97 protein-coding genes, 2 tRNA genes and 4 pseudogenes (1 of these 103 only partly in view) are annotated in these 115,343 nt (G+C 64.2%); 53 read left to right on the top strand and 50 right to left on the bottom strand.

Going from position 1 to position 115,343, the window contains the following annotated elements; all coding sequences use genetic code 11:
• Positions 1–51: 51 nt before the first annotated feature.
• Both IPK66_07920 and IPK66_07915 read right to left on the bottom strand, forming a co-directional pair.
• Positions 52–912: a crotonase/enoyl-CoA hydratase family protein gene (locus IPK66_07920; protein ID MBK8175181.1), complete on the bottom strand. Its 861-nt coding sequence runs from the start codon at positions 910–912 to the stop codon at positions 52–54.
• Positions 913–1,153: 241 nt separating this feature from the next.
• Positions 1,154–1,462: a hypothetical protein gene (locus IPK66_07915; GenBank protein MBK8175180.1), complete on the bottom strand. Its 309-nt coding sequence runs from the start codon at positions 1,460–1,462 to the stop codon at positions 1,154–1,156.
• 55 nt (positions 1,463–1,517) lie between these two features.
• Here IPK66_07915 and IPK66_07910 point away from each other — a divergent pair, with 55 nt between their 5' ends.
• From IPK66_07910 to IPK66_07900, 3 genes are all read left to right on the top strand, one after another.
• Positions 1,518–4,046 carry an EAL domain-containing protein gene (locus IPK66_07910; GenBank protein ID MBK8175179.1) on the top strand — a complete coding sequence of 843 codons (2,529 nt, stop codon included), beginning with the start codon at positions 1,518–1,520 and terminating at the stop codon, positions 4,044–4,046.
• A gap of 165 nt (positions 4,047–4,211) precedes the next feature.
• Positions 4,212–4,940 carry a hypothetical protein gene (locus tag IPK66_07905; GenBank protein ID MBK8175178.1) on the top strand — a complete coding sequence of 243 codons (729 nt, stop codon included), beginning with the start codon at positions 4,212–4,214 and terminating at the stop codon, positions 4,938–4,940.
• 613 nt (positions 4,941–5,553) lie between these two features.
• Positions 5,554–5,973, top strand: coding sequence for a DUF2934 domain-containing protein (locus IPK66_07900; GenBank protein MBK8175177.1), 420 nt, complete (start codon positions 5,554–5,556; stop codon positions 5,971–5,973).
• Positions 5,974–6,113: 140 nt separating this feature from the next.
• Here IPK66_07900 and IPK66_07895 read toward each other — a convergent pair whose 3' ends face one another.
• Positions 6,114–6,305, bottom strand: coding sequence for a DUF1289 domain-containing protein (locus IPK66_07895; protein MBK8175176.1), 192 nt, complete (start codon positions 6,303–6,305; stop codon positions 6,114–6,116).
• Positions 6,306–6,764: 459 nt separating this feature from the next.
• Between IPK66_07895 and IPK66_07890 the strand changes: the two genes are divergently transcribed.
• Positions 6,765–9,452 carry a bifunctional acetate--CoA ligase family protein/GNAT family N-acetyltransferase gene (locus tag IPK66_07890; protein MBK8175175.1) on the top strand — a complete coding sequence of 896 codons (2,688 nt, stop codon included), beginning with the start codon at positions 6,765–6,767 and terminating at the stop codon, positions 9,450–9,452.
• 37 nt (positions 9,453–9,489) lie between these two features.
• Here IPK66_07890 and IPK66_07885 read toward each other — a convergent pair whose 3' ends face one another.
• Positions 9,490–10,347: a DUF2066 domain-containing protein gene (locus tag IPK66_07885; GenBank protein ID MBK8175174.1), complete on the bottom strand. Its 858-nt coding sequence runs from the start codon at positions 10,345–10,347 to the stop codon at positions 9,490–9,492.
• A 258-nt stretch (positions 10,348–10,605) separates the two neighbouring features.
• On the opposite strand from IPK66_07885, the gene IPK66_07880 reads away from it, so the two are divergent.
• Positions 10,606–12,408, top strand: coding sequence for an ATP-binding cassette domain-containing protein (locus tag IPK66_07880; protein MBK8175173.1), 1,803 nt, complete (start codon positions 10,606–10,608; stop codon positions 12,406–12,408).
• A complete protein-coding gene (locus IPK66_07875) occupies positions 12,405–13,694 on the top strand; it encodes an HlyD family type I secretion periplasmic adaptor subunit (protein MBK8175172.1) in 1,290 nt (429 codons plus the stop codon). The genes IPK66_07880 and IPK66_07875 overlap by 4 nt, the downstream gene beginning before the upstream one ends.
• Positions 13,695–13,805: 111 nt before the next feature.
• Here IPK66_07875 and IPK66_07870 read toward each other — a convergent pair whose 3' ends face one another.
• Positions 13,806–14,630, bottom strand: a complete 825-nt coding sequence (locus IPK66_07870) for an MBL fold metallo-hydrolase (GenBank protein MBK8175171.1) — start codon at positions 14,628–14,630, stop codon at positions 13,806–13,808.
• Between the two features lie 116 nt (positions 14,631–14,746).
• Positions 14,747–15,478 (bottom strand): SAM-dependent chlorinase/fluorinase, encoded by a 732-nt coding sequence (locus IPK66_07865; protein ID MBK8175170.1) that lies wholly within the window; start codon positions 15,476–15,478, stop codon positions 14,747–14,749.
• Between the two features lie 270 nt (positions 15,479–15,748).
• Here IPK66_07865 and IPK66_07860 point away from each other — a divergent pair, with 270 nt between their 5' ends.
• Entirely contained in the window at positions 15,749–16,012 is a 264-nt protein-coding gene (locus IPK66_07860) for a Usg family protein (GenBank protein ID MBK8175169.1), read from the top strand.
• A 93-nt stretch (positions 16,013–16,105) separates the two neighbouring features.
• On the opposite strand, the gene rpoH is transcribed toward IPK66_07860, so the two are convergent.
• Positions 16,106–17,002: an RNA polymerase sigma factor RpoH gene (rpoH, locus tag IPK66_07855; protein ID MBK8175168.1), complete on the bottom strand. Its 897-nt coding sequence runs from the start codon at positions 17,000–17,002 to the stop codon at positions 16,106–16,108.
• 392 nt (positions 17,003–17,394) lie between these two features.
• Here rpoH and IPK66_07850 point away from each other — a divergent pair, with 392 nt between their 5' ends.
• Positions 17,395–17,997, top strand: a complete 603-nt coding sequence (locus tag IPK66_07850) for an ABC transporter substrate-binding protein (protein ID MBK8175167.1) — start codon at positions 17,395–17,397, stop codon at positions 17,995–17,997.
• 38 nt (positions 17,998–18,035) lie between these two features.
• Here the strand turns inward: IPK66_07850 and IPK66_07845 are convergent, their stop codons facing one another.
• The gene (locus IPK66_07845) at positions 18,036–18,212 is read right to left on the bottom strand and encodes a 50S ribosomal protein L32 (GenBank protein ID MBK8175166.1); all 177 of its coding nucleotides are present in this window, start codon (positions 18,210–18,212) and stop codon (positions 18,036–18,038) included.
• 162 nt (positions 18,213–18,374) lie between these two features.
• On the opposite strand from IPK66_07845, the gene hisI reads away from it, so the two are divergent.
• The 3 genes from hisI (at position 18,375) to hpnH (ending at position 21,245) form a co-directional block, all read left to right on the top strand.
• Positions 18,375–18,869 (top strand): phosphoribosyl-AMP cyclohydrolase, encoded by a 495-nt coding sequence (gene hisI / locus IPK66_07840; GenBank protein ID MBK8175165.1) that lies wholly within the window; start codon positions 18,375–18,377, stop codon positions 18,867–18,869.
• A gap of 221 nt (positions 18,870–19,090) precedes the next feature.
• Positions 19,091–20,056 (top strand): 4-hydroxy-3-methylbut-2-enyl diphosphate reductase, encoded by a 966-nt coding sequence (gene ispH, locus IPK66_07835; GenBank protein MBK8175164.1) that lies wholly within the window; start codon positions 19,091–19,093, stop codon positions 20,054–20,056.
• A gap of 19 nt (positions 20,057–20,075) precedes the next feature.
• Positions 20,076–21,245, top strand: a complete 1,170-nt coding sequence (hpnH, locus tag IPK66_07830; protein MBK8175163.1) for an adenosyl-hopene transferase HpnH — start codon at positions 20,076–20,078, stop codon at positions 21,243–21,245.
• On the opposite strand, the gene IPK66_07825 is transcribed toward hpnH, so the two are convergent.
• The 7 genes from IPK66_07825 to IPK66_07795 form a co-directional block, all read right to left on the bottom strand.
• Entirely contained in the window at positions 21,198–21,875 is a 678-nt protein-coding gene (locus IPK66_07825) for a phosphorylase (protein ID MBK8175162.1), read from the bottom strand. The genes hpnH and IPK66_07825 overlap by 48 nt on opposite strands.
• A gap of 1 nt (position 21,876) precedes the next feature.
• Complete coding sequence (gene shc, locus IPK66_07820; protein ID MBK8175161.1) at positions 21,877–23,835, bottom strand: squalene--hopene cyclase; 1,959 nt, start codon at positions 23,833–23,835, stop codon at positions 21,877–21,879.
• Between the two features lie 108 nt (positions 23,836–23,943).
• The gene (locus tag IPK66_07815; protein MBK8175160.1) at positions 23,944–25,206 is read right to left on the bottom strand and encodes an FAD-dependent oxidoreductase; all 1,263 of its coding nucleotides are present in this window, start codon (positions 25,204–25,206) and stop codon (positions 23,944–23,946) included.
• Entirely contained in the window at positions 25,207–26,058 is an 852-nt protein-coding gene (gene hpnD / locus IPK66_07810) for a presqualene diphosphate synthase HpnD (GenBank protein ID MBK8175159.1), read from the bottom strand. It abuts the gene before it with no gap.
• 29 nt (positions 26,059–26,087) lie between these two features.
• Entirely contained in the window at positions 26,088–27,272 is a 1,185-nt protein-coding gene (locus IPK66_07805) for a glycosyltransferase (GenBank protein ID MBK8175158.1), read from the bottom strand.
• A 4-nt stretch (positions 27,273–27,276) separates the two neighbouring features.
• The gene (hpnC, locus tag IPK66_07800) at positions 27,277–28,128 is read right to left on the bottom strand and encodes a squalene synthase HpnC (protein MBK8175157.1); all 852 of its coding nucleotides are present in this window, start codon (positions 28,126–28,128) and stop codon (positions 27,277–27,279) included.
• A gap of 20 nt (positions 28,129–28,148) precedes the next feature.
• Positions 28,149–28,769 carry an ABC transporter substrate-binding protein gene (locus IPK66_07795; protein ID MBK8175156.1) on the bottom strand — a complete coding sequence of 207 codons (621 nt, stop codon included), beginning with the start codon at positions 28,767–28,769 and terminating at the stop codon, positions 28,149–28,151.
• 515 nt (positions 28,770–29,284) lie between these two features.
• Between IPK66_07795 and IPK66_07790 the strand changes: the two genes are divergently transcribed.
• The gene (locus IPK66_07790) at positions 29,285–31,339 is read left to right on the top strand and encodes an acyl CoA:acetate/3-ketoacid CoA transferase (protein MBK8175155.1); all 2,055 of its coding nucleotides are present in this window, start codon (positions 29,285–29,287) and stop codon (positions 31,337–31,339) included.
• Between the two features lie 65 nt (positions 31,340–31,404).
• Here IPK66_07790 and IPK66_07785 read toward each other — a convergent pair whose 3' ends face one another.
• The 8 genes from IPK66_07785 to glgB form a co-directional block, all read right to left on the bottom strand.
• Positions 31,405–32,226, bottom strand: coding sequence for an alpha/beta hydrolase (locus tag IPK66_07785; protein MBK8175154.1), 822 nt, complete (start codon positions 32,224–32,226; stop codon positions 31,405–31,407).
• A gap of 113 nt (positions 32,227–32,339) precedes the next feature.
• Positions 32,340–33,383 carry a hydrogenase expression/formation protein HypE gene (gene hypE / locus IPK66_07780; protein ID MBK8175153.1) on the bottom strand — a complete coding sequence of 348 codons (1,044 nt, stop codon included), beginning with the start codon at positions 33,381–33,383 and terminating at the stop codon, positions 32,340–32,342.
• A gap of 21 nt (positions 33,384–33,404) precedes the next feature.
• Positions 33,405–34,550 (bottom strand): hydrogenase formation protein HypD, encoded by a 1,146-nt coding sequence (hypD, locus tag IPK66_07775; protein ID MBK8175152.1) that lies wholly within the window; start codon positions 34,548–34,550, stop codon positions 33,405–33,407.
• Entirely contained in the window at positions 34,547–34,795 is a 249-nt protein-coding gene (locus tag IPK66_07770; protein ID MBK8175151.1) for a HypC/HybG/HupF family hydrogenase formation chaperone, read from the bottom strand. The genes hypD and IPK66_07770 overlap by 4 nt, the downstream gene beginning before the upstream one ends.
• A 5-nt stretch (positions 34,796–34,800) precedes the next feature.
• Positions 34,801–35,925 carry a carbamoyltransferase HypF gene (locus IPK66_07765; GenBank protein MBK8175150.1) on the bottom strand — a complete coding sequence of 375 codons (1,125 nt, stop codon included), beginning with the start codon at positions 35,923–35,925 and terminating at the stop codon, positions 34,801–34,803.
• Positions 35,922–36,875, bottom strand: a complete 954-nt coding sequence (hypB, locus tag IPK66_07760; GenBank protein ID MBK8175149.1) for a hydrogenase nickel incorporation protein HypB — start codon at positions 36,873–36,875, stop codon at positions 35,922–35,924. The genes IPK66_07765 and hypB overlap by 4 nt, the downstream gene beginning before the upstream one ends.
• Complete coding sequence (hypA, locus tag IPK66_07755; GenBank protein ID MBK8175148.1) at positions 36,875–37,216, bottom strand: hydrogenase maturation nickel metallochaperone HypA; 342 nt, start codon at positions 37,214–37,216, stop codon at positions 36,875–36,877. The genes hypB and hypA overlap by 1 nt, the downstream gene beginning before the upstream one ends.
• A 183-nt stretch (positions 37,217–37,399) precedes the next feature.
• Positions 37,400–39,562: a 1,4-alpha-glucan branching protein GlgB gene (glgB, locus tag IPK66_07750; protein MBK8175147.1), complete on the bottom strand. Its 2,163-nt coding sequence runs from the start codon at positions 39,560–39,562 to the stop codon at positions 37,400–37,402.
• Positions 39,563–40,759: 1,197 nt separating this feature from the next.
• On the opposite strand from glgB, the gene IPK66_07745 reads away from it, so the two are divergent.
• The 6 genes from IPK66_07745 (at position 40,760) to IPK66_07720 (ending at position 45,832) form a co-directional block, all read left to right on the top strand.
• Positions 40,760–40,836, top strand: a tRNA-Met gene (locus IPK66_07745).
• A 256-nt stretch (positions 40,837–41,092) separates the two neighbouring features.
• Positions 41,093–41,260 (top strand): hypothetical protein, encoded by a 168-nt coding sequence (locus IPK66_07740; GenBank protein ID MBK8175146.1) that lies wholly within the window; start codon positions 41,093–41,095, stop codon positions 41,258–41,260.
• 155 nt (positions 41,261–41,415) lie between these two features.
• Positions 41,416–43,239, top strand: coding sequence for a translational GTPase TypA (gene typA, locus IPK66_07735; GenBank protein MBK8175145.1), 1,824 nt, complete (start codon positions 41,416–41,418; stop codon positions 43,237–43,239).
• 192 nt (positions 43,240–43,431) lie between these two features.
• On the top strand, positions 43,432–43,851 hold the full coding sequence (locus IPK66_07730) for a hypothetical protein (protein ID MBK8175144.1): 420 nt from the start codon (positions 43,432–43,434) through the stop codon (positions 43,849–43,851).
• 76 nt (positions 43,852–43,927) lie between these two features.
• A complete protein-coding gene (locus IPK66_07725) occupies positions 43,928–44,191 on the top strand; it encodes a hypothetical protein (protein ID MBK8175143.1) in 264 nt (87 codons plus the stop codon).
• Between the two features lie 261 nt (positions 44,192–44,452).
• A complete protein-coding gene (locus IPK66_07720) occupies positions 44,453–45,832 on the top strand; it encodes a chloride channel protein (GenBank protein ID MBK8175142.1) in 1,380 nt (459 codons plus the stop codon).
• Between the two features lie 49 nt (positions 45,833–45,881).
• Here IPK66_07720 and ilvA read toward each other — a convergent pair whose 3' ends face one another.
• Positions 45,882–47,396, bottom strand: coding sequence for a threonine ammonia-lyase, biosynthetic (ilvA, locus tag IPK66_07715; GenBank protein ID MBK8175141.1), 1,515 nt, complete (start codon positions 47,394–47,396; stop codon positions 45,882–45,884).
• Between the two features lie 222 nt (positions 47,397–47,618).
• Here ilvA and IPK66_07710 point away from each other — a divergent pair, with 222 nt between their 5' ends.
• From IPK66_07710 to IPK66_07700, 3 genes are all read left to right on the top strand, one after another.
• Positions 47,619–50,441 carry a DUF4968 domain-containing protein gene (locus IPK66_07710; GenBank protein MBK8175140.1) on the top strand — a complete coding sequence of 941 codons (2,823 nt, stop codon included), beginning with the start codon at positions 47,619–47,621 and terminating at the stop codon, positions 50,439–50,441.
• Entirely contained in the window at positions 50,438–51,232 is a 795-nt protein-coding gene (locus IPK66_07705) for a hypothetical protein (GenBank protein ID MBK8175139.1), read from the top strand. The genes IPK66_07710 and IPK66_07705 overlap by 4 nt, the downstream gene beginning before the upstream one ends.
• 221 nt (positions 51,233–51,453) lie before the next feature.
• Complete coding sequence (locus IPK66_07700; protein MBK8175138.1) at positions 51,454–53,172, top strand: HAMP domain-containing protein; 1,719 nt, start codon at positions 51,454–51,456, stop codon at positions 53,170–53,172.
• Between the two features lie 60 nt (positions 53,173–53,232).
• On the opposite strand, the gene IPK66_07695 is transcribed toward IPK66_07700, so the two are convergent.
• The 3 genes from IPK66_07695 to IPK66_07685 all read right to left on the bottom strand — a co-directional run bounded on the left by IPK66_07695 (position 53,233) and on the right by IPK66_07685 (position 55,957).
• Positions 53,233–53,307: transfer RNA gene (locus tag IPK66_07695), tRNA-Gln, on the bottom strand.
• A 14-nt stretch (positions 53,308–53,321) separates the two neighbouring features.
• Positions 53,322–54,212: a 4-(cytidine 5'-diphospho)-2-C-methyl-D-erythritol kinase gene (locus IPK66_07690; protein ID MBK8175137.1), complete on the bottom strand. Its 891-nt coding sequence runs from the start codon at positions 54,210–54,212 to the stop codon at positions 53,322–53,324.
• A complete protein-coding gene (locus IPK66_07685; protein MBK8175136.1) occupies positions 54,209–55,957 on the bottom strand; it encodes a tetratricopeptide repeat protein in 1,749 nt (582 codons plus the stop codon). Before IPK66_07685 ends, IPK66_07690 begins: the two co-directional genes overlap by 4 nt.
• Before the next feature lie 295 nt (positions 55,958–56,252).
• Between IPK66_07685 and IPK66_07680 the strand changes: the two genes are divergently transcribed.
• The 3 genes from IPK66_07680 (at position 56,253) to moaB (ending at position 59,185) form a co-directional block, all read left to right on the top strand.
• Complete coding sequence (locus IPK66_07680; protein MBK8175135.1) at positions 56,253–57,158, top strand: uracil-DNA glycosylase; 906 nt, start codon at positions 56,253–56,255, stop codon at positions 57,156–57,158.
• 430 nt (positions 57,159–57,588) lie between these two features.
• Positions 57,589–58,644, top strand: coding sequence for a lytic transglycosylase domain-containing protein (locus IPK66_07675; protein MBK8175134.1), 1,056 nt, complete (start codon positions 57,589–57,591; stop codon positions 58,642–58,644).
• Entirely contained in the window at positions 58,628–59,185 is a 558-nt protein-coding gene (gene moaB, locus IPK66_07670; protein MBK8175133.1) for a molybdenum cofactor biosynthesis protein B, read from the top strand. Before IPK66_07675 ends, moaB begins: the two co-directional genes overlap by 17 nt.
• On the opposite strand, the gene IPK66_07665 is transcribed toward moaB, so the two are convergent.
• The 3 genes from IPK66_07665 to IPK66_07655 all read right to left on the bottom strand — a co-directional run bounded on the left by IPK66_07665 (position 59,172) and on the right by IPK66_07655 (position 61,813).
• Positions 59,172–60,092 (bottom strand): 50S ribosomal protein L11 methyltransferase, encoded by a 921-nt coding sequence (locus IPK66_07665; GenBank protein ID MBK8175132.1) that lies wholly within the window; start codon positions 60,090–60,092, stop codon positions 59,172–59,174. The genes moaB and IPK66_07665 overlap by 14 nt on opposite strands.
• Positions 60,093–60,202: 110 nt before the next feature.
• A complete protein-coding gene (locus tag IPK66_07660) occupies positions 60,203–60,835 on the bottom strand; it encodes a transposase (protein ID MBK8175131.1) in 633 nt (210 codons plus the stop codon).
• A gap of 237 nt (positions 60,836–61,072) precedes the next feature.
• A complete protein-coding gene (locus tag IPK66_07655) occupies positions 61,073–61,813 on the bottom strand; it encodes a DUF4410 domain-containing protein (GenBank protein ID MBK8175130.1) in 741 nt (246 codons plus the stop codon).
• A gap of 3 nt (positions 61,814–61,816) precedes the next feature.
• Between IPK66_07655 and IPK66_07650 the strand changes: the two genes are divergently transcribed.
• Complete coding sequence (locus IPK66_07650; GenBank protein ID MBK8175129.1) at positions 61,817–62,029, top strand: hypothetical protein; 213 nt, start codon at positions 61,817–61,819, stop codon at positions 62,027–62,029.
• 13 nt (positions 62,030–62,042) lie between these two features.
• Here IPK66_07650 and IPK66_07645 read toward each other — a convergent pair whose 3' ends face one another.
• Entirely contained in the window at positions 62,043–62,681 is a 639-nt protein-coding gene (locus tag IPK66_07645; GenBank protein ID MBK8175128.1) for a hypothetical protein, read from the bottom strand.
• On the opposite strand from IPK66_07645, the gene IPK66_07640 reads away from it, so the two are divergent.
• Complete coding sequence (locus IPK66_07640) at positions 62,660–63,055, top strand: hypothetical protein (GenBank protein MBK8175127.1); 396 nt, start codon at positions 62,660–62,662, stop codon at positions 63,053–63,055. The genes IPK66_07645 and IPK66_07640 overlap by 22 nt on opposite strands.
• Here IPK66_07640 and IPK66_07635 read toward each other — a convergent pair.
• Positions 63,021–65,726 (bottom strand): hypothetical protein, encoded by a 2,706-nt coding sequence (locus IPK66_07635; protein MBK8175126.1) that lies wholly within the window; start codon positions 65,724–65,726, stop codon positions 63,021–63,023. The genes IPK66_07640 and IPK66_07635 overlap by 35 nt on opposite strands.
• Before the next feature lie 197 nt (positions 65,727–65,923).
• On the opposite strand from IPK66_07635, the gene IPK66_07630 reads away from it, so the two are divergent.
• Positions 65,924–66,928, top strand: coding sequence for an AraC family transcriptional regulator ligand-binding domain-containing protein (locus IPK66_07630; GenBank protein MBK8175125.1), 1,005 nt, complete (start codon positions 65,924–65,926; stop codon positions 66,926–66,928).
• 250 nt (positions 66,929–67,178) lie between these two features.
• Positions 67,179–68,507: a chloride channel protein gene (locus tag IPK66_07625; protein ID MBK8175124.1), complete on the top strand. Its 1,329-nt coding sequence runs from the start codon at positions 67,179–67,181 to the stop codon at positions 68,505–68,507.
• A 78-nt stretch (positions 68,508–68,585) separates the two neighbouring features.
• Here IPK66_07625 and IPK66_07620 read toward each other — a convergent pair whose 3' ends face one another.
• The 6 genes from IPK66_07620 to IPK66_07595 form a co-directional block, all read right to left on the bottom strand.
• The gene (locus tag IPK66_07620; GenBank protein ID MBK8175123.1) at positions 68,586–69,233 is read right to left on the bottom strand and encodes a cysteine hydrolase; all 648 of its coding nucleotides are present in this window, start codon (positions 69,231–69,233) and stop codon (positions 68,586–68,588) included.
• A 308-nt stretch (positions 69,234–69,541) separates the two neighbouring features.
• Positions 69,542–69,904 carry a nitrile hydratase subunit beta gene (locus IPK66_07615; protein MBK8175122.1) on the bottom strand — a complete coding sequence of 121 codons (363 nt, stop codon included), beginning with the start codon at positions 69,902–69,904 and terminating at the stop codon, positions 69,542–69,544.
• On the bottom strand, positions 69,901–70,566 hold the full coding sequence (locus IPK66_07610; GenBank protein ID MBK8175121.1) for a nitrile hydratase subunit alpha: 666 nt from the start codon (positions 70,564–70,566) through the stop codon (positions 69,901–69,903). Before IPK66_07610 ends, IPK66_07615 begins: the two co-directional genes overlap by 4 nt.
• 3 nt (positions 70,567–70,569) lie before the next feature.
• Positions 70,570–70,917: a nitrile hydratase subunit beta gene (locus tag IPK66_07605; GenBank protein MBK8175120.1), complete on the bottom strand. Its 348-nt coding sequence runs from the start codon at positions 70,915–70,917 to the stop codon at positions 70,570–70,572.
• Positions 70,918–71,015: 98 nt separating this feature from the next.
• Positions 71,016–71,837, bottom strand: a complete 822-nt coding sequence (locus IPK66_07600; GenBank protein ID MBK8175119.1) for an alpha/beta hydrolase — start codon at positions 71,835–71,837, stop codon at positions 71,016–71,018.
• Positions 71,838–71,924: 87 nt separating this feature from the next.
• A complete protein-coding gene (locus IPK66_07595; protein MBK8175118.1) occupies positions 71,925–73,007 on the bottom strand; it encodes a zinc-dependent alcohol dehydrogenase family protein in 1,083 nt (360 codons plus the stop codon).
• Positions 73,008–73,445: 438 nt separating this feature from the next.
• Here IPK66_07595 and IPK66_07590 point away from each other — a divergent pair, with 438 nt between their 5' ends.
• Entirely contained in the window at positions 73,446–73,631 is a 186-nt protein-coding gene (locus IPK66_07590; protein MBK8175117.1) for a hypothetical protein, read from the top strand.
• 253 nt (positions 73,632–73,884) lie between these two features.
• Positions 73,885–74,355: a DoxX family protein gene (locus tag IPK66_07585; GenBank protein MBK8175116.1), complete on the top strand. Its 471-nt coding sequence runs from the start codon at positions 73,885–73,887 to the stop codon at positions 74,353–74,355.
• Between the two features lie 298 nt (positions 74,356–74,653).
• On the opposite strand, the gene hldE is transcribed toward IPK66_07585, so the two are convergent.
• Both hldE and IPK66_07575 read right to left on the bottom strand, forming a co-directional pair.
• Entirely contained in the window at positions 74,654–76,114 is a 1,461-nt protein-coding gene (hldE, locus tag IPK66_07580; GenBank protein ID MBK8175115.1) for a bifunctional D-glycero-beta-D-manno-heptose-7-phosphate kinase/D-glycero-beta-D-manno-heptose 1-phosphate adenylyltransferase HldE, read from the bottom strand.
• Positions 76,111–76,710 carry a D-sedoheptulose 7-phosphate isomerase gene (locus tag IPK66_07575; protein MBK8175114.1) on the bottom strand — a complete coding sequence of 200 codons (600 nt, stop codon included), beginning with the start codon at positions 76,708–76,710 and terminating at the stop codon, positions 76,111–76,113. Before IPK66_07575 ends, hldE begins: the two co-directional genes overlap by 4 nt.
• Positions 76,711–76,994: 284 nt before the next feature.
• Between IPK66_07575 and IPK66_07570 the strand changes: the two genes are divergently transcribed.
• The 9 genes from IPK66_07570 (at position 76,995) to IPK66_07530 (ending at position 90,469) form a co-directional block, all read left to right on the top strand.
• Positions 76,995–78,698, top strand: coding sequence for a ShlB/FhaC/HecB family hemolysin secretion/activation protein (locus tag IPK66_07570; protein MBK8175113.1), 1,704 nt, complete (start codon positions 76,995–76,997; stop codon positions 78,696–78,698).
• 24 nt (positions 78,699–78,722) lie between these two features.
• Positions 78,723–80,948: a filamentous hemagglutinin N-terminal domain-containing protein gene (locus IPK66_07565; GenBank protein ID MBK8175112.1), complete on the top strand. Its 2,226-nt coding sequence runs from the start codon at positions 78,723–78,725 to the stop codon at positions 80,946–80,948.
• 59 nt (positions 80,949–81,007) lie between these two features.
• Positions 81,008–84,085: a CHAT domain-containing protein gene (locus tag IPK66_07560; GenBank protein MBK8175111.1), complete on the top strand. Its 3,078-nt coding sequence runs from the start codon at positions 81,008–81,010 to the stop codon at positions 84,083–84,085.
• Between the two features lie 19 nt (positions 84,086–84,104).
• A complete protein-coding gene (locus IPK66_07555) occupies positions 84,105–86,129 on the top strand; it encodes an adenylate/guanylate cyclase domain-containing protein (protein ID MBK8175110.1) in 2,025 nt (674 codons plus the stop codon).
• Between the two features lie 14 nt (positions 86,130–86,143).
• Positions 86,144–86,896, top strand: coding sequence for a hypothetical protein (locus IPK66_07550; GenBank protein MBK8175109.1), 753 nt, complete (start codon positions 86,144–86,146; stop codon positions 86,894–86,896).
• Positions 86,897–87,353: 457 nt separating this feature from the next.
• Positions 87,354–88,409: a hypothetical protein gene (locus IPK66_07545; protein ID MBK8175108.1), complete on the top strand. Its 1,056-nt coding sequence runs from the start codon at positions 87,354–87,356 to the stop codon at positions 88,407–88,409.
• A 448-nt stretch (positions 88,410–88,857) separates the two neighbouring features.
• Complete coding sequence (locus tag IPK66_07540) at positions 88,858–89,151, top strand: metalloregulator ArsR/SmtB family transcription factor (GenBank protein ID MBK8175107.1); 294 nt, start codon at positions 88,858–88,860, stop codon at positions 89,149–89,151.
• Entirely contained in the window at positions 89,148–90,215 is a 1,068-nt protein-coding gene (locus IPK66_07535) for a permease (GenBank protein MBK8175106.1), read from the top strand. Before IPK66_07540 ends, IPK66_07535 begins: the two co-directional genes overlap by 4 nt.
• Before the next feature lie 17 nt (positions 90,216–90,232).
• Positions 90,233–90,469, top strand: a complete 237-nt coding sequence (locus IPK66_07530; GenBank protein MBK8175105.1) for a thioredoxin family protein — start codon at positions 90,233–90,235, stop codon at positions 90,467–90,469.
• Positions 90,470–90,635: 166 nt separating this feature from the next.
• On the opposite strand, the gene IPK66_07525 is transcribed toward IPK66_07530, so the two are convergent.
• The 5 genes from IPK66_07525 to IPK66_07505 all read right to left on the bottom strand — a co-directional run bounded on the left by IPK66_07525 (position 90,636) and on the right by IPK66_07505 (position 94,950).
• On the bottom strand, positions 90,636–91,064 hold the full coding sequence (locus IPK66_07525; protein MBK8175104.1) for a hypothetical protein: 429 nt from the start codon (positions 91,062–91,064) through the stop codon (positions 90,636–90,638).
• Positions 91,065–91,232: 168 nt separating this feature from the next.
• Positions 91,233–91,646 (bottom strand): DsrE family protein, encoded by a 414-nt coding sequence (locus IPK66_07520; protein MBK8175103.1) that lies wholly within the window; start codon positions 91,644–91,646, stop codon positions 91,233–91,235.
• 84 nt (positions 91,647–91,730) lie between these two features.
• Positions 91,731–93,488, bottom strand: a complete 1,758-nt coding sequence (locus IPK66_07515) for an FAD-dependent oxidoreductase (protein MBK8175102.1) — start codon at positions 93,486–93,488, stop codon at positions 91,731–91,733.
• A gap of 396 nt (positions 93,489–93,884) precedes the next feature.
• Entirely contained in the window at positions 93,885–94,265 is a 381-nt protein-coding gene (locus tag IPK66_07510) for a hypothetical protein (GenBank protein ID MBK8175101.1), read from the bottom strand.
• Positions 94,266–94,500: 235 nt separating this feature from the next.
• Positions 94,501–94,950 (bottom strand): hypothetical protein, encoded by a 450-nt coding sequence (locus IPK66_07505; protein ID MBK8175100.1) that lies wholly within the window; start codon positions 94,948–94,950, stop codon positions 94,501–94,503.
• A 339-nt stretch (positions 94,951–95,289) separates the two neighbouring features.
• Here IPK66_07505 and IPK66_07500 point away from each other — a divergent pair, with 339 nt between their 5' ends.
• The 6 genes from IPK66_07500 to IPK66_07475 are packed head-to-tail and all read left to right on the top strand — an operon-like array spanning position 95,290 to position 103,276.
• Positions 95,290–95,379, top strand: coding sequence for a potassium-transporting ATPase subunit F (locus IPK66_07500; GenBank protein ID MBK8175099.1), 90 nt, complete (start codon positions 95,290–95,292; stop codon positions 95,377–95,379).
• An 11-nt stretch (positions 95,380–95,390) separates the two neighbouring features.
• Positions 95,391–97,100 carry a potassium-transporting ATPase subunit KdpA gene (gene kdpA, locus IPK66_07495; protein MBK8175098.1) on the top strand — a complete coding sequence of 570 codons (1,710 nt, stop codon included), beginning with the start codon at positions 95,391–95,393 and terminating at the stop codon, positions 97,098–97,100.
• Between the two features lie 13 nt (positions 97,101–97,113).
• Positions 97,114–99,234 carry a potassium-transporting ATPase subunit KdpB gene (kdpB, locus tag IPK66_07490; GenBank protein MBK8175097.1) on the top strand — a complete coding sequence of 707 codons (2,121 nt, stop codon included), beginning with the start codon at positions 97,114–97,116 and terminating at the stop codon, positions 99,232–99,234.
• Positions 99,235–99,252: 18 nt separating this feature from the next.
• Complete coding sequence (gene kdpC / locus IPK66_07485) at positions 99,253–99,822, top strand: potassium-transporting ATPase subunit KdpC (GenBank protein MBK8175096.1); 570 nt, start codon at positions 99,253–99,255, stop codon at positions 99,820–99,822.
• Positions 99,823–99,869: 47 nt separating this feature from the next.
• Entirely contained in the window at positions 99,870–102,590 is a 2,721-nt protein-coding gene (locus IPK66_07480; GenBank protein MBK8175095.1) for a sensor histidine kinase KdpD, read from the top strand.
• Positions 102,587–103,276 (top strand): response regulator, encoded by a 690-nt coding sequence (locus tag IPK66_07475; protein MBK8175094.1) that lies wholly within the window; start codon positions 102,587–102,589, stop codon positions 103,274–103,276. Before IPK66_07480 ends, IPK66_07475 begins: the two co-directional genes overlap by 4 nt.
• Positions 103,277–103,541: 265 nt before the next feature.
• On the opposite strand, the gene IPK66_07470 is transcribed toward IPK66_07475, so the two are convergent.
• Entirely contained in the window at positions 103,542–103,766 is a 225-nt protein-coding gene (locus IPK66_07470; GenBank protein ID MBK8175093.1) for a hypothetical protein, read from the bottom strand.
• 343 nt (positions 103,767–104,109) lie between these two features.
• Here IPK66_07470 and IPK66_07465 point away from each other — a divergent pair, with 343 nt between their 5' ends.
• From IPK66_07465 to IPK66_07440, 6 genes and pseudogenes are all read left to right on the top strand, one after another.
• Complete coding sequence (locus IPK66_07465) at positions 104,110–104,448, top strand: DUF2478 domain-containing protein (protein ID MBK8175092.1); 339 nt, start codon at positions 104,110–104,112, stop codon at positions 104,446–104,448.
• Positions 104,449–104,705: 257 nt separating this feature from the next.
• Positions 104,706–105,137: a hypothetical protein gene (locus IPK66_07460; GenBank protein MBK8175091.1), complete on the top strand. Its 432-nt coding sequence runs from the start codon at positions 104,706–104,708 to the stop codon at positions 105,135–105,137.
• Between the two features lie 59 nt (positions 105,138–105,196).
• On the top strand, positions 105,197–105,643 hold the full coding sequence (locus tag IPK66_07455) for a hypothetical protein (protein ID MBK8175090.1): 447 nt from the start codon (positions 105,197–105,199) through the stop codon (positions 105,641–105,643).
• A gap of 58 nt (positions 105,644–105,701) precedes the next feature.
• Positions 105,702–106,928 (top strand): annotated as a pseudogene (locus IPK66_07450) (nitrogenase iron-molybdenum cofactor biosynthesis protein NifE).
• Positions 106,929–106,931: 3 nt separating this feature from the next.
• Positions 106,932–107,246 carry a hypothetical protein gene (locus IPK66_07445; GenBank protein ID MBK8175089.1) on the top strand — a complete coding sequence of 105 codons (315 nt, stop codon included), beginning with the start codon at positions 106,932–106,934 and terminating at the stop codon, positions 107,244–107,246.
• Positions 107,243–108,617: pseudogene (locus IPK66_07440) on the top strand (IS66 family transposase). The gene IPK66_07445 and the pseudogene IPK66_07440 overlap by 4 nt, the downstream one beginning before the upstream one ends.
• 48 nt (positions 108,618–108,665) lie before the next feature.
• Here the strand turns inward: IPK66_07440 and IPK66_07435 are convergent.
• The 3 genes and pseudogenes from IPK66_07435 to IPK66_07425 all read right to left on the bottom strand — a co-directional run bounded on the left by IPK66_07435 (position 108,666) and on the right by IPK66_07425 (position 112,427).
• Entirely contained in the window at positions 108,666–110,027 is a 1,362-nt protein-coding gene (locus IPK66_07435) for an acyltransferase (protein MBK8175088.1), read from the bottom strand.
• Between the two features lie 715 nt (positions 110,028–110,742).
• A pseudogene (locus IPK66_07430) lies at positions 110,743–112,111 on the bottom strand (IS66 family transposase).
• A 64-nt stretch (positions 112,112–112,175) separates the two neighbouring features.
• A pseudogene (locus IPK66_07425) lies at positions 112,176–112,427 on the bottom strand (nitrogenase iron-iron protein, alpha chain).
• Positions 112,428–112,908: 481 nt separating this feature from the next.
• On the opposite strand from IPK66_07425, the gene IPK66_07420 reads away from it, so the two are divergent.
• Positions 112,909–113,949 (top strand): TOBE domain-containing protein, encoded by a 1,041-nt coding sequence (locus IPK66_07420; protein ID MBK8175087.1) that lies wholly within the window; start codon positions 112,909–112,911, stop codon positions 113,947–113,949.
• A gap of 93 nt (positions 113,950–114,042) precedes the next feature.
• Complete coding sequence (locus IPK66_07415) at positions 114,043–114,588, top strand: transposase (protein ID MBK8175086.1); 546 nt, start codon at positions 114,043–114,045, stop codon at positions 114,586–114,588.
• 124 nt (positions 114,589–114,712) lie between these two features.
• On the opposite strand, the gene IPK66_07410 is transcribed toward IPK66_07415, so the two are convergent.
• Positions 114,713–115,343 carry the final stretch of a cation:proton antiporter gene (locus IPK66_07410; protein ID MBK8175085.1) on the bottom strand. It continues 1,073 nt past the right edge of the window, so the window shows 631 of its 1,704 coding nt (coding positions 1,074–1,704); its start codon lies off the right edge, out of view; the stop codon is at positions 114,713–114,715.

Raw genomic sequence — 115,343 nt, 5'->3', positions numbered from 1 at the left:
TGTCCCGTGTATCGTAAGTCATCTCGTGGATTCGCTGCGCGCAATCAGGCGTTAAGTATTGGCATCTTGGCCTTTATCGACGAGTTTCTCCCATCGGCGGTCCTGAGCGCGGGCGAGGTGGCGCATTCTGCGAAGATCGGCCGGGCTCAGCGCCAGTGCGGCATCCACCCAGAGATCGGCAATCCACATCAATTCGCGCAAGCTGATCGGATTGACAATTCGCCGCGCTTCCAGGAGCGCGCGCCGTGCCGGAGCAGCGCGCGTGAACTCAACCATATAGCTATTGACCGCGTCTTCACCCTCGCCGCGCTCGACGAGCCGATCGACGACACCCTCGGCGTGAAGTTCCTCCGCCGTGTAGATCCGCCCGCTCAAGATCATCCGTTCGGCGCGAATCGAATCGAGACGACGGGCAAGAAAACTATAAGCGCCCATGCCCGGAAACAGGTTGAACAGCACCTCGGGGAGCCCGAAGGAGGCGCCGCGCTCGGCAATGATCACGTCGTGCGCCAACGCCGCCTCGAACCCACCTCCGAGCGCGTCTCCTTGCACCAGCGCGATCGAACAGATCGGCAGATCGAGCCCGATCGCCCGGCGATACTGCCCCTTGGCACAGACGTGCGCATACCAGCGCAAAGTTTCCCGATCACCTTTCTCGATAAGACTGATGAAGTGCGGCAGATCGCCGCCAAGATTGAAGATTCCGGGAATTTTCGATGCGAGCACAAGGAAATCAATCGGCGACTCCTTGCTCTCGGCATGACCGACCGAATCTTCGACGAAATCGAGAGCTTTGGTCATGTCGTTCAGCAGTCCGGCGGTGAAGCTCGGACGCTCCTGCGGTTTCATGAACTGCCAGAGTGCTCGAAACGAGGGATCAAACGACAGTTCAACACTCGCAAGACGCGGCAACGTCAGATTCGCGGCCAAGCTCTTCGGAAAATCGGCACGAGTGCTCGACTGAGCGCAGGAACTTATTGACGATGGCGTACGTTTAGCCCCGATGGGGCATTTTTCGCCAACGATTCTGGATTGAGCGTGCATGGATTGAGAATGAGGGTAACCAAGGTACGACATGTGATTCTCCATGTCTTGTAGATCTCTGAGCGAGTCTTTCAAGGCGAGGATGTTGGTTTGCAAGTTATACACGTTTTTAATATCTTAGTGATCTATCATTCTCTGCAAATGAACTTTTGTCTGCGAGAACTCCGACAAGAAACATGGTTTTTATAGCGCCTTCGCTGCGGTAGCGAACAATCACCGGCGGCAAATCGCGGCCGCCGGCCGACAGACGCATCGTCATGACCGGTGGGCGACCCCACTTGATGAAAAGGCTACGGGGGTGGTGCGCGAGCGGGTCGCTGAAGACGGTGAATGCATCGGGTAAGACCACAAAAGGTAAGGGATTGACCTTGAGCGGGATGAAGTCCCATGATTCCCTTGTATTTTTTACGTCGTTCAACGGTCTGTCGCCTCGTTCGACCAAGGAAGCGCCAGCCACGACCGCGGGATGAACGATGGCCCTAGTCGTGATCGTCGATGATCAGGCGATCAACCTGAAGATTCTCGAGCGGTTCGCGCAAGCGGCGCAGCCGGACGTCGTTGTGCGCGGGTTCACCGCGCCAAAGGCGGCGCTGCAGTTTATCGCCAGCCAGCCTCCCGACCTGATCGTGACCGACTTCGTCATGCCGGAAATGTCGGGGGAGGAGTTCATCACCGCTTGCCGACAACTGCCGAGCGCCCAAGGCGTGCCGATAATCGTGGTGACGGCGTATGAAGACCGGGTGTTCCGCTACCGCGCGCTTGACGCGGGTGCGAGCGAGTTCCTCCTCAGTCCGGTCGATGGCCGGGAGTTCTGCACCCGAGCGCGCAATCTCTTATCGCTCTGGCACCATCAGAAGCTGCTTAAATCCCGCGCATCGGACCTTAAGGAAGCGCTTGAGGCGAGCGTCCGCCAGCATGCCGAGGCTATTCGCCTCAGCGAGGAGAATCTTCGCAGGGTGGTCAACACGGTTCCCGCGCTGATCCGGGCAACCGGTCGGAGCGGGCGAATATTATTCCTCAACAGCGTCCATGAGGACTTCTTTGACTTGAACGGCGCCGATCGCATGATTTTGGCGCAGACGGATCTGTTTGGCGAAACCTACGGCCGTCGGCATCAGGACCTCGACGATCAAGTGATCGAGGCGGGTGCCCCGCTGTTCGACATCGAGGAGACGCTGCGCGACCGCAAGGACGACGAGCGCGTGCTGCTGACGACGAAAGCACCGCTCTACGGCCATGACGGGCAAATCGATCAAATCGTCACGGTCTCGCTCGACATCACCGAACGCAAACGTGGAGAGCAGGCGGTCCGCGAAAGCGAGGAACGGTTCCGCAGCCTTGTCGAAGGCTCGGTTCTCGGGATCGTCATCGAGCGCGACGGCGTGCCGATTTTCGCCAACCGCACCTTTGCCCGGATCTTCGGTTACGATGATCCGGAGGAAATCGTCGCGCTGCCGTCGCTTGAGCGACTGTTCGCCAAGAGCGACCACAGTCAGGGCTATATCGCTCCGCAGCCTGGCCACTTCGGCACATCGCCCTCGGATGCCCACGAATTGAAGTGTGTGCGCAAGGACGGTGGGTTTATCTGGGTGGAAGTGCAGACGCAGGAAGTCAGCTGGAAAGGCGCCTTCGCGTTTCAATCAACCGTCGCCGATGTGACCTTGCGCAAGGCTTACGAAGACCGCTTGCAGCGACAGGCGAATTTCGACGAGGTAACCGGGCTGCCGAATCGCATGCTGGCGCTCGACCGCCTGCGCAGCGCCGTGGTCAGCGCGATGCGCCATCGCCACAAAGGCGGCGTCCTGTTCCTTGATCTTGATCAGTTCAAGAAGATCAACGACACCTGGGGTCACGCCACTGGCGATCACCTGTTGAAAATGGCGGCGGACCGCATTCGTAGTTGCGTGCGCGAGGAGGATACCGTCGCCCGCCTCGGAGGTGACGAGTTCACCATCATCCTGCCGAACATCGCCAGCTCGGCCCATACCGAACCGGTGGTGCACAAGATTCTCAGCGCCTTTTCAAATCCTTTCGTGCTCGACCTGCACGAGGCGTTCGTCACCGCTTCGATCGGCATCAGCGTTTTTCCAGACGACGGAGAAGATGCCGCCACCTTGATGCAGAACGCAGACGCGGCGATGTACCGGGCGAAGGAGCAGGGGCGGAACACATTTCACTACTTCACCGCCGAGATGAACGAAGTGGCGCGCGAGCGCATGCGCCTTGAAGGCCATCTCGTCCACGCCCTCGACCGCAGCGAATTTGTTATTCACTTCCAGCCGATCGTCGATATCCGCTCCCACCAACTCGCCGGCGCTGAAGCCTTGCTGCGATGGCGCAACCCGCAACTCGGGCATATGATGCCGGAACGGTTCGTGCCGCTGGCCGAGGACACCGGCTTGATCGTGGCGATTGGCCAGTGGGTACTCGATGAGGCGTGTCGTTATCTCGGTGCCTGGCGGCGATCGGGACTGCCGCAGCTGACCCTCGCGGTCAACGTTTCGTCGCGGCAATGGAACGGCCGAGGGCTGGTCAATTCAGTTGCGGCAGCCCTGCAGCGGTACGGCGTCCCCCCCCACTGTCTCGAGCTCGAGGTTACCGAGGGATGCCTGATGAGCGACCTCGGTGAAACAGCCGCCGCGCTGCGTGAGCTCGACCGCATGGGGGTGCGTCTCGCACTCGACGATTTCGGCACCGGCTATTCCTGCCTCAGCCACCTGAAACAGCTGCCGGTCGATTCGCTCAAGATCGACAAGTCATTCATCGCCAATGTCTTGCAGGATGCCGGCGACGCGACCGTCGTCGAGGCGATCATCGCTATGGCCCACCGCCTCGGCATCCGTGTCATCGCCGAGGGAGTCGAGAAGATCGAGCAGCTCGAATACATCCGCGTTCGCGGTTGCGATCTCGCCCAGGGCTACATTTTTTCGCCCGCTCTCGCGGCGGACGAATTTCGCGACTGGTGCGCCGAATGGCAACGGTCCCGTCGATATGCGCTTTGAGGACAACCGCCGCGAGTGTGTCGTTTTGTTTCGCGACACTGTCTTTCCTTTCCTCGCGTATCAGGTTAATTAGGACTACGCGCAGCGCGTGCAGCGAGAGTTCCCTGTGAGCCTCGCTGGCGCCATTCAACAGCATCGGAATTGAACCATGACCAAGAGGCGCCAATGAGCTTGGGCTTTCGCGAGGATCGGCGGCGGCGGCGGCGGCGAAGCCGCGTCATTCTGTTTCGATGGATCCTCGCCCTCGGGCTGATCCTCGCCGCAGGTGCCTATGCCTACCAGACCGGCACGCGCATCGCGGAACGCAATGTCATTTCCCTCGAACAGCAGAACACCGAACTGCGCGGGACGCTCGAAGACCTCAAGGCGCAAACCGAGGCTCAGGCTCAGAAGATCGCCGCGGAAAAGGCCACGGCCAGTGACTGGCAGGCGCGCTACGAAAAAGACGTGCCCACGGGACAGATCAAGGACATCTTCGACCTCGTGCAGGACAAGCTGTCGAACGGGGTCGCAGCCGACCGGCTGCAGTCAGTCATCCAGCAGATCGAAAATCGCCGATCGTGCGACAAGCAGCAGCAGATAAAGCGTATTCACGTGCAAACACCGATCGGTAGCGGTGGCGCCTCGTCGACGTCATTCAGCAACGGGGCGATCAGCGTCGCCGTGAGCGGCGCATCGGCACGTAATGCTGCGGGCAATCCGGAGGCTTGGTTCGATCCTGCCGCGCCGGTGACGGTTCGTCTGACGCGCCCCGGTGGCAAGAGTGTCGAGGCCACTGGCCCGTTGCCGCTGCATCCGGCGATCGTCGCGGGTGAATGGGAATACCGCTTCACGCTCGATGCCGGTCCACGCGGCCTGGTGCAGATCTTCATGGAGCGCTGTCAATTCCCCTGACCTTCGCGACGAGCACGCCGCCGATTTCTTGCGCTGCCAAGGTCTTTCACGTCTGGGGGTTCGACATCCGTCGCTCGGGTGTTTGGCCCGAATGCCTGGGCTGGGTGCTTGCCTCGGGCACGCAGAGTGGCGGGCGGCAGCCCGCCGCTCCCAAACGCCGGACGCGTTGTCCGTCAAACGCGCTGTTCTCTATGTCAAGATGAAGCATAAGGATTTCGCAAGGTGCTGATCACTGATGCGAAGACGTTCCGGACTTGAGTCTCATCACACCCCATGAGTAGCGCGTCTTCGAAAGCGTCCTGGCACATCTGCCGAATCTCTGCGAGGTTCTCATTCAGAACCTTTAACTTTTCTTCGCAGGAAACCGCGCGTCCGTCCGGCTGCTTCCACGTAACGGCTTCGTTCCGTCTCATGCTTCGTACCATTCCTAAAGTTGAACGATCAGGCTAGTTACTATGAAAGGCACAGATTCCGCTGTCTGCTTGTCACCGTTGATGCGATGGCGCGTCATCAACTCGGTGTATAGGCCTCAAATGGCATTTTTTTGAAGGCATGCTCGCTCGCTCCTGTTAAGGTATAGCTTCATTCGTTCTTGTTCACAGGGCCAGGCAACATGAGCACTATGCTCCATGAAATGACCGAAGACGTACAGACTCGAGTTCGCGAACTCGCCTATTTGATGTGGGAATCTGCTGGTAGGCAGCAAGGGATGGCGATGCAGTACTGGTTGCTGGCAGAAAGCGAGGTTCTCTCGGCGATGAAGCAGGCTGCGATCACGATGATGCCCGGCTCACGGTCCGAGGCCATCAAGGCGGCGCCGGACGGCGACAAGGTCGTGGCATCGAGCGAACCCACACCGTCAAAGACCTCGCCAAAGGTGGAAGCGCCGCGGCGCGAGGAGAGCCCGGTGAACGCCACGGCATCCCTCCCAGCATCCGCCCCAGTCGAAAAACCGGCCGTCGCGCCAGCAAAAAGCACCGCTGCCAAAGCGCCGGCGCGCAAGCCGTCCACGCGCACCAAGGCGAAGGCATGACCGCCCGCACCACACTTCGGGTGCTCACATCGCGCTGCGACTAATCCCAAAGACTAGCGCCGCTCCCGCGTTTCCTCGGCACGAAAGGGTTTGCCGTTTGAGCGTGGGTGCGGGCTGTCGGCGGTTTGAGCCGACGGACATCACCTCTCGCGGCGGCGCGGTCGCGAACGGCTCGCCACCGCTTTGCGGGCGGCAATGCGCTGCAGGATCTGCTGCCTGATATCGTCGCCGGCGTCTCGCCATGCGGCGATTTCATCGATCGTGCGCAAACATCCGCGGCACAGATTGGTGAAATCGTCCAACCGGCATACTCCGACGCAAGGCGATGCCATCGCCTCCGCATAACGTTTTTCCACCAATCCCGTCTCGTCCGTCACGCGAGGATCCTCACTGCCTTGCAAGCGACGCCCCCATACGCAACAAGAGCCACATTCAAGCGCCGATCGCAATCACTCCTTGCACCTTGCGTGCGAGAGTAATACCCCATTTAGGTAAGTGCGGAGCGCGCCGTCGGCGGAGGCTGACAAGCGCATAGATTAAGTGTCATAATTCGCGAGTGGATATGCGATGTACAATCGATTGTGTCATTCAGCGCACGCTGGGCCGCGCAAATGCTGCGTTGCAGCATTTGCCGTTCTTGAACATCCGATCTTCGCGTATGATAGCCCTTAATAACAAGAGCCCACTATGGGGCCACATGGTCGTGCACTCGACGGGGAAGTGGAACGAAATGGTTTTCGGCCTTTGGTCGGCAGCCCGCAGTATCGTCAACAACCCCGGTCAGCAGTATCATGCCGATCCTCAATCTCGATAAACTGTTCTACCCCCGCTCCGTAGCCGTGATCGGCGCCAGCAACCAGGAGGGCAGCGCCAGCAATCGCGTCATGCACAACCTTCTGCACGGCGGTTTCGAAGGGCCGATCATGCCCGTGAGCAATGATCGGGCCATCGCCGGAGTCCTCGCCTATCGGACCGTAGATGAACTGCCGATCACCCCTGATCTCGCTGTTGTCTGCTCGACGCCCCTGCCGTCCCTCGAAAGCATGCGGGCGCTCGCCGAGCGGGGCACACGTGCGGCGATCCTGATCGGTCACGCGCCGGAACTGACCCAACCGGACGCTCACAACGGCACGTTGCGCGACGCGATCCGACGGTGCGGCCTGCGCATCCTCGGACCGGATTGTCTCGGCGTGATGGTCCCCGGCATCGGGTTGAACGCCAGCGTCGCCCATGTCGCCGCCCAGCCCGGTGGTGTCGCCTTCGTCTCGCAGTCATCAACCGTTTGCGCCTCGGTGCTGGACTGGGCGTGTGAGCGGGACATCGGCTTTTCACATTTCATCTCGCTGGGCGATACGGCGGACATCTGCTTTGGCGACGTCGTCGACTACCTGGGAAACGACCAGATGACCCGGGCGATTCTGCTCTATGTGGAATCGATCCAGAACGGCCGCACGTTCATGTCCGCCGGACGCGGCGCGAGCCGCAACAAACCGATCCTGGTGATCAAGGCCGGCCGCACCCCAGAAGGTCAGTTCGCCGCCACGGGCGAGCGCGGCATCGATGGCGAGGACGAGGTCTATGACGCCGCGATCCGCCGCGCGGGGATGCTGCGGGTCTATGGCTTCAACGAACTGTTCTCCGCCGTCGAGACCCTCGGGCGGGCAAAGCCGCCGCGTGCGGAACGGCTTGCCGTCGTCAGTAACGGGCGCGGCATGGGGGTAATGGCGGTCGATACGCTCATCCTCAGCGATGGCCGGCTCGCACGGCTGTCCGACAAGACGCTCGCCGCCCTCGCTCCCTTCCTGCCGGCCGGTCGCGCGCCCAACAATCCGGTCGCTTTTGACGAGGACGCGCAGCCCAACCATTACGGGGCGGTTGTCAAAGTGCTCGCCAACGATCCGGAAGTCGACGCAATCATGGTGTTGCACGCGCCAACGTCAGCGATTTCCAGTACCCAGGCGGCGGAAGCGGTCGTGCACGCCCAAAAGGAAACCCGCACCCCGGTCCTGACCAGTTGGATGGGCGGTTTTCGCGTCGCCGAGGCGCGTCATCTTTTCGCCGATGCCCATATCCCGACCTACGATACGCCCAATCAGGCGGTCGACGCGTTCGTGCATCTCATGCGCTATCGCCGCAACCAGGAAATATTGATCGAAACGCCGACGTCGACGCCGGTGGACTTCACCCCGTCGACGACGACGGCGCGCGCGATGGTCGCGGCCTGCATCGAGAACGGCCGCAACTTCGTCGTGGGCGCCGAGGCCGCCGCTCTGCTCGCATCATACGGGATCCGTTCGGCTGAGGCCCACAACGCCCGCACGCCGCAGGAAGCGGTGCGCTTGGCGGCAACGCTGGGTTATCCGGTCCAGCTCCAGCCGGCACCCCGCAGCGGAACCACACTTCCCGCGCCAAGACGCGAGTCCGCGACGATTCTCGAGACACCGGAAGCGGTCCTCGCCGCGGCGACGCGCCTGCTGCGAACAACGGCGGCGAATGCGAACGGGTTTAGCCCGGAACGGCTGATCGTGCAAAAGGCAACCAGCTCCCACGGCATGCACGAGGGCATGATCCGCGTCGTTGACGACCCCGTGTTCGGGCCGGTCATCGTCTTCGGCCACGGCGGCGCCGCCTGCGACGTCATTCGCGACCGTGCGGTGGCCCTGCCGCCGCTCAATACGAGCTTGGCGCGTGAACTCGTCGCGCGCACCCGGCTGTACCGGCTGATCCAGGGCCACTCCGAGCATCCGGACGCCGATATCGACGCGCTCTGCCTGGCGCTGGTGCAAGTGTCGCAGATGGTGATCGACCTGCCCGAACTCGCGGCGCTTGCCATCAACCCGCTGCTCATCGGCAATCGCGGGGTGTTCGCCGCCGACGCCCAGATTCTCATCGCGCAACCGAAGGAAACCTCCGAGCGCAGGCTGGCGATCCGCCCCTACCCCAAAGAACTCGAGGAGCGGTTCGTCCTGCCGAACGGTCGCGTGGTCATGCTGCGACCCATCCGCCCGGAAGACGAACCCGCGCATCACGAGTTCGTCAGCCATTGTTCCCCCGACGATCTGCGCTTGCGCTTCTTCCACCTCATTCGCCGCCTGCCGCATTCGGAAATGGCCCGCCTGACGCAGATTGACTACGATCGCGAGATGGCGTTCGTTGCGGTCGCGGACAAATGCGACGGGGTGGGATCGGAAACGCTGGGCGTCGTGCGAACGATTACCGACCTGCACAACGACAAAACCGAATACGCCATCCTCGTGCGTTCGGATTTGAAGGGGCAGCGGCTGGGCTGGAAGCTGATGGACAAGATCATCCGCTATACGAAGAGTCGCGGAACCCGTCGCGTCGTCGGCCTCGTCTTGTCCGATAACCGCAAAATGCTCGACCTCGTGCATCGGCTCGGCTTCACCAGCCACCGGGTCCCCGACGATGATACGATGGAAGTCGAACTCGACCTCGAGACGGTCACGCTCGCCGACTGAGTCCCCCCCGGGTCCCCGCCCCCCCGCGCGGTAGCGGTCAGTCAAGATCGGCGAGATGGCGGGCGGCGCCGCCGAGGCCGTCGGCGATCGCCCGATCGAACGTTGTCCCCGACACCTGCCACGAGCGCGGCCCACCCGCGGCCAACAGCGTCCAGCGCGTATCCCAAACCCCCGCGGGCGTGATCGTCATCGCCCCGGTCAGCACGGCTTGCGCGGCGTAGGCCGCCTGCAACCGGCGCACGTCGGCGTCGGGCGGCGAAAGCGGATCGGTGCCGTCCGCGGCCCGCGTGCCGGGCGCCGCCGTCTCCGGCAGCACCACCGGGATGCCGCGGCGGCTCGCCAGCGACAGCAGCGCCTCGCGCTGCCCGTAACCGCGCGGGCTCTCGGTCTCGAGCAGGTAGGGTCCGAGGGTGTCGCGAATGCCGAGCAACACCAGGACCCTTGGGCGGTCCACCGGCCAGACGCTCGCGCCCAGGCGGGCCAGCGCCTGGTCGACCGCGGCGGCGGCGAAGTCGACGCGCAGCAGGTAGCTGCGCTCGCGCGTCCCCTGCTCGTCCATCAGCTTCTTCTTGGCCAGACGATCCTCGTAGCTGAACGCGACCACCGCCGCCGGTGCGTCTTCGAGCACCGCCGGCAGACGGGGATCGCCCAGCACCCGCGACTCACCGCTTACCTTGACCAGAACCTCGGCCAGCGCCTCGCGAAAGCCGCGCAGCCGCTCTTCGGGAATCTCGCGCCCGGTGACGATCGCCTGCCCGCGATAAAGGTCAGCCACCACCTCGGCTTTGGCGGACACCGCCGCCGCCAGGATCACCGCCGTCGCCGCCACCCCCAACCAGCGCGGCGCCGGCGCCGGGCGCGAAGGGCTTTCCGTTTGGTGGTCTCTGCGTTTCACCGCCGCCGTCCCGTCATGATCCGACGCGCGATCTCAAACCGCGAGATTTTCACCTTCGGCATCTTTTCTGTCCACGATCGTACCGCTCTCCCCTGCCCGCCTTCGTCCCCGGACAACTACGCGGGGCCCATATCCAGGCTTTATGGGAAGCTCGGATATTGTCAGATCGCAATTTTACGGGCGGACCGTTCATCGGTGAGAGGAATCGATTCCACCCCATTTATGGGCTATAGTACCCTGTCTGGGGATTTATGACTGATGCGATTCGCCGCGCTCGCCTGGCTTCGCCCGTTTCTTCGTCCCGTATGGTCAATGTACCGCGAAATCATGGCACTGTCGCTGTTCGTCAACCTGTTGGCGTTGGCGGTGCCGGTGTTCGTCATGCAGGTCTATGACCGCGTCGTCTTCCATGCCGGTATCGAAACGCTCAAGGGCCTGGTCATCGGGATGGCGTGCATCCTGCTGTTCGACTGGATCTTGCGCCAGTCTCGCGCCCGCATCCTGCAGCGGGTGGCGTTGCGTCTCGACGTCTGCGTCGGCCGCAGCCTTTACGAAAAATTGATGGCCCTGCCCTTGACGGTACTTGAGAGCCGTCCCGCGACCTATTGGCAGACGCTGTTCCGCGATACCGATGTCATCCGCAACACCCTTTCCGGTGCGGCGGCGCTGATGGTGTGCGACCTGCCGTTCGCGGTGCTGTTCTTCGTCCTCATCTTCTTTATCGCCGAGCCGGTCGCCTGGTTGCTGGTGTTCTTGTTGCCGGTTTTCATGCTCGTCGCCTGGCGATCCGGCCGGGTGCTGATCGCCAACTCGCGCGATGAGCGCGAGAGCGGACTCGGGCGCGACCGCCTCATCGCCGACGTGATCGCCGGGCGCGAGACGGTCAAGGCGCTCGCGCTCGACGCCTCGATCCGCCCGTTGTGGGAGGCACGCCACGCAGAATGCATCGAACGCGCAATCCGTCGAGGCGCCGAGTCCGACACCTACAGCAACATCGGAACCTTCCTGACCATGGCCGGGACCGTGGCGATGACGGCCTTAGGCGCCAGTTTCATCATCGATCAGCAGATGACCATCGGCGCGCTGATCGCCGCGAACATGCTGACCGGGCGATTGCTCGGCGTGTTCAACCAGCTCATCGGGATGTGGCGGGGCGTCGCTGCGTTCACCCAATCGGCGAGCCGACTCGCCGAATTGTTCGCCGCCCCCGCCGAGCGGCAGACGAGCGGCCTCAAGCTCGATCGGCCGCAAGGCGTGCTCGCCATCGAAAACGTCTCGTTCGCCTATTCTCCCGTCGGGCGACCGGCCATCGACGGCATTACGGTCAGCTTCAAGCCCGGCGGCGTCTGCGGCCTGATCGGCGCCAACGGCTCCGGCAAGAGTACCCTGCTGAAGCTGATGCAAGGTCTTTACCGGCCCAGCGCCGGCCGCGTGCTGCTCGACGGCGCCGATGTGACGCAGTTCACCCGCGCCGAACTGGCCGGCTGGATCGGCTACGTGCCCCAGGAGTGCGTTCTATTCGCCGGAACGATACGCGCCAACATCGCCAATCACTGTCCCGAAGCCAGCGACGACGACATCCTTGCCGCCGCCACGATTGCCGGGGTTCATGCCGCCATCGTGGATTTGCCCGACGGCTACGCCAGCGACATCGGCGAGGGCGGCCGCCGGCTCTCCGCCGGTCAGCGGCAGCGGATCGCCATCGCCCGCGCGTTGTTGGGCGACCCGCCGGTGTTACTGATGGACGAGCCGACCAGCAGCCTCGACAGCCAGGCGACGCTCGACATTCGCGCCTTGCTGAGCGAGCTCGGCAAACAGCGCACGGTGGTCGTGGTCACGCACAGCACGCAGATCCTGCCGATTTGCCGCACGATCGTGTGTCTCGAAAAGGGCCGTCTATGGTGCGCCGGCCCGTCTGAACAGGTGCTCTCGCAGGTCCTCGGCCAGCGAATGGGCGCAATCGTGCCATCGGCGCCGCCCGACCGCGCTACGGTGGCGCCCGGCGGCGCGGTGGCGACTGGCGAACGAGCAGCCGGCCGACGCTCGGAAGCGGCGCGATGAGCCAGCTCGACGACCTGCTGAAGCGACACCCGCTGCCGACGTGGCGGATCGTCGCCTGGCCGATCATGGCGCTGCTCGTCGTCATGCTGGTCTGGTCGCGGTTCGCCAGGCTCGATCAGGTCGCCGTTGCCAACGGCGAGGTCGTCCCCCAGGGCAAGGTCAAGGTGATCCAGCACCTCGAGGGCGGCATCATTGCCGCGATCAACGTGAGCGAGGGGGCGACGGTGCACGCCGGCGATACCCTTCTACGCCTCGACCTTGCGACCTCCGGGGTCAACCGCAAGGAATTGCTCGCCAGGCTCGACAACGCGATCTTGCACCGGGCACGCCTTCAGGCCGAACGCGATGGAACGGCCCCCGTCTTCCCCGCCGACGCGCGCAAACGCCAGCCCGACGTCGCCGAAGCCGAACGGCAGGCGTGGGCCGCGCGCCGGCGCGAGGTGGACTCGGCACAGGCGGTGCTGAAGGAGCAGGTTCGCCAGCGCGAACTCGAAGTGCAGGAACTGGAGGCCAAGCGCCGGTCGACGACGAGCAACCTCAACCTCGCCCGCGAACGCCTAGCCATGTCGGCGTCGCTGCTGCAGGAGGGCCTGACGGCGAGGATGGAGCACCTGCAGCTTGAATCAGAGGTGCATAGCCTGGAGGGCGAGATCGACGTCCTTGTCTCGTCATTGCCGCGGGCGCGCGCCGCCGTCGCCGAGGCCACGCAACGCCTGAAGGAAAGCGACGGGCGCTACCAGCGCCAGGCCCAGGATGATCTCGGCGAAACCGAACAGACGATCGCCCGGGTCAATGAACTCCTCGCCCAGGCCACCGATCAGGGTCTGCGCGCCGACATCCGCAGCCCGATCGACGGCGTGGTGAAGAAACTGCGTTACAACACCATCGGCGGCGTCGTCGCTCCCGGCGAGGCGATCATGGAGATCGTACCCATCGACGACAGGCTGGTGATCGAGGCCAAGCTCAGCCCGACCGACCGTGGCTACGTCGACGCGGGACAACCGGCCCTGGTCAAGGTCTCGACCTACGACTTTGCCCGCTACGGCGGGTTGTCGGGAACGGTCCGGCAGGTTGCTCCGGATGCGTCGATCGACCGGAATGGCGGCGCTTTTTTCGATGTCGTCGTCGAAACGGACAGAAGCTACCTCGGCGATACCGCCGGTAAGCTGCCGATCACGCCCGGGATGCAGGCGACGGTCGATATCCACACCGGCTCCCGTTCCGTCCTGGACTACCTGATCACCCCTGTGCTCAAGCTCCGCTACGAAGCCTTTCGCGAGCGTTGACGTCGACAACGTTTCTTGGGTTGAGGGCGGCATGGAGGCATGCTCGCCTTGTGGGCACGCGCGGGCGCGCAACAGCGCCTCCGCCCGCCCATCGCCGCTGCCGTGTCGGGGTCAATCGAGGCGCAAGGTCATGCATTCGCGGGTCACCACGGTTCCCGGCCACGCCTGATTTGCCTCGGTTCCGATCCGGTCCATCTGGCCGTCCTCGTGGTCCGGATCGTGGTGAAAGATCGCCAGCCGCTTCGCGCCGGCGGCGCGGCACAAACGCATCCCCTCGTTCCACGTCGAATGGCCCCACCCGACATGGCGGGGAAATTCGTCCTCTTCGTAGGTACTGTCGTAGATGACCAGATCCGCGCCTTCGATCAGCCGCAAAATGTTCTCGTTCAGATGACCCGGGACGTGCTCGGTGTCGGTTACGTAGCAGACCGCTTTGCCGGCGTGCTCGATCCGGTATCCGGTGGCGCCGTTGGGATGATTGAGCGCGGTGGTGCGGATGAGAACGCCCGGGAATAGCGAAAATGAATCACCCGCCTCGAAGTCCTCAAACTCGACGATGGCCTTCATCGCGTCGAGCGGGACAGGAAAGACCGGCTCGCGCATCTGATGGCCGAGAACGCCTTGAATACTCAGGCCCTGGTGCTTGAGGTGGCCGGCATAGACATGCATTCGCCGGTTTTTATCGTAGGCAGGGCGAAAGAACGGAAACCCGTTGATGTGATCCCAATGCGTGTGGCTGAGTAAAAGGTAAATGGTGCGGACGTCGTCCGCCCGGAATACTTTGCTCAACGGACGAATACCGGTCCCGGCATCAAGGATGAAGCGATGATCGCCGACCCCGACCTCGACGCAACTCGTATTGCCGCCGTATCGTACATGTGCCGGCGAACAACAGGCGACGCTGCCGCGTACGCCCCAGAATTTTACGTAGAACATACGACTGCTGCCGATCGCGAAAGCCACGAAGCTCTCAAATCATCCAGACTCGGGACACCCTCCCAGCCATCTTGATCATCGTATACATCCCCCTACCTGAGCAACAGGGATCGCTTTTAAGTTTCGATCAAGACCGGTGTGCCGGGCCTCAGCCCGAGATCGTCGGCCGCCCGGCCGCAATTAACCGCGATCTCCAGCAGGCCGTTGGCATTCTCATACCAGAACGCCTCGCCCGGCGAGACATCAGCGAAGCAGCGGGCGCGGCCCAGTCGCAAACCGCCGACGGTGATCCGGGCATCGCCATCCACCATCGATGCGCGCATGCCGCTTATCGCGTTGCCATACCCGTCGACGTAGACAATTCGCGCGAGATCGTCGGGCCAATCGAAGCGGCGCAGCGATTGCGGTGATATCGGCGGACCGGGCAGCGGGCCGCCGCGCGCAAGGCTCGCCGCCACCGGTGCGAAGACGTCCCGGCCATGGAACGTCGCGGAGGCCCGCTCCGATCGCCCGTCGATCCGCCACGCCGCAACGTGGGGATGCGCCCGCCTTACCACGACATCAAACAGGCCGTTATCGGGGCCGATGAACCAGCGATGCCCGGCGAGAACACAACAGGGGCGCCGCTCGCTGCCAACGCCAGGATCGATCACGCACAGGAATACGCTGCCCGAGGGAAATCCATCGGCATAAGCGGCGATCAGGTAGGCAGCCGCTTGGGGATCGAACGGCGGCGCATCGGCAAACAGATCAATCACGCCGATGCCGGGAGCCTTGTCAGCAAGGACGGCCCTGACCTGACCGGTATAAGGGCCGTCGAGGCCGAAATCAGTGACCAGAACGATCACCGCCGGCTTGCCATCGTAGCGGAGGCGCGATTCTGGCCTCTCGATTGCATATTGACTTCACATCTGTTGCCTATTGCGCCCGATGGGTAGACCCTATTGTCGAGCACGTTGGACGGAGCCAAGGCGAAGGAGATCGAATGGCGGCAAAAATACCGCCGAATGCTTGCGGAGCGTATCCCTGGTCCCGGCACGCCGCCGGTAACCGAAACCGATGGGTTGCCCGATCAATGACCGGCAGTCCATCGAGGAGGCTGGTAAAGGAGATGCCCTATGGCTGAGGTTCGGAATCGATTGCTCTCCTACCGTTTGACCACGGCGGAGATCACCTATCACCTTCCCGACTATCCCAGTCTCCTCCAACACTTCATATGGCAAGACCACGACCTTGCGCCGCACTTCCCGGCATTGCGCCGCTTCCTGACATTCTGGAGCCGCAGCCTCGAAGGCCCGCTGCACTCGGTCAAGATCGAAGCTGCCTCGCTGATCCGGCCGGCAGAATTTCGATTTGCCAACGGCGAATTCGTCCTGCACTAGCAATGCGCAAGCGTGAACGGTACGAATCGTTCACGCTTGCCTCGTCCGTTTGTGATTGGTCGCCGGCGCGTTGTCGACCGCAACCGGTAAGGGTCAAGCTGGAACCGCTGCGGTGCCTTGCGGCCCCGCCACCGCCAGCATCGCCTTCTTCAGCCGCTCGAACGCCCGCGCTTCGAGCTGGCGAACCCGTTCACGACTGATGCCGTAGACGACTCCCAGTTCCTCGAGCGTTTTCGGCTCTTCGATGAGGCGGCGCTCGGTCAGAATATGCCGCTCCCGATCCGGCAGCGTCTCCAGCGCTTCAGCCAGAAGGGTGTGGCGCTGGGTGCGCTCCTCCTCAGCAGCCGTGAGCACTTCCGGATTCGGCGCGTCATCGACCAGTGCGTCGACAAACTCCGAGGTATCGCCCTCCTCGCGACTGCGGGGCGCGTTGAGCGAAACGTCGGGCGAGCCCAGGCGACGATCCATATCGATCACATCTTGCATCGATACGTTCAGCGCCTCGGCGACCTCCCCCGCCTGCTCATCGGTCATCGAGCCGTCGCTCAGGATGGAAAGCTGCCGCTTGATGCGGCCGAGGCTGAAGAACAGCTTCTTTTGCGCCGCAAGCGTGCCCATTTTGACCAGCGACCACGAGCGAAGCACATATTCGGTGATGGCCGCGCGAATCCACCACATCGCGTACGTAGCCAGCCGGAAGCCCCGCTCCGGTTCAAACTTCTTGACGGCCTTCATCAGGCCGATGTTGCCCTCGGCGATCAGGTCGGCCATCGGCAAGCCGTAACCGCGATAGCCGGCGGCAATCTTGGCGACCAGCCTGAGATGACTGGTAACCAGACGATGCGCCGCCTCGACGTCACCGCTTTCCGCCCAGCGCGTCGCGAGCATCACCTCCTGCTCGACTGTCAGCACCGGGAACGCCCAGATTTCACGATAGTAACGCGCAAGGCCACGATCGGAATCGATCGACGGCAGGGTAAGCCGTGCCATATGTTGATCTCCCGCTTTAAACGAACCGACGCCCGCGTCCGAACTTCACACCAAGACGCTGAGCAACGCTCAAAACCACGCCCGCGTCATGTCATGCGGCAAACCGCCAGACAGCACGACCGGAACGCGGATTTAGGGAGATTTGATGCATCCGCATTGGCATAATCCTCCTGAGAAGCAATTTGCCCACGAGAGCCACGATTAAGTGTCAGCTCCAGAAGCGGCCCGTTTTTCGGCACCACTCGTACACATACAGAGGTTAATTATAGGTCGTTTAGGACGTATTTCAAGCATGTTCTCAAGGCGGAATTGCCAATGCGACATCCGTTGCCATCTTCCGGCCCCTTTTGCTTAGTCTGCGCCCAACGTTCACAGAAGAGGTGTGCAGGAAAATGCCATTCGTTCGAGCGATGATGCTCAGCGCCGCCGTGCTTGTCTCGCTCGCGGTAAACGCGGCGTGTGGCGAGCCCACTCCGGTCGTCGAGCGACTGCACACAACCCTGATCGAAGTGATGAAAGAGGCGCAGCACCTCAACATTGACGCCCGGTACGACAAATTGAAACCTGTCCTGGAAGACAGCTTCGATTTCGAGCGGATGATCTCCGCCGCGGCCGGCTCATATTGGACCGGCGCCGATCCACAGGACCGTCAGCGCCTGCTTGATGCCTTCGTCCGGTTGAGCGTGATGACGTATGCGGCGCGGTTCAACGGTTTTTCCGGCGAGCGGTTTGAGACGCTGGGCGAACGCCCCGGGCCGCGCAATACGAAGCTCGTCGATACGCGACTGATCCGCACCGACGCCGACCCCGTCTCGATCACCTACGTGCTCGCCGAGAGCAACAACAATTGGCGGATCGTCGACGTCCTGCTTGACCGCTCGATCAGCGAGCTTGCCGTCCGCCGTTCCGAATACAATACGATCCTGCGAAAGGGCGGCATCAACGAACTTGCCGCCACCTTGGACTCCAAGGCCGCTCAGATCCGCGAAGGATAGACGGCCCCCGCAGGAATGCCGCCCCCGTCGCCTGCGGCCTACTTCGGGTCGAGGATCTGACGTCCGCGATACATGCCGGTGGCAAGGTCGATATGGTGAGGACGGCGCAACTCGCCCGACGTCTTGTCCTCAACATAGGCCGGCGCCTTGATCGCCAGATGCGAGCGCCGCATGTTCCGGCGCGACGGCGAGGTTTTCTTTTTCGGTACGGCCATAACAAATCCTCCGGTCACGCGCGGCCCTGCCGCGCGAGGCAGAGGCTTATACTCTGCGCCGCCCGGAGGGTGAACAAGAAAATGATGCTCCCGGCTTGCCTTTCGTTTGTCGTGCATGACATATGACGGGGATTGTCGATTAGCGAAAAGGATAAAAGGACGATGAGCGCCGATTCCGGCGACGCGCCGGCACCGCCATTCGTTCGCCGCACAAGCGTCGAGCAGGTCGAAGAAGGCTGCGAACTCGCGCCCAAGTTTGACGTCAACGGCCTCATTCCGGCGATCACCACGGACGCCTCGACGGGCGACGTGCTGATGCTCGGGTACATGAACGCCGAAGCACTGGAGAAATCCATCGCCACCGGCGAGGCGCACTACTGGAGTCGCAGCCGCCGTTGCTTGTGGCACAAGGGCGCGACGAGCGGGTTCGTCCAGAAGATCAAGGAACTGCGCATCGACGACGATCAGGACGCCGTCTGGCTGCGCGTGGACATCGAGGGCGGCGCAAGCTGCCATGTCGGATACCGGTCATGCTTCTACCGCGCGGTGCCGATCGGTGCCGGGTCCGGCGGCGGACCGCTGCGATTCGTCGAAAGCGAAAAGACGTTCGATCCCCATGCCGTGTATGGCGACGCTCCCAATCCCACCCAGCTATGACCCGCGCCTGTGCCCGCGCGTGCCCTGCACCATCGAAAATCGAGGCAGCGCGCCAATCCGGGCTGCACGGATCTGCCGGATCGCGGGCGGGCGAGCGGGGGCGGTTGCGAAAACGTCACTCTTAAATAACCTCAATCATATCAAGGTCTAATCGAGCTTCCCAAGCGATACATTCGCACATAAGGTGCGGACGGCGGCGCGAACAAAGGAGAACTGACACCTTGTCGCAGAACAGCACGACACAACTTCGCGTATTGCTCGCCAAGCCGCGAGGCTTCTGTGCCGGTGTCGAGCGGGCGATCGAGATCGTCGAACGGGCGCTCGCCCTTTATGGCCCTCCGGTCTATGTGCGGCACGAGATCGTCCATAATAAGCACGTCGTCGAATCGCTGCGCGCGCAAGGGGCCGTTTTCGTCGAAGAACTTGATGAGATTCCCGAAGGCGCCGTGACCATCTTCAGCGCGCACGGCGTCTCCACCGCGGTCGTCGAGGAGGCGCAACGGCGCAATCTGCCGGTGATCGACGCCACCTGTCCACTGGTCACCAAGGTGCACAAGGAAGGGCGCAATCACGCTCGTAAAGGGCGCGAGGTCATCCTCATCGGTCACGCCGGGCACCCGGAGGTCGAAGGCACGCAAGGCCGGATTCCCGGCGGCGTGCATCTGGTCTCGCGGGCGGAGGACGTTGCCGCGATTGACGTCCGCGACCCCGAAAAGGTTGCCTACGTCACTCAGACGACCTTGAGCGTCGATGACACGCGCGATATCATCGAAGCCCTGCGGGCTCGGTTTCCGAAGATCAGTGGCCCCGACGTCCGGGACATCTGCTATGCGACGCAAAATCGCCAGCAGGCGGTCCGCGAACTCGTCGCCCAGGTCGACATGCTGCTTGTCGTCGGCGCGCGCAACAGCTCGAATTCCAACCGGCTGCGCGAAATCGGCGCCGAATCGGGCGTACCAAGCTATCTTATCGACGACGCCCATGGCCTCGAACCCAGTTGGCTCGAGAACGTGAGAACCGTTGGTGTCACCGCCGGCGCGTCCGCTCCGGAGAAACTCGTCCAGGACCTGATCGACCGGCTGGGCGATTTCGGCTCCGTCTCGGTCGAGGCGCTCGCCGGTGTCGAAGAGCACATGCAATTCAAGCTGCCCCGTCAATTGACGGGGACCGTTGCCAGCGTCGGGTAAAACTGAAGGAACAAATATCGTGGCCGTCCCTGCCATCCAGCAGTTGCGCGTTGGCGCTTACATTCTCAAACAAAAGCTGCGCGGCATTGACAAGTACCCACTGGTGCTGATGCTCGAGCCGCTGTTCCGTTGCAATCTCGCCTGCCCAGGATGCGGCAAGATCGATTATGAGGACTCGATCCTCAACAAGCGTCTAAGCATCGAGGACTGCCTTGCTGCGGTGGACGAGTGTGGTGCACCGGTGGTCTCGATTCCCGGTGGCGAGCCGCTTCTGCACAAGGACATCGACAAGATCGTTGCCGGCATCGTCGCACGCAAGAAGTTCGTCTATCTGTGCACCAACGGGCTGCTTCTCGAAAAGAAGTTGCATCTGTTCAAGCCGAGCCAGTTCCTGACGTTCTCGGTCCATCTCGACGGACTTGAAGCGGAGCACGACCGCGCCGTCAACCAGCCGGGAACGTTCCAGAGGGCGGTTGCGGCGATCCATGCGGCACGCAAAGCAGGCTTTCGCGTCAACGTCAACTGCACGCTGTTCAACACGATGAAGGCGGAGGACGCGGCGCGTTTCTTTGACTTCTGCTCGAATGAACTCGACGTCGAAGGCGTCACCGCCGCCCCGGGCTACGCCTATGAGCGCGCGCCGCAACAGAGCCATTTCCTCAACCGGACCCGCACCAAGCAACTCTTCCGCGACGTGCTCAAGCTGAAGGGCGAGAGCAAGTGGCGGTTCAGCCAGTCCGTGCTGTACATGGATTTTCTCGCCGGCAACCAGACCTATGCCTGCACCCCGTGGGGAACGCCGACCCGCAACGTCTTCGGCTGGCAGCGCCCGTGCTACCTGCTCGGCGAGGGATATGCCCACAGCTTCCGTGAGCTGATGGACTCCACTGAATGGAGCCGGTACGGCACCGGGAACTATGAAAAATGCGCCGACTGCATGGTGCATTGCGGCTATGAGGGAACTGCGGTCAACGACACGCTGCGTCATCCGTGGAAGGCGCTGAAGGTCAAGCTCTTCGGGTTTCGCACCGACGGTCCGATGGCGCCAGATATTCCCCTGACCCATCAGCGCCCGGCGGAGTTCGTCTTCGAAAGCCTGATCAAGACGATGTCAAGCGAGATCGACAAGGATCCTGGGCGTTCAGTCGAACGCAAGAAACGCGCCCGCGTCGAGAGCAGCGCGGCGTAACGTCTTTAGCGCGCACGCCTGCTCCCGGCCTAGCCGGAGCAGGGTTTTGAGGTCGCCCGGATGGGCTGCGATACCGGCGATAAGCCGCGTGAGGCGCGGGCGTCCGTAGGCATCGATGCCGCCCGCCACCCACGCCGGGATTGACCGCTCTAACGGATCGACGATCGCTCGGATGGTAACGAAAGGCACGCCCGCCCGCCGGGCGATGTCCGCCACCGCGTGGCTTTCCATGTCGACCGCGCACGCGCCACTGGCATCGGCGAGCAGACGCTTGTCCTTCGCTCCGAATAGCGGCGCATCGCTACCGGCGAGCAACCCGCCGGTATGACGGCCGCTCATCCGGCTCCCTAGCCGCTGGCGCCATGGGATGTCGCACGCCAGGACCTCGCCCGAGGCGCTGACGACGGCATCGGCGATCACCAGATCACCCGCTCTCAGGTCGGGAACCAACGCGCCGGCGACACCAAAGCTCACCAGCCCCGTGCAACCGGACTTGAGCAGATCACAGGCGGCCGATGCCGCCGCGCGGGGACCCATCCCGGCGCAGCCCACGCGCGCGCGCTCCCCTTCCGGCACGACGTCAAGGCACGCGGCCTCGCGGGCGAGACCGGTTACGACCCCCGGCCCCACCTCAAATGCCGAAGCTGGTCGTCTTGGTGTTGCTTCGCTTCAAATTGCGATATCGGGCAAGCGCCCACAGCGGGAAATAGGCGCTGTACCCGTAGTAGCGGAGGTAGAAAACGCGCGGGAAACCGACGGCGTTGTAATATTCCTCGTGCCACTGTCCGCCTTCACGCGGCGCCGCCAACAGGTACGCGACGCCGCGGCGCACCTCGGGGCACTCGACATCCCCCGCCGCCATCAGCGCGAGCAGCGCCCAGGAGGTTTGCGAGGGAGTGCTCGTCTTGACCTCATGACGCCGCTCCGGCCAGTAGCTGGCGCAATCCTCACCCCAGCCGCCGTCCTCGCGCTGGCGCGACTTGATGAAACCCACGGCTCGCCGGATATAAGGGGCCTGCATGTCCTCGCCGACGGCATTGAGCGCACAGAGAACCGACCATGTGCCGTAGACGTAGTTCGTTCCCCACCGGCCGAACCATGAGCCATCCGCCTCCTGCTGCCCCTTGAGGTAGTCCAGCGCCCGTGCCACCGATGGGTGGTCCCTGCCGTGACCGACCTGTATCAGCATGCCGAGGCAGCGCGCGGTCACGTCGGCGGTCGGTGGATCGAGCAGGGCGCCGTGGTCGGCGAACGGAATGCTGTTGAGCTCATAGTGTTCGTTGTCGGCATCAAAGGCACCCCAGCCGCCGCTGCGGCTCTGCATGCCGATCACCCACTCGCAGGCGCGAGCTACCGCGCCGTCGTAGGTGGACGCACCCGCCCGATGCAGGGCCATGGCGATAACCGCCGTGTCGTCCACATCCGGATAGTGGTCGTTGCGATACTGGAAAGCCCATCCGCCGGGCCGCAGATTTGGCCGGTTGGCCGTCCAGTCGCCGTAGACGTCGAGCACCTGGCGTTCGACCAGCCAATCGCAGCCGGACGCCACCACCGCCTCGTCCCCCGGAACGCCACTCTCGAGCAGCGCGTGCAGCGCGAGGCCGGTGTCCCAGATCGGCGAAAGGCACGGCTGGACGTAGGCTTCGTCCTCGCGCAGGACCAGGAGCTTGTCCATCGCCGAGCGAATCGTCTGCATGTCCGGATGGTCACGCGGATATTCCAGCGCGTCAAAGGCCATGTACGAATAGGCCATCGCCGGGAAAATCCCGCCAAGGCCGTCCTCGCCGTTCAGGCGTTCCTTGATGAAAGCGGCGGCCTTGTCAATCGAGCGGCGCTGCATCGAGCGGGGAAACAGCGGCTCGACAATCCGCCCAACGTGATCAAGCGCGAGGAACACATCACCGATGCGCTCACCGGTGGGATTGCGCATATACCGGCGTTCGAGTTCGGGTGGAGTGACGAACAGCTCGCGAATGTCCACTCCGCGTGGATTGCGTGCGCGTGGTTTCAGCGCCGCCAGGATGAACAGCGGTACCATCACCGTGCGCGACCAGTAGGAGACCTTGTCGATATGAAATGGCGCCCATGCCGGCATGAGCATGGCTTCCGGGCGTATCCACGGCGCGGCGCGCCAGGGAACCTGTCCAAACAGGGCAAGCAGGATGCGGGTGAAGACGTTGGCCCGCGCTGCCCCGCCATGTTCGAGGATTGCCGCGCACGCCCGCCGCATGTGTGGCAGGTCCTGATCATCGCCGACCATTTTCAGCGCGAAGTACGCCTTGACCGACGCGCTCAGGTCGAAGTCGCCGTCGTGATATAATGACCAGCCGCCATGCCGTCCCTGGGTCCGGCGCAGGTACTGCGCGATCCTGCGTTCGATTGGATCGTTGATTTCGTCCATAAAGTGATTGGCCAGGATGTACTCGGACGGAATGGTCGCGTCAGCTTCCAGTTCGAAGACCCAATGACCATCACCGTGTTGCCGGTTCGTCAGCCACGCCGCCGCCTCGGAAATCGCCAGATCGAGACCGTCATCCAGCCGCCCCGGATCGGAGCTTTCGTTGGCAGTGCTCGCCCGCGTCTTGCGCATCGGTTCTGTCCCACCCGCGACGTTCTTCCGGTAATGATCGGTGCTTCCGTCCACTGTCACTCCAATGCCACAGTTTGACCATCTGTTGCTTCGAATCGCATACGACTGTCAAGATAATGTCGCTAATTGCGCGAGACTCTCTGCCGCAGTGTGACCAGAACGCACGCTCCCCTCGATCGTCGCCGGCAAACCGGTATCGGTCCAATCGCCGGCCAATCGAAGGTTGCGCAGGCCCGTGCGGCTTGGCGGCCGGCGGAGGACCTCCGCCGGTGTCTGCGCAAACGTGGCGCGCTTTTCCTTGATGATCTTCCAGGTCGAAAGCGGCACATCTCCCAGATTGAGTGCTCTCGTCACCTCTGGCCACACGCGCGCAACAATCTCATCGTTGGCCCTTCCGGCGAGATCCTCGGCGGCACTGACGGTGACCGATGCCACGTCGTCGCGCACGAAGATCCAGTGGGAGACACCGCCGACGAGCCCGAGGAAAACCGCCCGAGTGAATGGTCGTGGAAGCAAGAAATGGGCATTGACGATCGCCCGGCTCGCCATCGGCGTCGTCAGCCCCGGCAGCACCGTTGCCGCGGCGTTGGGCGGAACGGCCAGCACCACGGCATCGTCCGGGCCGATGTCGACCGCGCCCACCGACGCGAAGCACAGGCGACGCACCTCGCCGTCGGCGCTCTCCAGGCTGCGCAAGCGCGCGTGCAGGCGCACGTCCACCCCGCGTCGGCGCAGAAACGTCAAAGCCGGATCGACGAAGCAGCTGCTTAGCCCGCGCTCGGCGATGCGCGGCCGGCAGGCGGCCTCGCCGCGGCCAAACGTTTCACGCAGCACTGGCCAGAGCAGTCGCGCCGCCCCCTCCTCCGCCGCGGTGTTAAGCACGGCCACCGCCAGCGGCTCCCAGAACCGGCGATACAAAGTGCCGTTCCCCCCGACGCTCTCGGCAACGGTGGCGTTCGCGCCGGCGCAGGCAAGCCGCCATGTTGCGAGGTACTCGCCAAGGCGCGTGCCCGGAATTCGTCGCGACGGCGACAAAACCCACCACGGAATGCGTCCGGCACCGGGACGGACGTCCCAGCGCTCGCCGGTGGCAAGATCGAGGAAGGGAAATCGCGCCGTCGGCGGGCCGGTCAAGCCGTCGACGGCGCCGATCGTCCGCAAATACGCGTGAAGCGAGGTGTTGCCGCTCAATACCAGGTGATTGCCGTTATCGATCGTCCGCGCGAGGGTGTCATCGACAAACGAGCGGCAGCGACCGCCGGCGTGTCCGGCGTGCTCGTAGACGACAACCCGCCGACCCGATGCCGCGAGATCGACCGCCGCCGCGAGGCCAGAGAGGCCCGCGCCTACGACGTGAATCTGGCCGGACATTCAGATCATCCCGTAACGCAGCGCGATCCAGAGCTTTTCGGCCGAGGATAGCGATACTGGCTCGGCCCATCGCCGCCAGCCCCGATGAATGAGGCGGCTCAGCGTCCGCTGGTAGACATGCATCATGACCGTGGCCGGACGAACCTGCCGACGCTCACAGCGATCGATGCAGGCTGCGGCTTCGTCGAAGTGCTTGACCGCCATGCCGGCAAGATCGGCGCAAACGGACGCGACCCCGGAGTTGTGCAGTATCGCCAGCACGTCCGGACCGGCATCGATCCCGCGCTTCGTCAGCAGATCGTGGGGCAGGTAGAGCCGGTCTCGGCTGGCGTCCTCCTTGACATCCCGCAGGATATTGGTGAGTTGCAGCGCGTGGCCGAGCGTCGTCGCCAGTTGGTCGCCCAACGGATCACCGACGCCGAAGATGCGGACCGAGAGCCGACCGACCGCGCAGGCGACGCGGTCACAGTAAAGCCTCAGCTCATCGAGATCGGCGATACGGATGCGTTCGGCGGCATCCATTTCCATGCCGTCAATGATCGCAAGGAAATCCGCCTTGCGTAGCGCAAAGCCGGAAACTGCGGGCGACAGTGCCGCTGTCACCGGCTGGCGGGGTGCGCCGCGAAACAGCGCCTCGATCTCTTCGCGCCATTCGGCCAGCGCGCGCCGCTTCGCGTCCACGTCTCCCGGCTCGTCAGCGACGTCATCGACCTCGCGGCAGAACGCATAGACGGCTAACATCGCCGCCCGTTTTTCCGGTGGCAGGAAGCGCATCGCCCAATAGAACGAGGTCCCGGAGGCACGCACCACCTGCTCAACGTAGGCCTGCGCCGGGACCGAATCGGCGCTCACCGACGCTCCGCTGATCGTCGGACCGTGTGTCACGCCGAGCTCAGATCAGAATCTGCGCGGGCGGAAAAACTGCGCCCCTTCCACAAGCCGCCGCGTCCCTGCCATGTCAGCCGTGCCGAGTCGATCGTCATCAGCACATAGAGCAACGCCGCCAGCGGCAACGCCAGCCCCCAAGCCGTCGGCATTCGATAGAGCATCAATGTCGGCGTGAACATAGCGACCATCACCGACCAGGCAAGCACGCCGAGAATCGCAATCCATAGGTTGGCGACGATCACGCCGTAGACGATCGCGGCGGGCGGCGTGAGGTACTGCACGGTCATAACGCAAACGGTCGCGAGCAGCAGGCGCCGCGAGTAGCCAAGCTGCGTATAGGCCGACCGCGCGACCATCGCCCAGAACTCGGCCAGACGGTCGTATGGACGCAAACTGCGCGTCTCGTGGCTTAGACCGAGCCAGATCGCGCCTTGTTCCTTGAGCAGCGCCGCCAGCGCGCAGTCGTCGATCAGCCGGCCGCGAATTGCGGCAATGCCGCCGGCCGCGGCGAGCGCGGGCGCGCGCACCAGCATGCATCCGCCCGCCGCCGCGGCTTCTGGGCGACGCGGATCGTTCACCCAGGCAAACGGATAGAGCTTTTGAAAAAAGAAAATGAACGGCGGGACGAGAAGCCGCTCCCAAAATGTATGGCAGCGCAGTTGAACCATCAGCGAGACGAGCTGATACCGCCCGCGCTCGGCCTTGGCGACGAGCCGCCGGACGTTGGTCGAGTCATGTTCGATGTCGGCGTCGGTGAGCAGCAGGAACGCCGAATCCGGAAACTGCCGGGTGACCCAGGTCACGCCCTGCTGAACCGCCCACAGTTTGCCGGTCCACCCAGCCGGGAGCGGCTCACCGGCAAGGATCGACAGCCGCTCGCTACCGCGGGCGGCGGCGAGCGCCGCCTCAGCGGTGCCGTCGGACGATCCGTCGTCGACGACGACCACGCGCAACGTTCCGGGATAGTCCTGCGCCAGCAGGGAGGCAACCGTACGCCCGATACACTCGGCTTCATTCCGCGCCGGAATCACCGCGACAACATCGCCCCACATGGGTGCATCCGGGAGAGATTTTGGCAGCCTTTGGTTGGCCCGCCAGAAACCGCCGCGGCCATAGCAAAGAAACAGCCAGCCGCAAACACAAAAAACGATGAGAACCAGGAATACGATACTGAGCATGGGATCACAGAAACTGAACAACGACACCGCGGACACAGGAGAACAGAAACTCGGTTTTGCCGAGTTGAACCCTGCGTGCCAGAGGATCCTGGTGACGGAGCCGCCTTGTCAAGGACTTAGCGATACCGAGGATCGCCGCCGATTCCATCGCCAGGCGGCGGCTGCGCAACCCCGCCGGCAAGGCCCCGGCATCCGTCAGCAACGCCTCGATGCCGTCGAGACAACGGTCGATCACGCGACGCAGCGCTGGCGTGCTCGCCTGGCGGTCGAGATCATCGATGCGCGCCTGTTCCCGTTCCACCCAGTCTCCCGGCAGATAGACCCGATTCAATGTGCGATAATCGTCCTGACAATCCTGAAGATGGTTGATCACCTGCAGCGCATTGCACAGCGCGTCCGCGGCACCATAGCCGCTGCGCGAGCCGCCGTGCAGATCGATGAGAAAACGGCCGACGGGTGCCGCCGACCGGTCGCAATAATCGATCAGATCCGGCCAGTCGGCGTAGCGGCCCTTGACCGCGTCGTGCTTAAACGCCGAGATCAGATCGAGGCAGTGCTGCGGCGAGATGCCCGTGGCCACCAACGTCCGGCGAATTGCCTGCGCCTTCTCGAAGCCGTCCGAGGCCGGCGCCTCACCGCCGATGACTCGCGCGAAAGCGTCAAGCCTGGCGATCTTCTCCTCGGCAGGGAGGTCGGCGCTGTCGGCGATATCATCGATGGCCCGCGCATAGGCATAAAATACGGCGACGTGCGGCCTGAGCGCCGCCGGAAGCAGAAACGAGCCGACGGGAAAGTTCTCGTAGGCCGCGTCCTTTCCGGACGGGGCCTCGACTGCCCCCCCTGCATTATGATTCATTGAGGCGAGCCCGCGCCGGGTTACGAATCCTGCCGCACGCGGCGGCGCATTTCGTCGATCAGGACGCTCACCGCGCCGCCGCCGTTGCGAATAACGGAGTTAAAATCCGAGCGCTGGGTCAGCCCCATGCTGACCCCTTCGACATAGACATCGACGATCTTGCGCACACCGTTCTGGCTGCGCACGCGCCAGCCGACTTCAATCGGGGCGGCGGCCGGCCGAGTAATCTCCGAATAGACGATCACGTCACCACTCTCGGCGTCGGTCACGCTGCGCCGGACCGTCAGTTTCTCGCCCGAATAGCGGCTGAAGCGGTCGACGTAGGTCACGACGATGAGTTGTTCGAACAGGCGCAGATATTCTTCCCGCTCCTCCGGCGTGGCGACGCGCCAGTACCGGCCGAGTACGAACTGGCCGATCGTCGGCACGGCGAAATTTTCGTTCAGCAGCGTCCGCGCCCGTTCCTCTCGCTCCTCGCGCGAAATATCGCGCGCCGTCAGCGCTGAAATGGCCTCGCCTGCCAACCCATCGATAAATACCTTGGCGTCAGTGTCGGTTTCCGCGGCGCGCGATGTCGGCACAACGAAGACGCTCATCATCACGCCGACGAGCATGCCGATCGCTAGCCGACGAGAGACCATTTGGCAGGGGGCTCGCATCGCTTCGACCATAGTTCCTTCGCCCTCATGCTCTTGTGGCGCCCGATCCGCTGGAAGACTGCCGATCGACAGCGAAAAATCAAGCTAAGACCGCGTGACGCGCGCCATTGTCGGCTCGATACCGGTCATGAAACCCCTGTGCTGAGATGTGAGCGCGCCGGACGGAGCACAAGGACCCGTCACCTCAGCAAAGCCGGTGCCGCGTGGCCGAAAGGATGAAGCAGCGCCACTCCAAGCTACCCTTTCATCAGATTTCAGGTAAACCGGCCATATTCCAAAATATAAATAATAAATATAAATACATATACGCACTATACGGTTTAATTAAGCAATATATTTAAGATAGCTTTTTATCATTATTATTTTATAATGAGAATTATATACAAAACCGATAAATACATATATTTAGATATATACGCATATTCTGGGTTTTGTCTGGTCATATAATTTAATTAAATAAATTGTTCCTTGAGAGGAAATGCTGCTGCAGTAATTGAATGCTGCAATGCGGCAATGAATATGAATGGCTTCCGTTTCCTGGTGATCTGCAGCTAAAGTCCAGCGAGACGAAGATAACGGCCGCGCGCGCGGCACGGACAAGCGGCGGGAGGCAACACGTGAAACATAAGGTTGTATCGGCGGACGAGGCGATCGCGCTGATCCAAGATGGCGATACCCTCGTCAATACCGGTTTTATCGGCAGCGGAGCGCCAGAAGACTTGCTCGTCGCGCTGGAGCGACGGTTTCTCGACTCCGGCGCTCCGCGAAACCTGACACTGATGTTTGCCGCCGGCCAGGGCGACGGCGCGGAACGAGGCTTGAACCGCCTCGGCCACGACGGACTGCTCAAGCGGGTCATCGGTGGGCACTGGGGGCTGATTCCAAAAGTCGCCAAACTGGCACTGAGCAACCGGATCGAGGGCTACAATCTGCCGCAGGGTGTCATCTCGCATCTTTACCGGGCGATCGCGGCCAAGGCGCCCGGGGTCGTCACCAAGGTCGGCCTCAGCACGTTCGTCGATCCGCGCCGTGACGGAGGGAAGATCAACGAGATTTCCGAAGAAGATCTTGTCGAGCTGATCACCCTGCGCGGCGAGGAGTGGCTTTTGTACAAGGCGTTTCCCGTCAACGTCGCGTTCTGCCGTGGCACCACCGCCGACGCCAACGGCAATGTGACCATGGAACGCGAAGCCCTGAGCCTGGATAACCTCGCCATGGCGATGGCGGCGAAGAATTCCGGTGGCCTTGTTATCGTGCAGGTCGAGCGCATCGCCGAAGTCGGCTCACTCAACCCCAGGAACGTCAAGATTCCCGGCATTCTCGTCGATTGTGTCGTCGTCGCCCGTCCGGAATTCCACGCCCAGACCTACGGAACCTACTACGATCCGGCCTTCGCTTCGGAAATTCGCGTCCCGCTCGGCTCGCTCGCCCCGATGCCGCTCGATGAGCGCAAGGTCATCGCCCGGCGCAGCGTCTTTGAGTTGCCGGCGGGTGGCGTCGTCAACCTCGGCATCGGCATGCCCGAGGGCCTCGCCGCGGTCGCGAATGAGGAAAAGATCCTGCAGTTCGTCACATTGACCACGGAGCCCGGGGGCATCGGCGGGGTTCCACAAGCGGGCCTCAATTTCGGAGCTGGAGTCAATGCCGATGCGATCATCGATCAGAATCAGCAATTCGACTTCTATGACGGTGGCGGTCTCGACATGGCCTGCCTCGGCCTTGCCGAGTGCGACGAGGAGGGCAACCTCAACGTCAGCCGTTTCGGTCCCAAACTCGCCGGAGCAGGCGGCTTCATCAACATTTCGCAGAACGCGCGCAAGATCGTCTTCGCCGGCACCTTCACCGCCGGCGGGCTGAACATCGTCGTCGAAGACAAATCATTGCGTATCCTTCAGGAAGGCCGTGCACGCAAATTCGTCAAGCAGGTTGGACAGGTCACCTTCAGCGGCGCCTATGCCAAGCAGATCGGACAGCCGGTGCTTTACGTGACTGAGCGCTGCGTCTTCCGCCTCACGCCCGATGGCCTTGCCTTGACGGAAGTCGCCCCCGGAATCGATATCGATCGCGATATCCTTGCCCACATGGATTTCAAGCCGTTGATCGGCGAGATCGAGCCGATGGACCTGCGCATCTTCTGCGACGAGCCGATGGGTCTCGAGCGCGACTTCATCGGGCTGCGCGATCTGCCGAGCCGGATCACGTACGATGGTGAGCGCAACACCCTGTTTCTCAATTTCGAAGGCATGCGAGTGCGGAACGAACAGGACGTCGTCGCGATCCAAGATGTGGTCGAAAAGCAATGCAAACGGATCGGGCGCATCGTCAACGTCGTCGTTAACTACGATTCATTCCGCATCGACGACAGCGTGCTCGACACCTATGCCAAGATGGTCCGATACCTGGAAAAGAACTACTACATCGTGGTTACGCGCTATACGACCAGCGCCTTCATGCGCGCCAAGCTGGGAGAGGCGCTGGCAAAACGCGACGTCGCCCCGCACGTGTTCGAGACCAACGCCGAAGCTCAGCAGTTTCTCTACGAAACGGCCTGAACGCGGACCGATCGGGGCGAAGCGCGGGCCAATCCCGTGCCGCTCCGATCTCCGTGTCTGCCCGGCTACGCGCGCATCCGCAAGCCGGTTGCGGATGCGCCGATCATCGCGTCGAGCCATTCGGCAATTCGCGCCGCCGGCCGTTCCCATTGCGGCTCAAGCATCATCGCGTGCGCCATACCGCTGAACACCTCGGCCTTCGTCCGATAGGTTGAGGCGGTCGCATCGAGAGCCCCACGATAAATGAACTGATCGTTCTCAACTCCCATCACCAGCACGGGCACGTCGAGCATGGGCGTCGACGGAGGCAGGTCGAGTCCGAGAAGGTCGAGGTTGACTAAAACCGATTCCGGCTGGAAACGAGGCAGATAGCGGCGGACGACGTCGTCCGGGGTATCGTCGGAAAAAAGTGCATGGCGAATCGCATTGCCGTCGCCAGCGTATTCGCCCATGACTTGGCACCACGTCAGCTCGCCGAGAAGGGCGGGGTTGGTGAACGCCATGCCGTACACCATGCTGACCACGCCGTGCGGCGGCGCCGAGGCCATCAGCACCGCCGCGGGAAAAGACATGCGGTGCAGGCACTTCTGAACCACCATGCCGCCGAGCGAGTGGCCGATCAGCACGGGCGGTACCGACAAACCGGAGACGACCTCCTCAACGTCGGCGACATAGTCGCGCAGCCGGGCAAACAGGACGTCCGCGGCGCCTTCACTGCCGCCGTGGCCACGCAGGCTCACCGCGTGTGCCTCCCAGCCTCGGTCGGAGAAATACGGCAGGAAATGCTCATCCCAGATCCATGCGGCACTGTAGGCACCGTGCACGAACACCAGCGGCACCGGCCGCGCGCGGCCCTTGGGTTTGCGCGAAATCACTTCCAGCCGCATAGCCATGCTCCTATGGAATCTTCAAGACCGGGGATCGTAGGCAGTTTTGCGCGTCGGCTGAAGAGCTCTCTGCACGTGAGAGGATTGCGCACATAACCAACGCCGCTTACCCGTCAGCATATGCGCGGAAGCTGTTCGCCAGCGAGCCAGTCAACGATCCGGGTGCCGCCGAAGCTTGTGCGCATCTGCACATAGCCGTCAGCATCATCGACGACCTTACCGATGATCGACGCCCTGCGGCCGAGCGGATGCGCGCGCATCGCCTCCAGCAGGCGGACGGCCTCGGCCGCGGCGCAGAAGGCTACGAGCTTGCCCTCGTTGGCGACGTAAAGCGGATCGAGGCCGAGCAACTCGCAGGCGCCACGCACGGCGACCGCGATCGGAATCGCGCCTTCATCGATCATAATGCCGACGCGAGATTCCCGCGCGATCTCATTGAGCAGCGCGGCGAGGCCGCCTCGGGTGGGATCGCGCATGGCGTGAATCCCCGGCGCCGCCGCGAGCATCGCCGCAACCAGACCGTGGAGTGCCGCCGAGTCGGACAGAATCTCGGTTTCGAACGACAGGTTTTCCCGTTTCGACAGCACCGCCGTGCCATGATCGCCGATACTGCCGTTGATCAGCACCGCGTCCCCGGGCTGAGCTCGATCGCTGGCGATATCGACGCCCGCAGGCACGACGCCGACGCCAGTAGTGGTGATGAAAACGCCGTCCCCCTTGCCACGCTCGACCACCTTGGTATCGCCGGTGACGATCGGCACCCCCGCCGACTTCGCCGCGCCTGCCATCGATGCCACGATCGCCCGCAGGTCAGCCAGCGGGAATCCCTCCTCGAGGATCATGCCGCAGGCGAGATAGAGCGGCCGGGCGCCGGCCATGGCGACGTCGTTGATCGTCCCATGCACCGCGAGCGAGCCGATGTCGCCGCCGGGAAAGAACAACGGCGAGATGACGAAGCCGTCGGTGGTTATCACCATCCGCCCGGCGCCGACCTCAAAGCAGGCCTGATCGTTGTGCCGGGCAAGCAGCGGATTGTCGAAGTGCGCCTCGAACAACTCCTCGATGAGCTGTGCCATCGCCCGGCCGCCGGCGCCGTGGCTGAGATCGATGCGTCCGCGCTCGAGGTCGAGCGGTCGCGGTGAAATCCGCCGATTGATCTGCCGGGCGATTGTCACGGCTTAAACCGGAGCCACGGCGCGCTCGCGTGCCCGCCCGAATGCATAGTATGCGGCGCAGGCCCCTTCCGAGGAGACCATGCACGAGCCTAAGGGATTGTCCGGCGTGCACCCGGTTGCGAACAACCGGCAGTCCGTCGGCCGCTTGACGCCCCGCAGAATATCGCCGCAGTCGCAGGCCTTGTGATCGGCGACAGCAACAACATCGAGGTCGAAACGCTGCTCTGCGTCGAAATCGGCGAACGCGGGGCGAATGCCAAGCGCGCTGTCCGCGAGTTCACCCAGCCCCCGCCATTCGAATTTGGCGCGCCGCTCAAACACCTCGGCCATCATCCTTTGCGCCTTGGTGTTGCCGTCACGATTGACGACGCGCGCGTATTCGTTCTCCACCTCCGCACGCCCGTCGTTGAGCTGGCGGATGAGCATCAAGATCGCCTGCATCACGTCGAGAGGCTCAAAACCGGCGATGACCACCGGCCGGCGGTAGCGCTCAGCGAACGGCTCGAACGGCCGGCTGCCGATGACCGCACTGACGTGAGCGGGTCCGATGAAGCCATCGATCGGCACCGATCCCGGGGCTTGCGCCTCCGGGCGCTCCAGCAGTCCTACAATCGCCGGCGGCGTCATCACATGGTTGCAGTGCACGGAGAAATTTTTCACGCCAAGGGCGCGCGCCTGCAACAGCACGACGGCCGTCGGCGGCGTCGTCGTTTCGAAACCGATGGCAAAAAAAACGACCTGCCGATGCGGGTTCTCGTCGGCGATCTTAAGTGCGTCGAGCGACGACCAGACGATGCGGACGTCCGCGCCCGCCGCCTTCGCCTTCAGCAGGCTCTGGCGCTGCGGCCCCGGCACCCGCACAAGATCGCCATAGGTGCACAAGATCACGCCATGCGCGCTCGCCAACTGCAGCGCGTGGGCGATGCGCGCGACCGGCAGGACACAGACGGGGCACCCTGGACCATGGACCAGCCGGATGTTCGCCGGCAGAAGATCGGGAACACCGTAACGGAAGATCGCGTGCGTATGCCCGCCGCAGAATTCCATCAGCCGGTAGGTGCGGGCGGGATCGGCGAGGGAGCGGATGCCGGCAGCGAGCGCATGCGCGAGGCGGCTCTCGCGGAATTCGTCGACGTAGCGAACGCTCACGCCGGCGGCTCCGGTTCATCGTCGGGAGCAAGCATGCCGGCTTCGGCAAACAGGGCGAGCGTCGCCGCCGCTTCCTCGGTATCAAGTCGCGAAAGCGCGAAACCCACATGAACAATGACATAATCGCCAACCGCGACGTCGTCGATCAGGCAGAGATTGACCTCTTTGACGATGCCGCCGACCTCGGCGCGGGCAATGCTCTCGGACAGCCGTTCAACGATGCGCGCCGGTACCGCAAGACACATCGGCTCTACCCTTTCGTGGCCGATATCGCCGCTGCCCAGGCCTGGCCAAGACTGATGGCGCTATCCCCCGGCGGCAGACGGATGGGCTGCAGTGGTACGATATTGCGTCGGCGCAGCGCATCGATCAGTCGCCGGCTGAGCACTTGATTAAGAAAACACCCGCCCGAAAGCGCGACGCGGCGGATGCCTTCATGCTCCGCGGCCCAATCGACCCAGGCTGCCATGGCGTCGGCGAGGGTGCCGTGAAACAGATTGGCGCCGTCCACGGCGGTAAGTCCGATCAGGCGTTCGAGCAGCGGGCGGAGGTCAAGAACACCCGCTTCGAGCCGCCACAGCCCGGCATCCGCCTGCGGGTGCGTTGCCAGGCGCTCGAGTTCCATCGGCGCCTCGCCCTCGAAGCTTGCCACCGGCTTGACCTTGAGCAGCCCGCAGGCGGCGTCGAACAGGCGCCCGCAACTCGTCGTCGGTGGGCAGTTGATGTTCTGGCGCAGCATCCGGGCGATCACGTCCGCTCCCGAATGCCGATCGAAGTAGCGGGCGATGTTCTCTGCGCGTCCGAGAGCAAAAAGAGCCGCCGCCCCCATGCGCCACGGCTCGCGCGCCGCTTTATCGCCGCCGGGCTGAGCCAGGGGCGCGAGATGGCCGAGGCGGCGATAGCCGTCGGCATCGACGCACAGAAGCTCTCCGCCCCAAGACTGGCGATCGGCACCCAGCCCAAAGCCGTCGAGGGCAAGGCCGAGTGCCGGCTGATCCGTCCCATGTTCCGCCATGACGGCAGCCACATGGGCATGATGATGCTGAACCGCGACGGCCGGGATGCCCATGCCGGCGGCGAAGGCCTCGGCCCATCGCGTGCTGTGGAAATCCGGATGCAAATCGTGGGCGACGGCGACCGGTAAACCACTCGCCACCTGCAGCAGGCCCTCGGCGCAGGCTTCAAACCCGCGAACCGCATCGATGCTTTCAAGGTTGCCGACGTCGCGTGAGATCAGTGCCTTAGTACCGTGGGTCAGGCACAAGGTGTTCTTCAAGAACGCGCCGACGGCGAGAACGGTCGGCACGGCCTTCGGCAGCGTTACGATGACCGCAACCGGGTCCAAAGAGGACTGAGCGGCGAAAGAGGATATCATTCGACGGCCGTTTGCCTCGCCGCGGCCGTCGCCACGGCCGTCGCCTCGGGCGGTGACAGGCCGGCGTGACCGTGCGCCCCCACGCAGTGGCCGGCGATCCAGGCATACCAGCGATCGAGACCATCGCCGCGCGTCGCTGAAACCTCAATGATCTCGATCGCGGGGTTGACCCGCCGGGCAAAGCCACAGCAGCGATCGAGATCAAACGGCACGAAGGGCAACAGATCGATCTTGGTGATTAGCAGCAGATCCGCCGCCGCGAACATTCCCGCATACTTCAGCGGTTTATCGTCCCCCTCGGTGACCGATAGCAGAACCACGCGGCTCGCCTCGCCAAGATCGAACGCAGCAGGGCAGACGAGATTGCCGACGTTCTCGATAAAGACGATGCCCGCCTGCCCATCCTCTCGCGCCAGCGTGCCGGCAAGATCCACGTGCGCCAGCGCACTGGCAAAATCCACGTGCGCCAGCGCACTGGCGACCATGCGCGCGTCGAGATGGCACCCCTTGCCGGTGTTGATCTGGTGGGCCGCAACGCCGGTGGCGCGGATGCGCTCGGCATCGAAACTCGTCTCCTGATCGCCCTCGATGACGGCGATCGGACGGCTCGCCTTCAGGTCCTCGATCGTTCGCACCAAAAGGGTCGTCTTGCCCGAGCCCGGGGCCGACATCAGGTTCAGCGCCACAACCCCCCGCTCGCCGAATGCCCGCCGATTCGCCGCGGCGATCGCGTCATTGGCGGCGAGGATGTCCTGCTCGACACGGACCAGCCGCATGCCATGGTCATCCACGCCTCCCGGCCGGGCATGCGAAACGGAATGGGTGTGTGGGTCATCCGTTTGGTGCCCGTGCACGTGGTGCACGTGGGTGTGGGCGTGCCCATGGTCATGCGCCGACGCATGCCCCTCGGATTCGGCCGGACGCACCGCGCAACCGCAGACCCCGCACATCACGCCACCTCCAGGTCTTTGATGCGCATCCCCTCGCCGCCGGTGACCTGCAGCCGATAACCGGCGCATCGCGGACAGGCGGCGGCGCGGTCGCCGAGCGGAACGGTCATGCCGCAATCAAGACACCACGCCTCACCCGGAACCGCGAGAATTTCGAGCCGCGCGCCATCGGCGATGGTCCCGCGCGCGACCGCGGCGAAGCAGAAATCGAGAGCGTCGGGAGCGACACAGGATAAGGCGCCGATTTCGAGCCGCACGGTCTCAACGCGATCAAAGCGATACTGCCGCGCCTGTTCCAGCACAACGTCGACAACGCTCTGGCACAGCGCCAGCTCGTGCATGCGTGAGTCCTCCCCAACGCCTCTGCCAAGGCGCTAAAAAGCGCCTTGCTCGCAGCTCTTCGGCTGCTTTATCTGTCCGCCCCGGCAAGCTCGGTCCAAGCCGGACGCAAAGGGCCATTTTACGCGCACTCTGCCGCACTGGTCTTCACCTTTTTCTCGACCGCGCCCGGCATCCGCGCCCGCTCAGCCGAACGGCAGACCCTCTTCGTGCTCGAGGACAACCGAAGCGAACGGCGGGATCCGCAACGACATTGAAAACGGCCGACCGTGCATGGCCTCGGCGCGCGCTTCGGCTCCGCCCTCGTTGCCGACATTGACGCCGCCGTAGAGTTCCGAATCGCTGTTCAGCCGCTCGCGATAAAATCCGCCCTTCGGTACACCCAGCCGGTAGTTCGTCCGCACGACCGGGGTGAAATTGCAGATGACGACGATCAAACCCTTGCCGTCCGCTCCCTGACGCAGGAAGGAGATGATGCTCTGGTCGCTGTCGTTGCAATCGATCCACTGAAAACCATCGGGCTCGCAGTCGCGTTCAAAGAGCGCCGGCGTCGCGCGATAAAGGGCGTTGAGGTCATGAACCAGCCGCTGCACGCCCTGATGCATCCCGTCCTGCAGCAGGTGCCAGTCAAGACTCACCTGCGGATTCCAGCCGCGGTGCTGGGCGAATTCCCCACCCATGAACATCAGCTTCTTGCCCGGGCGGGTGAACATCAGCACGAAGCAGGTGCGCAAGGTGGCGAACTGCTGCCAGCGATCGCCGGGAATATGGGCGATGAGCGGAAGCCGCCCTCCACTTACGGATTCGTGCGATAAGGGTACAACTTCGTTTTCCTGGAACGAGCTCGTCGCGCCCTGAATGATGTCGTCGTGGTAATACTTGCGGTGGACGGGCGAACGGCCGAGATAGCGAAGGACGTGCTGAATCCACTCGGATTGCCAGCGAAAGCCGAAGCCGAGACCGCCCACGAACGTCGGATGTGAAACCCGTTGCCAATCCGCGTTCACCTCGGCGATGGTGAAAGCACCCGGGTAGCCGGCGTAGACCGCCTCGTTGATCCGGCGCACCAGATCGACGGCCTCGAGATTCTCGCTGCCACCGAAGCGATTGGGCATCCATTGGCCGCCGCCGCGCCGGTAATCGAGATAGAGCATCTGTTCGACCGCGGGCATGTGGATCGCATCGAGATGATAGTGCTCGAACCAGAACGACGCGCTGGCGATCAGGTAACCCGCGACTTCCCGGCGACCGGCGTCGAAGACCAGGCCCGGCGCGCCCGGCAGGCGTTGCTGCTGCGGATCGGGATGCTCATAAAGGCCGGTGCCGTCGAATTCCCGCAGGCCGTTGGCCTCGTCGGAAAACCGATGAACGCTCACGTTGGCGATGACGCCGATTCCGGCCTGATGGCACTTGTCGACGAAGAGGCGGAACTGATCGGGGGACCCCCAGCGGCTCGTCGGCGCGAACAAGGCGAACGGCTGATGCGCGCGCGCAGCCTCGTCGGCGGCGTCGTCCGCGGGTATCAGCTCGATATGGGTGAAGCCGAGATACTGGACGTGACCGATCAACTCGACGACATGCTCTTCGTAGGTGAGGCTGCGTTCCCCCTCTTCCGGCCGGCGTCGCCATGAGCCGAGATGAACCTCGTAGATCGAGATCGCGCGCTCACGCGGCGCGGAGCGCGCCCGCTCGCGCATCCATGCCGCATCGCCCCATGCGTAGGCGTTGAGGTCGTAGATGATCGCGGCCGAGCCTGAGCCGGCTTCGACCTGGAACGCGTAAGGATCGGTCTTGTCGACCAGACGCGAGCCCGCCGCAGTCTTGATCTCGAATTTATAAAACGGTCCCGCGGCAACGCCGGGAATGAAGATCTCCCAGACACCGCACTCGTGACGCAGCCGCATGCCGTGCCGGCGGCCGTCCCAGCCATTGAAGTCACCGATCACGGCGACACGTCCGGCGTGCGGCGCCCACACCGCGAAGGTCACGCCAGCGACGCCCTCCATTGTACAGACGTGTGCGCCCAGCACCGCGTAGCTGCGCGCAAGGCCACCTTCGGCAAGCAGTTGAGCATCGGCTCCGCTGATGACCGGCGGGAAACGGTAGGGATCTTCGACCTCTCGCTCGCCGTCACCGTCGACCACGCGCAGCCGGTACGCAAACCAAGGACCACTGATCGCGCCAGCGAACAGCCCCTCCTCGCGGATGCGCGCGAGCGGGGCTACGACCTCGCCCGATGCCGAATCGATCACGGTGACCGCGTGTGCCCCCGGCAGAAACACCCGCACGAGGACCACTCCTTCGGTATCGAGCTCGTGCATGCCAAGGAAACCGAATGCATCGCGCATGTCGGCGGACAGCACGGCGTCGACGGCGGCGGCCGGCGCCAGTCGGTTGAAGTCGATGTCAACCGGTCGTCGCGGTTCGGGTCCCTTAACCGCTTTCGCCGGGGTGTCTTTCGCCGGAACGGTGGCCGTCGGCGCGGCGGCTGTCGGTTCTGCGACGCTCGCAGCAGCGGGCAGCGGCGAAGGCTCGCGAAGCGCCGGCTTCACCACCTCGGCCCGGGTGGGCGTCGGCGCGACCGCCGGCGCGACGGCGTCCGGGGCGATCGCCTGAGCCGATGCCATCGGTTCCGGTTTGCTGGCTTTGGGCACCACGACCGTAGCTTCCGCGGGTTTGGATGGTGTCGTGGAGGATGGAGCAGTGCTGATCGCAGCGGCCTTCGCCGCCGGCTCCGCCGATTTGGCCATGGGCGGCACCGGGCTCGCTTCAGCCGCGGATACCGACCCCTGCGGCGCCTTGGCGGCCGCGGGTTCGACGGGCGAGGCAGGAGCCACGGCGGGGGCTGGCGCGGCCTGCGGGGGCACCGACGGCTCCTCCTTTGCCGCCTTCACCTCGGTAGCGGCGATGGACGGCGTCGGCGGCGGGGCCAGCAAGACTCCGGCCTTGTCCTCGGACGAAGGAATGGGCGCCTTCGGCGTCGTTGCTCTCGATGTCGCGCTGTTCTTCGGCTTGGCGCGCTTGTCGTCACCCGTTGTCACTTTGGAGCTCATCCGCCTCGTTCCCTCAGCTTTTGCCGGCGACGTTCCAGTCGCGCCCGCAGCATTCCTGTCACTTCCGCAGCGCTCGTTGAAATTGGGAGTGCGCGGCAGCCGCGTGGGGCGTGCTGATCGGCGCTCCCCGGACGGGCGCCGAACACAAGAAATCTCGGCCGTTTGTAGCGGCTCGAAAGCCGCGTGTGAAGGCCGTCGCGACAGCGTGAAAGCAACCAACGTCAGGGATGGCAGGCGCGGCTATTCGTCGTTTTCCCGCAAGCGATCGCACTCCCTCCCGGCGATCGCGCCGGCGCCTCCCGAGGCTTATTCCCCGCCCGCCGCCCATTCGGCGGGACGAGCCCCGCCTCATACCTGCATCGCATCGGGTTTCGGTTGGGTTACCCTGGCTCGCGATCGCTGGTTCCACCCGCGCATTCGACCTCGATTTGCGATCTTGCCCCTTGCTTGACTTGACAAGCCGGCACGTATTCGTTGAGATGCGCCTCCTTCGGCGGAGTAGCTCAGTTGGTTAGAGCAGCGGAATCATAATCCGCGTGTCGGGGGTTCGAGTCCCTCCTCCGCTACCATTAACTCATTGATTTCACAGCATAAATCGCCGAGCCAGCCCGGCAGCGCTGTGCTACACAGACGCTACACAGATGGCCTGTTGGCCTAAAAACCGACGCATTACAATGCGTTGGGAGCCGTTAGGGTTTTACAAACCCTACACAGGTTATCAACGCAGGCAGGGTCGCCCATCGCCAAAACGTGCGGCGGCTTCGGGACGGCGGCGTCGAGATTGACATCCGTTCCGCCACGAAAGGGCCGACCTGGCAAGCACGCATGCGCCATCCGGAAGATGCGCGCTACATCACCAAGTCACTGAAAACCACCGTGCAGGCCGAAGCCGCCGGTGCCGCACAGGAGTGGTTCAAGGTGGCGCACGCTGCATGTGCTCACAGCGAGGGTGGACCCGGGTACGATCTTCGGGTTATAAAGCCGCCGCGATGAGGCTGCGCGGTAGTGCGCAGCCAGCTTGAGCGATGGGCGCATGGCGGCCGGTTCGAACGACGGGCGCACAGAGCGCCCGTTATGACGACGGGAGCGTCGTCGACACTTTCGCAAGACGCCTTTGAACTCTTTAATTGCGGACCCGGGAGCGCCCCATGGCCGGAGCGGCCGATCATATTCGTAACGTCGCCATCGTCGCGCATGTCGACCACGGCAAGACGACGCTGGTAGACCAGCTACTTCGCCAGTCGGGAAGCCTGCGCGCGCATGGCGAGACCCGCGAGCGGATGATGGACTCGAACGATCTCGAACGCGAGCGCGGCATCACCATCCTCGCCAAGAACACCGCCATCGACTGGCGGGACCGGCGAATCAACATCCTCGATACCCCCGGCCACGCCGACTTCGGCGGCGAGGTCGAGCGCGCCTTATCGATGGTCGATTGCGTGCTGCTACTGGTCGACGCAGTCGAAGGACCGATGCCACAGACCACCTTCGTCACCCGCAAGGCGCTGGCCCGCGGCCTCAAGCCGATCGTCGTTGTCAACAAGGTCGACCGCGCGGCGGCGCGTCCGGAATGGGTCGTCGATCAGACCTTCGATCTGTTCGATCGCCTCGGCGCCAACCACGACCAGCTCGATTTCCCGGTGATCTACGCCTCGGCGATCGAGGGATGGGCGTCGCTCGATCCGGCGGTGCGCGACGGCGGAATGGACGCGCTGTTCCAGACCATCGTCGACAGGGTGCCTCCGCCGCAGGTCGATCTGGACGGTCCGCTGCAGATGCAGGTGAGCGCGCTCGATTATTCCAGCTACGTCGGCGTCATCGGCATCGCCCGTATCCAGCGCGGCCGGGTGCGCCGCAACACGACGGTCGCCGTCGCCGCCGCGGACGGCACGGTCCGCCGCGGCCGCGTCCTGCAGATCCTGGCCTTCCACGGGCTTGAGCGCATCGAACTTGAAGAAGCCAAGGCCGGCGATATCGTTTCGTTCACCGGCATCGAAGGGCTGAAGATCTCGGATACGGTCTGCGATCCGGACGCCGTCGAACCGCTGCCGGCGTTGCTCGTCGATGAGCCGACGATCAGCATGACGTTTCAGGTCAACGATTCGCCGCTGGGCGGCAAGGAAGGCAAGTACGTCACCTCCCGCAACCTGCGCGAACGGCTGGACGAGGAGCTGATTCACAACGTCGCCCTGCGCGTCGAGCCCGGCGAGAATCCGGACAAGTTCAAGGTCTCCGGCCGCGGCGAGTTGCACCTCGCCATCCTCATCGAGAACATGCGCCGCGAGGGCTACGAACTCGCCATCTCGCGGCCCGAGGTCATCTTGAAGACGATCGACGGCGAGGTCTGCGAGCCGTGGGAGACGTTGACCGTCGACATCGAGGAAGCGCATCAGGGCGCGGTTATGGAGCGGCTCGGCGAGCGTCGCGGCGAACTGAAGGACATGGTCCCGGACGGGCGCGGACGGGTTCGTCTCGATTACCTCATCCCCACGCGCGGGCTGATCGGCTTTCGCTCGGATTTTCTAACCTCGACCTCCGGCACCGGCCTGATCTACCATGCGTTCGAGCGCTATGGACCGCGGGTGACCGGTGAACTCGGACGGCGGGTGAATGGTGCGCTTGTTTCGATGGCGTCGGGCAAGGCGGTCGCCTACTCGCTGTTCAGCTTGCAGGAGCGTGGGCGCCTGTTTGTCGGCCACAATACCGACATCTACGAAGGCATGGTCATCGGCATCCATACCCGCGGCAACGATTTGTGCGTCAATCCGCTGAAGGCCAAGCAGCTCACCAACATCCGCGCGGCGGGATCGGACGAGAACATCATTCTTGTTCCGCCGATCCGCACGACACTCGAATTCAGCCTCGAGTTCATCAACGACGACGAACTCGTCGAGGTCACGCCCAAGTCGATTCGCATCCGCAAGAAGTTTCTCAAGGAGCACGAGCGAAAAAAGGCGAGCCGCGCCGCCTGACGCAGGCACGGCAAGGCGGCGATTTTTCTCTCGTCTACCCGTTCAGGCGCGTGTCTGCTTGCATCGGCGGACATTCGAGGCAACGTAAGCTCGCAAGGTGGTTGGGCAGTCGCGCTTCGGCGTCGGTCGCAACCACCTGAATCGCGGGCGCGCCAGGGCATTCATGCGCGAGAACTGGAGGGGAGAAAGAGAATGGAAAGGGTGCTTGGTACGGCTGGCGCCGTGATCGGACGCGCCGTGATCCGAAGCGCAATGATCGGCGGCGCGCTTGTGGCGGGTTCGCCGACGAACGCGACGACGATCGAGAACTTTCAGGTCAAGACGGTCTCCGACCTCGTCGACCTGTGCGACGCCAGCCCGACGAGCGAGCACTACGTTGCCGCAGTCAATTTCTGCCAAGGATTTGCCATCGGCGCCTACCAATATTATCTGGCAGCGGCGGCGGCCGACCCGGACAGCCAGTTTATCTGCATCCCCGACCCCCCGCCGACGCGCAATACCGCGATCGCGGCGTTCGTCGCCTGGGTGAAGTCGCATAGCGAGTACATGAGCCATCCCCCGGTCGACGTGCTGTTCCGCTATCTCGGTGAGGCCTATCCCTGCACCCGCTAAGCCGTCGGACAGCGCCGGTTGAGGCGGACGGGATAGACACGGTGCTTTGGTAACGAGGAGCTCGATTATGAAACGGATGGGTTTGGCCGCCCTCGCCTGTGTCGCGATGCTGCTGTCAGGCTGTACGGGCATGACCGATACCCAGCAACGTTCGCTGACCGGCGGCGCGGCCGGCGCAGCGGGCGGTGCCGCGATCGGCGCGCTTGCCGGCAGCGCCGCGTGGGGCGCGGCGATCGGCGGCGCGTCGGGTCTCGCCGGCGGCTATCTCTACGATCAATACAAGAAATCGCAGGAAGACGCCTACCAGAAGGGTGTCCAGGCAGGCCGCTCCGGCCAGTAAGCCGCCCCCGCGCAACGTGCCCGCTCAGAGAGCGGAGCCCGTTGCGCCGGTTCAGCCATCGGGACCTTTGCGCCACCTTTTCGCTCGTCTCGTCCGCGCTCCGTCCGTGCGCGTTCCACGCCGGTCGTGCGATCTTATCGGCGAGAAAATCCCTCTAGCATACGATCCAGTCTCGCGACGGCGGTGCGGGTGGAATGACGCCACCGTGCCTGGCGCCCGACTGCAAAGGCAAATCACTGGCGGCGCGCGCACGCGACGTTTATGACAGATCCGCGAAGGGAGAAACGCGTGTTCGCATTGGCATTTCGGCGACGCCGGCTGCCCGCCCGGTGGCTTTCGCGGCGGATCTGGCGCCGACGCCTGGTTTTCTGGCTGGGCGCGATCGCCATCGGCGGGCTCAGCGTGGTTTTCGCCGAAGCAGCCAACTGGAGTCAGGCGACATTCTCGGCCGCCGCCCGCCAGTTCTGGTGGCTGCCGCTGATCGCGACACCTGCCGGTTTTGCCGCATGCGCCTATTTCGCGCGAGTAATGTTCCCCGGCTCGCAGGGCAGCGGCATTCCCCAGGCGATCGCCGCCCGGCACCTGCGCACGAATGACGATCGGCGGCGCCTGCTTTCGCCGAACCTGATCATAGGAAAGGTCGGCCTCACCATCGCCGGCCTCCTGGCCGGCGCCTCGATCGGTCGGGAGGGGCCGACAGTTCAGGTGGGTGCGGCCATCATGCTGCAGGTGGCGATCTGGGGCGGGCTTCGCAACGAGCGCGGTCTCATCCTTGCCGGCTCGGCCGCCGGCATTGCCGCAGCCTTCAATACCCCTCTCGCCGGCATCGTCTTCGCCATCGAGGAAATGAGTCGCTCCTTCGAGCAACGCACCAACGGCCTCGTTCTTTATGCGGTGATTATCGCCGGTCTCGCATCCCTCGGCCTCGTCGGCAACTACACCTATTTCGGCTCGACATCGGCGAGTGTAATCGATGCGCGAGATTGGACCCTGGTCGTCGTCTGCGGAGTGATCGGCGGCCTTGCCGGCGGCACCTTCAGCCGGCTGCTTCTCGACGGCTCGCGCATCGCCCAGCGCTGGATCGACACATGCCCGCGCTGGCGCAGTCTCGCGCTGGCGATCGGCTGTGGCGTTATCGTATCGCTCATCGGACTCCTGACCAGCGGCGCGACCTTCGGCACGGGCTACGAGCAGGCACGCAGCGCGGTCGAGGGTGACAGTCTGTCCGCATCGTTCTGGCCGGCGAAGCTTGCAGCAACGCTCGTTACCGCGCTGTCGGGGATTCCCGGCGGCCTTTTCGCGCCATCGCTCGCGGTCGGCGCGGGACTGGGGAGCTGGATTGGGACAATCGTTGGAACGGGATCGACGGGCCTCGTCGCCGTGCTCGGCATGGCGGGCTACTTCGCCGGGGTGGTTCAGGCGCCGATGACCGCCTTCGTCATTATTCTCGAGATGACGGGGAGCGCCGCGAACGTCATTCCCCTGATGGTCGCAGCGGTACTGGGCTTCGGTGCCTCCCGGCTCGTCGTCTCAAGGCCGCTCTATCATGGTCTCTCCGACCGCTTTATCGAGGAGGCACGGAGGCGTGCCGTGATCGAAGAGGCGGGCGGCCGCGCCGCAACCGAGCGCCGCGACGGTTAAAATCGGAATTCCGGCGGGGCGGCGGGGCGGCAACGAAGCGATGCCCCACTCAGCGACTGAGGAACATCCGGTACGCGGGATTGTCAGTTTCTTCTTCATAGGGGTATCCGAGCAGCCCCAGGCGGTCGGCGAACCGCTGCCGGTCCGCGGGCGGAACCTGTAGGCCGGCGAGCACCCGGCCATAATCGGCACCGTGATTGCGGTAGTGAAAGAGCGTGATGTTCCAGTCGGCGCCGACGCCGTCGAGGAACCGCATTAGCGCTCCCGGGCGTTCGGGAAACTCGAAGCGGAAAATCATCTCGTTGCGCAAGGCCGCGGCGCGCCCGCCGACCATGTAGCGGATATGCAGCTTCGCCGTCTCGTTGGCACTGATGTCGAGCACGCCATACCCCATACGAGTTAGTTGCGCGAGGATCTCGGCCTTTTCACGATGAGAGTCGGCCAGCTTCAGGCCGACGAACACATGCGCCTCGGCGTTTTCGGCGTAACGATAGTTGAATTCGGTGATCGTTCGCGGACCTAGAACCTGGATGAAATGGCGGTAGCTTCCCCGTTCCTCGGGGATGGTAACGCCGAGGAGGATTTCGCGCGCTTCCCCGACCTCCGCGCGCTCGGCGACGTGGCGCAGCCGATCGAAGTTCATGTTGGCGCCGCTGTTGATCGCGACCAGCGCCCCGGTCCGCTGCGGATTGGCCGCGGCGTATGCCTTCAAGCCGGCCAGCGCCAGCGCGCCCGCCGGCTCGGCGATCACCCGAACGTCCTCAAAGATGTCCTTGATGGCAGCGCAGGTGGCATCGGTGTCGGCAACGAGAATATCGTCCAGTAATTGCCGGCACAGACGATAGGTCTCGGCGCCGGCCTGGCGGACCGCGACCCCGTCGGCGAACAGACCAACCCGATCGAGGATAACCCGCTCGCCGGCGTCGATCGCGGCCTTCATCGAGGCGGCGTCGCTGGGCTCGACGCCGATCACCTTGGTTTCTGGTCGCAGAAATTTCACATACGACGCCACTCCGGCGGCGAGGCCGCCGCCGCCGACGGGAACGAAAATCGCTTCGATCGGATCGAGATGCCGCTGCAAGATTTCGACGCCGATCGTCCCCTGGCCGGCGATGACGTCGGGATCGTCGAAGGGATGAATGAAGGTCAGACCGTGCTGCTGCTCCAGCCGGCGCGCGTGCGCGTAGGCTTCATCGAACGTATCGCCCTCGAGCACCACAATGCCCCCCCAGTAGCGAACGGCATCGATCTTGATCGTGGGTGTTGTTACTGGCATGACGATCGTGGCCTCGATCCCCAGCCGCTGCGCCGACAGGGCGACGCCCTGGGCGTGATTTCCCGCCGAAGCACAGATCACGCCGGCGGAGGACGCCTGCCGGGAGAGCCGCGCGAGCCGGTTGTAGGCGCCCCTGATCTTGAACGAGAACACCGGCTGCAAGTCTTCCCGCTTCAAAAGCACCGGGCAAGCGAGCCGTTGGCCGAGACGGACCATGCGGTCGAGCGGCGTCTGTATCGCAACGTCGTAGACGCGCGCTTCGAGAATTTTTCGAACGTAGTTTTCCACGAACACCCTCACGCCGTTCCGGCGTCCTTTGCGAATCCGGGCAAACCGTAACAGCTTATCGATCCACCGTTGCACAGTGATCTGACCTGCGACGGTACGAATGAAGCTGATACGACGGCCGTGCCGCCCCACGCCAGTGCGCCCCGTTTGGGCACGTGGCGGTGTTTCCGCCGGCCGATCGATGCGATACTGTCCTCTCCGGTCCGGGTGAGGGGGAAGCCGATGCCCATATCATTTGCACCGATCGACGCGTTTACGCCCGACCGCGAGCCATGGGTGAGCACCGGCGGGATCACGCGAGTCGACAAGGAAGGCGGGGACTTCGTGCTGAGGCTGCGCGATCACCCGCTCGCCATCCGCCTGTCCATCCTTTCGCCGACATGCGTTCGTGTCCGTTTCAATCCCCGGCCGGGCGGCGAGCCCTTGGGTGAACGGTCGCATGCCGTGGTCGATCGCGCCCTTGGTTCGAGCGAGGCAAGGATCGTCGAATGTACCGACGAGCGTTTGATCATTGAAGCCGGGGCGATGCGCCTTGACGTCGACCTTCGCTCCTTCGCGCTGCGTATTTTTTTGGCCGGACAGTTGATCTGTGCCGACCGGCCGGGTGGCGGCATCGTCTTTCGCCCCGGCGAGCACGGTATCGCCAGCCTCAAGGTCCGGCCGGAAAACGCGCTTTACTGCGGCTTCGGCGAGAAGGCGGGCGAGCGGCTGCTCAAGAACGGCAGCCGGATGACGAATTTCAACTTCGATAATTTCATCTACGCCCGCGCACCGATCCCCGCCGGCGAAGAGGGCGGTCCACTCAATCCGGCGGAACCGCTCTATGCCTCGATTCCTCTGCTGATCGAGATCAACCCCACGCCGAGCGGCGCGTTCACCGGCCCGCCCTCATGCTATGGCCTGTATTTCGATAACGTATCGCAGTCGTTCTTCGATCTCGGCACCGACACGTCGCCCGACCGCTACGCCTTCGGGGCGATGTTCGGCGAGCTCGACTATTACATTCTTCTCGGCGAACGCGTCGCCGATGTCCTGCGCCAGTATACCCGGTTGACCGGACGCGGCCCGATGCCGCCGCAATATGTGTTCGGCTTTCATCAGGGTTGTTATGGCTATTTCGACCGGGCGCGCCTGGAGAGCGTGGCGCAAGCCTACCGGGACGCGCGCATTCCCCTCGACGGCCTGCACATCGACATCGACCTGCAGAACAATTACCGCGTCTTCACCCACAGCGAGATGAAATTTCCCGACGCCGCCGGCATGCTGGCCGGCCTGCGCGCTGCGGGATTCAAATGCTCGACCGTCGTCACGCCGCTGATCACCGACAACCCCCTCGACGAACGCGGTGCGATCGCCCCGTTCGCGCAGCGCCAGGAGCTGCTGAAACAAGGCTTCCTGCTCTACGACGTCCGCGCCGGCCGCGCGTCCGACTCCGGCGTCGGGCTGTTCTCAGCCGCGGTTTCCTACGGCGCCAACCCTGGCATCAATCCATATCCCTATCCACCGCTCGTCCCCAACCGCGACGGTGTCACTCCTCTCGGCGCGCGCATGAACTATCCCGATATCGGCCGTCCCGAGGTCCAGGCCGCTTGGGCACGGCAATACGCTCATCTCATCGGCGAGCTTGGCATCGATATGATCTGGCAGGATATGATGTGTCCGGCAGCGGCCGTCTCCGCCGATACGCCGGATGGAACCCTGCCGCTCGATCTGATGACATACGACGGCGGCGCGTACGTCCCCCATGGCGTCTGCCACAACGCCTACGCAATGTTTCTGCTGAAAGCGACCCACGCCGGCCTTACCAGCCTGCGCCCGGATGTGCGCCCGTTCATCCTCGCACGAGGCGGCGTCGCCGGCTTGCAGCGCTACGCCGCGCTGTGGACCGGCGATAACGCATCGAGCTGGGATTTCCTGCGCATCGCCATACCGCAGACCTTGAACCTCGGCCTTTCGGGGGTGCCAATTTCGGGGGGCGACGTCGGCGGGTTCGCCACCGGCCCGGTTCCCGCGGGCACAACCGCTCGCGCGGAGGTCCGGGACGGCCGCCTGGTTGGCGGGATCACCGCGCCCGAGTTGTTCGTGCGCTGGATGCAGGCCGGCTCATTCCTGCCGTGGTTTCGCAACCATTATCTCGGCTACGATAAAGAATATCAGGAGGTTTACGCCTTCGGCGAACCGGTCGCGAGCATCTGCCGGCGGATTGTCGAGCTTCGCTACCGCATGCTGCCCTTATACTACGATGCGATGTACGAGTGGACCCAGACCGGCATGCCGATCGCGCGGGCGCTGTTCCTCAACGATCCGGACGATCCGGCGGTGTTCGGCCACCTCGATGACCAGTTTTTCGTCGGCAAGGACGTCCTCGTCGCCCCCATCCTGTCCCCGGCCCCGGACCCCGCTCGCCCGGCCCTGCGCGACGTTTATCTTCCCGCCGGAAGCGACTGGTTCGCGTTCCCGGGACTCGACGGGCCACTCGGCCCGTCGATCACGGGCGGGCAAACGCTTGCGGAGATCGCGGTCGCGCTTGACGCCGTGCCGATCTTCGTGCGTGCCGGCGCAATCCTGCCGCTGCGTTCACGCGTCGAGCAGTACGTCGGAGACCTCGCGGAAAACCCGATCGAGATCGTCGTCTACCCCGGCCCCGACGACGATCACCTGCTTTATCAGGATGACGGCATCACCACCCGCGCCGAGCGGGACGCCGCCTTCCGCATTACGCGGATCAGCCGGAGCGCGATTCCCGGCGGAACCCGGGTCTGCGTCCGGCGCCTGCATGATGGCTATTCCCCCCCTGAACCATTCTTTTTCGTCCGGCTACCTGGCATCGCCGCCGTCGCCGCGATCAGGGTCAACCGCCAGCCGATCAACGATACGCCATCCAGGACAGCGCTCGATGCCGCGCAGCAGGACACCTATCTGTCGGACCAGACGAGCGGAGCCGTCGTCGTCAAGGTGTTCGATGGCGCCGCGGACATCGTGATCGACGTTCTAACCTCGGGGATGGCGCGCGACGCGGCCGTCGATGGGAGTTCATCGCTATGAAACCGCGAGCGGGAACCGGAAAGCCGGCGGAAATCAGTTTCACCAGCGACTTTCACGAACTGCCTGGCGGGGAGCTGCGTCCGGGCGCGCCGCTGCTTCTGCGCTACGATCCGCATCGCATCGTCCCGCACGGCGAGGCGTGGAGATTTGGCGATCCACAGCGCCCGGTGATCGCGCATGTGCAGTTTCACCCAAACGCCACGCCCCTTGACGTGGCGCTTCGCTCACCCGCCGGCATCGTTCCCTGCCCCGACATCGATTCGACCGGCCAGGGATCGATGCTGTCGGTCGGGATCGACGTTCCTGCTGACGCCGAATTCATTACTGTCTGGTTCTCGTTCGTCAACGCCAGCGGCACCACCGCATACGATAGCGACGACGGCAGCAACTTCCGGTTCGGCTTCGCGTGCCGCGAGATCGATCGATTGCAGGCGAGAATCGCACGCCAGGCCGGTGAGTCATCCGACCGGTTTAGCCTCATTCTCGATGCGGCAAAGACCGTCACCGCGATCCATGTGCAGTTCGTGCGCGTCGGCGATCTTGGAAGCGTTCGCACCGATGCGCCCTTGCGGGCGCAGGGAACGGCCGATGGCGACGCGGACAGAACCCGTTGGGGGATTGAGGTCGACGTGGCGCAAGGTGCCGTCCTGCGCTTCAGGCTCTGCTATTGGATTGCCGGACGGCGGCTCGTCGATGACAACTCCGGGGATTGGTATCTCGCTCCCCTGCCGGAGGCGGACCTCCCACCACCACCCCAGGAGCTGCTCGACGCGGCTGCAGCCTGGCGTTGATCGGGGCGCCGATATCAGCGCGCGATCATCGTCAAAATGCGATCTGCACCCGAGCGGCAATGACGCCCCGGCCGATGGCCTGATATCCTGATAGGCCATATGGGCGGATTTTGAGCGCACCGAGCACGGCGCCGCCTGTCTTTAAGCGAGTTTTAACGCCGTCATGCGAAGCTCCAAGCCCTACCCGGTTGCTTGGGATTTGCGGAGGCGGTGCGATCATCATGACGGATGGGCAGATACAAGTCGCGAAGCGGTTCGGCCGCACGTCGAGCATCGGTGTGCGTTTCGTTGCTATGGGCATCAGCGCGATTCTTGCGCTGGCGATCGTCGTCCTCATCGAGACCATCGGAGTGAATGTGATCCGGAACGCCGCCAGCGTCGCCGAAGAGCTGCGCGAGAAAACCGAATCCGTCGTCAACATGGAACGTCTGGCCCGCGAAATGACGCTGGCAGCGATGGATACGATCGTCGACCGCGCTGAAGGGCAATTGCATCCGGATCGAATTGCGATTGTCGCGGAAGCAGTGGAGGGACTGCGCGCTGGGGAAGAATCGCTGCGACGCATGGCCGACGTGACTGGAAAGCCGACCGACATGGTGGCGTACCGCGACAAGGTGGAGGTGTTCGCGCGCGCCGTACAAGTGGATTTGCCGGCCGCTGTCAAGACCGGTGCCGGCGACGATACCTTTGCCGTCCTTGACGATCAGATCGACGAGGCGGGCTCACAGGTCGTAAGCTTCCTTACCGACATGGTCGAAAAGGCTTCGGAGCGCCAGCGCGACGAACTCCGCAGCGTTCAAAGCGCGGCCGACCACTCACTCACCGGCGGGCTGATCACGTTTTGCGTTGCCGTACTCGGTCTCGTGCCGTTGCTCACCTTCATCGCCCGCGGCATCAACCGGCCGCTGTCCGCCCTTTCCCGCTGTATGCAACGGCTCGCGCATGGCGACGTTGCGGTCACGCTGCCGCAATCACAGGTCGGTGAAATCCAGGCGATGGTTGCCGCCGTTCATGTGTTTCGTGACAACATCCTGGAAAACCAACGCCTGGAAGCCGAGCAAGGCCAGATCCGGGTGCGCGCTGATGCTGAGCGGCGTCAGGCACTCGAAGCATTCGCCCAAAGCTTCGAGGCGGAAGTGAAGAGCATGGCCGAGGCGCTCACGACCTCGGCGCGCGAAATGCAAACGACGTCGCGATCGATGACGACGACGGCTAAAGTTGCCAGCCAGCGGGCAGCCGACGTCGCATCCGCTTCAGAGCAGGCGACGAGCAACGTTCAGACGGTCGCGAGCGCCGCCGAGCAGCTTGCCGGGTCCATACAGGAAATCGCCGGGCAGGTCGGTCGGTCGAACTCCATTGCCAGCCGTGCCGTCGATCAGGCGCAAGGGGCTGAAACGATCGTGCGCGAATTGGCTTGCGCGGCCGAAAAAATCGGCACTGTCGTTACCCTGATCGATACCATCGCCGCGCAGACCAATCTACTGGCGCTCAATGCGACGATCGAGGCGGCGCGGGCGGGTGAGGCCGGGCGTGGATTTGCGGTCGTCGCCGGTGAAGTGAAGGGGCTCGCCAACCAGACCTCCCAGGCGACGGGAGAGATCGCGTCCCACATCGAATACGCCCGCGCCCATATCGCCGACACCGTATCGGCGATCGAGCACATCGTCGGGACGATCGGTTCGCTGAATGAGATCGCGACCACCATCGCGGCCGCTGTCGAGCAGCAGCAAGTCGCGACCCAGAACATCGCCCGCAATGTCGACGAGGCGGCGCGACGGACCGGCGACGTTTCGGCCAATATCGCCAATGTGGAACAGGCGGCCGGCGAAACCGGCACCGCGGCGAACACGGTGCTGACGGCGACCGAACACCTGGCGGATCAAGCGACGGGCTTGCGCCAGTCCGTCGATAGCTTCATCGCCAAGCTCCGCGCCGCCTGATAGCCGCGCGTAGCGTCCCGCGTTTGGACGCCCTGTGAGCTTGGAAGCTCTGTGCGGTGGTGGCTGGGGCGGGAGGATTCGAACCTCCGAATGCCGGTACCAAAAACCGGTGCCTTACCGCTTGGCGACGCCCCACCAGAGGTCGGACCTTAGTCGTTCCGCGTTTCTATCGCAACAGACGCTGGCTCGATCCACCATTCCGGGTGGCGCCTCTTTAGATCACGCGATACGTCCGACGCGGTATCGGCGTCGGCGCACAGCCCGAAGCAGGTCGCGCCACTACCGCTCATACGGGCCAGAAGAACGCCCGGCATCGCCGACAGCCTCTCGATCACCGTAGCGATCGTCGGCACCAGCGTCGTTGCAGCCCGCGTCAGATCGTTGTGCCGCTCCGCGACCATCGACGCCAGCTCCGCAGCGTCCCGCGCTTGCACCACCAGGCGGGCCGGGGCGGAAAATGCCCCATGGCGGGCAGCAAAGACGCGCGGTGTCGGCAGCGCCTCGCGCGGGTTGACCAGCACAAGCCCACAGGCCGGGACGTGCGGTGCGGCCTCGATCACCTCGCCGACCCCGCCGACGAAGACCGGACGCCCCGCCAGGCACATCGGCACATCGGCGCCGAGCGAAAGCGCCAGACGATCGAGGTCCATTATCGCGGCATCAAGACGCCAAAGGCGCAACAGGGCCCGCAGCGTCGCCGCCGCGTCCGCCGATCCACCGCCGATTCCCGCCGCGACCGGAAGGCGCTTATCAAGTCGAATGGCCACCGCAGGCGCGATTCCCGCCGCTGCCGCCAGCATGCGCGCCGCCCGAACGACGAGATTGTCCTCGTCGGCAGGAATGTCTCGCGCGAACGGACCTTCGATGGACAAGCAGAGCCGGTCCGCCAGCCGCACCTCGATCCGGTCCCCGATCGAGGCAAAAACGACGAGGCTATCGAGCAGATGATAGCCGTCGGCACGACGACCGATGACGTGCAGGTAAAGGTTGACCTTCGCTGGCGCCAACTCGACGACGCGTTCGTTCGCGTTCTCGCTCATTGCACCCCAGCGTTTGCCTCGCGGAGCAGGCCTCGCTCGAGTTTCTTTTCAATCTCGGCCTTCAATTTCGCCTCGGGACCGCTCGCCAGCGCCGCCATCCACTGGTAACGCGCTTCCCGTTGACGTCCGACCGTCCAATAGGCATCGCCCAGATGGTCGTTGATCGCTGCGTCCTCCGGCCGGAGCTCGACCGCCTGCTCGAGTTCGATCACCGCCTCGTCGTAGCGCCCGAGGCGGAACAGGACCCAGCCAAGGCTGTCGACGATGTAGCCGTCGTTTGGCTGCAGCTCGACGGCCTTGCGGATCATCGCCTCCGCCTGGTCGAGGTTTCGCCCCTGCTCGACCCAAGAGTATCCAAGATAATTCAGCACAAAAGGTTGATCTGGCTCGAACTTCAGCGCCTGGACGAAGTCGGATTCGGCACGCGGCCACTGATTCGAGCGCTCGAGCGCGATACCGCGGGCGTACAGCAGTCGCCAGTGACGCGGCTGCAGCGTGCCGATGCGGGCGATCGCCTCGTCATAAACCTCGACCGCTTCGGCAAAGCGCTCCTTACGCCGCAAGATGTCCGCCAGTTCGGTCAGCGGGTCGGCGTCCGACGGCCGTTCCGCCGCGAGTTGGCGAAGCAGCCGCTGCGCCTCATCGAAGTGGCCGAGGCGATCGAGGTTACGGGCGATGCCGATTTGCGCGGTAACCGACAACGGTGAGTTCGGGTCGATCCCGGCGTAGACCTCGTTGGCGTCCGCCAGGCGCTGATCGCTCTCCAGCATGTCTCCGATGAGGATCTGCAACTCCGGGAAGTCCGGGCGGAGGTAAAGGCCCAAACGTCCGAACACGAGCGCCGTCTCCCGGCTGTTCTGCCGACCGGCGATACCAGCGGCGTCGAACAGCACTTCCGCCGCGCCGTCCTGAGCCGTGGCGATCTCGATTCCTGGACGCACGCCCTCATGCAGCCGCGTGAATCCCGGCTGCATGAGTTGCGAGTCCGGATGGCGGCTCAGATAGCGCTCGTAAACAGCCGCGGCCTCTGCCGGCTGGCCCGCCCGCTCAAAGATCTGGCCAGCCAAGTCTGCAAGTCGGAACCATGGCTCAGGCTGCGCGGCGACGGCATCACGGGCGTGCGCGAGGGCAGCCGCGGAATCACCGGCGGCATCGCTGAGCCAGGCGGCGTGCACGTCATAGAGAGTCGCGGTCGGCGGGTTGGCCTTCAGCGGCCCCAGATCGGCAGTAGCGGCGTCAATCCGCCCGGCGCCGAAATCCGCCCAAGCCTTGAGCACCGGCGTGAGGAACAGCGAGAGCGGGCCGTGCGGAATGTTATCCAGCGTGCGAACCGCATCGTCGAACCGGCCATCGTGAATATCGCCCGTGGCGACGACGACGTAGGGCAGAGCAACGTTTTGCTCGACGGCGATGAAGCGACGCGCGACTTCGACCGCTTCGGCGACCCGCCCGTCCATCGCCAGTGCCGAATAGGCGCGACCGAGCAGCACGGGATCATCCGGCGATTGCGCCAGTGCTGCCGTCAGAAAACTCGCGGCTTCCTGGTCGTCGCCGACAACGCCAGCGTGCCGCGCGGCCAGATAGTTTCCGGAAATGCTCGATCCCGGCTCGGCAGGACTGTCCTTCCCGGCGGCGCCCGTCGCACCCTCGTTCGCGGCACAGGCCATCAACAGCGAGGCCATCAACAGGCCGGCGGCAGCAGTCGCGCGTCGCCCCCTGCCTCCAGCATTTTGGATAACGGTCATTCGGCCTACGCTACATGTTCGCATCGTCGGGATCGGCGCAATTCGACCACGCCGCCCGGCGTACGCCGCTCTTGAGCCGCCGGAGGCCGTCCGCCTCACGGAGCAGGTGCCGACATTCCGATCGTCGTTATCGGCCGTGCGGTGTCGACCGGACCACGGCGCTCAACGGAACGGCCGAACCCGGCCCTAGCGCCGTTCGCCTTCACCCGATGCGAGTTATAGCATAAGGTGGTGCGTTGCAGCCGCAAAATCATCACCCTTGATCTCTCGCGGTCTCGACGAATAACCGGAGCGCATGCCGAGCAGTCCCATTTTATCACCCGCAGCCGTCTTACGCTGGTATCTCGACGCCGGCGTCGACGAGGCGGTTCGCGATTCGCCGCTGAACCGGTACGGCCTCGGCGACGCCGCTCCCGCTGAGCGTGAGTTCGCCGCTGAGCCGGGACGGGCACCATCCGGATTCGCGCCGGACGACGAGCCCGCAGCAGCACCCGCACAAGCGATCGCAACGCCGCGATCGCAAATCCCCACCGCCGGACGGCCCGACGCGGCTCGTTCGCCAAGCGGCACGGCATCGGCGAGACTCACTGCGGACCCGGTCGACGTCGGCGCGCGCGCGCTCGCCGAGCAGGCCGCATCACTTGCCGAGTTGCGTGCCGCACTCGAGCGATTCGACGGTTGCGCCCTCAGCAAGACGGCGACCAACCTCGTCTTCGGCGACGGATCCGCCTCGGCGCGAATCGTTTTCATCGGTGAGGCGCCCGGCGCTGAAGAGGATCGAAGGGGCCTGCCGTTTGTCGGCCCGAGCGGGCGTTTGCTTGACCGGATGCTCGCCTCGATCGGCCTCGATCGCGCTAACGTTTTCATTTCAAATACGATTTTCTGGCGCCCTCCCGGCAACCGCAGCCCGACCTTGAGCGAAATCGCCGCGTGCACCCCATTCGTTGAGCGACTGATCGAGCTGATCGCCCCCGAGGTCGTCGTCGCGCTCGGCGGTCCCGCGGCGACGGCGCTGCTCAGACGCGAGGAGAGCGTCGGGCGATTGCGTGGGCGTTGGCTGACGTTTCAGACGGCGCGGATGGCGCAGTCCATTCCGGCCATGGCGTTGTTTCATCCCGCCTATCTGCTCCGTTCGCCTGGGCAAAAGCGATTGGCCTGGCGCGATCTTTTGGCAATCAAAGCGAGAATAACCGCGATTTGAGCGGCTCCCTATCGCCCCCAGAAAGGGACGCCGCTGAACCAAGCGAGCTACAACGCTGGTGTTTTCTCTTGCGCCCGCGCAGCAGCGATTGTTAGAAGGACAAACACGTCACTTTTAGGACAGAGTGTTGCGATCCAAGTCGGCTTGTGCCCCATTCTTTTTGAGTATCTTTGCGTTTGCCTCGGTACCCGCGTGGGCCGGCGAAGCGCCTCCAAATTATTCCCAGGCCGCATCGCCCACAGTCGAAATTGCCACACCGCTCGTCGGCACCTCCGCTTTCTCCACTCCTGTGCAACCCTCCCCCATCGCGATCGAAATCGGGCCTGACGACAGCGACGATTCCGGCGCCGCCGTTGAGGGCGTTGGTTGGACGGGTGAGCCAATCCGCCAGATCCCCCGGCTCTCCGTCGATGCAGCATGGGACGCAGGCTTGGCCGCGTGGCGGAGCGAGAACTACGACGAAGCCTCGCTTTACTTTGAGAGTGTCGCGCGGAGCGATCGCGCCAACCCCTGGCTTGTCGCCGGCGGCGCGTTCTGGGCGGCACGGGCAAACCTGTTCGCTCAGCGGCCATCCGAAGTATCGGCATGGCTGGCGGTCGCCGCCGACTGCACCGAGACGTTCTACGGGCTTCTCGCCCGGCGCATCCTCGGGCTGCCCATGCCGTTCCAGTGGGACCTGACGGAAGAGGACGAGGCGGCACTGGCCGCGTTCAACCAGTCGGAGGACGGGCAACGCGCGCTTGCGCTTATGCAACAAAGCCGTCAGGCGCAGGCCGAGCAGCTCCTCATGGGGATCGCGGCGCGCGGCCGGCCGGATGTGGCCCACGGCGCGATGATCGTCGCCGAAAACTCCGGCATGGCCGATCTGGCGTTCCGGCTACAGCGGCGCCTCAAAGCCTACGGCGTCCAGTATGCGGGTGCGCAGTATCCCATTCCGAGCTGGGTGCCGGACGGCGGATTCAGCACCGACCGGGCACTGATCTACGCGTTGATGCGGCAGGAATCGAGCTTTAATCCGCGCGCCGTCAGCCGCGCCGGTGCCCGGGGACTGATGCAGCTCATGCCAGCGACAGCACGTTTCGTCGCCCGCTCGACCGGGCTCTCGGCAACGAAACCGCGTGAGCTGTCCAGCCCCGAAGTCAATCTCATGCTCGGCCAGCGCTATCTCGAGCTTCTGCTCGCTGACGAGAACGTCGGCAACGATCTGTTCCGGCTCGCGGCGGCTTGGAACGGCGGCCCGGGCAATCTTGAACGCTGGCAGCGCGAGCCTCAGGCGTTCAGCGATCCGCTGTTGTTCATCGAGAGCATCCCTTACGCCGAGACCCGCGGATTCATCGAGCACGTCCTCGCCAACTTGTGGATTTACCGGCACCGCCTCCACCAGTCGTCCCCGTCTCTTGATTCATTGGCCGCCGGTCGCTGGCCGAGCTACGACGGCATCGATACCACGCCGGTCGAAATCGCCGAACATGCCGCCGGCGAGTAAGGCGAACCGCGCGTCTGACCGCCCGTTCGTTCCGGTCAACATCGCCGTTCTTACCGTATCCGACAGCCGCACGATCGCGAACGATACCTCGGGTGATGTGCTTGTCCAGCGCATCACCGCCGCCGGCCACGTGGTTTCAGCACGCTCGATCGTCCGCGATGACACCGCCGTTATCGTCCAAGTGTTCCGCGCGTGGATCGCCGATCCCGGCATTGACGCGATCATCACCACCGGGGGAACCGGCGTGACCGGCCGCGACGTCACCCCGGAAGCGGTGTACGTAGTGATGGACAAGGAGATTCCCGGATTCGGCGAGTTGTTCCGCTGGCTGAGTTTCGCCAAGATCGGCACGTCGACCATCCAGAGTCGCGCGATGGGCGCCGTTGCCGGCGGGACCTATATCTTTGCTCTTCCCGGTTCGACCGGTGCCTGCAAGGATGCCTGGGACGATATTCTCGTCTTTCAACTCGACGCGCGGCATCGGCCGTGCAACTTCGTCGAGCTGATGCCACGCCTGCGCGAGCACCTCACCGGCGCTTGAGAGATCCCCGGCGCAGCACCAGCGTTCGCCAGCCTCCCATGTCGATCACCCGGACGAGCCGCAGCCCCGCCGCCCGGTGCGCCGCCAGAACGTCGTTTCCATCCGCGACCAGCAATCCGGCGACAACGGCGATTCCGCCGGGCGAAAGATGCCGCGTCAAGGTTGCAGCCATGCGCTTGAGTGGCCGGGCGAGGATATTGCACGAAATAAGATCGAACGACGGCGCGGCACTGATGGCCGGTGAGCGGTAGCCGCTCGCGACGACGGTGCGGACGAGATGCGCGACACCGTTAAGCCGGGCGTTGGCGCGGCACACGCCGACGGCCTCTGCGTCAATATCGCTCGCCAGGACCGGCACCCGCCACAGCCGGGCTGCGGCGATCGCAAGAATTCCCGAGCCGCAGCCGATGTCCAGCGGCCGGCGGAACGGACGAGGCGCCAAGTGGTCAAGCGCGCGCAGGCAACCCTCCGTCGAGCCATGCCGTCCGGAGCCGAAGGCGCCCGCCGCCTCGATGCGCAGGACGATCCGCCCGCCAAGCGGTACCGGTGTTTCGTCGTCCGGCTCTTGGATGTGAAAGCGGCCGATGCGAAACGCCGCAAACCGCTCGCGGTTTTCCGCCAGCCATGGCCGCTCCGCCAGGGGCTCGACGACAGCTTCCGGTATCGACGTGCCGGAAGCCGCGGCAGCCAGCGTCAGCGACAGAGCGAGCGCCGAACGGTCGGGCTCTTCGGCGCAGAGCGCCTCGATCCGCCACTCCCCTGCCCCAGCGTCGAAGCGAGAGACGCTCAGGGATTGCGGCTCTAAAGCCGCCTCGAGGGCTATGGCGGCGGCGGCATTGTCCGCCCGAACGACGATCGTCCACAATGACGCCGTGGCCATCGTCGTGCTGGCGATCTCAGTGTTCATGCGAATGCTCATTATCAGGCAGACAAGTCAAATACGCTACCGCAACGGTGCTGTCTGGAATGTGGTTGAAATCGCCGTGATGGTGTCTCCGGCAGCTTGAGGGTAACGGCTCAAGCGGCGAGGTCAATCACCGCGTCGGTTGGTTTGGTGGCCAGTGTCTGCCAGCCGTCGACCTTTCGCATGGCGATCTGACCGAAGGCGAGCACAGTCCAGAACAACATCGCGGCGGTCTCCGGCGACGGCGGGACAGTCTGGGTCTTGATGCGGCGCTTGAACTCCTCGTGCGGCCATTCGACGGCATTGCTGGTGCGCGCCGATCGCCACTGGCCGGTTGGCAAGCGGGTGAAGGTGAACAACCGGTCACCGGCTAACTTGACGCTATCGGCGGCGCCCGCCACTTCATCCACCACTAGCGCAGAAAGGCCTTGCGCCGGTCCTCGATCTCTTTCGCGGTTTCGGCGTAGATCTTGGTGTAATCGGCGAAAGCCTCCTCGTGCAGCTGCCCCGGCGCTTGGGCAAACTGGTTGTGGCGCTTGTGGACGGTGCAGCTCTGGGTCGGCACCTCCAGCCAGCGCCGGCAGCACCGTCTCGAGGCCGGCGGTGCCGTCGGTGATCAGGATTTCGGGAGTCTGCAGGCCGCGCGCGAGGAGGTCGCCGAGCAGCGTCCGGTGCACGCGACAGATATTGGTGCCGGCGATCAGCACCTCCACCTGCTTCGTCATCCGGCCATAGCGCGGCAGCACCCGGCTCTTCCACTCGGCGGTCCCGCCGCCGGCGGTGCGAAGGCGTGCCCGCGGCACGGCGATCTCCACCGTGGTGCGACAGCCAGTCTCCGTCCGAGACAACACCTCGAGCCAAAAAGCCCCACCAGGCGATGACGTCGGACGTAACAGCGGCCAAGCTTGGCCGTATCATCACCCATCGCCCAATCCGTCGAGCGCCATTTCAGCGACCTGATAATGGACGCATTTTCACGCCGCTCAACTTCCGGCGATCCAACCCTGTTCGAGGAACAGCGATTTCAGCTGGTCCGCGACCTTGTCGCCGAGCCGGCCGGCCTCCGAATCGACGTTGGCGCTTAGCGTCTGGTTGGCAACCTGCGAGCCGGCGGTAATCGCCGCCGAGACCAGCAGATGGCCGGTCAGCGCCCCCACCCCCATCGTTTCTGCCGCACCCGGCATCAAGGTGCTCTTGGCACTGCCGACCATGCTCTCGATCGGGATGCTGCGATCGTTGACGCTCTCGTAGACCTGGACGTGCGCCTCGACCTGGCTGCGGCCGGCGCCTAGACCGATGATCATCCGCTCGGTGGCGCTGCCTTCGTCGATCGATACCAGTTGGCCTACGATCAGCACATCATAGCCGGCGGATGGCACCGGGCCGGACGCGCGCTCGGCATAGAGCCCCATGCCGTTGACGCTGGACGTCAGGTGCTTGGCGAGCGCGGCGGCAACGGCATGTCCGACCTGCTGCTCCTGCGCGCTCGAAGCGGTGCCGTCCAGTGCCTGGGTGATCGCCGAGCCGACCGCGTCAAGCTGGATTTCCTGGGGCGTGATCGCGAAGTTGTAGACCAGTACGCGGCTCGGTTTGGGAAGCTGCTCGCTGGCACCCACCTCCGGGTCGACCGCGACGCTGGTGCACGCGCTCAGCAGCGCTGCGGTGAGCGCGAACGCGCCGATGGGGCCGGATCGGCGAGGTGCCACAGTGGCATGCGAGGTCATGGCGTGCTCTTTCACCTGCGTGTGGTGCCGGAAGGCGTGCCGAGAGGGCTGTCACTGTCACGACTGCTCCGTCTGGAGAAGCCGGGCAGCCACGCGCTGGGATTAGCGATGGAGAACGCACCGGCGAGCGGTCTTGGGATCGCCACCGTCTACGCGCCGGGGGCGATCCTGCAACTCAACGGGTCGGTGTCGAAGACCGTGCGGCCCCACCGGTGACCATCGTCTCGAACTACGCCGCTGGCTCGACAACGGCGGCAATGGCCTCGGAGATTACGGCCGTGATCGTGTCACCCACCTTGACTGACGACAGCATCCGCAGGTTGTCGGGATCCTTCACGACGATCGTGCGCACCTCGCCGCCATCCGGATCGACGAGCGAAATCGTATGCGCACCCAGGTTAATTCCGACAACCAAGCCGGTAACGACGACTTTGCTGACAACGCCGCCCGCCGGCATCTCGCCCGGTGCCGCGCGCACGGCGGCGACTCCCAGCGCGTCTGCCGGTACCTTCGTGCCCGGAGGCGCGATCAGGTAGGCGACGGACTGCGTATACTCGGCGACGACGACATCGCCGGGTTGGACCTGCTGCAGATTCTGCACGTCCTTGCCGACCTTCAGCGTCGTCGTTCCACCTTCCGGTCCGACCAGGGTAACGGTGCGCGCCTTCAGGTCGATCGCCTTGACGGTCGCGCGCACGGTGATCATCTCCGACTGGCCAACATCGGAAACACCGGTCGTCTGGGCAGAGGCGGGCGAAGCAAGCTGCATGAGCAGCACAGGCGCGGCAATGATTGGCAGGGATGCCGCCGCACCGATGCACCAGCCTGCCAAGACCGCGCGACCACGTGAGAAAGAAAAATTCTGCATTTTATGCTCCTGTAATGGCTGAAAGTGTGCGCTTGGCGCAATTCCGTGAAGATGTCGGCGCTGTTTGTACGATGATCTCGGCATGCCATCGAGCTGAGGAGATCAAATGGCAAACCTCGCTTCTGCGTCCGCTGCAATATCGTGATGCCGGTGGAGACAGTTACTTGAATATGTTAACGGATCATTCCCTGTTATTTTGCGTCTGTTCCGCTTTTCTCCTGCACTTCAATCACCTGCTGCTGAAGCTGTGTCACTTGGTTCTGACTGCTGCGCTGCACGCGGCAACTTTGTCCGAAAATCGCGAAAGCCGGCCGTTTGGAGCCTCGCTCGATTGGCTGACTAGCGGCGCCCTCCCCCCGACCGGCCGCCGCTGAACCCTCCGCCTTCTCCGAAGCGATCTCCAAACCCGCCCCCGCTGAACCGGCTGGCGAAACCGCCCCCACCGCCCGAGCCGCCACCAAAGCCGCCGAATCCGCCCGCCGAGCCGCCGCCCCAACCACCGCCCGAGAAGTTGCCGAAGCGCGAGGCACCTTGGCTCTGAGCCTGCTGCGCGCGATCGGCCCACGACGTATCGCCGGAAGCGTTCTGCCAGCCGCCGCCCGAAGTCTGCTGCTGCCAGCCGCTGCCGGAATTGCGATAGACCTGCCCGTCGGCGCTGGCGTAGTGCGTTCCGTCCGAGTAGCCCTGCCCGTAGGTCTTCGTCTGCCCGGTCTGGGCGTTGGTAACGGTGGTCTCGCGGCCAACCCCCGAGCCGCCGGCGCCGGTCTCGACGCCAGCCTGCGAGGTCACCGAACTTCCGCCGGCGGTAGTCGCGGTCCGGCTTGTGCTGTAGGTGCTAGAGCCGGTCGCCGGATCGTAGCTGCTGCTGGCCGAAGCACTGCGCGACGCGCCAGCGGCTCCGGTAACCGATCCGCTGTAGCTGCTGCTGTAGGTGCCGGTCGTGGGATCGTATTCCGAGGTCCGCTGTGCCTGACTGGTCGCGCCGGACGCGCCCGTCTCCGACCGCGTCATCGTTGCGTAGGACCCGGCCGCCGGATCGCCCGGGGTATAGTTGCCGTAGCGTTGTACGCTGCCACTGGCCCCAGCCGGAGTATTCATGGTCCGGTCGGTATTGTACTTTTCCGTTCCGGTTTTCTCGTCATAGTTTTGCTGGGCATAGACGGTGCCGCTGGTTCCGGTCCGGTAGTCATTGTAGCTGCCGGAGTAGTCCCGGCCGACATTGCTGTTATTCGAGTACCAGGACTCCGTACCCGAGGTAGCGGTATCGCGATACTGGCCGTAAACGTCGGCGCTGGACGAGCCGCAACAGGGATATCCAGTGTAGGTCGTCGAGTAGTAGGTCGGCGAGCCCCAGGAGTCGGCAACAGCCGCCGTCGTCAGGCCCATCGCGAAGCCGTAGGTCCAGCCGGTCGCGGGATTGTAGGTCGGGTTCGCCTCCACCCCGTAGGTGGGCGGTGGCGCGTAATAGGTCGTGCCCACCCACGGCTGGTAGTCGTAACCCGTGCCGTAAACGACGACACCGTCCGGTGCCACGACAGTGCCCATGTAACCGGGCGTGTAACCTTCGTAGACCGCCTCCGTCGTCACGCCGTAAACGCGGACATAGGTGACGTAGTAGACCGGCGAGGATGGCGGAATGTCATAAATCGACGCCGGGACTGCTGTGGCGACGTTCCACGGACCATAGAGCGACGGCGAGGTAAACCAGATTCCCTTGCTGAGGGCGTAGAAGCTGGAGGGGTTCACCTCAATGATCGGTGTCGGAGAATTGGCGACATATTGCAGGGCGGTGCCCTCGATCGGTCGCAACTGCGGATCACCATCGAAGACGGCGGTAAATGCCGGTCCACCGGACAGCGGAATGGTCGCCGTCCGCGGAACACTGTTCTCGATCACCGCCTCCCGCGCTTGCGGCGTGCCCGCCACCGACGCCAGCACCACGCCGGCCGGGCTGGCGGGCGGGATCGCGGCGAAACGCGCCGGCAGCGCCGTGCTCGGCACGAACGTCCACGGCCCCTGCAGCGAGAAAGCACTGTACCAGCGCCCGGAAATCAGCACGTAATCCGATCCGTCCGCTGTGTCGCGAATAACGTACGAGGTGGTGTTAGTCGCCCAGAGCAGACCGCTGCCGGCGATCGGTGCGAAGGCAGGCGCCCCCTTGAATACAATCAGTTCGGCCGGCGCGTGGCGGACATAGATGGTTGGCGTTCCGTTGCTGAGTGACGGTGGCGGCGTCGCACCGGCGCCGTCGAGGGGATCGCCCTGTTTCGCGGTGGTCAGCTGATCGGCCACCGCATCGATGCCGGCGGGCATGCTGCTCGCCTGTTGCCACGGGCCTTCGAGCGAGGATGCCGTCAACCACCCGTCATAGACATGCAGATAGAACGCCGCCGTACCCGGCTGCCGGAGGATGATGGCGCGGGTATTGATCACCCGTTCAAAGCCAGTGCCGGGAACGGCGCGGGTCACCGTCGCACCGTCGATTGGAATCAGGATGGCAGGGGTCGTGCTGACGATGATCGAAGGCGGCGTGTTACTGACCGCCACCGTCGGCACCCTCGCAGCACCCGAGGCGGCGAGAGACGCTTCCAGCCGGTCGAGCGAGACCGTCTGCGGCGCGCTCGACAGATCCTGCTGCAATTCACTCAGGTAGCCCGCGCCGTTGTCGGGCAGCGTCGGGAAATTGCTGCGGGTGAGCGTTACGGTCTGCAGCATCACCAGCCGCGACACCGGGTCGACCGAGGTTCGCGCCGCGCCCCAGATCACGCCGAACGCGGCTGCATTACCGCCGCTCGGGGTCGCCGCGACGACGCCGCGGAAGGTGAGCTGATTGCCTTGCCAGCTCTCCACCTGCGGCTGGTAGACGGCAACGCTGGCGTCGGCCAGTTGATAGGTCCGCGGCCATTCGTCCGCGCTTTTGAAAGCCGGTGAGACCGGTGCCGGTGCAGCCGCGCCGTCACTTCCCGGATGACAGCCCGCGACCAGCGCGGCAATGCTGCACGCGGCCAGACGTGCCGCCGCGCTCCGCCTGTGCAATTCAATCATCGAACTCGTCCGTGTCCATCCCGGCGCCATTGCTGCATCGACGCTGCATTTTGCTTCGTGCCGAATGAAAAGCGATGCGAAAGGCCTCCCACCGACCGGTCAAGACTTACTGGAAAAAGTCCCGACAGTCTTGTCATTTGGCGCCAAAGGGTGGCGTGATAACCGTGCACGACGTACCGGACGGACGGAGCGGCGGGATGCGAGCGATAGCGATGGTTCGGGCGAACGCGCTCGTCCCGTTCGTCGATTTTGTCGAAGGAATTGGCGGGCCGATCGAACGTCTGATGCAGGGCGCGAGATTGCCGCAGCAGCTTTTCACAGATCCGGAGCGCCTGGTTCCCATGCACCAGTCGTTGGCGTTTCTGGGCCGCATCGCCCGAAGCGAGGGCCTGCTCGATCTCGGCCTGGTGGTTGGGCAATGCACGCGATTTGATCGTTTGGGCGCCTTCGCGCAACTGGGTCGTGGCGCACTGACGCTGCACGAGTCGCTGAACAGGCTGATCGGCGCGATCGCCCTGCACAGCTCAGGCGACCGCATCTCACTCAGGTACCATGGCGAGCACGCCTTGCTCTGCCATACCTTCGCGCTCCCTGAGGTCCCGGGCCGGCGGCAGGGCGAGCTTTTCGCCTTATCGATGATGATCGAAGCGATCCGCGCGGTCGTCGGCCCCGACTGGATGCCGGATGAGGTGAGGCTGGCGCAGAGCGAGAAGCCGAACGGAAGCCGGATCGAGGCGATCCTGAAAGTGCCGGTCGTCTGCGCGGGAAGAATGCAGGCAGTGGTGTTCGCGCGTTCGCTGCTGGCCAGGCGACCAGCCAACGCGAGCCCTGGGCCCGCCGCTGATCCCGAGGATTACGAAGTTATGCGCGCCACAGCGCCGGCGAATGATTTCGCCGGTTCAGTACGACAGGTGATCGGTGCGCTGCTGAACGACGGGGTCCCCGATATTCAGCAGACGGCGGGTGCCGTCGGGTTCAGCGTCCGCACGTTGCAACGCTATCTCGCCGTTTGCGGCGAGAGCTATTCCCATCTGGTCGATGCGGTGCGTTTCGACGTCGCCACCCGGCTGTTGCGGGACCGCGATGCCAAGCTCATCGAGATCGCCTGCGAGCTGGGTTACGCGGATGCGGCCAATTTCACCAGAGCGTTCCGGCGCTGGACGGGAATAGCGCCCAGCACCTTCCGGCGCGTCCAGCTCTGATTCCGCTTTTGTCTGACGAACGAAACCGCGGGCGCTTGCGCGCACCCGGCTCGCTCACCCATGCCATCAGCAAGGTTACCGCTCGCCCGGCTTTAAGGTAATGAGCTCCGCCTGTGATGGCGCGATGACCGTGATCACCGTCCGCCACAGTGGCAAGGCCGAGACGAATACCGAGGATACATGCGGAAATCGTGTATCGTCATTGCGACCTGATCGCGGGTTGACCCCTATCCTCCCAAGGACAAATGCCATGTCCACCGAGGGAAAAACGCCGCTGCACAGGCTTGCGGTTGCCACGGTGCTGACCGGCACTGCAGCGGGCGTGGGCGGCATGAGTCTGGCTCTGCTGCTGCACGTCGTCCAGCATCTTGCTTATGGCTATAGCCTCGATGCGGTCATCAGCGCCGAGAGCTTCCTGCAGGGCGTCAGTCATGCCTCGCCGCTGCGACGTATCCTCGTGCTGACCGGCTGCGGCGCATTGGCGGGCGGCGGATGGTGGGCTCTTTACCGCTACGGGCGGCCGCTGGTCTCGATCAGGCAGGCGGTGCAGTCGCCGGGCCAGCCAATGCCGCTGCCGGAGACATCGGTGCATGCCCTGCTGCAGGTCGTCACGGTCGCCCTGGGCTCTCCCCTCGGCCGGGAGGTGGCGCCCCGCGAGATCGGCGCCGCACTTGGCGGCTGGCTGTCGCGGCGCGCGGGCCTCACCGCCGAGGAGGGCAGAATCCTGATCGCCTGCGGCGCCGGCGCGGGCCTGGCAGCGGTCTATAACGTGCCACTGGCGGGGGCCTTCTTCGTCCTTGAGGTGCTTCTCGGCACCTTCAGCTTGCCCGCGGTTCTGCCCGCACTCATCACCTCGGCGATTGCGGCGCGGATCGCCTGGATCGGGCTCGGCGATGCCGTGCAATATCCGGTCATGCCGTTCGCCACCACCGGCTCGCTTCTCGTCTGGTCGATGCTGACCGGCCCGGTCTTCGGTGTCGCCGCCTACGGCTTTAGCCGCCTTGCGACGGCGATGACGGCGAAATCGCCTCGCGACTGGCGCCTTGTGCCGTCGGCGCTGGCGGTGTTCGCCGGCATTGGCGTGCTCGCCATCGGCTTTCCGCAACTGCTCGGCAACGGCAAAGGGCCGATCCAGCTCAGCCTTGCCGATGATCTGTCCGTCGTCCTGGCCCTGGCCCTGCTGCTGCTGCGCGTGCTCGTAACGTTAGCGGCCCTGCGCGTCGGCGCGAAAGGCGGCATGCTGACGCCCGGTATGACCATCGGCGCGCTGCTCGCCACGGTCGTCGGCGGCCTGTGGACGACGATATGGCCAGGCGAGCCGCTGGGGGCGTTCGCCCTCGTCGGGGCCGGAGCTTTCCTTGCATCCTCGATGAAGATGCCGCTGACCGCGATCGCTCTCATCCTCGAGTTCACCCACGTGCCCCAGGATGTTTTGTTTCCCGTCATCTTCGCGGTATGCGGCTCCTGTGCAGCGGATCGGCTCTGCGACGGGTGGTTCAGCCGCGTCCGCCCGATCGAGGACGGTCGGACCGCAAGGATTACGCTGCAGCCAATCCTGCCCGTTAAGGGGGACGGGTGATCACGCTTGTCCGGCGTCGATGTGGACATGCGGCGCCAAGCGGATACAGCATGCGTAAGCATGCCGAGACGGCCTTCCTTAGCGCATGCCATTGATCGCTTCATCGGTCGACAACACAGCATGGGCAAGAAATCGGTAGTTGATGACGGCCGCTTGATAGCCGTCGCCCCATACCGGATGCCGTGGTCCGGCGGTCGCGTCCCTGACCACGGCAACCTCGAATCCCTGCTCGATGAGTTCGCGCAGATGGGCCTCGACGCACATGTTCGCCAGCATCCCACCGAGGATGATCCTGCTGATCCCGCGTTTGCGCAGTTGCAGGACCAGATCGTTGGTCTGCGGCCCGAACACCTTGTGAGGGCTGACGACGATTGTCTTGCCGTCCTCAATATACCGTTTGAAGCGATCCAGCCAGTCCGCGCCGGAGTTTGAGAAACCGGCCAGATTGAGCGGCCCGCTTCGGGCAAACGTGTGAGTGTGAAATTCGTCAGCCTCGAGCGGTCCGTTCATCTTCCAGCCAGAGTCCGTTGGATAGAAGTAATGGGGAGAAATGAACACGTCATATCCGCGCGTCTTGGCGGCCTCAAAAATCCGCTCCATGTTTTCGACCGTGCGATTTTCGGTAACGCTTGCGCCCACAGCTCCCCAGTTTGCCCCTTTTTCGCTCAGTACGTCGTTTTGCGGGTCAATAAACACCACCGCAGTATCCGCCTTGTCGATATCCATAATTTTCTGCCCCTTATGCCACCTCGAAACTGAGCTTCATACCGGTCACACCGAGCGCGTGGCAGAACACCCAAGGGGGATCGTTGCCCGCCTACGGGTCCACACCAATCCGATGCGCAACACTTCTTGAAGTCGGACGCTGTCATCCGGGCGACCGTGCGCGTACCGGGTCCGATCCAGCAACGCTGCGGCGGCATGATCGATACAAGTAAGAATGGTCATACCTCGATTGGTTATCGCCGTCGCAAACCGCTCCATCGCCTCTTTAAGGCCGTGGCCGCTCAGGCAAACCATCCTGCCATCGGGTATCATGGACGCCTTGACCCCGCGGCATCATCATCCGTTTCAGGCGTTGATCTGCCCTGCACCTCGTCCATCTTGTGCGCGAGTTCGCCGGGAGTGAGGATCTGCTTCCGGAAGAGGATGTTGGCAAATGCCACGATCCAGCGCTCGTAGTAGGTGAGCTGGCCGATCATCTCGCTGCCGAGCGCCTCGACACCACAGCGCTTCTCCTCGGTGTTGATGATCTTGTGAAAGTCGAGAACGTCGGCGAGCGCATGGCAGCGCTTCTCCCACGGCTCGAGTTCGTGATCAACGCGCTGGACAGGGCCGGCAGGCAGGCCGCCGATGTCGTTCGGCAAACGCGTCACGATGGTCTCGGTCTCGGTCATTGCCCGGTCGTCCCCGCCGCGATGGCGACCGGCGCGACACCGATCATCGCATCGCGGGTGACGAGGCCGGCCAGCTTCTCTTCGCTGAAGTCCTCCGTGCCCTCCGGCCGCCGCGGCAGCACGAGATATCGGACCATCGCCGTCGAGTCACTGACGCGGACCTCGACGTCGTCGGGTATGACCGTGCCGAACTCGGCGAGGACGGCCCGCGGCTCGGAAACCGCGCGCGCCCGATAAGGCTTGAGCTTGTACCAGTCCGGCGGAAGCCCCAGCACTGGCCTCGGGTAGCAAGAACAGAGCGTGCAGACGATGAGGTTGTGCACCTTTTCGGTGTTTTCGAGCACGATGAGCTGCGTGTCGTCGTAGAAGCTGATGCCGAGTTCTTCGCAAGCCGAACGACCATTGGCGAGCAACCGGTCGTGGAACTCCCGGTCGACCCAAGCGCGGGCGACGACCTTGGCGCCGAGCGCCGGGGTTCGCGAATCCAGCACCTCGATCTGGCGGCGAATTTCGTCCGGCAGGATCAGCTGTTTTTCGATCAGAAGCTCGCGAATCGCGGTCTCCATGATCTCGTAGTAGCCAGGGCGTCCGGACCTGCCGATCTCATCGTGGGCGTCATCATGCCCGTGCGCGTGCACCTGATCGTGATATTGTGGCGTCATTGATCAGATCCTTTCGAGCCAGCTCTCGAAGACCTCGACGCGTAATCCATCCCGGGGAGAGACGACGTAGTCCGGCCAGACCTCGGTCATCGAAATCGCGACGCGGTAGTAATGCAGCTTGGCTCCGGCGTTGCGGCCGTAACCTTCCTCCTCATTGTCGATAGCGGCCGGTTCGAGAACGGCTTCGATTACGCCCGCTTTGCCGCGAAGATAAATTGGGACTCGATAGTGGCCGATCGGGGAGCGAGTGAGGATCCGGACGGGATCGCCAGGGCGAAAGGCCGGCTCTTCGCCCCAAGCCGAGACGATGCCGGCCACGGCGTCGGTTGTCTGGCGCGGTCTGTCACGCATGGTATCGTTCCTTCGTGCGATTTCCGGTCGGAATGCCTCCGGTTCTCTTAAAGGAGCACTCCGCACGGTGAGCGGTAGTCCGTCATGGCGTGATCAGCTCACCCCTTGATGAAATCGAACAGGTCCTCGTTCACCTTGTCCTTTAGGGTCGTGCACATGCCGTGGGGGGCGCCCTCATAAACCTTGAGGGTGGCGTTCGGGATCAGCTTCGAGGACAGCAGGGCGGAAGCACCGATGGGGACGATCTGGTCGTCGTCTCCGTGCAGAACCAGCGTCGGCACGTCGAACGCCCTGAGATCCTGGGTGAGGTCGGTCTCGGAAAACGCCTTGATGCAGAAATACGCGGCAGGGAAGCCGGCCATCATTCCCTGCAGCCAGAACGACTCGCGCACGCCTTCCGAAATCTTGGCGCCCGGCCGATTGTAGCCGTAGAAGGGCAGGCTGAGCTCCTTCCAGAACTGCGAGCGGTCGGCGAGGACGGCGGCACGTAGCTGATCGAACGCCTCGATCGGCGTGCCCCCGGGATTGGCGGGCGTTTTCAGCATCAGCGGCGGGATCGCGCCGATCAGCACCGCCTTGGCCACGCGCTTGGTGCCGTGGCGGCCGATATAGCGGGCGACCTCGCCACCGCCGGTGGAATGGCCGACGTGGACGGCGTTGGTCAGGTCGAGGGTTTCGATCAGTTCCGCGAGGTCGTCGGCGTAGGTGTCGAGATCATTGCCGTTCCAGGGTTGGCTGGAACGGCCATGGCCACGGCGGTCATGAGCGATGCAGCGATAGCCGCGCGAGGCGAGGAAGAACATCTGGTCCTCGAACGCGTCGGCGCTGAGCGGCCAGCCATGGCTGAAAACAACGGGCTGACCTTCGCCCCAATCCTTGTAGGAGATCTGCGTGCCGTCCTTGGTGGTGATCGAGCCCATCGCGTGCGTCCCTTCTCATCTCAAGTCGGCGCCGATTTTTAACCGTTGGCTGGGCGTGCCGGCGCGTCGCACCCGCAACCGCTTGATTTAGCGAGTTGTCGCCGGAGCAATCGGATCGCTGGCCGGGAAGGTCTCATCGAGCGCCTCGTCGAGCAGGCTCTCGTCATGCGCGTCGGTCGCGATGTCGATGACCACCTTGCCACGGACAGCCCTTCTCCTGATGGCCCGATAGGCGTCACAGACTGTCTCCAGGCTGAACTGCCGCGGATCGACCTGCGGCACCACCTGACCCGCCTCCACAAGGCGTGTGGCCTGTTCGAGGATCGCCCCGTGATGGGCACGACCTTCGCCGGTGAGAAGCGGCAGGAGCGTGAAGACCCCGGAATAGCTCGCCGCACGCAATGAAAGCGGCGCAAGCGCATGCGTGCCCCGGCCAAGGCAGCTCACGACATGGCCGTAGCGACGGACAGCCTCGAACGAAGCATCGAGCACGGCACCGCCGACGGTGTCATAGACGAGATCGAAGCCTTTGCCGCCGGTGTGGCGAGCCACGTACTCCGCAACCGCCTGGGTGTGGTAATCGATGAAGGTCGCGCCGAGTTGTTCGATCACGGTGCGTTTGCGCTCAGATTCGCTGGCAAACACCTGCGCGCCGAAACTCCTGGCGATCTGGATGGCGATGTGTCCCACTCCGCCGCCGCCATGGACGAGCACGTTCTCGCCTGCCGAAACGCCGGCGCGATCAACCAATCCTTCCCATGCGGTAATGAAGATCAGGGGCAGCGAGGCTGCCTCGCGCATGGTGAGGTTGGCGGGCTTCGCTGCAAGCAGGTCGGCGTCCACGGCCGCGAACTCGGCGAGCGAACCCGGAACGCCGCCGGCGCCGCCGGCCATCCCATAGACCTCGTCACCACGCCGGAAGCGGGTGACGCCGTTCCCCACCGCCTCGACGACGCCGGCGAGATCGAGGCCGAGGATGGCGGGCAAGGGATGGCGGGCGTGCGCGGCTTCGCCGGCGTGGATCTTGAGATCGAGCGGGTTGACGCCGCTCGCAGAGATCCGGACCAGTACTTCACCTTCGCCCGGCTCCGGACGCGGGATGTAAGCGAGACGGAACGCCACGCCCTGCGCATCGAGGATGGCGGCGCGCATTTCAGCCGGGAATGTCATGGCCTGTTCCCCGCACAATACCGATGGCATGACCGGAGACGTGGTGACGGTTGGCACGCTCGCCCCAGGGAGGGGATTGCCCGTACCCTGAGCCACTCAGTCACGGGAACCTCTCGAGCAAGACGGCAAAGCCGAGCAGGAAAATGACTACCGATCCGCTCGCAGGACCCGATTCTCAATCGAAGATGTCGACGCCGTCCGGCGGTGCGCGACCAGTACTGAGCTGATCGCGCCCGGCGTACGGCGGGGGTGATCGCGAACCCCAAGGAGCCGCGGGTTGCCGGCGGAAAGGCGCTCGGGGCGACCAAAGATGTCGATGGCGTCTTCATGGGGGATTGCCTTGGCTTAACAGGTTTGCGTCGAGCAAAAGTTTAGGCGGTCGGCGATGAGGCCAGAACGCCCGCTGCGCAACAGCCACCCTTTCGCGGGGTGGGAGCAATGATCGACCGGCTGGACACCGTGCGTGCCTTCGTGACGGCCCTGGACAATGACGTTGATACGGCCGACCTGGTTGGTCAGAACCCGCGGTCACGGGCGGTGACCGCAGCATCGAGCGAACTCAACGCCCCCGTGCTGGTAGGCGCTGTGATCGGATCGGATGTCGTCGGCAAGCGACGCCGGTAGCAGCGATTTCGGCCAGGAAAGTCGGGGCACGCGAGTACCTCCTGCTTGACCTGCGCCCTCGATTTAAGGCGCTTGGCGCCGCGGATATCGATAGGCAGACCTATCTGGTCTTGCCTGGAACCGGGATGGTGTGACGCGCGAGCATGCTGTGCTGTTTATGGAGAACTGGGTTGTCGTCCGCCCCGCGTCAATCCAGATAATGGTTAATCGACGGCACTGGATTCCCTATTTCGATCCGCGACGGAGAGCCGCCATGTCCACCATAGGCACCGACGCTATCAGACCTCTCGTTCCCCCTCTCGCGCGCATCACTGAGACCCTATCCCCTTACGCCGAACCGCTGGTCCGGATCACAACCGGGCTTCTGCTGGTGCCGCATGGTTCCCAGAAGCTGTTCGGCTGGTTCGGCGGCGCCGGCATCGCCGGTACCGAACAGTTTTTCGCCTCCAAGCTCGGGTTGCCACCATGGATCGCCGTGCTGGCAGGCCTGGTCGAGTTCGGTGGCGGGCTGCTGCTCGCCCTGGGGCTGGTTACCCGGGTGGCGGCTGCCTTGGTAGCCGGCTTGATGACGGTGGCGGTGATCCAGGTCCACGTGCCCAACGGCTTCTTCTGGACCGAAGGCGGATACGAATACCCGCTGTTGTGGGGCATCCTGGCATTGAGTTTCGTCATCCGCGGCGGCGGCCGCTTCTCGCTAGACGCCGTTGTCGGCCGCGAGATCTGAACCAGCAGCGACCTGCGGGTAACCGGGAGCACGTCATCAGGAGACCAGACCATGGACATAGCCCTGTCTTCCGCCGAAGTACGCGCTGTTACCGCAGATGCGCAGTAGCGCGCCGATCATGGATCAACATCTCATCGATCGGCAGGCTGTGGCGGCTATCCAGGCTGGGGCGTCTATGGCTCCACCAAGTTCGCCATCGCGGGTCTGTCGGAATCGCTCGCGATAAAGCTGGCACCGCCCGCCTCTGGCGCCAATCGTAATCGGCCGACGGCCCTGATCGTGGCGACCGCACGGCGGATTACGCGCGCATGCGCTCGATCATCGCCGTCGTCGAGCGATCTGGCTCCAGGTCGACAAGCAGGAGGCGGCCGCCGTAGCTGGCGATGACCTCCCGACCGACCACCTGGTCCGGCCGGTAGTCGGCGCCCTTGACGAGAACGTCCGGGCGCAAGGTTTCAATCAGCCTGAGCGGCGTATCGTCATCAAACAGAACGACAAGGTCGACGCAGTCGAGCGCCGACAGCACGAATGCCCGCGCGCCCTCGTCCTGCACCGGCCGCGTCGGACCCTTGAGACGCTGGACCGACGCATCGGTGTTGAGCCCGACGATCAGCCGCTCGCCGGCTGCCTTTGCCTGACGCAGCAGGCTGATGTGTCCCGGATGCAGGAGGTCGAAACATCCATTGGTGAAGACGACACGTTCGCCAGCGGCCGACCAAACGTGTTGTCTTTGCGCCGCCTGATCGAGCGAGACGATCTTCGTCGTCCATTCGCCTTCCTGTCGGCGCCGCATCTCGACGGCGAACTCCCCGCGGGTGACAGTGGCCGTGCCGAGCTTGCTGACGACAATGCCGGCGGCGAGGTTCGCCGCGTCGGCGGCGGTGGGCAGCGGAACGCCCTCGGCCAGCATCACCGACAGCACCGCAACTACCGTATCGCCAGCACCCGATACGTCGAAGACCGGCTTTGCGGTTGTCCGGATGTGCAGCGGCGCAGCGTCACGGGTTACGAGAGTCATCCCCCGATCGCCACGGGTAACGAGAATTGAGCCGATATCCACCGAGGACAGAAGCTGCGCAGCTCCGCTAGCGACTTCTTCGTCATCGCGGCACGGCCGACCGACGACGCGTGCCAGTTCGTTGGCGTTGGGAGTCACCACCGTCGCGCCGGCATACCGCCGGAAATCTGCCGACTTGGGGTCGACGACAACCGGCAGCGAAGCCGCTTTCGCGGCCCCGATCGCCGCGCGAATGACCGCTTCGGTCAACGCTCCCTTGGCGTAATCAGATAGCACCAGAATGCTGGCGCGGGCGACCCCGGCCTGAACGGCGGCAATGACCGCCGCCTCCTCACCCGCGTCGGCCGGACGCGTATCCTCGATATCAAGGCGCATGATCTGGTGGCGATCGGCGATCAGACGGGTCTTGGTCGTCGTCGGTCGGGTGCTGCTACGCACGACAGTATGCCGCCAGAAAGGATAGCCCTCGGCGAGCGCGCCCAGATCATCGCTCGAGGCATCATGACCGACGATACCAACCAGTTCGACCGCGGCGTTGAAGTCGCAAATGTTGCGCGCCACGTTGGCAGCCCCGCCGGGCATTGCCGATTCCCGATCGTATTTCAGAACCGGTACCGGCGCCTCGGGCGAGATCCGTTCGACCGAACCGTAGACATAACGGTCGAGCATGATGTCACCAACGATCAAGACCCGCGCCGCTTGCACGATCTCCCGGTGCGGACTCATGGTTCCGTCGGTCATCTTTTCGGCTCATCCATACTGACCAGACCAAGCTCCAGTTCCAGCGCCCCGCACAGCATCTGGCCGAGCATGATGTGCATCTCCTGAATGCGCGCGGTCACCGCCGAAGGCACGATCAGGCAGACGTCGCTGATTTCGACTACGTGACCACCATCGCCGCCGGTCAATGTTATTGTCTTCAGGCCCAGCGCGCGCGCCGCCCGCAAACCCCGGCACACGTTCTTGCTTCTGCCCGACGTCGAAATGCCGACCGCGACATCGCCGCTCTTCCCCAGGGCCTCAATCTGACGCGCGAAAATCCGCTCGAAGCCGAAATCATTCCCGCAGGCAGTCAAGGCGGAGGTGTCCGTGGTCAGCGCGATCGCCGGAATGGCCGCCCGATCCTGGGAATAGCGAATGGTCAACTCGGTCGCCAGATGCTGAGCATCACCGGCGCTACCGCCGTTGCCAAAAAAAAGGATCTTGCCGCCCTGGCGGATCGCCGCGCTCCACAACGCGAGCGCTTGAACGAAATTATCGCGCAGCATGCGCGCCGTCTGACCGGCGACCTCCTGGTGTGCCGCGAGTTCGGAGTCATAGAAGTCGTAGGCATTTATGCCCACGAGCACCTCCTCCTCTCGGATCGCTGGCCCTGCGACAATTCGGCAGCCATCCGTGAACGGTATAGGTTTCTCCGTTGCGGAGCAATTGGCGCCACCAGCGCTGATTTATCGCCGCTTCAAAAGCGACCTCCCCTGCAGGCGCGACGATCCCTCTGTGAAGGAATGGTCATTTGACGGTATAGTTGTGGGCTGAGCTGACGTGCCAGTCGTACGCGACCGTCCTGTTACCGGCGAGGATGACGGAGCTTGCGGGCACGCGGGGACGTCGGGGATCTTTCGTGAGACGGTGCCATGCTTTTTGCCTGTCCTCCCTCGCTGCCGTGCTGGTCACCGGGCTCACGCTGATGGCAGGCGCACGTGCCCAGCAGCGCCCCAATCTGCCGTCCGGCGCGCTCCCCGACATCCGCCTGCAGCAGCTCGCGCCGCTCCCGGCACCGCAACTCGCGCCCGAGATCCCGGTGCCGGAAACGGCGCCGGCGCGGGTTCCGGCCGGAGCGGAGGCGGTGCGCCTGGTGTTCGGCGGGTTCATCATCGACGGCACCACCGCCTACCCGCCGGGCAAGCTCGAGGCGATCTGGCAGCCGGAGGTCGGCCGCGAGATCACCCTGGCGGAAGTTTACCGCCTCGCCCGCGACGTTCAGCAGACCTACCGCGCCGAAGGTTACTTCCTCAGCCGGGTGATCATCCCCGAGCAACGGGTCCGTGACGGCCGGTTCACACTGCGGGTGCTCGAGGGCTATATCGATGCGGTAACCTTCGAGGGCGACGTCGGGCCGGCGCAGGGCCTCATCGCCGCCTATTTCGAGCCGGTGACGCGCGAGCGGCCGATCCGCCTTGCGACGCTCGAGCGCGCGCTTCTGCTCGCCAACGACGTGCCCGGCGTCCATGCGACGGCGCTGCTGCGCTCCTCGGCCAAGCAGCCGGGCGCCGCCGATCTGCTGGTTACCGCCGACCGCCGAAGGTTCGCCGGCATGCTGTCGGTCGATAACGAGGGCGATGATTTTACCGGAGAGTGGGAAGCGAGCGCCAATGTTTCGGCGAATGCGCTGACCGCACTCGGCGAACAGCTGACGGTGACCGGCTTTGCCTCCGAGCCGTGGAACACGCATGCCGAGGAGGTCGGCCAGGCGAGCGGCTCGTTGCGGCTCGGCCCAAGCGGCGCCTATCTTGAGACGCTGGCCTCCTACGGCGACAGCAATCCCGGCGCATCGCTCGAAGAGCTCGACTTTGACAGCAAGTCGCTGCTGCTCAGCGTCGTTGCTGGCTACCCGGTTGTGCGCACCCGGGACCTCAGCCTCGCCGTACGCCTTGGCTTCGATTACATCAACGAGGATACTGACCAGTTCGGCGGGCAGACGTTCTCGCGCGACCGGCTGCGGGTCCTGCATGTGACCGGCCGCGGTGAAATACGCGACAGCCTCGGCGGCGCCAACAGCGGTGAGATCAGCCTCCGCCAAGGCCTGCCGGTGCTCGACGCCACCCGACGCAGCGACGATGACAAGTCCCGCGAAAACGGCACCGGCAGCGCCACCCTGGTGCGCGCCTCGGCGGCCCGGCTCCAGCCACTCGTCGGCAGTCTCGCCGCCTACGGCAACGTCGCAAGCCAGTACGCGTTCGACCATCTCCTGTCCGAAGAGCAGTTCGATCTCGGCGGCAGTCAGTTCGGCCGTGGCTATAATTTCAGCGAGGTCAGCGGCGACGACGGCGTCGGCGCAACCTTCGAACTCCGCTACTCGTGGCGTCCGGACGCCGACATCGCGGTATCGCTGCAGCCCTTCAGCTTCTATGACGTCGGGACGGTCTGGCAGCGCGGAATCAGCGAGGCACAGACTTTGTCGTCGGCGGGAGTGGGCTTGCGCGCCGCAATCTTCGATTCGCTGTCGATCGAGCTGACGATGGCCAAGCCGCTTGCGGCGAAGAGCCAGCGGGCGGACGATACCCGCGATCCGCAGTTCCTGTTTCGCTCGATCGGCCGGTTCTGAGCGCGGGAGGGGGGAACGCACGGCATGATCAGCACCCACGCGCCCCTTGGCATCGTCTTGCGCCTTGCGGCGGTGATCGCCGTCGCCGCCGCGCCGGCCGCTGCGGCACCGGAAGGTGGGAAGGTCACCGGCGGTTGCGCGACGATCACCCAGGGTGACGGGATAACCCGCATCGACCAGTTCACCGACAAGGCGATCATCGACTGGCGCAAGTTCAGCCTCGATGCCAGCGAGATCGCCCGCTTCCACCAGCCCGGGGCCAACGCAGTGGCACTCAACCGGGTGCGTGGCAGCGATCCCTCGGTGATCCTCGGCCAGTTGCAGGCCAACGGCCATGTCTTTCTCGTCAATCCCAACGGCGTGGTGTTCGGCCCCGGCGCCAAGGTCGACGTCCATGGCCTCGTCGCCACCACCGCCGACATCCGCAACGACGATTTCCTTGCCGGCCGCTACCGCTTTACGATCCCGTCGCCCAACCCCGATGCCGCGGTCGTCAACCAGGGCACCATCACCTTCGGCGAGACCGGGCTGGCCGCCCTGGTCGCTCCGAGCGTGCGCAACGACGGAGCGATCGTTGGCACCCTCGGCGAGGTGACGCTCGCCGGCGCCGCCGGCTTTTCGCTCGACCTGCAGGGCGACGGCCTGATCCGCTTCGGCGCCACCCGCGAACTCGTCGACGGCCTCTCACGCAAGGGCGCGCTGGTGACCAATAGCGGGCGCATCGAAGCCGACGGCGGCCGGGTGATCATTACCGCCGACGCCGCGGAAAGCGTCGTCGATCAGGCGATCAACGCCGGCGGCATCATCGAGGCGCGCAGTTTCGCGCTTGCGCCGGGGGAAATCGTCCTCGACGGCGGCGATCATGGCACGGTCACCGTCACCGGCACGCTCTCCACCACCGGCGCCGAGGCCGACGCCCGTGGCGGGGACATCGACGTGCTGGGCGACCGGTTGACGCTCGCCGCCGGCGGCGTCATCGACGCCTCCGGTCCCGCGGGTGGCGGCAGCGTGCACGTCGGCGGCGACCAGCGCGGCGAGGGCGGGCGCCGCCGCGCCAGCGAGACGGTAATGGAGCCGGGCGCAGTGATCTTTGCCGATGCCACCACGCAGGGTGACGGCGGCCAGGTGGTGCTGTGGGCCGATCAGAAACTGGTCTTCGCTGGCACCGTCTCGGCACGCGGCGGCAGCGAGGGTGGCAACGGCGGCCTCGTCGAAACCTCGTCAACCGGACAACTCCTGGCCACCGGGCGGGTCGATACCTCGGCGCCAGGCGGCGCCGACGGCTCCTGGCTGCTCGATCCGCTGCATGTCGTCATCACCGACAACGGCACAACGGCGCCTCCGGTCCTCGCCGACGATCCGCCGGTGGCCGGCACGGCGTACATCTCGCCGGCGGCGATCGCTGCCGCCGGTGGCAACGTGGTCATCGAGGCAAGCCGCACCATTCGCGTTAATGACGCCCTCACCGCCGCCAACACCCTGACACTGTGGGCGGGCGTCGGCATCGTCATTCGTCAGCCGATCGTCAGCAGCAACGACGTCCGCATCGAGACCCGCGACATTCGCACCACCGAGACGGGCGTAATTACCGCCCAGCATCTCGTCGTCAACAGTATCGCCGCCCAGGCCGGCCAGCCGGCGGGGCCGGACTACGCCGCGTTTAGCGCCGACCTCGTGACCAATGTCGGGGAACTGTCGATCGGCCGCTCCGGCGACGGTCCGGCGTTCCACGACATCAGCATCGTCAACACCGGGGCGCTGTCGATCGAAGGTGCCGTCTCGCAAGGCACCGTCAGCATCCGTAGCGACGGCCCGCTGGTAATCACCGCACCGATCACCGCCGGCGGCAGCGGCAACACCATCGTGCTGGCCGCCAGCAGTATCGACAACCGCGCCGGCGCGGGCGCCCTCGATCCCGGTGCCGGGCGCTTCATCATCTATTCGCAGAGCCCGCAGACGAACGCGCGCGGCGGCCTCGTCGGCCGCGAGATCTTCGGCCGCACCTTCGCGACGGCGCCGCCGGACAGCCTCAGCGGCACCGGAAATACGTTCGTTTATGCCAGCGCCGCGCCGATCGACGATCAGGCCCGCGCGGTCGCCACGCGCGGCACGAAACCGCCGCCCGGCAACGATCCCGCCGCCCGGCTCGCCGCGTCGGGTCCCGAGCTGCTGGCCGCACCGCCGCCGCCCAGCCGCGGCAGCGACGATCTGCTGTTCTCCAACGATGGCAATCGCGAGCTGTGGAACTGATCGCCCGGGCACGCGGCGCTGGCCCGGTCCCGATCCTTCGCCCCATCGCCGAGCGCCTCATGGCCGCGATACTGATCGCGCTCTGCGGCTGTGAGGCAGGAGCGTTCCACGCTGCCGGTCCGGCGCCCGCCGCGCCGGCTGCCCCCGCCGCCAACAGCGGCGTTGCCCAGTCGCTCGGCACCAACCGCATCGGCGAGCCGTGCCGACTGACCGCGGCACCGCGCGATGCCGCGCCGAAGGAGAGCGCCGCCGCCTACGACGCCTTCTGCGGTCGCTGGGAGGCCCCGAGCGGGCGTATCCTCAGCGTTGGCGGCGACGCCGAACCGGGGACGCTTGCCGCCGGTGGCTGGTGGCGCGATCACCTGGAGGAAGCAACCGCGTGCGCGGACCCGCAACCGGCAACCATCCTCGGCGACGTGCCGGCGGTCGTTCTTGATTGCGCGCTGCGCCCCGGCGGCTGGCCCTACCGGGCGGTGGCAGCGCGGATCAACGATCGCGTCTTCCTCGGCGACGCCATTCCGGCGAGCGAGGCGGCGATGCAGCGGGGCATCGGCCTGCTCGCCAACCACCCGGTCGAGCCCGCCGCCGGGAACGAAGGAGAGCGATCCGCCGCGGCACCGTCGCCTGCCCCAGAGAGCGACGCCGCCAACGGCCTTTACAGCGCTGGTGATCTTGCCAGCTACCGCGCCCTGCTGCGCCGCGCCCAGTACGAGAACTTCCTCGGCAATCATTCCGAGGCCGAGCGGCGCTATCGCGAGGCGCTGGCGCTCCAGCAGCGGTTGCTGCCCGGCGACAAGGGTGGCCTCGCCTTCGTGCTGATGCACCTGGCGCTGGAACTCAGCAACCAGCAGCGATTCAGCGAGGCCGACGTGCTGTTCTCCAGCGCCGGCGAGCTGCTATCGGCGTCGACCGATGCCACCGACGAGGCTCGCTGGACCAGCTACAAGGCGCTGCACTTCGCCAACCAGAGGCGCTACGCGACGGCGCTCGAATGGGCGAGGCGGGCGAGCGCGCTGCGCCTCGAGCTGGCCCGCACGTCGCGCCCCGATCTGTTCCGCCGCTTCATCGGCGCTGTCGAGCCCGGCCAGTTCGCCGAGGGCGACCGCGCCGGACGAATCGGCGAGCTGGTGATCGGCGGCGAGGCGGAAACCGCGCTCGGTGACATCGTCCAGAGCCGCTATCTCGAGGCGGCGATGCTCGTCCGTCTCGACCGCGCGAGCGAGGCGGCGGCGCCGCTCGCCGAGGCCGAACGGGTGCTCGATGCCGATCCGCGGGCACCGCGGCGATGGATGGCGCCGATTCTGCTGCTCAGGGCCGAGATGTTCGAGCGCTCCGGCGATCTCGGACAGGCCGAGCGGACGCTGCGCGAATGCATCGAGGCGCAGCGCGCGGTCTTCGCCGATGCGCGCATCGAAGGCCTTGCCGAGATCGCCCTCGGCCGGGTGCTGGCGGCAAACGACCGGCCACAGGAAACTTTGTTGGCATTCGAGCGCGGCTTTGCGATCCTGCGGGAGCAAGGCGGCGGCCTCGCCATGGACGAAGCGCTCCCCTACTTCCGCACCGCGCTCAACGAAGCGCAACGCCACCCCGAGCAGCGCGCAGAGCTGTTTGCGGCGATGTTCGCGGCCGGACAACTGGTGCGCGGCACCGTCACCGGCCAGACCATCGCCCTTGCCGCGGCACGGCTCGCCGCCAGCGACAGCGAGAGCGGCAGCCTGATCCGCGGATTGCAGGACGCCCGCCGCCGCCGCGACGCCCTCGCGCAGACACTCGCCGAGGCCCAGGCCAGCCCGACGACGCTGCCGCCGCAGATCACCATGGTGGAGCAGCAGTTGGCGGCCGCCAACGCCGACGTCGCCCGCCTGGGTCGGTCCGTCCAGGCGGCGATGCCGCGCTACAACCAGCTCATCGACGCCCCGGTCGACATCGGCCAGGCGCTCGCCGCTCGCCATCCCGACGAGGCGCTGGCGCAGATCCTCGTCGGCCGCGACGGCTCGGTCGGCCTACTGATCGACGGTGAAGGTATCGAGGTCTACGAGATCGCGCTTCGCGACGACGAGGCACGCGCGGCGGTGGCGCAGTTGCGCCGGCCGTTCGACGCCAGCATCGGCGCTGCCTTCGACGTCGAGGTCGCGCACCGGCTCTATCGCACCCTGTTCGGCCCGGTGCAGGACCGCCTCGCCCGCTCCCGGCACCTGGCGGTGGTACCGAGCGGCCCCCTGCTCAGCCTGCCGTTCGCGGTGCTGGTCAGCGAGCCGGTCTCCGCGGTGGTCGACGGCGACTACACACGGGTGCCATGGCTGGTTCGCGACCATGCGCTGACCCTGGCACCGTCGGTGCAATCGTTCATCCAGCTTCGCACGGAAGCTGCACGCTCGCCGGCGCCGCGCCCGTTCATCGGGTTCGGCGACTTCGTGCCGCCGCGCGATCCCGACGCCATCCTCGCCGCAGTCCATCTGCCGCCGAGCTGTCGCAGCGAAGCCCTCGTCATCGCCGAGTTGCCGCGCCTGCCCGCCACGGCGACCGAGGTGCGTACCATTGCCGCGACGATGGGGGCACCGGCGAACGCGGTGATCCTCGGCGCCGACTTTACGGAAGCGACGCTCAATCACACCCGGCTCGACGACTACCGGGTCGTCTACCTCGCCACCCACGGTTTGCTGCCCCAGCGACTCGACTGCTGGGCGGAGCCGTCGCTGGTCGTCTCCCGCCCCGTGACCGGCGAGGACGGCAGCGACGGGCTCCTGGTCGCCAGTGAGATCGCCGAGCTGAAGCTCGACGCCGATCTCGTGGTGCTGTCCGCGTGCAATACCGCGGGTCCGGCCGGGCAGTCGGGGGGCGAGAGCCTGTCCGGCCTCACCCGCGCCTTCTTCTATGCCGGCGCCAGGGCACTGCTGGTCACCCACTGGCAGATCCCTGACGCGCCGACCGTTCATCTGATGGTCGGGCTGTTCCGCGGCATCGCCGAGCGTAACCTTTCAATCGACGAAGCCCTGCAGGCAAGCCAAGTCGCGGTGGCGAGCGAGCGCGCGACCTCGCACCCGCTCAACTGGGCGGCGTTCACCGTCGTCGGCGACGGCTACCGGCAACTCGACATTCCTCGTCCGCTGGCGGGTGCGCCCGCCGCCGCCGGATGAGCGCCGCGGTGAGCCCCCGGTGAACGGCTCGTACCGGCGCACCGCGCGGCTGTCGGCGCCGTCGCAGATGGATCGCGGGGCGGCAGGCGGCGGCGCGTTCGCACGGCGTCTCGGGGCAGCACTGACGGTGATGGTGCTGATTGCCGGTGCGGTCCTCGCCGGCGATCTTGCCGTGCGCATACTGCCGGCGATCGCCACGGCATCATACTGGGCCGAAGACGTCTGCATCGCGCTGATGTCGCCGCCGCAGCCGCAGCACCCCGACATCGTCATTGTCGCGGTGACCGAAGACACGCTCGCCGCCCTGCCCTACCGCTCGCCGCTCGACCGCGACTTCCTCGCCGGTCTGATCGAGCGACTCGAAGACGCCGGCGCGCGCGCCATCGGCCTCGACATTCTTCTCGATCAGCCGACCGAGCCGGAAAAGGACGCACACCTCAGCCGGGTGATCGAGACCGCGCCCATCCCGATCATCGCCGGCTACGCTACCCCCACGGATCTGCTGACCCCACGGCAAGCGGCCTTTCTCGATCGCTACGTTCCCGCGAGCCAGCGCGGGCTGGTCAATCTGATGACCGACGGCAAGCTCGGCACCGTTCGCTGGATCATCACCAACCGCAGCGAGAACGGCATCACCACGCCCGGCTTTGCTGCGGCACTCGCCCGCGCCGTCGGTGTCGAGCCGCCGGCAGAGGCGGTGGCACTCGCCTACCGGGCGCCGCCTGACAAGACGAGCCCGCCGTTCCGCACCTACCCAGCGCACACCCTCGCCCTGCTCCCCAAGGCGTGGTTCGCCGGCAAGGTGGTGTTGATCGGCTCGGACCTGCCGCTCGCCGATCGCCATCGCACACCGTGGGCGGCGCGCGACGGCGTTTCCGCAGGCTCCCACGCCGGGGTCGCCATCCACGCGCAGGCGCTGGCCCAGCTGCTGGACCGGCGCTCGCCGCCAGAGCTTGGGCGGATCAGCACCCTCGCCATCCTTGCCGGCGCGGCGGTGCTGGGCCTGCTGCTCTCCACCATCCACCGCGCGCTGCCGGTGCAGATCGGCACCGCCGCCGGCGGCCTCGCGGCGCTGTGGGTCCTTGGCTTCGGGTTGTTCCGGCTGAGCGCGCTGATGTTGCCGCTGGTGGCGATGAGCCTCTCCTATGCGCTGGCGTGGGCGGCCGGCAATGCCCACTGGCGGGGCACCGCTTGGCGCCAGCGCGAGTTCATCCGCCAGGCGTTCTCGCAGTTCACCGCACCGGCGATCGTCGACCGGCTGATCGCCAACCCGGAACAACTGCGCCTCGGCGGAGAAAAACGCCACATCACCACCTTGTTCACCGATCTCAGCGGCTTTACCGCGTGGTTCGAGCAATCGGACCCCCAGGAGGCGCTAACGGTGCTCAGCCAATACCTTAGCGGCATGGCGCAGATCGCGTTCGAACACGGCGGCACGATCGACAAGATCATCGGCGATGCCCTGCACCTGCTGTTCGGCGCGCCGCTCGACCAGTCGGACCAAGCGACGCGGGCAGTGCGCTGCGCGCTGGCGATGGACGCCTTCGGCCTCGACTTCTGCGCCCGTCAGCAGGCGCAAGGCCAGGGGTTCGGTGCCACCCGCATCGGCGTGCATGCCGGCCCCGCCGTGGTCGGCAATTTCGGAGGCGACCGATTTTTCAACTACACCGCCTACGGCGATACCGTGAATACCGCCGCCCGCCTCGAGAGCGCCAACAAAAGCCTCGGCGGCCGGGTGTGCGTCAGCGGCGCCGTTGTCACCGGCTGCCCGGACCTGGTGTTCCGCCCGGTGGGCGCGCTGCGCCTCGTCGGCAAGGAGCATCCGGTCGACGCGTTCGAGCCGCTGGCTGCCGATTCACCGGCGCTCACCGATCTTGCGAAATATCTTGTCGCCTTTCGCCTGATGAAGGACGATGACCAAGCTGCCCTGGGAGCATTTGAGCAATTGCGGTCCAGTCGTCCTGACGACTGGCTCTATCGGCTACATGCGGGACGACTGCTGCGGGGCGAGCAAGGAACGCTTCTGGTGTTGAAGGACAAGTAACCATGGGGATGGGGATGGCCAGGATCATTGCGACCGCAGCGCTTCTGGTTGTGCTGGGCACGCGCGGCAGCCTCGCCGCCGACCTGGTGGTGATCGAGTCGACAGCACCCGGGCTCGTGCCGGGGCAGATTGTGGGCACCGGCACGCCGATCACATTGGCGTCCGGTACCGGCATCAAGGTGGTGGCCGAGGACGGCCGCGTTCAATCGCTGACCGGCCCCTATTCCGGTGCGCTCACCGCATCGCCCGGCGGCGGCGGTGATGCCAACGTCGTCATCGCCATCGCCCGGCTGTTCAATACCCCGACGGCGGAAACCTCGGCGCTCGGAACCTTCCGCGGCGCAGCGTCACCGGGCGGCGGCTTCCGCGGTCCAGCGCCCGACAACGGTGCGTCGAGCGAGGCGAGTGCCGGAAGCTGGCTCATCGATGTGCGCAGCCCGGCACCGCAGTGCGTACCGACGGCAACCGCGCCGCAACTGTGGCGGATGGATGCGGTGCGCGATGCGACGCTTGTCGTCGAACGCGCTCCTGATGGCAACGGCGCCCTCGTGCGCTTTCCTGCCGGCGAGACGACGGCGGCGTGGCCGGACGGCGTCGCGGTGGAGACCAGCGACTATCTCGTCCGCGAGACCGCGGACGCCTGGGCGAACACCGTCAAACTGCGCGTCATTCCAGCCGGCGCCGCCCGCGACATCGAGCAGGTGGTGTGGATGTCCGACAACGGCTGTGCTTCGCAGGCGAAGGCGCTGCTGACCGCCCTGCGATAGCCTCCAGACGCCGGGGGCGCGGGCCGCTTGGCGCTTGGCGGCGCGCTTCCGGATCTGCCCGGCAGGCATTGTCAGACGAACGAACGGGCTGGCATTTGAGCACGCCCGGCCCCGTCGCCTCTGCAGGCTCTCGATGTCTCTATGGCCTGCCATGGCGTTTCATCGGGCATCAGAAATTTGAGCGCCGCCTCGCGATCCCGGCATTCTGTGGTGAAGGAACAACGGCAGATCATTTATTTATCGCATAGACCATTCGAGACATTTAACTTGAGATTCGTGGGCTATCGTGCCAAAAATATAGTATATGAAGGTCTATTGGGGGGCCTTTTAAGCAAAATGTCGTGATACTGGCGCGCTTCGGGCGCGCCATATGCTTGTCTTTTCTTTGAAGGGAATCGACATGTTCTTGACTGAACCTGGACGTGTTTTGGCGTGCCTGGTTGTTTTGGGGGCTGGCTTGGCGCAGATCGAACACGCGCGGGCACAGACGGTCATTCACACCTTGGAAGAGTTACAGAATATCCGGAACAATCCGGCCGGCGCCTACATTCTCGGCAACGATATTGATGCGGCAAAGACGGCGTCGTGGAACGGCGAAGCTGGCTTTCTGCCGATTGGCACTGAAGCGGACCCGTTTACCGGCGTTTTCAACGGCAATGGTCGCCAGATCCGCAACCTTTACATCAACAGCGCTGCCTCGCGGGTCGGACTGTTCGGCCAGATCGGTGCCGGCGGCGTGGTGCACAACATCGTTCTCATCGCCGGCTCGGTGACCGCCAAAACGACGGCTTACAGTGCGGTCGGCGGGCTTGCAGGCGGCAACGCCGGCACCATTGCCAATGCCTATGCGCGGGTGACCGTGAACGGCGACGCCCTGCTCGACGAAGCGACCGGCGGGCTGGTCGGAGTTAACAATGGCACCATTCGCAAATCCTACGCCGGTGGCATGGCGAGTGGTGCCGACACCGGAGGTCTCGTCGGCGACAACTTCGGCACCGTCGAGACCTCGTTCGCCACAGGTCGGGTAACCGGCGGCACGGGCGGCTACCGCGGCGCGGGTGGCCTCGCCGGCAACAACTACGGCTCGATCGCCGAGTCCTACGCCACCGGGCCGGTGTCCGGCACCTACGGACGCGTCGGGGGCTTCGTCGGCTTCAACGAAAACGGCACGATCAGAGACTGTTACGCCACCGGTGCCGTGCGCGGCCTTGGTATCCTCGGTTCGGCACAGTTCTTCGTCGGCGGACTGGTTGGCGAGAACAACGGAACTCTCGCCGACTCCTACTCAACCGGCAAAGTGACGGGCGCGAGTTCCTACCGGATCGGCGGGCTGATCGGCAACAACGAGTCGACAGTGACGACCAGCTACTGGGACAAGCAAACGAGCGGCCGCTCGACCAGCAGCGGCGGCACCGGCCTGACGACGGCACAGCTCAAGGCGAGCTTGCCCGCCGGCTTCGACGCCGGAACCTGGTCGATCCTTCCCACCGCCAGTTACCCCTTCCTTCTGTAGGGAGCCGGCGCCCGCCTCGCCGAGACCGCCTGGGACCAGCAAGCGACAGGCGGCCGAGCGGCCAGGAAGCGGGCGCAACAGGCTCTCGAAGGGATTGGAACGGCGTTATCAGCCTGGAAGGCCGGCGCGGAAGCGGCCTGCTCGACAAGCCGGGGGCGCTTCGGCACCGCTGCACAAGCCAACGTCAAACGCCGAGGTGGGTTGGCGATAGAGTTGTAATAAAACGGAAAATTATACCCGGGCGCAGGTCGCTTGGTCCGACAATGCCCAGACGCCATCGACGCAAGCTGCGTCGCTGTCGTCGTCGTGCTCTTGTCGATCGATGAACCAAGGAGCCAGGCGCGAAATCTCGCGAAAGCGAAGGCCGCGAGGTTGATTGACCGGATGACTTAAGCATCGTATTATGCGCTTAAGCGCATATGCTGGAAAGCTGAGGTAGATGGAGTAGATGAACGTCTCGCAAGTCCTTTCAGCGCTGTCCGAACCGATCCGGCTCAGCGCCCTCAAGATCATTTGGGACGGCGGTGAGCATTGCGTATGCGAATTGATGGAACGCTTGGACGCAACGCAGTCGAGAATGTCGCGCCACATGAGCGTGCTTAAAGCCGCAGGTCTAGTCGTCGACAGACGCGACGCGCAGTGGGTCCGCTACAGGCGCAGCCCCGATCTTTCCAAGGCGATCGCCCGGATCGTCGACGCGGTCCTCGCGGCGATGGGTGATGAAGGAAAGATCGCCGCATGATCACGGAATTACTCACGGCTCAGGACGGTGATCGCAAAGAAACACCCCTGTGGGTCTGGTCTGTCGGTCTGGCCCTCGCGCTGGTTCTCTGGGTGCTCGTCTATGGTCAGCTCACTACGACTTCCGAGTGGCTGGTCTCGTTTCTCCCCGTTTCGCGAGCAAGTCATCTCGGCGAAGCGCTCGTTTTCTTCTTCTATGACACGCCGAAGGTCATGCTGCTACTGACGCTCGTCGTGTTCGCGATGGGGGTCGTGCGCAGCTATTTTTCCCCGGAAAAGACACGGGCGTTGCTGTCGGGCAGGCGTGAGGGGGTGGGCAATGTCATGGCGGCGGGGCTGGGCATCGTCACGCCTTTCTGCTCCTGCTCGGCAGTGCCCCTGTTCATCGGGTTCGTTTCAGCGGGCGTGCCGCTTGGCGTGACGTTTTCGTTTCTCATCGCCGCGCCGATGGTCAACGAAGTCGCGCTTGGCCTCCTCTTCGGTCTTGTCGGCTGGCAGGTCGCGCTGACCTATCTCGGCTTCGGACTTGGCATCGCCATCATTGCCGGATGGCTGATCGGCCGGGCACATCTCGAGGGCTGGCTTCAGGAGTGGGTCAAGGAAATCCATGCCAGCGGCGGCGTATTGGTCCCTGACCAGGAGCTACGCCTCGTTGACCGGATCACGTTCGGAGTCGAGGCGGTCAAGGACATTGTCAGCAAGGTCTGGATATGGATCGTTGCTGGCATCACCGTCGGCGCGCTGATTCATGGTTATGTCCCGGCCAATCTCCTGGCTGACATTATCGGCGCGGATGCCTGGTGGTCGGTGCCGACCGCGGTCCTCTTCGGCATCCCGATGTACACGAACGCCGCAGGCGTAATTCCGATCGTTGAGGCGTTGCTTGGCAAAGGGGCCGCCCTCGGCACGACGCTCGCCTTCATGATGTCGGTGATCGCGCTATCGCTGCCGGAGATGATCATCCTGCGGAAGGTTCTGACGCTCCGGTTGATCGCCGTCTTCGTCGGCGTCGTCGCTTCCGGCATCCTGGCTGTCGGATTTTTGTTCAACATGCTGTTTTCCTGACATCGAGGAGGCTCCCGATGAAGGACGTGAAGGTACTTGGGCCCGGCTGCAATCGTTGCGCGATGACCGAGGCGATGGTGAAGGATGCAGCCGCGAGGCTCGGACTCACCGTCAAGATCGAAAAGGTGACCGATTATGCCGAGATCGCGAAGTTCGGCATCGCATCGACGCCGGGGATCGTCATCGACGGCAAGGTTGTCCACGCCGGCGGTCTTCCGAAAGTCGACGCTTTGGAAAAATGGCTGCGGGCGTGACGCTGTAATTAGTGCCGGACGCGCACACAGGCGCCCGAGCATTTCATCAACGCCACGAAACAGCATTCATATGCGCGCTCCCCCCATGCCGGCGTATCTCGCCCGCAGATCCGGTGGTGAGCGGCACTATGAACTCGAAGCATAATCGGCGAGCCATCTTCGCCCACTACTCGACTCTGAAGACCGCGTGGCAGGCACGGCATTGGGCTGAAATGTCCTCAAGGGCGCTTATTGTCTTTTTCCAGTCGGCGCCGGACGGCTCTGCCGGCACAGACGCAGCGGCATCGGCGAAGTCTACGGCGGCGCGGTGCATGGCCATGCCCATCTCGCGGAACTCGATGGGCATGAACCGGCCGAACCCTTTGCCGCCACCAATCGCCAGCGCGGTTCTCGCGACCTTCGCGGCCCCGGCGAAGTCAGCGGCGGCCAGAGCTGCGATCACGTCGTCGAGCGAGTCCATATGATGACGCATCTCCTCCATGAATGCCGCGCGCACGTCGGGCGGCAGTTCCACCGGCGTGCGCGGATCCTCAGCCGCGGCGGGCATCGCCGTCAGCGCGGCAAGGAGCAAGCCACCCGCAGTGTACGAACGCATCTCTCCCTCCTCCTCATCGCAGGCACGGCCACGACGATAACGCGGGGACTGCCACCAACACGCCGGCAATCGCAGCCATTGCCGAGCCCCGCCCGCGTCAATGCATTTCCGCGTTCAACGATGATCGCCCGCTCTTACGAGCCCCCCAGGAGCGTCATCAAGTCGGAGTCACCAGGTCAGCGTCTGGGTGCCGTCCTTGAACAACAGGCCGCTGGTCATGTCCGGGTTGCCCACCTTTACACCCTCGATCAGATCGCCGTCCTTGACGCCGTAGTGCTTCATGCACATCGGGCAGACGATGACGGTGGCGCCCCTGGTCATCAACTCGGCCAGCATCTTCTGTTGTTCGGCGAACGTGCCGGCGTGCTCCCGGGACGCCAGCAGCACACCCTTATCGTTCAGCCAGACGGTCAGCGGGTGGCCACGTTCCATCATCGCCTTGGCGAACCCCATCGCCATGTCCGCACGATGGTTCTCGTCGCTTGTCAGGTTGACGAAAAGCGAGCCGCCGGCATCAGCTGACACGGGCCCCGTCATCAGAAAAGTAAGCAGCGCGAAGACCGCTAAGATTGTCCGCACCATGGTCCGCTCCCCTACACTGTCCGTTTCAAAATGAACCGCATATGTCCAATCCCTCCATGAACACTTACGGACGCGCCACAACGGTTATGATGATGTCATCGCAGCCTTGGTCATGCTGTAGATGCGCTTGGCCAGACCATATCCGCCGTAGAGGTTGCGAACATCACTCCATCCGCTGTTCAGCAGGATCTGTTGGGCGAGGTAGCTGCGATATCCGCTTCCGCATTGCAGCACGACTGCCCCTTCCCGCGGAATCTCGTCCAGACGCTCGCGCAGTTCGTCGAGGGGAATGTTGATCGCCCCCGGCAAGTGGCCATCTGCGAATTCGCGCCGGGTCCGGACATCAGCGAGGAAGGGCGGCGTCTCGCTCGCCTGCTCGTTCAACAACGTGAGCGGTGAGGCGCCAGGGCTGGCTCCGCGATAGGCATTGGCAGCAACGAAGCCGGCCATCACGGCGACATCTTTGGCGGAGCCAAAGGGGGGCGCGTAGCAGAGATCGAGTCCCTCCAGATCCTCCACCGACATACCGGCATGAATGGCGGTCGCAAGGACGTCGAGCCGCTTGTCGATACCCTCCTGGCCGACGGCTTGCGCGCCGAGCACGCGCCCGTCGCCGGGCGCATAGAGCAGCTTCAACAGCATCGGCTTGGCACCGGGGTAGTAGCTGGCGTGGTTCGGGCCGACGACGTAAGCGACCGCGACATCGATCCCGGCTCGTCTCGCCATCTTTTCGCCAAGCCCGGTTCCACCGGCGACGAGCCCACCGACGCGAACGATGGCGGTGCCAAGCACGCCGCGCATGCGTAGACGCCGGGGGTCATCCTGTGCGGCGCCGGCAAGATCCATGGCGGCATTCTGACCGGCGATGCGCCCCTGCTTATTGGCGGGACCGGCCAGCGGAATGTTCACTGCATCGTTCGTCGGCAAGAACACGGCTTCACAGTTGTCGCCAGCGGCAAAAATGAGCGGATCGGACGTCCGCTGGCGCGCATCGACGGCGATCGCGCCGGTCTTGCCGAGTCGCAGCCCCGCTGACTTCGCCAGTTCAACGTTGGGGCGAACGCCAGTGCCGATGATCGCGATGTCGAACGTCACCTCATGACCGCTCTTCAGCGTCGCCTTCGAACGGTTGCCAGCGGCGTTGATAAAGGCCACGCCATCATTGAGGATGACACCAACCCCCGCTTCGCGCAGCTCCAGCTCGATCGGATAGGCCATCTCCTTGTCGAGCGGCCCCATGAGCTGGTCCTGTGCTTCCACGACGGTCACCCGAAAGCCCCGCCGCATGAGCTGCTCGGCACATTCGAGTCCGATGTACCCGCCGCCAATGACGAGCGCCTGGAGGCCGGCGTCCTTCACGTTCAAGAACGCCCCATCCTTTCCCTCACGCGGTAGCAGCTGCGAGAGGCGCAGCATGATCGCGTCCACGTCGGGCACCGTCCGGCAGTAGAACATGTTGGGGCCATCGAGACCCTTGATGGGCGGCACGATCGGAACCGTGCCGGTGGCGAGGATCAGACGATCGTAAGTGAGCGTGGCCGGGCCGGTCTCAGGGTCGATGTAGGCCACGGTGCGCTCGCTGGCGCGGATCGCCTCGATGGCAGTGTTCAACCGCACGTCCACGTTGAAGTACCCGGTGAAGCGCTCGGGGTTGCTGACAAACAAGGCGTCGCGCGACGCGATCTCTCCGCCCACGCGGTAGGGTAATCCGCAGTTGGCGTAGCTCATGTACGGTCCACGATCGAACATGACGATTTCGACGGACTCGTTTGTCCGTCGCGCTTTCGCTGCGGCTGACGCGCCCGCTGCAACACCGCCGACGATGATGATGCGGCTGGTCATCGGATTGCCTCTTCTTGTCCTTGGGCTTCGAGGGGATCGCCACCCTCGGCGGCTTCGTATACGAGGAACCGACGGTTCTTGCCCGCATGCGGCGTAATGGTCCGAAAGTTTTGACTGGTAACGGCAATCTTCATTCTCGCTAACCTCGCACTTCACGGGACTCTGTGCTTCGATGGGTGCCCCAGCCGCAGCCGGCAAACAGACCGAATTGCGGCTTACGGTCGCCGATGCTGGCGACCTTGCGGCCGGGCTTCCCTTCCTGATCAGGCCCTTCAAAATCCCGGCTTGAGCACCTTTTAGCCCCGATATCGCAAACAGGCATTCAAACCGGCCTGTCGGCTCCCGAAGCCGGGAGGTTCGAGTATAGCGATCCTTGCGAGCCCTCAATCAGTCCCGTCAGGCGCGAAGGCGATATTCGCTGATCGTCTCGTCGACACGGTCGCGCAAGACCTTGAGAAACTGAGTGATATTCTCGAAAGGCTCGTGATCGATACCGTAAGCCGCCAGCAGGCCCTCTTTGGCGTCGCGATAGCGGCGCTCCGGCTCCCCCACTGTCGCCCTCATCAAGTTCGAGAGTTCGCTTTCCTCGGTGAACAGCGTCTTGAGCGGGGCGTAGTCTGGCGGTAATGCCCTGAGCTGCTCGGCGAGATCGAACAACGCCTTCTGGCTCTTCTCGATGCGCGGATCGTCCGGACGGGCGAGGACGTGTTCCGCCCGCCCTTCGGCAGCGGTCTCGATCTCTTCGATCAAGGCTGTCTTCCAAGCTTCGAATTCCATCGCCTTCCTCCTCTTCCTTAGTTTCACCGGAGAGCGTCCGACGCGAGGGCCACGGCCTTCGCGCCCCGGCGCCCCGCGACACTCGGACGCCTTCTCGAGGCAAAACAGGCAAATAATATACCTGATTAAAAATAGGTATACTAAATGCCCGTTATTGGCAAGAGGCGAGTTTATGCCCTTGCAGCTGTACACTTTTTCAACTCCACGGGAGGTTGTCAGACCAATCCAGCTTGAGTCAGGCGTGGATGATCGGTGGCTTCGGCGAACGCAAAATTCCTTCCGTAGAATTCTCGATCGAGAGTCGGCCACGATACGCGCACCCCCTCCCCAGCAGAGCATCCTGCTGTTCAAAGAGCCGCCACAATTTCTTAACAGCGATATTGGCTACCATAGAGAGAGAGCGTGGGGTTGCGTGGCTTGCCCCGGACAGCCGCGCGGCGATGGCTTCCGCCTCCCCCGGCGTGCTCAGGTCAAGTCGGCGCACTTTGGCCAGCACCTCCGCGGCCGATAGCATTTGCGGCGTCCGCACAGCCTCCTCGATAAGGGCGAGCAGTTCCCGCTGGAGGGAGCGATGATGCCGCGCCGCACATGCTTTCAGCCACTGGATCACATCGTCCGGCGCGTTTTTGATCGACAGATCTACCGGCTTACCGCTGGTAGCAAACCGGCTCCATTTCAGAGCCACAACACTGCGCGTGATCGTGGCCGAGACGAGGCTGGCGTTGTTGTAAACGAAGTTATCAGACCAATCCGGCTTGAGGCGGGTTGGTGGGACTATGCCCCGTCGGGTGCGCTCGGAGTCAGTTACAACTTCTGATGCTACCTTAGGTTGCTCAAAATATATACGGGATTCCTACATGAAACGGGCTCGTTCCGGCTCGTTTCTTTATGCACGCGACGTCATGTTGCTCGGTAACGGATGGGAAACTTCAAATGCTCGATGCCTTCGCCCTGATTGCGGTCGTTGCGGCCTTCGCGGGCGCCGCCGCGTATGCGTTTGTCTGTGAGCGGCTGTGATTATCCGATGCTGATCGATTATGTGCTGGGCGGCGGCGTGGCATTGGCCATTCTCGTCTACCTCGTCTTCGCCCTTGTCCGGCCCGAACGGTTCTGAGGGAGCGTCCCATGACCCTCGTCGGGTGGGTGCAGATCGCCCTTTACGTCGCCCTCATCCTCGCTCTCACCCGGCCTTTGGGCGGCTATATCACCCTGGTTGTGTCTGGTAGGCGACCCCCGCTTTCGTGGGTGCTCGCGCCGATCGAGCGCGTGCTCTATCGCGCCGCCGGCGTCCAGCCTTCGACGGAACAGCACTGGCTCACCTACGCGCTCGCCATGCTGATGTTCAACCTCGCGGGCGTCGTGGTGCTGTACGCGCTGCAGCGCCTGCAGGCGGACCTGCCGCTGAACCCGCAGGCGATGGCAGCGGTGCCCCCCGACCTTGCGCTGAACACCGCGATCAGCTTCGTGACCAACACCAACTGGCAGAACTACAGCGGTGAGGCGACGATGAGTTATCTGGTGCAGATGGCCGGGCTCACCGTGCAGAACTTTCTGTCCGCCGCCACCGGCATCGCGCTCGCCATCGCACTGGTCCGTGGTTTTGCCCACCAGTCGGCGACGACCATCGGCAACTTCTGGGTCGATCTCACCCGCATCACCCTTTACCTGCTGCTGCCGCTGTCGATCGTCATCGCCCTGGTTCTCGTCTCTCAGGGCGTACCGCAAAACCTCGACGCCTTTGCACAGGCGACGACGCTGGAGGGAACGCGGCAAGTCATCGCTCAGGGTCCGGTCGCGAGCCAGGTCGCCATCAAGATGCTCGGCACCAACGGCGGCGGATTCTTCAATGCCAACGCGGCCCACCCTTACGAGAACCCGACGGCACTGTCCAACCTCGTCCAGATGCTGGCGATCCTCGCCATCGGCGCCGCCCTGACCAACGTCTTCGGCCGCATGGTAGGCAATGAGCGGCAGGGGTGGGCGATCCTCGGCGCGATGCTGATCCTGTTCGCGGCCGGCGTCGCCATCACCTATTGGGCCGAGGCGCAGACCAGCCCGGCGCTGGCGGCACTCGGTGTCGATGCCTCTGCCGGAAACATGGAAGGCAAGGAGGTGCGCTTCGGCATCGCCCTGTCGGCGCTGTTTGCGACGATCACCACCGCGGCATCGTGCGGCGCCGTCAACGCCATGCACGACAGCTTCATGCCGCTGGGCGGGATGATCCCGCTGATCAACATGCAACTCGGCGAGGTGATCGTGGGCGGCGTCGGCGCCGGGCTCTACGGCATGCTGCTGTTCGCCGTCCTTACCGTGTTCATCGCCGGGCTGATGGTCGGCCGCACGCCCGAGTACCTCGGCAAGAAGATCGAGACACGCGAGGTAAAGATGGCGATGCTTGCAATCCTCTGCCTGCCACTGATGATGCTGGTGCTGACCGCCGTCGCCGTGGTGCTGCCGGCGGGCACCGCGAGCATCCTGAACGCCGGCCCTCATGGATTCAGCGAGGTGCTCTACGCGTTCACGTCGGCCGCCGCCAACAACGGCAGTGCCTTCGCCGCGCTCAGCGGAAACACCACGTTCTACAATCTTGCGCTGGCGTTGGCGATGTTCGTCGGCCGTTTCCTCGTGATCATTCCGATGCTGGCAATCGCCGGCGCCCTCGCAGCCAAGAGAACCCTGCATGCGTCACAAGGCACCTTTCCGACGGATGGCCCGCTGTTCGTCGGTCTGCTGATCGGCGTCGTGCTGATCGTCGGCGGCCTGACCTTCTTCCCCGCTCTCGCCCTCGGTCCCGTCGCCGAGCATCTCGCGATGCTGGCCGGGCTGACGTTTTGAAGAGGGCACGATCATGACAAAGATCGTCGCGGACCACCGTGACACCGGCGCGTTCGATCCGGACATCGCGACAAGCCGCAGCGCTCGGAGCAGTGCCTCAATCTTCGATCGCGCCATCCTTTCCGGCGCGCTGGTCGAGTCGATCCGCAAGCTGCATCCGCGAACGCTTGCCCGCAACCCGGTGATGTTCGTCGTCGCCGTCGTCGCGACCTTCTCCACGCTTGTCTTCGTCCGCGATATGGCATCCGGCGCTGGAGATCTCGGATTTTCGGCACAGGTCATCGCCTGGCTGTGGATCACCGTGCTGTTCGCCAACTTCGCGGAGGCCGTCGCCGAGGGACGCGGCAAGGCGCAGGCGGCAAGCCTGCGCAAGACCCGCACCGAGACGTCCGCCAAGGTGCTGAACGATCCCCAATCCGGGACCTGGCGGCAGGTTTCGGCCCTTGACCTCAGGCCCGGCGATATCGTTTTCGTCGAAACCGGCGACCTGATCCCCGGTGACGGCGAGGTGATCGAGGGTGTGGCCAGCGTCAACGAGGCGGCGATCACCGGTGAATCGGCGCCGGTGATCCGCGAGAGTGGCGGTGACCGTTCGGCGGTGACCGGCGGCACGCAGGTGATCTCCGATTCGATCAAGGTGCGGATCACCGCGGCACCCGGCTCGACCTTTCTCGACCGCATGATCGCGCTGGTCGAAGGGGCCGAGCGGCAGAAAACGCCGAACGAGATCGCGCTCAACATCCTGCTCGCCGGCATGACCATTCTTTTCGTGCTCGCCGTCGTCACCATCCCCAGCTTTGCGGCGTACTCCGGGGGAGCGGTGCCGATGATTGCGCTGGTCGCGCTGTTCGTGACGCTGATCCCGACGACCATTGGCGCACTGCTGTCGGCGATCGGCATCGCCGGAATGGACCGGCTGGTCCGCTTCAATGTTCTCGCCATGTCCGGGCGCGCGGTCGAAGCGGCCGGCGACGTCGACACGCTGCTCCTCGATAAGACCGGCACGATCACGCTGGGCAATCGCCAGGCGACCGAGTTCATCGCTCTGCCGGGGGTGAGCGAGCGGGATCTGGCGGACGCCGCCCAGCTCTCCTCGCTCGCCGACGAAACCCCGGAAGGACGCTCGATCGTCGTGCTGGCGAAGGAAAAATACGGCTTCCGCGGCCGTGAGATGGCACCGCTGCACGCCAACCTCGTGCCCTTTACCGCGCAGACACGGATGAGCGGAATCGACGTCGACGGACAGCAGATCCGCAAGGGCGCCGCCGACGCGGTCGTCAATCACGTGCGCCTGGTCAGGGGCAATCCCAACATGCCGACGCCGCGCGCGCTGCAGGACCTCGTCGAACGCGTGGCCAAGGCCGGCGGCACGCCACTCGCAGTCGCCCGCAACGGCCAGCTCCTGGGAGTGATCCACCTCAAGGACATCGTCAAGGGCGGCATCCGCGAGCGCTTTGGCGAACTGCGCCGAATGGGCATCCGCACGGTGATGATCACTGGCGACAATCCGCTGACCGCCGCTGCCATCGCCGCCGAGGCCGGCGTCGATGACTTCCTCGCCGAGGCGACGCCGGAAGCGAAGCTCAAGCTGATCCGCGACGAGCAGGCGAAGGGCAAGCTGGTGGCGATGTGCGGCGACGGCACCAATGATGCGCCGGCTTTGGCCCAGGCGGACGTCGGCGTCGCCATGAACACCGGTACGATGGCCGCGCGCGAGGCCGGCAACATGGTCGATCTCGACAGTGATCCGACCAAGCTCATCGAGATCGTCGCCATCGGCAAGCAACTGCTGATGACCCGCGGCGCGCTGACGACGTTCTCGATCGCCAACGACGTCGCCAAGTACTTCGCGATCATCCCGGCGATGTTCCTCGCTGTCTATCCGCAGCTTCAGGCGCTCAACGTGATGGGCCTCGCGACACCGCAGAGCGCCATCTTATCGGCGATCATCTTCAATGCGCTGATCATCATCGCCCTGATCCCGCTGGCGTTGCGCGGCGTGTCGTATCGTCCGAGCGGGGCGGCGGCCCTGCTGCGCCGCAACCTCCTGGTCTACGGCCTTGGCGGAGTGGTCGTGCCGTTTGTCGGCATCAAGCTGATCGACCTCGCCATTTCCTCCCTCGGCCTTGCCTGAAAGATTGCGCTCATGCCGATCCTGAATCAGCTTCGCCCGGCGTTCGTGCTGATCGCCCTGTTCACCGTGCTCACCGGCATCGCCTACCCCTTCGCCGTGACCGGCATTGCCCAGCTGATCTTTCCCGACGCGGCGAACGGCAGCCTGATCACTCGTGCCGACGGCAGCATCATCGGATCGAGCCTGATCGGCCAGACCTTCTCCTCCGAGCGCTACTTTCACGGCCGTCCCTCCGCCGCCGGCAGCGACGGCTATGATGCCACCGCCTCCGGTGGCTCGAATCTCGGGCCGACCAGCAAGGCATTGATCGCGCGCGTGCAGGCCAACATCGGAGCACTGCACGTGCGGAGCGATACGCCGGTACCGGCCGATATCATCACCGCGTCGGGCAGCGGGCTCGATCCGCATATCACCCCCGCGGCTGCCGAGCTGCAGGTGGCGCGCATCGCCAAGGCGCGCAAGCTTCCGGTCGCGCGCGTCCGCGAGCTCGTCGAGGCGCACACCAGCGGCCGGTTACTCGGCCTCATCGGCGAGCCGAGGGTGAACGTTCTGGAACTCAATCTCGCGCTCGACGGGCTGACATCGTAAACTGTCTACGGAGTCGCTAGGCGAGGCAGGCGTCGCTCGAGCCGGCAATGGCCAATTCGGATACCAGAAGCGACCAGCGTCCGTCACCGGAGGAGCTGCTTAAAACAGCGCAACGGGAGAATCGCGGCCGTTTGAAGATCTTTCTCGGCGCGGCACCCGGCGTCGGCAAGACCTTTGAAATGCTGCTGACCGCTCAGGCGCGCCGCCGTGAAGGCGTCGATGTCGTCGTCGGCGTTGTCGAGACCCATGGTCGGATCGAAACCGACCAGTTGTTGAATGGACTCGCGATTATCCCCCGCCGACAGGTCGAATATCGCGGCCTGATCCTCGATGAGATGGATTTGGATGCCATTCTGGCACGACGACCCAAGCTGGTTCTCGTCGACGAGCTGGCGCACACCAACGTTGCGGGCTCCCGGCATCCGAAACGGTATCTCGACGCGGAAGAACTGCTTGCCGCGGGTATCGATGTGTTCACGACGCTCAATATCCAGCATGTCGAGAGCCTGAACGACGTCGTTGCCCGCATCACCCGGATTCGCGTGCGCGAAACCGTCCCAGACGGCGTTCTCGACGCCGCCGACGACATCGAAGTCGTCGACATCGCGCCTGACGATCTGATCCAGCGCGTCAAGGAGGGAAAGGTCTACGTCCCGAAAACCGCACAGCGGGCCCTCGATCATTACTTCGCGCCGGGGAACCTGACCGCCCTGCGCGAACTGGCCCTCAGGCGCACCGCTCAGCGCGTCGACGAGCAGCTTCTCTCGCACATGCGTCGCCACGCGATCCGCGGCCCCTGGGCGGCGGGCGAACGGGTGGTGGTCTGCCTGAACGAGAGCGAAGGGTGCGCCGCCCTCATCCGCCAGACAAAGCGCATGGCCGACCGGCTGCACGCGCCGTGGACCGCCCTTTATGTGGCAACCAGCCGGACGCAACGATTGACCGATGCCGAGCGCGACCGAATTGCCGATTGGCAGCGGCTTGCCGAACGACTTGGCGGCGAGGCGCAGACCGTTCCCGGCCTGGACGTCGTCGAGGAAATCCTGAGGTTCGCTGGCGACAACAATGTCACGCAGATCATTGTTGGCAAGTCGAACCGGTCACGCTGGTTCGAAATGGTGCACGGCTCCGTCGTCCACGACCTGGTCCGCAGGGCCGGCGGCATCGGCGTCCATGTCAGCAGCGGCGACAAGGATGATCACCGTGACGCCACCGCCGCCAAGACGGTTCGCGCCAAGCAGGTATCGAGAGCGCCGGCAATCTTCGCCTACGTAGCAACCTGTGCCACGGTGGGTGTCGCGCTTGCGATCGGGTTGTTGCTCCAGCCTTTTCTCGGTATCGAAAACGTCGACCTGATTTTTCTCCTTGCCGTCGTCTTCGTCGCCGGACGTTACGGCTTGTGGCCGTCAATCGTGGCCTCCGTTGTCAGTGTGCTGGCTTACAATTTCTTTTTCTTGCCGCCACTTCACACGTTTACGATTACCAATCCGGCGCACGTCCTGGCGCTCGTATTCTTCCTCGCGGCGGCGCTGGTGGCCAGTCATCTCGCCGGACGGGTCCGCGATCAGGCCCATTCCACGCGTCTGCGCGCCCGCACCTCGGAAGCGCTCTTTGCGTTCAGCCGCAAGCTCGCCGGCGTCGCGACGCTGGACGACCTTTTGTGGGCTGCCGCATTCCAGATCGCCTCGATGCTCAAACTGAACGTGGTTATCCTGGTTCACGAGGATAACCAGCTCGTCGTGCACGTCGGCTACCCGCCGGAGGACCAAATGGACGGGGCCGACCTTGCGGCGGCGCATTGGACATGGAAGCATAACCGCCCGGCCGGCCGGGGAGCCGAAACGCTGCCTGGTGGCAAACGGCTTTTCATCCCGATCCGCACCAGCCGCGGTCCGGTTGGCGTGATCGGTCTCGACCGCGAACAGCCTGGCCCGCTGCTTACGCCGGATGAACGGCGCCTTCTCGACGCCCTGCTCGACCAGACGGCGGTTGCGATCGAGCGCGTCCGGCTGGCGAAGGAAATCGACGAAGCGCGGTTATTGACGGAAACAGAACGGCTGCGCTCGGCGCTGCTAATGTCGATTTCCCACGACCTCTCGACACCGCTTGCATCCATTCTCGGCGCGGCGACATCACTGCAAAGCTACGATACGCTCTATGATGCCGAGACCCGCCGGGAGCTAATCGCAACCTTACTCGACGAGGGGGAGCGGCTGCACCGTTTCGTTCGCAATCTTCTCGACATGACGCGTCTCGAGTCTGGCGTGATCGAATTGAACCGGGAGATCGTCGACGTCGGCGAGGCGATCGGCGCGGCATTGGAGCGGTGTGGCCGCATGCTGATCCAGCACCGCATCGAGCTCGATATAGAGCCCGACCTGCCGATGCTGAGTCTCGACGCCGTGCTGCTGGACCAGGTCATCGTCAACCTTCTCGACAACGCCTCGAAGTATACGCCCGCCGGTTCGACCGTTACCCTGCAGGCAAGGCGGCAGGCCGGCGGGATCGTTCTGCATGTGCGTGATGAAGGCCCGGGAATGCCGGAGGACGAACTGGAGCGGGTCTTCACCAAGTTCCACCGCCTGGAGGGCAGCGATCGCAAGCAGCCGGGGACAGGACTCGGCCTCGCGGTGTGCCGGGGCTTTGTTGAAGCGATGGGGGGCACGATCGTCGCCGACAATCGCTCCGACCGGTCCGGAGCGGTGTTCACCCTCACCTTTCCGGAACCGCAGGCTGGGGATCATCTTGCAGACGACGAGGCGGCGTGACCGGAAACGGCCCGCTCATTCTGGTGATCGACGATGAGCCGCCGATCCGTCGCCTGCTGCGCAACAGCCTGCTGGTACAGCGCTACCGTTTTGCCGAGGCGGCTACGGCCGCAGAAGGTGTTCGACGCGTGCGTGCCGACCGGCCGGATGCGGTGATCCTCGACCTAGGCTTGCCCGATCAGGACGGGATCAGCGTCATCCGCACTCTGCGCAGCTTCTCGAAGGTACCGATCATCATCCTCTCTAGCCGCGGCGACGAGCGCGGCAAGGTCGAGGCCCTCGATCTCGGCGCCGACGATTACGTCACCAAGCCGTTCGGCATGGGCGAACTGGTCGCACGCATTCGTGCCGCCTTACGTCACAGCGTGCAGGACGAGGGCGCCGAGCCGGTTTTCCGCAGCGGTGAGCTGGAAGTCGACCTCGTGCACCGTCTCGTCACCGTCGGTGGCGAAGAAGCGAAACTATCGCCCAAGGAATACGACATTCTGCGACTGCTGGTGATTCACGCCGGCAAGGTTCTAACCCATCGGATGATCATCAACGAGGTGTGGCGGACGGGCGGCGATGTTCAATACCTGCGCATCTACATCCGCCAGCTCCGCCAGAAACTGGAAAAGAACCCCGAACGCCCGGCGCACATCGTCACTGAAACCGGCGTCGGCTATCGCCTGCGCCTGCCGGACTGATGCGATAAGTGCAAGACTGAAATGACCGCAATCGAGATAGGGACCCTGTCAGAGTAATCAGCGGGAGCTCGCTTGAACGCATTCAGTTCCGCAAACTACGCGGCGAGTTGGCACCAATCTGAACTTGCTTCGGAAAAGCGGGCAGTTGTCTTGAGGATAAAGGCGAAAGCGAAGGCGAGGACGGAGCAACGAGGGTTTACGAGGGAGTTTGAGGACATCGATGGCTTCTTCAATCTCGTGAGGCGCCACTCCGCCCTTGACTATCTCAGCCCCGCCCAACCGAGCAGACGGCGTGACGCTGAGCAAATGCCTCTCCAATTAAGCGGCGCAAATCCACGCCACTGATGACGCCGCCTCGTGGACGGCACAGACCAGCGGCAAGCACGAGCAGGTCATCAACGGTCGGCCTGTGATCCACTCGCTCCGCCGCCAGCCGATGGCGCTGCTCAATCTCGCTATCGCGATCAGCTGTTTTCTTGATCATGTGCATCCTGGCACTCCAGATGCCGTAAGGGGGCTATTCACCCCATCACTTCACGTCGTTGCAGCGTCGGGATGACGCGCACTTGTCGGACCCTCGACACACAAAATAGGCGACATACATCGTGGCATGGTCGGCATACATCGCGGCAGAACCCAAAGCATCGCACCGATCATCCAAAACACGCTTTTAATTTCAATACCTTTGCTCTGATCCGGAGTTTTTGCATCCCCTCTTGGCACATCGTTATGCATTGAAGTTCATATCGCCTAGCGGCGATGCCGTCGTCGAGCAACGCCGTCCAACGCGGATTGCCCGATCCGTCTTCCGAGGCAGGGGAGCAAGAAAGGCTATGGAATCGGTAAGAGCGCCCTGGATCCGCCCTGGGGCGGTAGTGCACGATCCGCAGGTCAACATCGATGATCTTCTCGCCGACTTTGCGTTCGCCCTGCGCGATCGCGGCTTTCGCGTCTCCGGATTCGTGCAGATGAACAACCGGCAGCCCTGCGCGCTTGGCAGCGGGCGCAGCAAGCGGATCAATCTTCTCGACCTGGACACCGGCCAGACCATCGCGATCGAGCGCGATCCCTCGGCCGCCAACGACCATGCGATCGACCCCGCCGTGTTCTTGGCTTGCGAATGCAAGCGTTATAATCTCTACTATAAAAACTATCATAAACCCCAGAAATAGTAGAGAATACTTTCAGTTTTACTTATAACCGTCTGATTATATTTTTACATCGAGACGATGATTATCGTAGACCATATGCTGAGACGACGACTTCGATTGCTTACTGATCAACGGGATACGAGCTCGGTGCTTCGCATCGCCATCGCCACCCGCGACAACGAGGTTGCCGACGAGCCAATCGGCCGGGCGCCGGTGTATGCCGTCTACGACGTCGGCAGGGCGCCAGTTGCCTCGCCGAGCTGATCGAGTTCACGGCGATGCCGCGCAAATGCGCCGCCGATAACGACAATCCGGACGACTGCGACGATCGTTTTGAGGCGCGTATCGGCGCCCTCAGCGGCTGCCAAATGATTTTCGCCCGCGAGCTCGGCGACATCGCCGTTGCCGCGGCGATGAAGGCGCGCATCCACCCGATCGAGCTCGTGCGGGAGGAAGCGATCAGCGCCCTGATCAGCCGCTGCCAGACGATGATGGCAACCAACCCACCGCCATGGCTGCGCCATGTCATCGGACTTGAGGGTGGCTCGTCAGCCCACCCAACGCCCGCCGGACCGAATGGTACGGAATCGGCCGATGACGTACGCCAGCGTGCACTCTGTCATCGACGCTCGGCGCCGCGGTTGCCGGCTGATGGCGAGAGCGGCTGGCCGATCGCCGTTCTGGCATCACCGCAAGGCCGAACCGCATGAAAACACAGGCTTTTCGCGACGCAGCGCCCAACCGTGCCACCGGTTTCATCCGATGATCAATGTGGCCCGACGATTGCTACTGCAGCGGCAAGCCAAATTTTCAACAAGTAGGTTTCAACATGAACAACACAGAGTCTGGTAACGTTCCGCTCATTGCCGAATATGCGCGGTGTAAGGTCTGCGTCATTCGTCTTGATCAAATCTGCTATAAGCGGGCGTGGTGGTTCCGGTCATTTCGCGAAGTTCTCGTGACTGGCGTCCGTATGTTTGCGCTGATCTATCGGGTTCCGCGCGACGCCTATGTCTCCCGTTCGCCTATGTGCCATGGCTGCATGCGCTTCTGCAAGAACGTGGTCAAGAGACACTCGCCTCTCTTCAACTATTTCGACGCGTATCTCAATCCGTTCTTCAACCGGGTACGCGATTCCCTGCTCACCGCCGAGGAACTGGCCTGGGCGCGGGGACTGGCGGAGCGCGCCGCCGACCGAGACTTCGTCGAACGTTGATCAAGGTTGGCAGGGTGGGCACGCACGGGCTCGCCGCCGACGCTACGGGAGAGTGACGATGAAACCGGACGAGATCCTCGCCCTGCAGGACGAGCCGGCCTGCGATCACAACCGCAAGAGCAAGTCCGGTTGCGCGCGACCGAAGCCGGGCGCGACGCAAGGGGGCTGCTGCCTTGACGGTGCGCGCAACGCGCTGGTGCCGATCACCGATGTCGCGCACATCGTCCATGGGCCGATCGGCTGCGCCGGCAGCTCATGGGACGCCCGCGGCTCGCGCTCCTCGGGACCGATGGTCTATCGCGTCGGCCTGACGACGGACCTTTCGGACATGGACGTGATCATGGGCGGCGGCGAAGAGCGGTTGTTGGGCGCGGTCGCCCATGTCGTCCGGCGCTACGCACCCGCGGCGGTGTTCCTCTACAACACCTGCGTGACCACGATGTCGGGAGAAGACCTGGAGAAGATCGCGCGCACCGCCGCCCGGTAATGCTCGATCCCGGTCGTGCCCGTCGACTGCGCCGGCTTTTACGGCAACAAGAATCTTGGCAATCGCGTCGCCGGCGATGCCCGCTTCCGCGACCTGCAGGGCATGCACCGGACCGAGGCCAGCATGTGCTCGAAGGCGATGCTGAGTGTCGCCCGTGGCATCAGGGAACGGTGGGGCACGCCGTTCTTCGAAGGCAGCTTCTACGGCCTCGCGGATACCTCGCAGGCGCTGCGCGATTTTGCCAGCGTGCTGGGCGATCCCGATCTCACGGCGCGCACCGAAACCCTGATCGCCCGCGAGGAAGCGGCAACCGAGGCGGCCCTCGCTCCTTACCGGCGGCGTCTTGCCGGCAAGCGCCTGCTGACCTTCTCCGGCGGCTTCAAATCGTGGTCGGTGATCTCGGCGATGCAGGACGTGGGGATGAGCGTTGTCGCTACCGGCACCGAGAAATCGACGGAAGAGGACAAGGCGCGGATCTACGCGCTGATGGGACCGGACGCCCGTTTGATCGACGATAATGACCAGACGGCGCTGCTGCAGGCGTTCGAACGCTATGATGCCGACATCCTCGCCGCCGGCGACCGCTACATCTACCCGGCGCTGAAGGCGCGGGTGCCGTTCCTCGATCTCGATCACGTTCGCGACATCGGCTACGCCGGCTATGCCGGTATCGTGGAGTTCGCCCGGCAGGTTGTCGTTTCGGTCGAGAGCCCGGTATGGGCAAAGATGCGTGCCCGGCCCCGCTGGGCGGCCGGCGGCAAACCATCCGTCAGCGCCGCGATCGGCGCCGGGGCGTAAGCGATGGCCGAGATCACGCTGTCTGCCAAACCGCTTGCCGTCAGCCCGCTGAAGGTGAGCCCGGCGATGGGCGCGTCGCTCGCCTTTCTCGGGCTCGACCGGGCGATGCCGCTGGAGCATGGCGCCCGCGGCTGTACCGCTCTCTCCAAGCTGTTCTTCATGCGTCACTTCCGCGAGCCGATCGCCCTGCAGACGACGGCGATGGAGCTGCTGACCGTGGTGCTCGGCGCAGACGACAACGTCGTCGAGTATCTGCTCAGGTGGTTGGCGATTTTTGGGTTGCGGGGTCGGGCTGGATGTGAGTCAAGGTATGGATGACTCTGCCGTTCCGATACCGCTTGAGCGACGATGAGAAGGACGCGCTGCTTTCCGAGCAGGCAGCGCTGATCGAACGTCAGGCGGCGCGGATTACGGAACTCGAGGCGCTGCTGGCGCGACCGAAGAAGACGTCACGGAACAGCCACACGCCGCCGTCGCAGGACCGCAAGCCGGGCGGAAGCGGGGACAAGAAGCATGGCGAGCGGCGCAAGCTGCGGCCCTCGCGTCCGGGCTCGGCGCGGTCGCTGAGCGAGGTGCCGGACGAGACGATCAAAGCGGCTGGCCACCACGTGTCCGCATTGTGCCGCCGACGTTTCGGGCCAGAGGCAGATCTGCCGCCATCGCTACGATCACATCGACATCCCGCCAATCGCACCGGTGGTGACCCGTGTTGAGCTGTTCGGCGGGCGCTGTGCTGCCTGCGGCCGCCGTTTCCGCGCCGCCCCGCCGGACGGCATGCCGCTGGGAACACCCTTTGGGCGTCAATCCAGGCGCTGCTTTTGTATCTGCACCACAGCCATCATGTCGGTTTCCGAGAGCGGCTGGCGCGGATGATGGCGGAGCTGTTCGGGCTGGTGATCTCCGAGGGTGCCATCGCCAACGCCTTCCGCCGCGCTGAAACAGCGATGACGGCGGCGTGCGCCGCGATCAAGGAAGGCTGCTGGCCGCCCGGGTGATCGCCTCGGACGAGACCACCGCCCGCATCGACGGCGCCACCCACTGGCATTGGGTGTTCGTCACCACCAAGGCGGTGCTGCACCAGATCGCACCCCGCCGGGCGAAAGCGGTCGCCGAAGAGGTGCTGGGCGAGCACCGGCCGGCGGTCTGGGTGTCCGACCGCTACGCCGGCCAGCAGGATCTGGCGCCCGCGCATCAGGTCTGTCTCGCCCACCTCCTGCGTGACGTCCAGTATGCCATCGACTGCGGCGATACCGTCTTCGCGCCCCGGCTGCGCGATCTGCTGCGCTGGGCGATCCGCATCGGCCGACGGCGAGATGTGCCCTGCGGCCGGCGACCCTCGCCACCTATCACGACCGCGCCGAACGCCGCCTCGATGCGCTCGTGGCCACACCCGCGGCGCATCCCGCCGGCCGCGAGCTGCAAACCGCAGTCAAGGCGTGGCGGACGACGTTCTTCGTCTTCCTCGAAGACCCAGACGTGCCAGCCACCAACAACGCCTGCGAGCGAGAAATCCGTCCGTCCGTCGTGTTCCGCAAGGTCACCGGCGGCTTTCGCTCCGAATGGGGCGCACACATCCACGCCGGATACCGATCCGTCACCAGCACCGCAGGGCTCCACGGCCAAACCGCCCGGCAAGCCATCGCCCAACTCCTCGCCGGCACCTTCCAGACCACGCCCGCAGCTTTATAGCCAGGGGGGTGAGCAGATACGCGCCGCAGGCGTCATGAATAAGACGGGTTAGCCGTTTTCCGAATAGGCTCCGACGGCTCGCTGCACAGGCTTGGCGGCTGAGCTCGCCTTCTGGAAAAAACCGTTCAGAGTTCGCGAGAATGGGATTTCGATATACTTGAAAGCCAATCCAGACAATACAATAACAATGCCAATATAAAAAATAGTGATAAAATCGCCATACCATTCATTGGGTAGAACAATCACGTTTCCTGTCTCAGAAATGCCTTTAATTGGCAGCGATGAGGCCGGGCGCAAGATATCTAGCGAGAAGACTTTTGCGATAATTTGTGCGGGCCTGTCGATGACGTTGATCGCGACGAAGAGGTGAATGATATAGATACAAAAGGAGTAATGGCCGAGTCGCTGCAAAAATGCGCTACCGAGAATGCGAGAGAGAGCGCCACGCTCAATTGCGAACATGAATATCGTGAAGGCGACGACGAATGGTGCCAAGTTGGCGAAAGGTGTATTCCCGGCAAAATGTATATAATAGAAAAATATCAATAGCGTGCAAATCTCCAGAGTGGAAAATAGTAGAATGCCACAGTCGCGAAAAGCCGTACGGTGATTTGCATATTTCCAGATTTTATACAGAAAATATCCTATACTGAAGTCTAGAAGGCAGCGGAATATTCCATATTCTACGTCTGTATCAATTCCTCTGCTCGAGTATCGTAAAATTACGAAGTAGCTTATGGCCGATGTGGCGATCATCATTCCCATGATCGCCTGCTCGCGCACGCGCGTATGACCTGAGAGAAAGGCGATGATCGAAAATACAATATATGTGTAGAATTCTACGCTCAGTGCCCAGCTCGGGATATTCCATGTGTAATTGTCAAAAATGCCGATGGAATGGATGAGGAAAACATTTGGGATAATCGATGATAGAGTATTGTTTCCTTCGAATGGCGCCGTCTCGGTCGAAATACCGGTTTTGCTCAGCATAAATAGTTTTAATATTTCGCAGCCGATAAATGCGGCCAGCATGATTATATGCAGCGGCCAGATCCGCGAGAAGCGCTTGCCGATGAATGTGGCGAGTTGCGGCGCGTTGGTTATTCTGTCAATGTACGAATACGTTATGACAAATCCACTGAGCACAAAGAAAAAATCGACAAAAATATATGCATGCTGAAGAATAGTGGCGCCATAGATATGGCTGTATACGTTCAGATGGCAGAGCGCGATGATACAAGCGATGATGCCACGCCAGCCATCAAGTGCGATAAACCGGTTGGGTTGAATTGATCGGTCGCCGGGTTGCATATCTGTTCCTTCCGGGACAGTTATTCCGGATGTATTAGCCAGCCGACTCGCAAGGCGCTGCTTGCAGGTTCCATCGCCGTCGGCGGGACGCTGTACCATAGACAATGGGGCACGATTTGGCTGTGATGGCCGCCGCGACCCCGCGTCCGCTTGCCTCGCGCCAGGGCGGGGCGGTATCGTCGGTGTAATATCGCTGAGCGGTTGATCTGACTCGGCGTTGGGGATTTCCGAGTTCGCGGATTTCTGATTCCCTCATTTCCAGCAGATATGGGGAAGCGATGGGACGAGCCCTCGAAATCCGGGATGATCATGCGGCTTCGGAGTTGCGGCTCCTCGCCCGTCGCGAGCGGGACGGTCGAGTGGCGGCGCGGATGTACGCGATCGCGAACGCGCTGGACGGGATGACGCGGGCGGAAGCGGTGCGGCTGGCCGGGATGGAGCACCAGGCGCTCAGGGACGCGGTCGTCCGCTACAATGCCGAGGGTCTGGCCGGGCTGAAGGGCCGGCCGAAAGGCCATGCGCCGCGCACGCTGAGCGAGGCCGAGGAGGCGACGTTCGCGGCGGCGATCTTTCGTGGCCCGGACCCGGAGGCCGACGGCGTCTCGGCGTGGACCCGGGCCGACCTGTGCCGCTGGCTCGCGGCGCACTTCGGCAAGACCTACCATCCGTCGAGCCTGACCCGGGTGCCGCGGCGGATGGGGCTGTCGCGGCAGAAGGTGCGGCCGGTCCACCCGCAGGCGGACGCCCGGGCGCAGGCCCGGTTCAGAAAAGGGGCTGCGCGAGGCGGTGAGCGCGTATCTGCTCACCCCCCTGGCTATAAAGCTGCGGGCGTGGTCTGGAAGGTGCCGGCGAGGAGTTGGGCGATGGCTTGCCGGGCGGTTTGGCCGTGGAGCCCTGCGGTGCTGGTGACGGATCGGTATCCGGCGTGGATGTGTGCGCCCCATTCGGAGCGAAAGCCGCCGGTGACCTTGCGGAACACGACGGACGGACGGATTTCTCGCTCGCAGGCGTTGTTGGTGGCTGGCACGTCTGGGTCTTCGAGGAAGACGAAGAACGTCGTCCGCCACGCCTTGACTGCGGTTTGCAGCTCGCGGCCGGCGGGATGCGCCGCGGGTGTGGCCACGAGCGCATCGAGGCGGCGTTCGGCGCGGTCGTGATAGGTGGCGAGGTCGCCGGCCGCAGGGCATCTCGCCGTCGGCCGATGCGGATCGCCCAGCGCAGCAGATCGCGCAGCCGGGGCGCGAAGACGGTATCGCCGCAGTCGATGGCATACTGGACGTCACGCAGGAGGTGGGCGAGACAGACCTGATGCGCGGGCGCCAGATCCTGCTGGCCGGCGTAGCGGTCGGACACCCAGACCGCCGGCCGGTGCTCGCCCAGCACCTCTTCGGCGACCGCTTTCGCCCGGCGGGGTGCGATCTGGTGCAGCACCGCCTTGGTGGTGACGAACACCCAATGCCAGTGGGTGGCGCCGTCGATGCGGGCGGTGGTCTCGTCCGAGGCGATCACCCGGGCGGCCAGCAGCCTTTCCTGATCGCGGCGCACGCCGCCGTCATCGCTGTTTCAGCGCGGCGGAAGGCGTTGGCGATGGCACCCTCGGAGATCACCAGCCCGAACAGCTCCGCCATCATCCGCGCCAGCCGCTCGAAACCGACATGATGGCTGTGGTGCAGATACAAAAGCAGCGCCTGGATTGACGCCCAAAAGGGTGTTCCCAGCGGCATGCCGTCCGGCGGGGCGGCGCGGAAACGGCGGCCGCAGGCAGCACAGCGCCCGCCGAACAGCTCAACACGGGTCACCACCGGTGCGATTGGCGGGATGTCGATGTGATCGTAGCGATGGCGGCAGATCTGCCTCTGGCCCGAAACGTCGGCGGCACAATGCGGACACGTGGTGGCCAGCCGCTTGATCGTCTCGTCCGGCACCTCGCTCAGCGACCGCGCCGAGCCCGGACGCGAGGGCCGCAGCTTGCGCCGCTCGCCATGCTTCTTGTCCCCGCTTCCGCCCGGCTTGCGGTCCTGCGACGGCGGCGTGTGGCTGTTCCGTGACGTCTTCTTCGGTCGCGCCAGCAGCGCCTCGAGTTCCGTAATCCGCGCCGCCTGACGTTCGATCAGCGCTGCCTGCTCGGAAAGCAGCGCGTCCTTCTCATCGTCGCTCAAGCGGTATCGGAACGGCAGAGTCATCCATACCTTGACTCACATCCAGCCCGACCCCGCAACCCAAAAATCGCCAACCACCTGAGCAGATACGCTCGGTGTGCCAGGTGTCGTAGGCGCAGCCGAGCGGCCCGTGGATCATCTGGATGGTGTCCTTCAGCGCGCCACCGATCACCAGCTTCGCTCCGCAGAACGAGCAGCCTCGCTCAGACAATGTCCCGGGAATGGTCGGCGCATTGGCGACGGGAAGAAAATCTCTGGAGTCTTCTCTCGGTGTTTTAAAGTAAATGTGCCGCTCACGTTCAGGAACGTCCTGGTCACACTTAAGCAATACCATGGGCATGACGGAAATATCCCTGCTGACGACGGCCCATGAATTGGGATGTTCGCGCGTGTTGACTTGAAACGATGACTTGCTACCGGCATTTTATGAACGGGACCACGCCTGGACGAGCGGCACGGGCGCATACGCGCTTCCGCCGCGCCGCGCGCTGGACAGCGCCATTTGCCGGGTCTGCGCCCCATCAACACCCTGAAATATCAGGACACGGTCCGCATCGACGCGTGTCGTAAGCGGAGATGGTGACGCGGGAGCGGCGGCTCTCGCGCGCCTGGAGCGGCGTTCCGACCGGTACGTTCACCCCTCGATCGTTCTGAAATGTACCCGTCTGAAAAGTCGCACCGCGGAAACCTGGCACGGTGATATGTCCGAGCCATCCCTGCGCGGCCACGCCTGGATTTCGCGGCGATCAAACACTGGCAAGCGGACGGCGGCGATGACCTGTTGCTCGGTCACGCCGGCAACGACTGGCTCGACTGCGGCGATGACAACGACAGCCTTGCGGCAGCACCAACCGCCAGTGCTACGGGGCCTATTTATCACCGCCCTACCCCCCGTCGTCCCGGCAGAGCGAGCGTCGAGACCGTGCTCAGCGGAGCCGGCGAACACGGCGTGCCGGATTACCGATCCGCCGGTGAGGAATGCCACCTTCCCCCACCGCACTTGCTGCTACTATCCGCTTCACCTCTTACGCCGGATATATCCACCGGCCACGGAAGCGGCGGCCATTTCACTGAAGCATCTGCAACCCATTGTCGCTTTCCGCAGCGAGGACGGCATCGAGATCAGCGATCAGCGGATCCGGCTCCTCGAAGCGATCGATTCGCTGGGATCGATTTCCGCCGCGGCGCGGACCGCCGGCCTGACCTACCGAGGCGCCTGGGACGCCGTCGCGGCGATCAATCAAATCGCCGAACAGCCGTTGGTGCTCGGACGCACCGGCGGACGAGCGGGTGGGGGCGCGTCGCTGACCGACGATGGCCGTCGCTTTCTGAGAGCGGTGCAACCGATCAGACGGGAATTGCATCGCTACATGCATACCGTCGAGCTCGACCTCGGATCCGACCTCGTCGTCCCATCATTTTCATGGAAACATCTCATGCGCACGAGCGCGCGCAACACGCTCTTGTGCACGATCGCCGACATCAAGCACGGCGCGGTGAACGCCGAGATTCTTCTCGATGTCGCCCCCGGTATTCAACTCGTCGCCATCATCACCGAAGAGAGCGTCCGGAACCTGGAACTGGCGACAGGAAGAGACGTCTTTGCGCTGATCAAATCGAGCTTCGTTCTACTCGCCCCGGCGGGAGAGGTCGGCCGGACGTCGGCGCGCAACATGCTGACCGGTACCGTGGCTCGCCGGGAGGATGGCGCGGTCAACAGCGAGATCATTCTCGACATCGGCAGTGGCAAGTCGATCGCTGCGATCATCACCAAGGAAAGCGCCAGCAGCCTCGGCTTCAAGGTCGGCGACCGTGTATCCGCGCTGATCAAAGCCTCGCACATCATCCTTGCGATCGATTGAGCCCACGTCAGGACTTCGGCCGCAGCGCCGCGGATTGAGCCTCCCCGAGTCGGGGGACACCTTTGCTAAGCTCCGCGAGGGGCAGGAAGGTGCGTGATGACGAAGCGGCATCGGGACATCGGACCGATAACGGCATCCGTGCACGTTGCCGCCGTCGGCGAAGCCGAACACTTGCGGCGTGGTCGCGATCAGCCAGGGCTCGGTCTGGTGCCAAAGCAGAAAACTACCGGCGGCAGGCCCACGCTGCTTGGGATCAGCAAACGCGGCAACATCTACCTGCGCTATGCTGATTCACGGGGGGCGTGCCGTCGTCTCGCGGCTCGCACAGCAACAAACGGCGCTTGGTTCCTGGCTGAGATGCTTACTCGACCGCCCTTGTCCAAATGTCGTCATCCTCGCGCTCGCTGCCAAGCTGGCGCGCATCGCTGCTTACGCCGTGCTCGCCTACGGTCAACAATTTCAGGCGGCTCGACGCACGCAGATCACCGATATCTGGCTGCGGATAGTAGCGATGTCCCAACATTCAGCCGGCGCCCTGTGAGCCTGGCAAAACCAAAATCACGCGGATGCTGGCATCTGGCGAGCGGATGTGTGGAGGAACGGGAAGGCACATTCCCTCTGGCGCGCCGTGGATCATAAGGGCGAAGCGTTCAAGGTTTTTTGTCGCGAAGCGCCGGGATCGCAAGGCGCGCGTAGTCTACAGAAGCTGGATGCACAAGAGCTTCCTCAGTTCATTACTCTGACAATGCCTGATGGCCCGCTCTCAGGCCGCAAGGGCCGGACCGGTTGACAGCGCTCTTTCCTGTTGCCGGCGCATCCAGGCGCCAATCGCATCCTCGTTGATCCCCATTTCGTTGAGGACCACCGCCGCAAGATCGAGTCCGCGCGGAACGCCGCGCTCGATCACTGGCGAAATGCCAATCGACCGGAACTGCTCGGCTTCCTCGTCAGTACGAACGGCGGCGATCCGCTTGAGCATCGGGTAGAGAGCCGTCACCATCGGCGTGACCGCGCTTGAAGTCTCAAAGGACGGCGCTGTGAGGAGGAAAAATTTCCGCCCGTGCAAGGCGATCGGCTCCCAGATGCGAGGATCACTACTATCGCCGAAGATGACGGCGTAACCGTCGGCCGCCGCCTCACGGAACCGCCGGTCGTCGCGCTCGATCGCCACGTAGCCGATCGAGAATTCGTTGAGCGCGTCGGCGAGCGTCCGACCGACCCGGCCCATTCCCACGATGAACACCGGCGCGGCGAGGTCTTTCGGCTGCAGCTCCTGATCGGCCGCGCGGGTCGCACGCCGGCGCAAGTTCCCCGCAAGGGATCGCCCCGCCTCAGCCAGGGTGGGTGTTGCTGCAAGAGTGAGCGCGACCGAACCGATGAGCACGGCCGCAACC

The sequence above is a fragment of the Rhodospirillales bacterium genome, from assembly GCA_016712595.1.
Taxonomy (GTDB): domain Bacteria; phylum Pseudomonadota; class Alphaproteobacteria; order Rhodospirillales; family Defluviicoccaceae; genus Defluviicoccus.
This window is presented reverse-complemented; position numbering and strand designations above follow the sequence as displayed.

Excerpts from the sequence above, each read along its gene's own strand:
- IPK66_07910 (MBK8175179.1), top strand. The coding sequence starts at position 1,518 with ATGGCCCTAGTCGTGATCGTCGATGATCAGGCGATCAACCTGAAGATT.
- IPK66_07905 (MBK8175178.1), top strand. The coding sequence starts at position 4,212 with ATGAGCTTGGGCTTTCGCGAGGATCGGCGGCGGCGGCGGCGGCGAAGC.
- IPK66_07900 (MBK8175177.1), top strand. The coding sequence starts at position 5,554 with ATGAGCACTATGCTCCATGAAATGACCGAAGACGTACAGACTCGAGTT.
- IPK66_07895 (MBK8175176.1), bottom strand. The coding sequence starts at position 6,305 with ATGGCATCGCCTTGCGTCGGAGTATGCCGGTTGGACGATTTCACCAAT.
- IPK66_07890 (MBK8175175.1), top strand. The coding sequence starts at position 6,765 with ATGCCGATCCTCAATCTCGATAAACTGTTCTACCCCCGCTCCGTAGCC.
- IPK66_07880 (MBK8175173.1), top strand. The coding sequence starts at position 10,606 with ATGCGATTCGCCGCGCTCGCCTGGCTTCGCCCGTTTCTTCGTCCCGTA.
- IPK66_07875 (MBK8175172.1), top strand. The coding sequence starts at position 12,405 with ATGAGCCAGCTCGACGACCTGCTGAAGCGACACCCGCTGCCGACGTGG.
- IPK66_07870 (MBK8175171.1), bottom strand. The coding sequence starts at position 14,630 with ATGTTCTACGTAAAATTCTGGGGCGTACGCGGCAGCGTCGCCTGTTGT.
- IPK66_07860 (MBK8175169.1), top strand. The coding sequence starts at position 15,749 with ATGGCTGAGGTTCGGAATCGATTGCTCTCCTACCGTTTGACCACGGCG.
- rpoH (MBK8175168.1), bottom strand. The coding sequence starts at position 17,002 with ATGGCACGGCTTACCCTGCCGTCGATCGATTCCGATCGTGGCCTTGCG.
- IPK66_07850 (MBK8175167.1), top strand. The coding sequence starts at position 17,395 with ATGCCATTCGTTCGAGCGATGATGCTCAGCGCCGCCGTGCTTGTCTCG.
- IPK66_07845 (MBK8175166.1), bottom strand. The coding sequence starts at position 18,212 with ATGGCCGTACCGAAAAAGAAAACCTCGCCGTCGCGCCGGAACATGCGG.
- hisI (MBK8175165.1), top strand. The coding sequence starts at position 18,375 with ATGAGCGCCGATTCCGGCGACGCGCCGGCACCGCCATTCGTTCGCCGC.
- shc (MBK8175161.1), bottom strand. The coding sequence starts at position 23,835 with ATGCGCAAGACGCGGGCGAGCACTGCCAACGAAAGCTCCGATCCGGGG.
- IPK66_07815 (MBK8175160.1), bottom strand. The coding sequence starts at position 25,206 with ATGTCCGGCCAGATTCACGTCGTAGGCGCGGGCCTCTCTGGCCTCGCG.
- IPK66_07805 (MBK8175158.1), bottom strand. The coding sequence starts at position 27,272 with ATGCTCAGTATCGTATTCCTGGTTCTCATCGTTTTTTGTGTTTGCGGC.
- hpnC (MBK8175157.1), bottom strand. The coding sequence starts at position 28,128 with ATGAATCATAATGCAGGGGGGGCAGTCGAGGCCCCGTCCGGAAAGGAC.
- IPK66_07795 (MBK8175156.1), bottom strand. The coding sequence starts at position 28,769 with ATGGTCTCTCGTCGGCTAGCGATCGGCATGCTCGTCGGCGTGATGATG.
- IPK66_07790 (MBK8175155.1), top strand. The coding sequence starts at position 29,285 with ATGCTGCAATGCGGCAATGAATATGAATGGCTTCCGTTTCCTGGTGAT.
- IPK66_07785 (MBK8175154.1), bottom strand. The coding sequence starts at position 32,226 with ATGCGGCTGGAAGTGATTTCGCGCAAACCCAAGGGCCGCGCGCGGCCG.
- IPK66_07770 (MBK8175151.1), bottom strand. The coding sequence starts at position 34,795 with ATGTGTCTTGCGGTACCGGCGCGCATCGTTGAACGGCTGTCCGAGAGC.
- IPK66_07765 (MBK8175150.1), bottom strand. The coding sequence starts at position 35,925 with ATGATATCCTCTTTCGCCGCTCAGTCCTCTTTGGACCCGGTTGCGGTC.
- hypB (MBK8175149.1), bottom strand. The coding sequence starts at position 36,875 with ATGTGCGGGGTCTGCGGTTGCGCGGTGCGTCCGGCCGAATCCGAGGGG.
- hypA (MBK8175148.1), bottom strand. The coding sequence starts at position 37,216 with ATGCACGAGCTGGCGCTGTGCCAGAGCGTTGTCGACGTTGTGCTGGAA.
- glgB (MBK8175147.1), bottom strand. The coding sequence starts at position 39,562 with ATGCGCGATGCATTCGGTTTCCTTGGCATGCACGAGCTCGATACCGAA.
- IPK66_07740 (MBK8175146.1), top strand. The coding sequence starts at position 41,093 with ATGCGCCATCCGGAAGATGCGCGCTACATCACCAAGTCACTGAAAACC.
- typA (MBK8175145.1), top strand. The coding sequence starts at position 41,416 with ATGGCCGGAGCGGCCGATCATATTCGTAACGTCGCCATCGTCGCGCAT.
- IPK66_07730 (MBK8175144.1), top strand. The coding sequence starts at position 43,432 with ATGGAAAGGGTGCTTGGTACGGCTGGCGCCGTGATCGGACGCGCCGTG.
- IPK66_07725 (MBK8175143.1), top strand. The coding sequence starts at position 43,928 with ATGGGTTTGGCCGCCCTCGCCTGTGTCGCGATGCTGCTGTCAGGCTGT.
- IPK66_07720 (MBK8175142.1), top strand. The coding sequence starts at position 44,453 with ATGACAGATCCGCGAAGGGAGAAACGCGTGTTCGCATTGGCATTTCGG.
- IPK66_07710 (MBK8175140.1), top strand. The coding sequence starts at position 47,619 with ATGCCCATATCATTTGCACCGATCGACGCGTTTACGCCCGACCGCGAG.
- IPK66_07705 (MBK8175139.1), top strand. The coding sequence starts at position 50,438 with ATGAAACCGCGAGCGGGAACCGGAAAGCCGGCGGAAATCAGTTTCACC.
- IPK66_07700 (MBK8175138.1), top strand. The coding sequence starts at position 51,454 with ATGACGGATGGGCAGATACAAGTCGCGAAGCGGTTCGGCCGCACGTCG.
- IPK66_07690 (MBK8175137.1), bottom strand. The coding sequence starts at position 54,212 with ATGAGCGAGAACGCGAACGAACGCGTCGTCGAGTTGGCGCCAGCGAAG.
- IPK66_07685 (MBK8175136.1), bottom strand. The coding sequence starts at position 55,957 with ATGACCGTTATCCAAAATGCTGGAGGCAGGGGGCGACGCGCGACTGCT.
- IPK66_07680 (MBK8175135.1), top strand. The coding sequence starts at position 56,253 with ATGCCGAGCAGTCCCATTTTATCACCCGCAGCCGTCTTACGCTGGTAT.
- moaB (MBK8175133.1), top strand. The coding sequence starts at position 58,628 with ATGCCGCCGGCGAGTAAGGCGAACCGCGCGTCTGACCGCCCGTTCGTT.
- IPK66_07665 (MBK8175132.1), bottom strand. The coding sequence starts at position 60,092 with ATGAACACTGAGATCGCCAGCACGACGATGGCCACGGCGTCATTGTGG.
- IPK66_07655 (MBK8175130.1), bottom strand. The coding sequence starts at position 61,813 with ATGACCTCGCATGCCACTGTGGCACCTCGCCGATCCGGCCCCATCGGC.
- IPK66_07645 (MBK8175128.1), bottom strand. The coding sequence starts at position 62,681 with ATGCAGAATTTTTCTTTCTCACGTGGTCGCGCGGTCTTGGCAGGCTGG.
- IPK66_07635 (MBK8175126.1), bottom strand. The coding sequence starts at position 65,726 with ATGATTGAATTGCACAGGCGGAGCGCGGCGGCACGTCTGGCCGCGTGC.
- IPK66_07630 (MBK8175125.1), top strand. The coding sequence starts at position 65,924 with ATGCGAGCGATAGCGATGGTTCGGGCGAACGCGCTCGTCCCGTTCGTC.
- IPK66_07625 (MBK8175124.1), top strand. The coding sequence starts at position 67,179 with ATGTCCACCGAGGGAAAAACGCCGCTGCACAGGCTTGCGGTTGCCACG.
- IPK66_07620 (MBK8175123.1), bottom strand. The coding sequence starts at position 69,233 with ATGGATATCGACAAGGCGGATACTGCGGTGGTGTTTATTGACCCGCAA.
- IPK66_07615 (MBK8175122.1), bottom strand. The coding sequence starts at position 69,904 with ATGACCGAGACCGAGACCATCGTGACGCGTTTGCCGAACGACATCGGC.
- IPK66_07610 (MBK8175121.1), bottom strand. The coding sequence starts at position 70,566 with ATGACGCCACAATATCACGATCAGGTGCACGCGCACGGGCATGATGAC.
- IPK66_07605 (MBK8175120.1), bottom strand. The coding sequence starts at position 70,917 with ATGCGTGACAGACCGCGCCAGACAACCGACGCCGTGGCCGGCATCGTC.
- IPK66_07600 (MBK8175119.1), bottom strand. The coding sequence starts at position 71,837 with ATGGGCTCGATCACCACCAAGGACGGCACGCAGATCTCCTACAAGGAT.
- IPK66_07595 (MBK8175118.1), bottom strand. The coding sequence starts at position 73,007 with ATGACATTCCCGGCTGAAATGCGCGCCGCCATCCTCGATGCGCAGGGC.
- IPK66_07590 (MBK8175117.1), top strand. The coding sequence starts at position 73,446 with ATGATCGACCGGCTGGACACCGTGCGTGCCTTCGTGACGGCCCTGGAC.
- IPK66_07585 (MBK8175116.1), top strand. The coding sequence starts at position 73,885 with ATGTCCACCATAGGCACCGACGCTATCAGACCTCTCGTTCCCCCTCTC.
- hldE (MBK8175115.1), bottom strand. The coding sequence starts at position 76,114 with ATGACCGACGGAACCATGAGTCCGCACCGGGAGATCGTGCAAGCGGCG.
- IPK66_07565 (MBK8175112.1), top strand. The coding sequence starts at position 78,723 with ATGATCAGCACCCACGCGCCCCTTGGCATCGTCTTGCGCCTTGCGGCG.
- IPK66_07560 (MBK8175111.1), top strand. The coding sequence starts at position 81,008 with ATGGCCGCGATACTGATCGCGCTCTGCGGCTGTGAGGCAGGAGCGTTC.
- IPK66_07550 (MBK8175109.1), top strand. The coding sequence starts at position 86,144 with ATGGCCAGGATCATTGCGACCGCAGCGCTTCTGGTTGTGCTGGGCACG.
- IPK66_07540 (MBK8175107.1), top strand. The coding sequence starts at position 88,858 with ATGAACGTCTCGCAAGTCCTTTCAGCGCTGTCCGAACCGATCCGGCTC.
- IPK66_07535 (MBK8175106.1), top strand. The coding sequence starts at position 89,148 with ATGATCACGGAATTACTCACGGCTCAGGACGGTGATCGCAAAGAAACA.
- IPK66_07530 (MBK8175105.1), top strand. The coding sequence starts at position 90,233 with ATGAAGGACGTGAAGGTACTTGGGCCCGGCTGCAATCGTTGCGCGATG.
- IPK66_07525 (MBK8175104.1), bottom strand. The coding sequence starts at position 91,064 with ATGCGTTCGTACACTGCGGGTGGCTTGCTCCTTGCCGCGCTGACGGCG.
- IPK66_07520 (MBK8175103.1), bottom strand. The coding sequence starts at position 91,646 with ATGGTGCGGACAATCTTAGCGGTCTTCGCGCTGCTTACTTTTCTGATG.
- IPK66_07515 (MBK8175102.1), bottom strand. The coding sequence starts at position 93,488 with ATGACCAGCCGCATCATCATCGTCGGCGGTGTTGCAGCGGGCGCGTCA.
- IPK66_07510 (MBK8175101.1), bottom strand. The coding sequence starts at position 94,265 with ATGGAATTCGAAGCTTGGAAGACAGCCTTGATCGAAGAGATCGAGACC.
- IPK66_07500 (MBK8175099.1), top strand. The coding sequence starts at position 95,290 with ATGCTGATCGATTATGTGCTGGGCGGCGGCGTGGCATTGGCCATTCTC.
- kdpA (MBK8175098.1), top strand. The coding sequence starts at position 95,391 with ATGACCCTCGTCGGGTGGGTGCAGATCGCCCTTTACGTCGCCCTCATC.
- kdpB (MBK8175097.1), top strand. The coding sequence starts at position 97,114 with ATGACAAAGATCGTCGCGGACCACCGTGACACCGGCGCGTTCGATCCG.
- IPK66_07480 (MBK8175095.1), top strand. The coding sequence starts at position 99,870 with ATGGCCAATTCGGATACCAGAAGCGACCAGCGTCCGTCACCGGAGGAG.
- IPK66_07470 (MBK8175093.1), bottom strand. The coding sequence starts at position 103,766 with ATGCACATGATCAAGAAAACAGCTGATCGCGATAGCGAGATTGAGCAG.
- IPK66_07465 (MBK8175092.1), top strand. The coding sequence starts at position 104,110 with ATGGAATCGGTAAGAGCGCCCTGGATCCGCCCTGGGGCGGTAGTGCAC.
- IPK66_07460 (MBK8175091.1), top strand. The coding sequence starts at position 104,706 with ATGCCGCGCAAATGCGCCGCCGATAACGACAATCCGGACGACTGCGAC.
- IPK66_07455 (MBK8175090.1), top strand. The coding sequence starts at position 105,197 with ATGTGGCCCGACGATTGCTACTGCAGCGGCAAGCCAAATTTTCAACAA.
- IPK66_07445 (MBK8175089.1), top strand. The coding sequence starts at position 106,932 with ATGGCCGAGATCACGCTGTCTGCCAAACCGCTTGCCGTCAGCCCGCTG.
- IPK66_07435 (MBK8175088.1), bottom strand. The coding sequence starts at position 110,027 with ATGGTACAGCGTCCCGCCGACGGCGATGGAACCTGCAAGCAGCGCCTT.
- IPK66_07420 (MBK8175087.1), top strand. The coding sequence starts at position 112,909 with ATGACAACGACAGCCTTGCGGCAGCACCAACCGCCAGTGCTACGGGGC.